The sequence below is a fragment of the Saccharopolyspora sp. NPDC003752 genome, from assembly GCF_053605825.1.
Genome location: NZ_JBSGJZ010000007.1, coordinates 55431 through 166934, shown reverse-complemented (window position 1 = coordinate 166934; position 111504 = coordinate 55431). Strand labels below are relative to the sequence as shown.

Here is a 111504-nt window from a genome sequence, read left to right as displayed (position 1 = left end):
ACGGTCGCCGTCTCCGGTGGCCGGTCGAGCCCGCGGGGCGCCGCGCTGGCCATGGTCAAGGACACGCTCGGGGCGGTGCTGGAGGCGACCACCGGGTTCCACTGAGGTGTCCGGCGGGTGACGCGCCGTGATGAAACCCGCAAACGAGCGGGTCCGCCTTCTGGTTCGGCGGCCCGGGATGCAAGGATCGTGGACTGTGAAGACCTTCGACGAGTTGTTCGCCGAACTGCAGGAACGAGCCCGGACCCGTCCGGAGGGCTCGGCGACGGTGGCCGCGCTCGACGCCGGGACGCATGCCCAGGGCAAGAAGGTCCTCGAAGAGGCCGGCGAGGTGTGGATCGCCGCCGAGCACGAATCGGACGAACAGCTCGCCGAGGAGATCTCGCAGCTGCTGTACCGGCTGCAGGTCATCATGCTGGGGCGCGGACTGTCCCTTGAGGACGTCTACCGCTACCTGTGAACCCATCCCAGGAATGAACCGAGGAGAATTGGTCCCATGCTGCGTGTGGCTGTGCCCAACAAGGGCACCCTCGCCGGTCCCGCATCCGAGATGCTCGCGGAAGCCGGGTACCGGCAGCGCCATGAGCAGCGGGACCTCACCGTCCTGGACACCACCAACGACGTCGAGTTCTTCTTCCTGCGCCCCAAGGACATCGCGATCTACGTCGGCTCCGGCGAGCTCGACCTCGGGCTCACCGGCCGCGACCTGGCCCGCGATTCCGGCGCCCCGGTCGAGGAGCGGCTCGCGCTCGGCTTCGGCGGCTCCACGTTCCGCTACGCCGCCCCGGCGGGCCAGCACGACTGGGCCGTCGCGGACCTGCAGGACAAGCGGATCGCCACGTCCTACCCGAGGCTGGTCACCGACGACCTCGCGCAGCACGGCGTGACGGCCGACGTCATCCGGCTCGACGGCGCGGTGGAGATCTCCATCCAGCTCGGCGTCGCCGACGCCATCGCCGACGTGGTCGGCTCCGGCCGCACGCTGCGCCAGCACGGCCTGGTCGCCTTCGGCGAGCCGATCTGCAACTCCGAGGCGGTGGTGATCGAGCGCCGCGGTTCGGACGACGAGCAGGCCAAGAACCAGCTCATCGCCCGCCTGCAGGGCGTGGTGTTCGCCCAGCAGTACGTGATGCTGGACTACAACTGCCCGCGCGATCTGCTCGACGACGCCACCAAGGTGACGCCGGGCCTGGAGTCGCCGACCATGTCGCCGCTGGCCGACGACCGCTGGGTGGCGGTGCGCGCGATGGTCTCTCGCAAGGACGCCCCGGCGATCATGGACCGCCTCGCCGCGGTCGGCGCCAAGGCCATCCTGTCCTCCGACATCAGGGCCTGCCGCCTCTGAAGCCTGGTCCGAACGCCACGCCCACCCGGTCCGCGCCGGGTGGGCGTGGCGTTTTCGGCTGGTGCTCCGGTGAACGCCGCGTCCCTCGTCCCGTATGTCCGATTGCTCCACCGGATTGTGATCCGAGTGCCCCGAGTCGGCCGTGCCGATTGCGGATAATGGAATCCGAGACGATCTTGAACGAGCCGGTGGGGGTGAGGAAATGGCCGTCGTGGTACCGGGAACTACCCCGCCGCGGTGGGAGCTCTACGAAGGGATGCCCTGCTGGATAGAGCTGATCACCACGGATCTCGAGCGGGCTCAGGAGTTCTACTCCGGGCTGTTCGACTGGACGTACGAAACCCATCGCGATCCGGTCTCCGGCGAACACGTGATCGCCATGCGCGAGGGTTTCCCGGTGGCGAGCCTGCGGGCCGCCTCCGGTGACCAGTCGAGCTGGCGGCTCTACCTGGCCACCGCGGACTGCGAGGCCTTCGCGGAGCGGGCCGTGGCGCTGGGCGCGACGGTGACCGTGCCGCGCAACGAGGTGCCCGGGCTGGGCGCCAAGACGGTGCTGGTCGGGCCGGCCGGGGCCGAGTTCGGGCTGCTGGAACCCGAGGAGTCCTGGCAGTTCGACGTCGGGCTGCCGGGCACCCTGATGTGGGCCGAGCTGGTCACCATCAAGGCGCAGACCGCGGACACCTTCTTCCAGGAGCTCTTCGGCTACAGCGCCGAGCAGTTCGGCACCGAGCACCGCTCGGACTACTCCGTCTGGTACCTCGGGGACGAGTCGGTGTGCGCCCGGGTCAGCATGATCCGCGACTTCATCACGGAGTCGACCAAGCCGCACTGGCTGCTCTACCTCGGCGTCGACGCGGAGGTCGGCACCGACGAGCTGGTCCGCCGCGCGATCGGCCTCGGCGGCCGCGTGCGGGTTGATCCGTACGACTCCAGCATCGGCCGGGTCGCGGTCCTCCGGGATCCCAGCGGCGCCCGCTTCGCGGTCATCGACCCGACCCAGGCCGGCGACTTCGGCACCGCCGCCAACTACGACCCCTACGAGGACTGACCGCCCGAGGGCCCGGTCCGAGGGCCCGGCCGCCGTCCGGGGTGCCGCAATTTCAATGGAAATCGGACCTTCGATTTCCATTGAAATTGCGTGAGTTGTCCACAACCTCTGGCGTGTCGGGTCCCAACACGCCGGGGGATCCCAGTTTCAATTGAAACTGGGATCCCCCGGGCGACGGGTCAGTCGGTGCGGTCGAGGACGGATTCTGGGCCCGGGTCGGGTTCCGGCCAGCCCGGGTAGGGCGGCGGGGTGCCGCCGAAGGCCGGGCACAGCGGCTTGTGGTCGCAGTAGTCGCACAGGCGGCTGGGGTTCGGCCGGAAGTCACCCGTCTTGCCCGCCCGCAGGATCGCCTGCCAGATCGCCTCCAGGGTGCGCTCGAAGCGGCGCAGCTCCGTCTCGTCCGGCGTGTAGGCCAGGCGCTGCTTGCTGGCCAGGTACATCAGCAGCAGCTGGCGGGGGATCTCGCCGCGGGTGCGCCACAGCACCAGGGCGTAGAACTTCATCTGGAACATCGCCTTGGCCTCGCCGATCTCCCGCGGCGCGGCACCGGTCTTGTAGTCGACCAGCCGGATCTCGCCGGTCGGGGCCACGTCGACGCGGTCGATGAACCCGCGCAGCAGCACCCCGGAGTCGAGCTCGGTCTCCACCCGCAGCTCGCAGGCCTCCGGCTCCAGCCGGCGCGGGTCCTCCAGCTCGAAGTAGGCGTCCAGCAGCGCGTTCGCTGACTCCAGCCAGCCCGCCAGTTCGGGATCGTCGGGACCGTCGAACAGCTCGCCGAGCTCGGGTTGCTGCGCGAGCAGCCCGTCCCAGGCCGGCTGCAGCAGCGCCCGCGCCTGCGCCTGGTCGCGCTCGGCCGTCGGCAGTTCGAACAGGCGCTCCAGCACTGAATGCACCACGGTGCCGCGCACCTGCGCCTTGCTGGGCGTTTCCGGCAGCCGGTCCACGGCGCGGAACCGGTAGAGCAGCGGGCACTGCTTGAAATCGCTCGCGCGGGACGGGGACAGCGCCGGCCGCCTGGGCCTGCCGTCCTGGAGTGTCCCGCCTGTCGCCTGCGCAGGTTCCGCCATGGCCCGAGACCCTAATCGAGCCGACCGACACGCGATCACCCCCTGCACGGATCACGACTGCCTCACGGACGGGGCACTACCCTGCGTGCATGCCGTCGACCGCGTCCCCGCCCACCCGGCCCAAGTTGAACGACGGCGGCCTGCTGCTGTGCCGCATCGCCGGGGTGCCGGTGCTGCTGTCGCCGTCGTGGTGGCTCGGGGCGGCGCTGATCGTGCTGCTCTACACGCCGCTGGTGGGCCGGATACTGCCGGGCGCGGGGATCTGGGAGAGCGCGCTGCTGGCGGCGGTGTTCACCGTGCTGCTGGCGGTTTCGGTGCTGCTGCACGAGCTCGGGCACTGCATCGTCGCGCTGCGCCTGGGGCTGCCGGTGCGGCGCGTTCGCCTGTTCCTGCTCGGCGGCCTGTCGGAGATCTCCCGGACGCCGCCGAAACCCACCCAGGAGGGCCTGATCGCGGCGGCCGGGCCCGCGGTGTCGATGGCGCTGGCGCTGGCGACCGGCATCGGCTGGTTCGCGCTGGTGCCCGGCGGCGCGATCTGGCTGCTGGTCGCGCAGACCTGCGTGGCGAACCTCGCGGTGGCGGTGTTCAACCTGCTGCCGGGCCTGCCGCTGGACGGCGGCCGGATGCTGCGGGCGCTGACCTGGCGGCTCACCGGCAAGCGCGCCACGGGCACCACGGCGGGCGTGATCGGCGCGGGAGTGGTGGCGGCGGTCCTGATCGGCTGGGCGCTGGTCGGCCTGCTCAACAACGCCCAGGACCAGTGGCTGCGGCTGGGCGTGTGCGTGCTGATGGCGTGGTTCGTGGTGGCCGGTGCGAGCGCGGAGCACGCGGCCGAGCAGCGCAAGCGCTGGCCCGCGGGCCTGGCGCTGGGGGACCTGGTGCGCCCGGTCCTGCAGCTCCCGGCGGAGAGCCCGGTGGGCGATGCGCTGCTGGCGGCGGCGGGGCGGGGAGTGGTGCTGGTGCGGGCCGACGGCATCGCGGTCGGCCTGCTCGACCAGACCGCGGCGGAGCGCCTGGCCACCCACGCGCCGAACGAACCGGCCGAGCGCGCGGCCGAACCGGTCGACCCGGACACGATCCTGCTCGACAGCGAGACCCCGGACGCGATCCTGGAGCGGGTGCAGTCGGTGCTGGCCTGGCAGTTCCTCGTGGTCGACAGCGAGGGCAGGCCCAGCGGCGTGCTGCGCCGCGAGGACCTCCGCAACGCGCTGCGCTCCCGTCGCGAGTGAGCCGCCCGTGAGCGTTTTGGGGTGTCATAGCGCCCCAAAACGCTCACGGGACCTGCGCAGCGGCAATGGGGTGGCGGACGCCGACCCGAGCCTTCTCCGGGCGCTCTGCGACGATGGTGCGCTGTACCAGCGTGGAGAAGGTAGGCAGCAGTTGAGCAGCACCGTCAGCGGTGAGTTCCAGCCCGGCGACCGGGTCCAGTTGACCGACCCGAAGGGCCGGAAGTACACGGTCGTCCTGGAGCAGGGAGGGGAGTACCACACGCACCGCGGTGCCCTCGCGCACGACGACCTGATCGGCAAGCCGGAGGGCTCGGTGGTGACCTCGGCGGGCGGCACGTCGTTCCTGGCGCTGCGGCCGCTGCTGGCCGACTACGTGCTGTCGATGCCGCGCGGCGCCCAGGTCATCTACCCGAAGGACGCGGCGCAGATCCTCATGTGGGGCGACATCCGCCCGGGCGCGCGGGTGCTGGAGGCCGGTGCCGGATCGGGCGCGCTGAGCTGCTCCCTGCTGCGCGCGGTCGGTCCCGAGGGCAGCGTGACGTCGTTCGAGGTGCGCGAGGACCACGCGGAGCACGCGGAGCGCAACGTGCGGCGCTTCTTCGGCGACAAGCCGGACAACTGGACGCTGCAGCTGGGCGACGTCCAGGAGTACGACGGCGATCCGGTCGACCGGGTGGTGCTCGACATGCTCGCGCCCTGGGACGTCCTGGACAAGGTCCACGAGAAGCTGCTGCCCGGCGGCGTCCTGGTCGTCTACGTGGCCACGACGACCCAGCTGTCCCGGATCACGGAGGCGATCCGCGAGCAGCAGAACTGGACGGAACCCCAATCCTGGGAAACGCTGCTGCGCCCGTGGCACGTGGTGGGCATGGCGGTCCGCCCGGACCATCGGATGGTGGCGCACACGGCGTTCCTCCTGACGACCCGCCGCCTGGCGGACGGCGTGACCCCGCCCCGGGTCCAGCGCCGCCCCAGCAAGGGCTGAACGCGAAAGGCCCGCCCCGGACCGGGGCGGGCCTTCTCACGTGATCGGGGTTCGATCAGCAGAACTTCCAGGAACCGTCTTCGACGATCATCTTCATGTCCTCGTCGATCTGCTGGTCGGGCATCAGGTCGGCCACGTTCTGGCCCATGATCTCGACGTCGGCGGTGATGCTGATGTTGCCGGAGACCTTGGCCGTGGCGGTGTTGTCGCCGTTGTCCTTGACCTCGCCCAGCTTCATCTCGATCTTCATGCCGTCGATCAGCTTCTGGATGTCGGCGTCGGTGACGCCGAACTCCTTGAGGTCCTGGAACTCGGAGCTCTTGCCCTCGAAGGTGTCCAGCATCTCCTGGAACTTCTCCTGCTCCTTCTTGCAGGAGAGCGGCTGCAGGCTGGCGAAGTCCTTCTGGTTGATCGCGTCGATGCCCTGCTGGGCGACCTTGCGGGGGTCGCCGGGGCCGCCGGTGAAGACGATCACCAGGGTGATCACCAGGCCGATCACGAGGAGGCCGCCGACGCCGCCCAGGATCCACGGCAGCGGGGACTTCTTCTTCGGCGCGTCGAAGCCGGGCTGGCCGAAGCCGCCGCCCTGCGGCGGGTACGGGGGCTGCTGGCCGAAGCCCTGCTGCGGCTGCGGGCCGCTCTGCGGGTACGCGCCGCCCTGCTGGGGCTGGCCGCCGCTGGGCGGGTAGGCGCCGCCCGGCTGGCCGCCGAAGCCTTGCTGCGGCTGGCCACCGCTGGGCGGGTACTGGCCGCCGGGCTGCTGCCCCCAGCCGCCCTGCCCGGGCGGCTGCTGCGGTGGGTACGTCATGGGTCCTCCCCCTTGCTCACATGCACTTGATGCGGGCTCACTGGTCGAGCTGGCAGACCTTCCAGGTGCCGTCCTCCACGATCAGGCCCATCGTCTGGTCCACCGGTGTGGACGATCCGTCGGCCTCGTAGGTTCCGGTCAACTTTGCGGTGGCCTGGTCGCCACGCTCGGTCACCTCGCCGAGCTTGACGTTGAACTTCCACTGGCGGAGCTGGCTCATCGCCTTGCTCAGCTCGGTCTTGTTGGAGTCGCAGAACAGGCTGCTCACGCCGTTGAAGTCGCCGGCGTTGACCTTCTGGACGACCTCCTGCGCGACCGGCCGGGCCTCGCCGGGCCCGCTGTTCAGCCAGAAGAACACCCCGACGCCGGCCCCTGCCAGGACGACCAGCGCCCCGACCAGGCCGAGGATCAGCGGCAGCTTCGACTTCTTCCGCTGCGGCGGCTCGACGTCGGCGAAGCCGTTGGGCTCCTGGATCCAGGAGCCGGGGCCGAACTCGCTGCCCCACTGGGGGGCCATGGGCGCCTGCTGCTGCTGGTCCGGGCCCTGCTGGCCCCAGCCGGTGTGCTGGTTGCCGTACCAGGCGGGCTGCTGCTGCGGGGTTTCCGGCGGACCCTGCTGAGGGAACCCGTGGCCCGCGGGTTGCTGGCCCCACCCGCCCTGTCCAGGCTGCTGCGGCGGATAGGTCATGGCTCCTCCCCGGAGTGGTGCGTTGCTGCTTTCGGCGGCCGTAAGTAGATCAGAGCCCGCGACGCGTGGTGCACGGAGTGGACTTTTCGGCACCCAATCGTCATGGGGAATTCGTCGGGCTGGAGTGGCGCTCAGGGGCAGTTGTTCCAAATGATGGGAGAAGTGCCGGATGCGCTCGCAGCCGGGTGGCCGCAACGCCACCCGGTTGCCGGATCGGTTAACCCGGATGCCCGCGGACCGCTCCCGATCCGCGTGGCGCAACGGAAAACCGGTGCTCGTGGGGCCGCGTCGTCCGATCGGGAACGTATCGAACGGACCATGATCGTCAACGCAACGTGTCCGCCCCGCCCGGCCGAAACGCGACCCGCTGGCGCCAACCTGGCCCGCCTCATGGGTATTCGCGGATTTTTGTGGCACGCTGGGCGATCCGGCGGGCATCAACGACGCCGCCGTCGTCGGTGATCGCCGGTACCGTGGTGGTACGAGCACGGGAGGAGGGTGCCGACATGCAGCACGACCGTCCCGGCAGCCGGCCTGAGGAGGGCGGCGAGCAGTACAGCGGTGGCTCCGCAGAACTCCGCAGCCAGATTCGTCTCCTGGAAGACGAGGTTGCACTGCTGCGCCGCAGGCTCAACGAGTCTCCCCAACAGGCCCGGTTGCTGGAAAAGCGGCTGGCCGAGGCATCCGAGAGAGTGAGCCAGCTCACCGAACGGAACGCCAAACTCACCGAGACCCTGAAGGAAGCGCGGGGCCAGCTGATGGCGCTGCGCGAAGAAGTCGACCGCCTCGCGCAGCCCCCCAGCGGTTACGGGGTCTTCCTGCACGGCTACGAGGACAGCACGGTCGACGTGTTCACGTCTGGTCGCAAGATGCGGGTGGCGGTGTCACCCAACGTCGAGACGGAGGAACTGAGACTGGGCCAGTCGGTGCGCCTCAACGAGGCCCTGACTGTGGTGGAGGCTGGTGCGTTCGAGCGAACCGGTGAGGTCTGCACCTTCCGGGAGCTCCTGTCCAGCGGTGCCGGGGAGAGCCCCCGGGCGCTGGTGCTGGGCCACACCGACGAGGAACGCGTCGTGTGGGTCACCGAACCGCTGGCCGCGTCCGGGCTGAAGGCCGGCGACTCGGTGCTGATCGACAGCAAGGCGGGCTACGCCTACGACGTGGTGCCGAAGGCCGAGGTCGAAGACCTCGTGCTGGAGGAGGTGCCCGACGTCGGGTACCAGGACATCGGTGGGCTGGCCGGCCAGATCGAGCAGATCCGGGACGCGGTGGAGCTGCCGTTCCTGCACTCCGACCTCTACATCGAGTACCAGCTGCGGCCGCCGAAGGGCGTGTTGCTGTACGGCCCGCCGGGCTGCGGCAAGACGCTGATCGCCAAGGCCGTCGCCAACTCGCTGGCGAAGCAGGTCGCCGCCGCGCGCGGCGACGACGACGGCCACGCCAAGTCCTTCTTCCTGAACATCAAGGGCCCCGAACTCCTCAACAAGTTCGTCGGCGAAACCGAGCGGCACATCCGGCTGATCTTCCAGCGGGCGCGGGAGAAGGCCTCCGAGGGCACCCCGGTGATCGTGTTCTTCGACGAGATGGACTCGATCTTCCGGACCCGCGGCAGCGGCGTCTCCTCCGACGTGGAGACGACCATCGTGCCGCAGCTGCTCAGCGAGATCGACGGTGTCGAAGGGCTGGAGAACGTCATCGTCATCGGCGCCTCCAACCGCGAGGACATGATCGACCCGGCGATCCTGCGGCCGGGGCGGCTGGACGTGAAGATCAAGATCGAGCGTCCGGACGCGGAGTCGGCGAAGGACATCTTCTCCAAGTACCTGACCAAGGAACTGCCGATCCACGAGGAAGACCTCAAGGAGTTCGGCGGCGACAAGGGCGCGTGCGTGGAGGCGATGATCCAGACCACGGTCGAGCGGATGTACGCCGAGACCGAGGAGAACCGGTTCCTGGAGGTCACCTACGCCAACGGCGACAAGGAAGTCCTGTACTTCAAGGACTTCAACTCGGGCGCGATGATCCAGAACATCGTGGACCGGGCGAAGAAGGCGGCCATCAAGTCGGTGCTGGAGACCCGCCAGCCGGGCCTGCGCGTGCAGCACCTGCAGGACGCCATCGTCGACGAGTTCGCCGAGAACGAGGACCTGCCCAACACCACCAACCCGGACGACTGGGCCCGCATCTCCGGCAAGAAGGGCGAGCGGATCGTCTACATCCGCACCCTGGTCAGCGGGAAGAGCCAGGAATCCGGCCGAGCGATCGACACGGCCACGAACACGGGCCAGTACCTGTAAGGCCGAGCTCGGGGCCGCCATCCCCGCGGGGGTGGCGGCCCCGAGCTGTGCCGCAGGCCGACAGAGGTTAGGTTCCAGGCATGCTCCCAGCGCAACGATCGGTGCAGCGCCTAGGACTCGGCCTCGCCGCGCTCGGCAGGCCCGCGTACATCAACGTCGGTCGCACCGCCGTGCTGCCCGTGCAGCGCACCGCGCAGGCGATGCGGGAACGCACCCGGACCGTGCTGGACGCCGCGTACGCCAACGGGATCCGCTGGGTGGACACGGCCCGCTCCTACGGCAGCGCCGAGCAGTTCCTCGCGGACTGGCTGCGGGAACGCGGCCACCAGGACGTCGCGGTGTCCAGCAAGTGGGGATACGCCTACGTCGCGCAGTGGCGCATCGAGACCGAGGTGCACGAGGTCAAGGAGCACTCGGTGGAACGCCTGCGCACCCAGTGGGCCGAGACCCGGACGCTGCTCGGCGACCGCATCGACCTCTACCAGGTGCATTCGCTGACCACCAGCAGCCCGCTGTTCGACGACCTGGCGCTGCAGCACGAGCTGGCGCGGATCCGGGACGCCGGGGTGCAGCTGGGCTTCTCCACCAGCGGCGCGGCGCAGGGCGAGACCATCGAGCGCGCCTGGGAGATCGAGGTGGGCGGGCGGCAGCTGTTCAGCGCCGTGCAGTCCACTTGGAACACCCTGGAGCCGTCCGCGAGCCGCTTCCTGGCCGAGGCGCACACCGGCGGCTGGCGAGTGCTGGTGAAGGAAACCCTGGCGAACGGGCGGCTCGCGGTGGATCCACCCGCGGAGCTCACCAGGGTCGCCGACCGGCACGGGGTGGGCACCGATGCCATCGCGCTCGCGCACGTCCTGCGCCAGCCCTGGGCCGACGTGGTGCTCGTCGGCGCTGCGAGCGTCGAGCAGCTGGAGTCGAACCTGACGGCCTGCCGGGTGGAGCTCACCGACCAGGACCTCGACGCGCTGAGCCGGCTGGCCCGCGACGCCGCGACCTACTGGGGCGAACGCGCCGAACTCCCCTGGCACTGAGCCCCGTCCGCAATTTCCATTGAAATCGAAGGTTCGATTTCAATGGAAACTGCGGACCTCCGGTCACGGCCGGGTGAACCACTCCTCGGCGAACTGGCGGCCGTCGGGCACGAACGGCCACTCGGGGTCGTTCAGGCGCTCGCGGAGCTCGCCCAGGGGCATCCACCAGCCCTCGGCGACCTCTTCCGGCTGGTGGACGATCGGGCCGTCCCACAGCGCCTCGTAGAGGAACGCGTGGAACCGCACGCTGCCCAGTTCGTGCACGGTCTGGAACAGGGGCCGGATCGGCGCCTCGTGCACGCCGAGTTCCTCGGCCAGTTCGCGCTTGGCGGTGACTTCCGGGGCCTCCCCGGCGGCGACCACACCGCCGGCCCAGCAGTCGTGCATGCCGGGGTAGATGTCCTTGGTGTCGGTGCGGCGGTGCACGTAGACCTCGCCGCGGTCCGGCGACAGCACGAGCACCTCGCCGACCGCGTGCCAGAGGCCCTCCGCGCGCATCCGCCGCCGCGTCGCGCTGCCCACGACACGCCCGGCCGCGTCGTACACCGCCACCGATTCCTCGCCCGCGCTCATGGCCCAATCGTCGCACCCTCCCTTCGAGGCACACGCGTTGCGCCGAATCGGGTCGACTCGGATCCCTGTGGCGCGCAGCACTCCGCTTGGTCGGTGAGACCCCGTACGCTGCGAGGTATGCGGCGGATCATGGGAACCGAGGTGGAGTACGGCATCGTCGTGCCGGGCGATTCCGGCGCCAACCCGGTGCTGACCTCCACGCACATCGTGCTGGCCTACGCGGCGGCGGCCGACATCCCGCGGGCGCGGCGCGCGCGCTGGGACTACGAGGTCGAGTCGCCGTTGCGCGACGCCCGCGGTTTCGACCTCAGCACAGCGGCGCAGCAGACCAACGGATCGGACGGCGACGACCTCGGCGCGGCCAACGTCATCCTGACCAACGGCGCGCGGCTGTACGTCGACCACGCGCACCCCGAGTACTCGGCGCCCGAGGTGACCAACCCGCGCGACGCGGTCATCTGGGACAAGGCCGGTGAGCGCGTCATGGAGGAGGCGGCGATCCGGGCCGCCAGCGTGCCCGGCAGCGCGCCGATCCAGCTGTACAAGAACAACGTCGACGGCAAGGGCGCCAGCTACGGCACCCACGAGAACTACCTGATGTCCCGCAGCACACCGTTCACCTCGGTGATCGGCGGCCTGACCCCGTTCTTCGCGTCCCGCCAGGTGATCTGCGGTTCGGGGCGCGTCGGCATCGGCCAGGCGGGGGAGAAGGCCGGCTTCCAGCTCTCCCAGCGCTCCGACTACATCGAGGTCGAGGTCGGCCTCGAAACGACGCTCAAGCGCGGCATCATCAACACCCGCGACGAGCCGCACGCCGACGCCGACAAGTACCGGCGGCTGCACGTCATCATCGGCGACGCCAACCTCGCGGAGACCTCCACCTACCTCAAGCTCGGCGCCACCGCCCTGGTGCTGGACATGATCGAGTCCGGGCAGCGCTTCGACGACCTGAAGCTGGCCGACCCGGTGCAGGCGGTGCACCTGATCAGCCACGACCCGACCCTCAAGCAGACCGTCGAGCTCACCGACGGGCGCCGGTTCACCGGCCTGGACCTGCAGCGCGCCTACCACGAGCGCGCCGCCCGGCACCTCGACGAGCACGGCGCCGAGCGCCCCGCCCGCGACGTGCTGGACACCTGGGGCGAGGTGCTGGACCTGCTCGGCGGCGACCCGATGGACTGCGCCGACCGGCTGGACTGGCCCGCCAAGCTCCGGCTCATGGAGAGCTACCGGGCGCGCGACGGCCTGGGCTGGGCGTCGCCGCGGCTGCACATGGTCGACCTGCAGTACTCCGACGTCCGCCTGGACAAGGGCCTGTACAACCGGCTGGTCGCGCGCGGCTCGATGAAGCGCCTGGTCAGCGAGGAGGAGGTGCGGGATGCGGTGGCCACGCCGCCGGAGGACACCCGCGCCTACTTCCGCGGTCGGTGCCTGGAGCGCTACCCGTCGGAGGTGGCCGCGGCGTCCTGGGATTCGGTCATCTTCGACCTGGGCCGGGAATCCCTGGTGCGCATCCCGACGTTGGAACCGCTGCGCGGCACCAAGGCCCACGTGGGCGCCCTCTTGGAGGCGGCGGCCAGCGCCGAAGAACTGGTCGACTCGCTGACGAAGGGCTGACAGAGAGGGTGCGGGGTTGTTTTGCGTAGGCGGTCACCCAGCGGAACCTCAGACGCCGTCTCGACTGCGGGATCCCCGACTTGTGTATGACCAATACGCGGCATCGGGGCAGGTCCTCGCAGAGAGCCCCTTACGGGGTGGGCACAGTCTGAGAACCCGCGGGTGGTCCATTTGCGTGCGTGGCGAAAAGCGGCTGGCGCCGCTTGCCTGACGGCTCAGCACGGGTTCGCGTTGGTGTCCCGAACGCGAACCGGCCGGTGAACACGTTTCGTGCACGTCAGCCCGGTGTGGATGATCGAAATGACGCCCGGCTGGACGTGGGCGAACGGGTGTCGGATGGGTAGTGTTCACAGCAGGGTGTCCCCACTGCCGGGAGAACATCCGCAAGGCGAGCACCGGGAGGCAAGATGTCCCAGGAAAAGGTTCAGCGGCACGGCGGCGGCGAAGGCGACGAAGAGCAGGGTCCGGAGGCCGCCGGTCAGGAACGTCGCGAAAAGCTCGGCGAGGACGTCGACGCCATCCTGGACGAGATCGACGACGTCCTGGAGGAGAACGCCGAGGACTTCGTCCGCGCCTACGTGCAGAAGGGCGGCCAGTAGCCCGCGGGCCCGGTCGTGACGTCGACGCCGGGCCGGGAAACTCCGGCCCGGCGTTGTCGGCTGCGCGCCGGATCATGACTAAAGTGCTGTTGAAGTCGAAAGCCCTTCGATCGGGAGACGATGTCGCTGATGGATCCGAGCTCGGGCCAGGCCCTGCCCGCCGCCTACCTCACGCCGGGGTCTTACTCGTTCACCGACTTCCTCCGCGCGACCGCGCCCGAACTGCTGCCCGGCGGCCGCAAGGTGCCGGAAGGCACCGTGCAGGCCCCGCACGGCACCACGATCGTCGCGGTGACCTTTCGCGGCGGCGTCCTGCTGGCCGGTGACCGCCGAGCCACCATGGGCAACCTGATCGCCCAGCGGGACATGGAGAAGCTGTTCGTCACCGACGCCTACTCGGCCGTCGGCATCGCGGGGACCGCCGGGGTCGCGCAGGAGCTCGTCAAGCTGTACGCGGTGGAGCTGGAGCACTACGAGAAGCTCGAAGGCGTCCCGCTCTCGTTGGACGGCAAGGCGAACCGGCTGGCCAACATGCTGCGCGGCAACCTCCAGGCCGCGATGCAGGGCCTCGCGGTGGTGCCGCTGTTCGCCGGGTACGACCTCGACGCCGACGACCCCGAGCGGGCCGGCCGGATCGTCTCCTACGACGTCGTCGGCGGCCGGTACGACGAGGTCAGCGGCTACCACGCGGTCGGTTCGGGTTCGCTGTTCGCGAAATCGGCGCTGAAGAAGCGCTACGACGCCGACGCCGACGCCGACACCGCCGTGCGCACGGCCATCGAGGCCCTCTACGACGCGGCGGACGACGACTCCGCCACCGGCGGTCCCGACGTGTCCCGGCGCATCTACCCGTCGGTCATCACCATCACCGCCGCGGACGGTGCCGTGCGGGTGCCCGAGGAGCGGACGGCCGAGGTCGCCACCGAGGTGATCAACGGCCGGTTGGAGAACCCCGGCGGCTGACGCCGCGGCCCGGTGCCGCCGGGCCCGATCACGCCTGCCCGAGCGAGCAGATTCGAACCAGGAGTGCACAGCCGTGACGATGCCGTTCTACACCTCTCCCGAGCAGTTGATGCGGGAGCGTTCCGAGCTGGCCCGCAAGGGCATCGCGCGGGGCCGCAGCGTGGTGGTGCTGAAGTACGCGGGTGGCGTGCTGTTCGTCGCCGAGAACCCGTCTCCGACGCTGCACAAGGTCTCCGAGATCTATGACCGCATCGGATTCGCGGCGGTCGGCCGCTACAGCGAGTTCGAGGCGCTGCGGGTCGCCGGCGTGCGCATCGCCGACGTCCGCGGGTATTCCTACGACCGCCGCGACGTCACCGGCCGGTCGCTGGCCAACACCTACGCCCAGCACCTCGGCTCGATCTTCACCGAGCAGATCAAGCCGTTCGAGGTGGAGATCTGCGTGGCGGAGGTCGGTTTCACCGCCGAGACGGACCAGCTGTACCGGCTGACCTACGACGGGTCCATCGTGGACGAGCCGCAGTACGTCGTGATGGGCGGCCAGGCCGAGGCGATCGCGAGCACGCTGAAGGATTCGTTCAGCGACGGTCTGGAACTGGCCGACGCGACGAAGCTCGCGGTCGAGGCGCTGTCCTCGGGCGGGGACAGCACCCGGGAGCTGGGCATGGGCCAGCTCGAGGTGGCGGTGCTCGACCGCGCCCGGCCGCACCGCACCTTCCGCCGCATCCAGGGCGCGGCGCTGACGGCGCTGCTCCCCGCGAAGGAGCCGGAGTCCGAAGCGGAATCCGCCGACGGCGATTCCGAGGACGAGACCAAGAAGGACGAGTAGTCCCCTGGGCCACGGGTGGAGGGCATCTTCCGGCGAGGAGGTGCCCTCCACCGCTGTCCTGGCTCCCCGGACGGCCGCCAGCCGCTCGTGCCTGGCCCGGATTCGCTTGGTGGCCACAAGATGCTGTGGTTCCTGGTGCCGTTGAGCACCTCTGGTGCGATGCGGGTCGGCCTGGCGGCGACCGCGCGCCGAGCTACGCCGGGCCGGCCGGTGGGCGTGATGACGCGGTGCAACCGGTCCCGCGTGAGAAACGCACTACCGGTGCCCGAACGGCGGACCGCCGAGAAGCCCTGTTTGCGCCTAGTGTGGAAGCATGCAGCGGCGGATCTTCGGCATCGAAACCGAGTTCGGGGTCACCTGCACGTTCCACGGGCAGCGGCGACTGTCCCCGGACGAGGTGGCCAGGTACCTGTTCCGGCGGGTCGTGTCGTGGGGAAGGTCGTCGAACGTCTTCCTCCGCAACGGGGCCCGGCTCTACCTCGACGTGGGCTCGCATCCGGAGTACGCCACGGCGGAATGCGACGACCTCGTCCAGCTCGTCACCCACGACAAGGCGGGCGAGCGGATCCTGGAGGACCTGCTCATCGACGCCGAACGCCGGTTGTCCGACGAGGGCATCGGCGGGGACATCTTCCTGTTCAAGAACAACACCGACTCGGCGGGCAACTCCTACGGCTGCCACGAGAACTACCTGGTCGGCCGGTCCGGGGAGTTCTCCCGGATCGCTGACGTGCTGCTGCCGTTCCTGGTGACCCGCCAGCTCATCTGCGGCGCCGGGAAGGTGCTGCAGACCCCGCGCGGCGCCGTGTACTGCCTGTCGCAGCGCGCCGAGCACATCTGGGAGGGCGTCTCCAGCGCGACGACCCGCTCGCGGCCGATCATCAACACCCGCGACGAGCCGCACGCCGACGCCGAGCGGTACCGGCGGCTGCACGTCATCGTCGGCGACTCCAACATGTCCGAGGTGACCACGCTGCTCAAGGTCGGCTCGGCGAACCTGGTGCTGGAGATGGTCGAGCAGGGCGTGCAGTTCCGGGACTTCAGCCTGGACAACCCGATCCGCGCGATCCGGGAGATCAGCCACGACCTCACCGGCCGGCGCACGGTGCGGCTGGCCGGCGGCCGGGAGGCGTCCGCGCTGGACATCCAGCGGGAGTACTACGGCCGGGCGGTCGACCACGTGGCACGGCGCGGTTCGGACCCGATGACCGAGCGGATCCTGGAGCTGTGGGGCCGGGCGCTGGACGCGATCGAGCAGCAGGACTTCTCGCTGATCGACCGGGAGATCGACTGGGCGATCAAGCACCGGCTGCTGGAGCGGTACCGCAACAAGCACGGTCTGGAGCTGTCCAGCCCGCGCATCGCGCAGCTCGACCTCGCCTACCACGACATCCGCCAGGGTCGCGGGCTGTTCGACATGCTGCAGCGCAAGGACCTGGTGGACCGGGCGACCGAGGACGGCGAGATCGAGGCGGCCAAGGACACGCCGCCGCAGAGCACGCGGGCGAAGCTGCGCGGTGACTTCATCGCCGCCGCGCAGGCCGCGGGCCGGGACTTCACGGTGGACTGGGTGCACCTGAAGCTCAACGACCAGGCGCAGCGGACCGTCCTGTGCAAGGACCCGTTCCGGGCGGTCGACGAGCGGGTGGAGCGCTTGATCAGTTCGCTGTGACCCGCGCTTCCGGACGAAGGCGCCCCGCACCGAGCAGCTCGGTGCGGGGCGCCTCTTCTGCGGCGCGGCTCAGCGGTTCGGGTCTTGGCCGACCGGGCGGATGACCACTTCGTTGACATCGACGCCAGGGGGCTGGCGCAGGGCGTAGAGGACGGCGTTGGCGATGTCCTCCGCGCGGAGCTTCGGGACGTCCTGGACGGACGCCGTCATCTCGGTCTCGACCATGCCCGGCTGGACGAGGGTGACCCGGACGCCGGTGCCCACGCATTCGGCGCGGATGTTCTGCGCCAGGCCCGTGACCGCCCACTTGGTCGCGGAGTAGAGGTTCCCGGGGCGGATGCCGCGGCCGGCGTTCGAGCCGGTCAGCAGCAGGTGGCCGCTCGTGCGGGTGAGCGCCGGTAGCGCCGCGCGGGCGGTGATGGCGGCACCGTAGACGTTCGTCAGGACCATGTCGCGCCACTGCTCGGGGTCCGCACCGCCGTTGCCCAGGAACGACGTCTCCAAGCTCAGCCCGGCGTTGCCGAACGCCGCGTCCAGGCGCCCGAAGTGGTCCTCGACGCTCCGCACGGCGGCGGAGAGCGCGGGCCAGTCGGTGATGTCGCAGGGCAGGGCGAGCACGTCGTCGCCCAGCTCGTCGACCAGCGGGGCCAGGGAGTCCGCAGAGCGGGCGAGCAGGGCGAGGCGGTAGCCGGCCGCCGCGGCGGCGCGGGCGGTGGCCGCGCCGATGCCGCGCGACGCTCCGGTGATCAGCATGACGGGGTCTGACATGCCGTCACCCTACGCTCGGTGAACAACTTTCATGTCTGCGAAGGCTTCAGTGTCGAGCGAAATCAATCCTCGGGTCGATCGGGCAAGGCGCGAGAAGAACGCCGCCACCGCGTCGCCATATCGTCGAGCACGAGTTCTCCCACGTCGCCGGTTCCACCGCACGGAGGTGCCCGATGGTCGAAGCGGACAACGAGCGGATGTTCCGCCGGTTCGTCGCCGCGATGAACCGGGGCGACCAGGAGGAGGTGCTCCGGGTCTGGTCGCCCGAAATGGTCCACCACGGCCGCTTCGGCATCCCGGGCAGCGGACCGGAAATGCCGGGCGGCGCGGTGTGCAATGCGGTAATGCCGGTCGGCACCGCCACGCCGTGGCGTTCGAAGACCTCGCAGGCCGGTGGTGCGGCGAGCGTGGCGAGGTCGAATCGGGCGATCCCGATGGCATGTGCGAGCGCGTGATCGGCGTGATCGGCTCGGCTAAACTGCGCTTCCGGCGCCCCTGCAGCCACAACGGGACGGATCCGCGACGTGACGAACAGCCCGAGGACGATCCTGCTCGACCAGTTCATCGCCCATCCGCCGAGCCGGGTGTGGCGGGTGCTGACCGACCCGCAGAAGCTGGCCCAATGGCTCATGCCGAACGACTTCCGGCTGGAGATCGGGAGGCCGTTCACCCTGCGCGGCAAGCCGATTCCGGCCACCAGGTTCAGCGGCACGGTGTACTGCAAGGTCCTCGACTACGAGGTCGAGCGGATGCTGCGGATCAGCTGGGACGACCATGGCGAGAACCAGCTCAGGTCGACCGTCACCTGGCGCCTGGAGCCGGAGGGGCGCGGTACCCGGGTGTTCCTCGAACACGACGGTTTCGACGAGCACGATTCGGTCCAGCAGCTGTCCAGGAAACTGCTCGGCGGCGGCTGGGTCGGCGTCCTCCGCAAGCTCGGCGAACTGGTCGAGAGCACCAACGTGTGATCCCGTTCGCGCGTCTTGCGGACTACGGTGGCGCGGGCCGACTCCACCTGCGCACCAGCGGTCGCTCGACCGCAGCGGAACCCGCGGCCGCCCGCCCGGGTGGCGTCAGCGGCTCCGGAGCCGGCTGATCGCGAGGGCTCCGAACACTGCGCTGATTCCGGCGATCCACAGCAGGGAAACCCATACGTAGTAGCCGGTTTCGTGTGCCAGCAGCGCTTCGGCCGGGCTTCCCTGGGTCAGGGTGCGGACGGCGTTGATCACGACCGTGACCGGTTGGTGGTCGGCGATCACCTGCAGCCAGCCGGGCATGGTGTTGACCGGCACGAAGGCGCTGGAGGCGAAGCTGAGCGGCAGCACCAGGAAACCCAGCCCCTGCGCGGCCTGCGGATTGCCCGAGGACAGCAGGCCGAGTGCGACGAACACCCACACGAACGCCATGCCGAACAGCACGATCAGCAGCAGCGCGAGGAGTGCGGATCCGGCGTCGGTGTGCACCCGGAAGCCGATGGCGACGGCGACCACCACGCACACGACCAGGCACCACGCCACGAGCGCGGTGTCGGCGAGCACGCGTCCGATCAGGATGGTGGCGTGCGGCATCGGCATGGACCGCAGCCGGTCGAAGAACCCGCTCGCACTGTCCTCCGCGACACCGACGGCGGATACCCCGCCGCTGAACAGCACGCCGACTGTGACCACGCCCGGCACCAGGTAGTCGATGTAGCTCATGGTGCCGCTGGAGATCGCACCGCCGAAGGCGTACCGGAAGATGAGCATGAACGCGACGCCTTGCACGACGCTGACGAAGAGCACCTGCGACGTGCGCAGGTACTTCAGCACGCTGCGCCTGGTGATCTCTCCCGTGGCGGCGAGGAAACCGGATCCGTTGGCCGAGGCGGTGACGGCTGGCGCGGTCACGTTGCTTCCTTTCCCGGCCCCGCAGCGGCCGACGAACGCTCGGGGTCGTCTCCATCCACAACGGACGGAGAGCCGGTCAGCGCGAGGAAGATCTCGTCCAGACTGGGGCGGCGCAGCGAGATCTCCTCGGCAGGGATGTCGTGCTGGGTCAGCAGTTGAACGGTCTCGCGCAGTTGCAGCGCGCCGTCGTTCACCTGGACCGAGACGAAGCGGTCGGCCGCATCCACGTGCGGTGCGGAGGTGCCCAGCGCGGCCAGCAGGCGGCCGACCTGATCGAGCGCGCCGTCGTCGGCGAGATGGACCTCGATGACGCTCTGGCCGAACCTGTCCTTCAGCTCGCGCGGACTGCCCGACGCGATGACCCGCCCGTGGTCGACGACCGCGATCTCGTCGGCGAGTTCGTCGGCCTCGTTGAGGTACTGGGTGGTCAGCAGCACGTCGGTGCCCTGCTGGACCAGCCGCCGGATGATGGCCCACAGCTCGACCCGGCTCCGCGGGTCGAGCCCGGTCGTGGGCTCGTCCAGCAGCAGCACCCTGGGCGCCGCGACCAGGCTGGCACCCAGGTCCAATCGCCGGCGCAGACCGCCGGAGTAGTCCTTCACGCGGCGGTCGGCGTGATCGACGAGCCCGAGCTGTTCGAGCACGGCGGCGCTGCTCGCGCGCGCGTCCCGGCGGCTCTGACCGAAGAGGCGGGCGACCATTTCCAGGTTCTCCCGCCCGGTCAGGACTTCCTCGACCGCGGCGTACTGCCCGGCCAGGCCGATCACCTGGCGCACCTTCTGCGGCTGGGCCACGACGTCGAAACCGGCGATGCGCAGGGTGCCGGAATCGGGCCGCAGGAGCGTGGCGACCAATCGCACGAAGGTGGTCTTGCCCGCGCCGTTCGGGCCGAGCAGCGCGACCACCCGTCCCGGCTCGGCGACCAGATCGAGGCCATCGAGCGCGGTCGTGGAGCCGAACTTCTTCGTCAGGCCGGCGCTTTCGATGGTGGGCGTCATCCGCCGTTCCCTTCGGGGTCGTCGGCTGCCGCTTCGGCGTCCAGGAGGTCGGACATGCTCTTGAGCTTGTCCCGCCAGAAGCGCTCGTACGGCTCCAGCCAGTCCTGGACGGGGCGCAGCGCGTCGTCGGCCAACCGGTAGATGTGCTGCCGGCCGGCGCGTTCCGCGGTGACCAGCCCAGCGTCCCGCAGCACCTTGAGGTGTTCCGACACGCTGGGCCGGGTCATGTCGAAGTGCGCGGCCAGTCGCTGCACCGGCTCGCCCTGCGTGGCGAGGAGCCGCCCCAGCAGCTCTCGGCGCGTCGGGTTGGCCAGCGCGGCGAACACCTCGTCCGCCGTGTTCGCCATGGTTCGTCAGCCCTGCTCTTCGCCGTGCTGGACCAGCACGTAGCCGTTGCCGTCGGGGTCGGCGAACGTGGCCTGCTTGCCGAACGGCGTGTCGAAGGGGCCTTCGACCTCGACGCCCGCCGAGCTGATCGCCGCGACGTCGGCGGCGAGGTCGGTGGTTTCGACCATCAGGCCGCCCACGCCGCCCGGGGTCATGTTGGGCAGCCAGTTGGCCAGGACCAGGCTGGTGGCGGCCCCGTCCGGGGCGACCTCGATCCACCTGGAGTTCTCGCCCATCGGCGTCGGCAGGTCGAGCAGCACGTTGAAGCCGAGCGTCTCGGAGTAGAACGCCTTCGCCTTGTCCTGGTCGGAGACGGGGATGGATACGCGCTTGAGGTGTGTCAGGTTCATGCGCCCCATAATAGGTAGGAGATTTCCTACCTGACAACACACTGGTAGGTGATTTCCTACGCGTTGTGCAGATCGGTCGTGCCGTCGCCGTCCCAGTCGTTGAGCTTGCCCTTGAACGTGCCGAGGATGAAGGCGTTGGTCATCGGCCCGACCTCGGGATCGTGCAATGTGGACAGCGCGCCGTTGCCGGGCACCAGCACCGCTTCCAGCGACTTGCCCCGCGATCCGGCTCAGGTCCACGCAGTCCCAGCCCTGGAAGCGGCCGCGCACGTAGCGGATCGCGGCCTCCTCCCGCACCTGAAACCGCGGCTCCAGGTGCCAGGCGCCGCAATAGTGATCCGGTCAAGGCGTCAGGGCCGCCGCAGCCGCAGCAGCCGCCGCCACAGCGAGGTGCGCGGGCCCGCCGGTGGCTCGTACCGGCTCCGGGTGTAGCGGAGATCCGGTTCGTCGACGAGGGTTTCGGCCCACGCGGCCGCGTCGCGCAGCCGCGGCGAACCGCTCAGCTCGGCGGCGGCCAGGCCCGCCGGATGGGACGCCGTCTCCCGCAACGTGTCCCACTGGCGCTCGTCGAGCCTGAGGTGCCGCACACCGTCCAATTCGGTCAGCACGGCCACATCGCCGATCTCGGCCCGGGCCAGGTCCAGTCCGTACAGCCGCGGGCAGTCGCGCAGCGGGCTCAGATCGACCGGCCGGCCGGTGGCCAGCCGCAGCACCCGCAGCGTCGGGTGCGCGGCCAGCGGCGCGAGATCGATGCTGTCGAGCTCGGCGGTCAGCACCTCGACCGGGGTGTCGCGCAGCGCGGCGAGGTCGGCGGCCGGGCAGCCGATCAGCTCCACTTCGAGCAGCGACGGCGCACCGCGCAGCGGCGCCAGGTCGACCCGGTCGGTGTCGGCGATGACGAGCCGCTGGACCGCCGGGGGAATGTCGCGCAACCGGGCCGAATCGCCCTCCACCCGCAGTTCGCGGCCTTCGGCGGGCTCCGGCTCCGCCGCCATGAACAACCGCAGCTCGCCGCCGCGGTACTGGTAGGAGTAGTCCGCCAGCGCGTCGACGTGGCGCTGGAGCAGGCTGGTCACCGAGTCGGCGACGTAGACCGGACCGTCGTCGTGGCGCATGCCGACGCGGATCACCTGTCCCGGCCGGCCGTTGGGGCCGGGATCCATGTCCACCGCGAGGAAGGCGCCGCCCGTGTCGTGCGCGAACGGGAGCCAGCCGGGGCGGTCCACCGCCCGGCGCACCGTGCCGGCCGGCCGGGAGTCGTAGCGGAGCTCCCGGAACAGCAGCCGCTCCCAGTCGCGCGCCGCCCACCAGCGGTCCGCCGGGTCGCTCAACGCGACGACCTTGTTCAGCCCGAGCCATTCGTGCCCGTGCAGCAGGCCGGCGCGCCGGTCTCCGTTGATCCGGCCGTACAGCGCCCGGAGATCCGCGGGCAGCGGCACCGGCAGCCGGTCTTCGAGGAACTCCCGCTCGTCCGCGCCCAGCGGTTGCGGCAGCCGCTCGGGGCGGTCGAGGATCTCGGCGCGTCGCGCTAGATAGCCGTCCAGCAACTCCAGTGCCTGCAGCGGGTCGCCGGCTTGCGTCGGGTCAGCCGGCCCCGGTTGGAAGTCGGCGGGCTCGGCGGGCAGTTCGCCGGGGCGCAGCAGGTAGGTGAAACCCGTGCGGTCGGACCGGGTCGGACGCCGCAGCGATTCGCTGGTGAGCGCCTCGAACCTGCCGTTCGGGCGGACCACCAGCTCGATGCTCAGCCGGTCCCCCGCCCGCTCCAGCTCGTGCACCCGGCACAACGCCTCGTGCAGGTCGAGCTCGCCGGCCCCGCCGCGCGGCTCCGGCTCGTACCAGAACCCGTGATGACCGGAACCGCTTCCGCCCGTGGCGAATCCGCGCAGCACCGCGCGCCGCCAGCCCTGGGGCGCGGCGGCGGCGATCTGTTCGGCGATCGCGCGCAGCGCCGCGAGCGTCTCGGCATCGTGCTCGGTCGGCAAGGACGGCTCCGGCTTCCGGTCGGGGTGCGTGCGGGGGCAAGTCTTCTTACCGCACCGCCACCACATCGGTCCCGGCTGCACCGCTGGACGCATCGAGCACCGGACCCAAACACATGATCGAATACAGCGGGGCTAGGCTTTCGAAGTGGCCACTGTGCGTGCTGAACGCTTGGTGAACCTGGTGCTGTGCCTGCTGTCGACGCGCCAGTACCTCACCGCTGAGCGGATCCGGGCGATCGTGCCGGGTTATGCCGGCGCGCCCACCGACGAGGCCTTCTTCCGGACCTTCGAACGCGACAAGGCCGAGCTGCGCGACCTGGGCATCCCGCTGGAGACCGGGCGCAACTCCGCCTTCGACGCCGCCGACGGCTACCGGATCGCCCGCCGCGACTACGAGCTCGGCGACATCGACCTGGAACCCGACGAGGCCGCCGCGGTCGCGCTCGCGGTGCGGCTGTGGGACTCCCCGGAGTTCACCTCGGCGGCCCGGGGCGCGCTGCTGAAGCTGCGCGCCGCCGGGGTCGACGTCGACGAGCGCTCCTCGGCGGCGGTCGAGCCGAAGGTGCGCACCAGCGAACCGGCGTTCGCGCCGCTGCTGGCCGCGGTGCAGACGGGCCGGGTGGTGGAGTTCGACTACCGGCGCCCGAGCAGCCCCGATGTGCACCGCCGCACCGTCGAGCCGTGGGGCGTGGTGTCCTGGCGCGGCCGTTGGTACCTGGTCGGGCACGACCGCGACCGGCAGGCGCCGCGCTGCTTCCGGCTGTCCCGGATCCAGGGGCAGGCCAAGGCGGTGGGCCCCACCGGGCAGGTGCAGCGCCCGCCGGACACCGACCTGCTCCGGTTCGTCGCGGGCGAGCACCGCGAGCCGCCGCCGGCCACGCTGGCCCGGGTGTGGGCCGCGGCCGGCCGCGCGCAGGGGCTGCGGCGCCGGGCGACCGTCGTGGACCGGATGGAGATCGGCGGCGACGAGGGCGACGTGCTGGAGATCGACCTGAACTACCCGGAGTCCGCGGCGAGCTGGCTCGCCGGGTACGGGCCGGACGTCGTGGTGCTGGAGCCGGACACGCTGCGCAAGACGGTGCACGAGATCCACCTGGACGTCGTCGACCAGGTGGGGGAGGGCCGATGACGAGCGCGACCCAACGGCTGCCCAGGCTGCTGGCGCTGGTGCCGTACCTGCTGAGCCGGCCGGGCATCCCGATCGCCGACGCCGCCGCCGACTTCGGCGTCACCGAGCAGCAGCTGCGCAAGGACCTGGAGCTGCTCTGGATGTGCGGGCTGCCGGGCTACGGGCCCGGCGACCTGATCGACCTGTCCTTCGAGAGCGACTCGATCACCGTCACCTACGACGCGGGCATGCGGCGGCCGCTGCGGCTCACCGCGTCCGAGGCGACGGCGCTGCTGGTGGCGCTGCGAGCGCTGGCCGACACCCCGGGCATCGCGGACACCGACGCGGTGCAGCGCGCCCTGGCCAAGGTGGAGAACGCGGTCGGGCAGGCTCGCCCGGCCGGCGTGGTGGTCGGGCTGGAAGGCCGGGAAGGCGCGGTGCGGCCGGGCGTGCGGTCGGCGGTGCAGGACGCGACGACCCGCCGCCGCGCGCTGCGGATGCGCTACTACACGGCCTCCCGCGACGAGATCAGCGAGCGGACCGTCGACCCGATGCGGCTGCTGCTCATCGACGGGCGCAGCTACCTGGAGGCCTGGTGCCGCAGCGCGGCCGGGGTGCGGATGTTCCGGCTGGACCGCATCGACGACGTCGAGGTGCTGGCCGAGGCCGCGCAGCCGCCGTCGGAGGCCGAGCCGACCGACGTCTCGGAGGGGCTGTTCCGGCCGGCCCCGGACCAGCTGGTCGCCGAGGTCGAGCTGGAGCCCGACGCGCGCTGGGTGGCCGAGTACTACCCGGTCGACGAGCTCGTCGAGCTGCCGCAGGGCCGGGCCAGGGTGCGGATGCGCTACTCGGACCGGTCGTGGATGACCCGGCTGCTGCTGGGCCTGGGCGGCCAGGCGCGGGTGCTCAGCCCCGACGAGCTGGCGTGTGACGTGCGTCAACGTGCGGAAGACGCGTTGACGCGGGCGCGTCACCTTCCGTCCACCTGAGCGGGATACCGTTACCGACGTGCCGTACGTGTGGAGTCTCGTCCTGCTGGTCGTGGGCCTGGTCCTGCTCGCGCTGCTGCTGGTCCGGTTGTTCCGGGAGCTGCGCAGGTTCAAAGCCGTGCAGCGGCAGGTGTTCCACGACATCGACGACCGCAGCGGCCTGGTGAAGGCTCGCGTGGCCGGGTTGAAGGTGGCGTTCGCCCAACGTCGCAACCGGTGACGCGCAACGGCCCTATTTGTCGACTCCCGTCTTGCGTACCATTGCGCCTGCAGGGACATCACGAAAGGTTGGACACGAATGGGTTTGCCAGGTGGCTGGGAACTGATCCTCATCGTCTTGGTCTTGGTGTTGCTCTTCGGTGCCACCAAGCTGCCGCAGATGGCCCGTTCGCTCGGCCAGTCGGCCCGCGTCTTCAAGGCCGAGGCGCGCGGCATGAAGGCCGACGAGGAAGCGGCCAAGAAGGAGAAGGCCGAGCGGGAGCCGAAGCCGGAGCTGACCGCCGGTGAGACCAGCGCGCCCCCGGTCACGTCCACGGTCGACGAAAAGCAGCGCAACGACTCCAAGAACTGACTGAGGACGGGAACAACAAGGTGGGTGCCAGTGCACTGGGGCGCCTGAACCCGTTCCGCAAAGGTCGCCGTCGGTGGGGCCGCAGGCACAACCCCGACGGCACCATGACGCTCGTCGATCACCTCTACGAGCTGCGGTACCGGTTGGGCGTGGCCGTGGTGGCGGTGACGGTCGGCGCGATCTTCGGGATCTGGTGGTTCTCCAACTCGATTTACGGGCTGCCCACGCTCAGCGATGTCCTGCTGGAGCCGTACTGCCAGCTCCCCGTCACCCAACGGCTCAGCCCGAACGGGACGTGCCAGCTGCTGCAGACCGAGCCGTTCGAGATCTTCATGCTGACCCTGAAGGTCGGCGTGTCGGTGGGCGCGGTGCTGTTCAGCCCGGTGTGGCTCTACCAGCTGTGGGCGTTCATCACGCCCGGGCTGTACGCCAAGGAGCGCAGGTTCGCCCGGCTGTTCGTCGCCTGCGCGACCGTGCTGTTCGTCGCGGGCGCGGTGCTCGCCTACTACATCCTGCCGACCGCGCTGGGGTTCATGTCCGGGTTCGGCGGGGACGCGTTCTTCACCGCGCTCACCGGTGGCAAGTACATCAGCTTCATGCTGCTCCTGCTGGTGATCTTCGGCGTGAGCTTCGAGCTGCCGCTGATCCTGGTGATGCTCAACCTGGCCGGCATCGTCAGCTACGCCAAGCTGAAGAGCTGGTGGCGGGGCCTGGTCTTCGCGCTGTTCGTGTTCGCCGCGATCGCCACGCCGGGACAGGACCCGTTCTCGATGCTGGCGCTGGCGGCCGCGCTGTGCGTGCTGTTCACCGTCGCGATGGTGATCTGCAAGTTCAACGACAAGCGCCGGGCCAAGAAGCTCGAGGGGCAGGGCCTGGCGGGGCTCAGCCCGGACGAGGCGTCGAAGGTCGACTTCCGGGCCTCCGACCTGGACACCACGCCGTCCGCGACCCCGAAGCAGCACGACGACGCGACCTGACATCCGCAATTTCCATTGAAATCAGAGGTTCGATTTCAATGGAAATTGCGGCACGGCTCGGCAACGGGGGGCTGGGTCACTGGCCAAGGCAGGGGCGAGTGGGCGAGGATCTTGCCTCGTGCGCTGCGTCCTGGTGATCAACCCTGCTGCCGGTGGTGGACTCTCCGCGAAGGTGGTCGGCGAACTCGTCGGCCACCTTCGCGGCGTCTGCGACGTGAAGACCGTGCTCGCCGCCGACGCCCGAGGCACCGCCGACGCCGCGAAGCGGGCGGTGGCCGACGGCGCCGATGTGCTCGCGGTGGTGGGCGGCGACGGCGTCGCGCACCTGGCGGTGCAGGCGTGCGCGGAGTCGGCGACGGCGTTGGCCCTGATCCCGGCCGGGACCGGCAACGACCTGGCCCGAGGGCTCGGCGTGCCGCGCGACCCGGTCGCGGCGGCGCGGGCGGTGGCGGAGGCGTTGCGCGCGGGAGAGCGGCGCCGCATCGATCTCGGCAAGGTCGCGGGCGGCGGCTGGTTCGCGACGGTCTTGTGCGCCGGATTCGACTCGCGGGTCAACGCGCGGGCGAACCGGATGCGCTGGCCGCGCGGACAGCGCCGGTACGACCTGGCGGTGGTGCGCGAGTTGCTGGGCCTGCGGCCGATGCCGCTGCGGGTGGAGACCGACGCGGGCACGACGGAGCTGATCGCCACGCTCGTCGCGGTCGGCAACACCGCCTGCTACGGCGGCGGCATCCCGGTCTGCCCGGACGCCGATGCGCGCGACGGGCTCCTCGACCTGACGGTGGTCGGCGAGGTCGCCCGGCGCGACCTGGTGCGGATCCTGCCGTCGCTGCGGACCGGGCGGCACGTCGAGCACCCGGCGGTGCTCACGCTGCGGGCGCAGCGCGTGCGGCTGGGCGGTGAGAACGGCTGGATGGCCTACGCGGACGGAGAACCGCAGGCCCGCCTGCCGCTGAGCATGCGCTGCGTCCCCGGCGCGCTCACCGTGGTGGGTTCGTGAGCCGGTTGTCCCAAAGGTCGGTTTCGTTTTGTTTTTGAAGCGGCGTAGCCGCTCGGCCCACCCTCGCAACTGGCACCGCTGCGGGTTCACGGTGCCCACCCCTCCGGGGTTCTCCCAGCGAGGACAGCCCCGACGTGGTGAATTGGCATTCATGAGTCGGGGATCCCACAGCGAGAAGGCGCCTGTGATTCCCGCAGGGGGGCCGCTACCCGCACCGCCACGCAGAACGAGCCTGGAAACAGAGAGAATCAGCCAACCGCGACGGCGGTCGGGGTGATGTGAAAACCTTGGGGTGTGGCTGCCAGCCGTTCCAACCCCACCAAGCTGTCCCCGGCCGACGCCTTCCAGGCGCACACCCGCCGCAGCGCGCATCCCGCGCTAGCGGAGTTCGCCGGGGGGATGTCCTTCGAACTCGACCCGTTCCAGAACACCGCCTGCCAGGCCCTGGAGGCAGGGCGTGGCGTCCTGGTGTGCGCGCCCACCGGCGCCGGCAAGACCGTGGTCGGCGAGTTCGCCGTGCACCTCGCGCTCAAGGAGGGCCGGAAGTGCTTCTACACCACGCCGATCAAGGCGCTGTCCAACCAGAAGTACGCCGACCTGTGCGAGCGGCACGGTAGCGACGCGGTCGGGCTGCTGACCGGCGACACCTCGATCAACGGCGAGGCGCAGGTGGTCGTGATGACCACCGAGGTGCTGCGCAACATGCTCTACGCGGGCTCCCGCAGCCTCGACCAGCTCGGTTACGTCGTGATGGACGAGGTGCACTACCTCGCCGACCGCTTCCGCGGCGCGGTGTGGGAGGAAGTGATCCTGCACCTGCCGGAGTACGTGCAGGTCGCGAGCCTGTCGGCGACGGTGAGCAACGCCGAGGAGTTCGGCGAGTGGCTGCAGGAGGTGCGCGGCGACACCACGGTGGTCGTCGACGAACACCGGCCGGTGCCGCTGTGGCAGCACATGCAGGTCGGCTCCCGGATGTTCGACCTCTTCGGCGGCGAGACCGCGGACCGGGAACTGCAGATCAACCCGAACCTGCTGCGGCACACCCAGCAGCTCGCCCGCGTGCACCTGCCCTACGGCGGCCGGCGCGGCGGGCCGAACGCCAAGCGCAAGGGCCCGCGCCCGCCCCGGTTCTCCCCGCCGTCGCGGGTGGAGATGCTGACCAGCCTGGACGCGGCCGGGCTGCTGCCGGCGATCGTGTTCATCTTCAGCCGCAACGGCTGCGACCAGGCCGTCGCCCAGTGCATGCGGTCGGGCCTGCGGCTGACCACCGAGGCGGAGATCGACGAGATCCGCGAGGTGATCGACGAGCACACCGCAAACCTGCCGGAGAGCGACCTGGCGGTGCTGGGCTTCTGGGAGTGGCGGGAGGCGCTGGAGCGCGGGCTGGCCGCGCACCACGCGGGGCTGCTGCCGGCGTTCAAGGAGACCGTCGAGGAGCTGTTCGTCCGCGGCCTCGTCAAGGCCGTGTTCGCCACCGAGACGCTGGCGCTGGGCATCAACATGCCCGCCCGCACGGTGGTGCTGGAGCGGCTGGTGAAGTTCAACGGCGAATCGCACGTGGACCTCAGCCCCGGCGAGTACACGCAGCTCACCGGCCGGGCCGGGCGGCGCGGCATCGACATCGAGGGCCACGCGGTGGTCGTCTGGCAGCCGGGCATCGACCCGAAGCAGGTCGCCGGGCTGGCCTCCACCCGCACGTACCCGCTGCGCTCGTCGTTCCGGCCCGGCTACAACATGGCCGTCAACCTCGTGCAGCGCGTCGGCCAGGACGCCGCGCGGGAACTGCTGGAGCAGTCGTTCGCGCAGTTCCAGGCCGACCGGTCGGTGGTCGGGCTGTCGCGGCGCGTGGACCGCAACAGCGAGGCGCTCACCGGCTACGCCGAGTCGATGCACTGCCACCTGGGCGACTTCGAGGAGTACTTCGACCTGCGCCGCCGCATTTCCGAGCGGGAGAAGCACCTGGCCAGGCAGAACCGGCAGTCGCGGCGCGCGGAGGCGGCCAAGTCGCTGGAGAAGCTGCGCAAGGGCGACGTGATCTCGGTGCCCGCCGGGCGCCGGGCGGGGCTCGCGGTGGTGATCGACCCGGGCCTGGAGCCGATGGGCGAGCCGCGGCCGCTGGTGGTCACCGAGGACCGCTGGTCGGGGCGGCTGTCGGTCGCCGACTTCACCTCGCCGGTGGAGTCGCTGGGCAAGATGAAGCTGCCGAAGCACGTCGACACCCGCTCGCCGAGGTCGCGGCGCGATCTGGCGTCATCGCTGCGCAACACCGGCCTCGAGGCCTCCGGCGGGCGCGGCAGGCGGCGTTCCGACGCGACCGACGACGCGGAGCTGGCGACGCTGCGGCGGGCGCTGAAGGCGCACCCGTGCCACGGCTGCGACGAGCGCGAGAGCCACGCCCGGTGGGCCGAGCGCTACGAGCGGCTGCGCGGTGAGAACGAGAACCTGCGGCGCAAGGTCGCCGCGACCACGCACTCGCTGGCCAGGTCCTTCGACCGGATCGTCGGGCTGCTGACCGAACGGGACTACCTGCCGGTGGCGGGCTCGTCGGAGGGCCAGGTCACCCAGCACGGGCGGCGGCTGTCCCGGCTCTACAGCGAGTCGGACCTGCTGGCCGCCGAGTGCCTGCGGGTCGGGACGTGGCGCGGGCTGGGCCCGGCCGAGCTGGCGGCCGTGGTGTCGTCGCTGGTCTACGAGTCGCGGCGGGAGGGGCTGGCGCCGCAGGTGCCCTCCGGCCCGGTCAGCGACGCGCTGGCCGCCACCTGGCGGCTGTGGGCGGAGCTGGAGGACGACGAGCGGCGGCACAAGCTGGACCGCACGCGCGAGCCGGACGCCGGTTTCGCCTGGCCGGTGTTCCGCTGGGCGCGCGGCGAGTCGCTGGAGAAGGTGCTCACCGCCGCCGAGTCCAGCGGGCACGAGCTGTCGGCGGGCGACTTCGTGCGCTGGTGCCGCCAGGTCATCGACCTGCTCGACCAGGTCCGCGAGGTCGTCGGCGTGGCGGACCCGGTGGGTTCGGCGGCGGCGAAGGCGGTCACCGCGATCCGGCGAGGTGTGGTCGCCGCCGGCGCCGTGTGACGCGGCGGCCGCCCGGCCGATTCGGGCGGCCGGTCGGTTGTGGTTGGATTTCCTGGCGTCGGGAACGTCGGTCAGGTGAAGAATCGTCCGGAGGTTAAAGATGTCGTCCCCTTACGGTCCGCCGGGGGGCTATCCCCAGTGGGGGCAGCAACCCCAGGGCCCTGGGATGCAGCCGGCGGCGCCGGGCTATCCGCAGCCGGGTGGTTTCGCGCCGCAGCAGCCGCCGCAACCACCGCAGCCGCCGCCCCAAGCGCCGCCGCAGCAGCAGCCGCAATACGGCTACGGCCAGCCGTACCCGCCTGGTGGCGCCCAGTTCCAGCAGCAGGGCGGCTTCGGCCAGTTCGACGAGTTCGGGCCGAAGAAGAAGAAGCGTTCGGCGCTGCCGTGGGTGTTCGCCGGCATCATCGCGGTGATCCTCGTCCTCGTGGTACTGGTCCTCGGCTTCATCACGCCGGGCTGGTTCGTGAAACCGGTCTTCGACTCGGCCAGCGTCGAGAAGGGCGTTTCGCAGACGCTGCGGAGTTCCTACGGCATGACCGGGGTCGGCCAGGTCAGCTGCCCCGCGGGGCAGCGGGTGGCCGTCGGGCACCGCTTCGACTGCAAGGTCACCGTCGATTCGCAGCCCAAGACCGTGACCGTGACGGTGAAGAACGAGAAGGGCGTCTACGAGGTCGGCCACCCCAGGTGAAAATCGGTCGACCCGGGCGGATCCAGCCGGGAAGATCGTGGGTGTGACCGGTCATGAAGTGCGGCCCCTGGCCGAATCGGAGTTCCGCGAAGCCCACGATCTGTTCCGCCGCGCCCTGCTGTGGCGCCCGTCGAAGGACGAGGAGTGGGAAGGGAACTCCGGGCGCTACGAGCCGGGGCGGGTGCTGGGCGCGTTCGTCGACGGCGCGCTCGCGGGCACGGCGATGGCGACGACGAACGTCGTCACGGTGCCCGGCGGGCGCAGGCTCCCGGTCGGCGCGGTGACCGGGGTCGGCGTTCGCGCCGACCAGACGCGGCGCGGACTGCTCACGTCGTTGATGCGGGAGCAGCTCGAAGACGCGCGGCGGCGCGGCGAGGCGGTGGCGATGCTGCACGCCTCGGAAGCGGTGATCTACGAGCGGTACGGCTACGGCGTGGTCAGCCGCAGCCGCACGGTGGAACTCGACCGCCGCCGGGCGGCGCTGCGGACGGGCGCGCCGATCGGCGGCCGGGTGCGGGTGCTGGACCCGGCCGAGGCGGCGCCGATCCTGCCCGCGATCTACCAGCGCTGCGCCCAGGACCGGCCGGGGCAGATCGGCCGGGACGACGCGTGGTGGGCGGGGCAGCGGTCGTGGCTCGGCGACGGCGTCCTGACCGCGGTGCACACCGATGGCGACGGCCTGGACGACGGGTTTGCCTTGTACGAGGCGAAGAACGCCGACGGCGTCAGCACGCTGCAGGTCTACGACCTGAAGTCGGCGAGCGCGACGGCGGCGGTCCAGCTGTGGCGGTTCCTGCTCGGCGTCGACCTCGTGGACCGGGTGGTGGGCCACCACCGGCCGCTGGACGAGCCGCTGGAGTGGTGGCTGACGGATCGTCGCGAGTGCCGGGTCACCAGCGTCGACGACGACCTGTGGCTGCGCCTGGTGGACGTGCTCGAAGCGTTGCGGGCGCGGACCTTCGGCCCGGCCGATCCCTTGGTGATCGAGGTCCGGGACGAGTTCCTGCCGCACAACGACGGCGGTTACCGGGTCGGCCCGGACGGCGTGGACCGGTGTTCCGACCAACCCCAGCTCGTCCTGGACGTTGCGGCGCTCGCGGCGCTGTACCTGGGCGACCAGAAGGCGTCGGGCCTGGTGGCGGCCGGCCGGATCGAGGCGCGTGACCCGGCGGCGGTCGCCGCGGCGGACCGGCTGTTCGCCGCGGCCGAAACGCCTTGGTGCGGCACCAATTTCTGACCGCTCGTGCGGCACGTTCGGCTTGAAAATATGTAGACCGAATGTCATATTTCCTGCGTGAGGAAAGGTGCGCAGACGAAGCAGCAGATGCTCGACACCGCGATGGAGCTGTTCCGGCGGCAGGGCTACCACGCCACGGGCGTCAACCAGGTGCTCGCCGAGGCCGAGGCGCCGCGGGGCTCGCTGTACTTCCACTTCCCGGGCGGCAAGCAGCAGCTCGCCGCCGAGGCCGTCGAGGCGTCCGGGCGGCAGGTGGCGGAGCTGCTGGCCGCGGTGCTGGCGGAGGCGAGCGGGCCGCGCGAGGCCGTGGCGGCGATGATGGCGCACTTCGCGCAGGCGCTGGAGGAATCGGACTTCAGCAGGGGATGCCCGGTGGCCACCGTGGCGCTGGAGGCGAGCGCGGACAGCCCGGACGTCAGGTCGGCGTGCGACGGCGCGTACGGGACCTGGCTGGTAGGTCTGACGGCGGCGTTCACCGGCTGGGGGATTCCGGCGGCGCGGGCGGAGGAGCTCGCGGTGATCGCGTTGTCGATGCTCGAAGGCGCGCTCCTGCTCTGCAAGGTCCAGCGGGATGTCGCGGCGCTGCGGACGGTGGGCGATCAGCTGGCCGACCTGCTGGAGGGCGTTCAGGTGGAGCAGGCGTGATGCTCGTGACCGCCTACCGGGGCCGGATCGACGTGTTCTGCGCGCACGACCTGATCGAGTTCGACCGTCACCTCCAGCAGAACTCCGCAGTGGACTGAAGAAGGGTGCCTTCTCCTTGCTGTGCAAGGAGAAGACACCCTCCGGTCGTCGGTGCTATGCGGTGAGCGCGGCGATGAGGCGGTCGATGCTCGCGCCCAGGCCCCAGGTCTGCTGGAGCGCGCGCAGCCGGTCGGTGTCCGCGGGGGGCTGCGGGAGCGCGTCGTCCGCGCGGTCCACGACCACCGGGGCGTCGCGCGCCACCCGGACCACCGACGGGGCCGCCGCGAGGTAGTCGGCGGCGTCCGCGAGCTTGCCGCGGACTCGCGGCGTCAGGCGGGAGTCGCCGCCGTCAGCCGCCGCCAGCAGCGCTTCGAGCGAGCCGAACTGGGTGATCAGCTTCGCCGCCGTCTTCTCGCCGATGCCCGCCACCCCGGGCAGCCCGTCCGACGGATCTCCGCGCAGCACCGCCATTTCCGCGTAGTCGTCCCCGGCGCGGCCGGCCGACAGGGCGTACTTCTCGGCGAGCTCCGCGGGGCCGTAGTCCTGCGCCTTCGCCAGGCCCGCGCCGACGTAGATCACCCGCACCGAGGTGGGCCGGTCGCGCACCAGCTGGAACAGGTCGCGGTCGCCGGTGACGACCTCCACCGCGTCCTCCTCCTCGCGATCCGCGAGCGCGCCGATGACGTCGTCGGCCTCGTAGCCCTCCGCCTCGGCGGTGGCGATGCCCGCCGCGTCGAGCACTTCGAGGATCACCGGGATCTGCGGGGACAGCGAATCCGGGACCTCTTCGGCGTCGGGATCGTCCTCGGCAACGCGGTGCGCCTTGTAGGACGGCAGGGCGTCGACCCGGAACTGCGGCCGCCAGTCGTTGTCCAGGCAGGCCACCAGCCGGGACGGGCGCCGGTCGATGATCAGCTTGGCGAGCATGTCGCAGAATCCGCGCACCGAGTTCACCGGCGTGCCGTCCGGCGCGGTCAGCGAGTCCGGCAAGGCGTAGTACGAGCGGAACCACAACCCGGCCGAATCGACGAGCATCAGAGGACCAGTCACAGTTCGCCAGCTTGTCACGTCGGCTCCCGCCGATGTGAGCGACCTGCCGGGTCCGACCCGCGGATGTGCGCGCGCACCTCGGTCGCCAGCGGGGCCAGGGCGGCGCCCTGCAACGCGTGCCCCATGCCGGGTATCTCGACCAGCCGCGCGCCGGGAATCGCGTCGGCGAGGTGGCGGCCGTGCGGCGGCGGGCTGATCGGATCCAGCGGCGCCTGGACCACGAGCGTCGGCGTGCTCACGCGCGCGAGTTCCGGGCCGCGCGTCACCAGTCCTTCCGACACCAGGCCGTGGTTGGTGCTCGGCCGCCACGTCCCGGCGTGGTCCATGGCGCGTTGCTCGCGCCGCCGGAACTCCGCCTGATCGAAGGGGAGTTCGTCGCCGGCGAAGAGGCGCCAGGAGGCCACCCGCAGATCGAGCTCCGCCGCCGGGCCGGTCGTGGGTTCGTGCAGGTCCAGCACGTCGAACAGGCGCCGGGTGGGGACCGGGAGGCCGTCCGGGGACTCCTCGCCCGCGGCGGCGCGGGCGACGTTGGCCGCCAGGTCGACGCCGAGCGCGTGCGTGCAGATCAGCGCCTGGCTCAGCAGGCGCCGCGGGTGGTCCACGGCGATCAGCTGGGCGAGCCCGGCGCCCATCGAGAACGCGACGACGTGCGCCGCGTCGACGCCCCAGCCGTCCAGCACCGCGAGGGCGTCGGCGGCGAGGTCGTCGAAGGTGTACGGGTGGGTGGCGAAGTCCAGGTGGGTGGACCGCCCGGTGTCGCGGTGGTCGTAGCGGATCACGCGGAGCCCGTCGGCGACCAGCGCCGCGACGAACTCCTCGGGCCAGAACAGCGCGGACTGGCAGTCGCCCGCGATCAGCAGCACCGGCGGGGCGGCGGGATCGCCGCGGTCCTCGCTCCACAGCCGCACGTCGCCTGCCCGGATCAGGCGTTCGGTCAAGGTCGGCCTCCTCGGCGTCGCGGGATCAGCGGAAGTCGTCGGCGTGCTCGGCCGCCCACTGCGCGAAGCCGCGCGCCGGGCGGCCGGTGACCTGCTCGACGGTCGGCAGGACCGGGTCCGGGCGGTCGACCGACTCGGCCCAGTAGCCGAGCAGCATGTCGACCACGTCCTCGGGCATGAACCCGGCCAGCTCCGCGCGTTCCTGCTCGGCGGTCACCGCCTCGAACGGGATGTCCCGGCCGATCGCCTCGCCGATGGCGCGCACCTGGTCGGCGATGGAGATCGCGGCCGGGCCGCTGAGCTCGTACTTCGCGCCGGCGTGGCCGTCTTCGAGCAGCGCGGTCGCGGCCACCGCGGCGATGTCGGCCTCGTGGACCGGCGCCTGCGTGGCCCTGCCGTGCGCCGAGCGGACCGCGGTGCCCGCCTGGATGGCACCGGCCCAGATCAGCGAGTTGCCCGCGAATGCGCCCGGCCGGACAGCGGTGCATTCGATGCCGGATTCCTCCACCGCGCGTTCGACCGCGCGGTGCCAGGTGTGGCTATCGGCGTTGTGCGCGCGCTTGTTCTCCGCCGCCGCGGACGCCGACGACAGCACGACTATCCGCCGAACTCCGGCGCTTTTCGCCGATTCCGCGAAATCCGCCGCGCCGTCGTGCGGGAAGAGGTACGCGCGCTCGACGCCGTCCAGCGCCGCCGCCAGCGTCCCCGGCTCGCCGAGGTCCCCGCGGACCACCTCCACATCCGGGGAAAACCCTGCGGTTCCGGGATTCCTGGTCATGATCCGCACCCGTGCGCCCGCGCCGCGCAGGTGCTCGACGACGTGCCTGCCGACGCTGCCGGTCGCACCGGTCACCAGAAAGGTCATGGCTGCTCCACGTGGTTTGCGTGCCCGTTCGGCACAAATCGAATCCACTCCTCGGTGGCGCACGCAAACTACACCACGAATCGCCAATGGGGGAAATTTGACAAATTCCCGAATTGCTGTTCTGTGGTTATTCCAATATTGGCCGGATAGCATTATTTGTTTTTGTCAAGCGAAATGGGCGGAAATGTGCGAGCGGCCCGTTCGCGCCTTCCGGCGAGGTGAACGGGCCGTTCGCCGCAGTCGGTCAGCCCCGTTCGAGGCCGCGACCGGCACGGCCGCGCGCCTCGGCCGGGCCCGGTGCCGCGACGGCCTGCCGGGCGGCCTCCTGCCAGTCGGGCAGGCTGCGTTCGGCCAGCGCGGCGCCTACGGTGGCCAGCGCTGCCGCGGTCATCGACAGGCTGGTGACGCCGAGGCCCACCAGGACGCCGGCCAGCAGCGGGTCCGCCGCCGCCTCGCCGCACACCCCGACCGGCTTGCCGCGCTCCCGGCCCGCCCGGCCGAGCCCGGCGATCAGGCGCAACAACGCGGGCTGCCACGGGTCGTTCAGGGCGGCCAGCGCACCGGTCATGCGGTCCGCCGCGCACGTGTACTGCGCCAGGTCGTTGGTGCCGATGCTGACGAAGTCCACGACGTCCAGGATCTCGTCGGCGCAGAGCGCGGCGGCGGGCGTTTCGACCATGACGCCGACGCGCTCGACGCCCGCGTCCCGGGCGCGCTCGGCGAACCACGCCGCCTCGCCCGCGGTCGCGACCATCGGCGCCATCACCGACACCACCGCCCCGGTCTCGGCGGCCGCGGCGACGATGGCGGTGAGCTGCCGGTCCAGCAGCTCGGGCCGGTCGAAGGCGACCCGGAGGCCCCGCACCCCGAGCGCGGGGTTGGGTTCGCCGGCGATGTCGAGGAACGGCAAGGGTTTGTCCGCCCCGGCGTCCAGGGTGCGAACCACGACCGGCTTGCCCGCGAACGGCCGCAACGCGGCGGCGTACGCCTGCCGCTGGGTTTCGGCGTCGGGTTCGACCGCGGCGTCCAGGAAGCAGAACTCGGTGCGGAACAGGCCCGATCCTTCGGCGCCCGCCTCGACGCCGGCCAGGGCGTCGGCGGCGGAGCCGATGTTGGCCAGGAGCTTGACCGGGTGCCCGTCGGCGGTGCTGCCGGAGCCGTTCCACCGCGCGCCGACGCGGTCGGCCGACTGGGGCGCGACGGCGTGCTCCAGCAGCTCGACAGTGCCCGCCGCGCCGTCCACACGCGCCCCCGCCGCCGTTGCCGCGAGCACGCCGCGCACGGCGACCACGGCCGGAATTCCCAGTGACCGCGCGAGAATCGCGGTGTGGCTGGTCGGGCCGCCCTCCTCGGTCACCAGCGCCAGCACGAGGCCGGGATCCAAGTCGGCGGTGTCGGCCGGGGCCAGATCGCGGGCCACCAGCACCGCCGGGCCGGTCAGCTCGGGCACGCCCGGCGGGGCGGTGCCGGTGAGCTCGGCGACCAGCCGGTCGCGGACGTCGTGCACGTCCCGCACCCGCTCGGCGAGGTATCCGCCGGAGGCCGCCAGCAGCTCCGCGAACTCCCCGGCCGCCTCGAACACCGCGCGCGGCGCGGGCAGACCCCGCTGCGCGACCGCCTTCTCGGCGTTGCCGAGCAGCGCCGGGTCTGCGGCCATGGCGGCGGTCATCTCCAGCACCGCCCGCGCTTCGCCCGTCGCGGCCTCCGACCGGGCGAGCAGCCGCTGCGCCACCGCTTCCGCGGCCGGGCGGATCCGCGCCGCCTCGGCCGCCGGATCGGCAGGCGCCGGACCGGGCGCCGGATCGGGCAACCGGTCATGAACCCACAGGACCGGGCCTGCCGCCTCGCCGGGGCTGACCCCGACCCCCTGCAGCGTGGACATCGGCCACTCCCATCGTGCTGGAGGTTTCCCTCGCGTTCTCGAAGCCTTGACAATATGGCAACAAGAGGCACAATCAGGCAACACCAAACATTAACCGGAGGACAACGGGCATGTACGGGGCGGAGCGCCAGCAGCTCCTGGCGCAGCGGGCACGACGCGACGGGCGCATCGACGTCACGGCCGCGGCGGCCGAGTTCGAGGTGGCACCCGAGACCATCCGTCGCGACCTCGCCGCGCTCGAGCGCCAAGGCCTGGTGCGGCGCGTCTACGGCGGCGCGATCCCGGTCGAGCGGCTCGACTTCGAACCCGGCGTCTCGCTGCGCGACCAGACCAACGCGGGGGAGAAGGAACGCATCGCGCGGGCCGCGCTGGACCGCGTGCCCAGCCGCGGCACGGTGCTGTTCGACGCGGGCACCACGACCGCGCGGCTGGCCGGCCTGCTGCCCGCCGACCGCGAGCTCACCGTCGTCACCAACTCGCTGCCGGTGGCCAACCAGCTCGCCACGCGCAACAGCTACAACCTGCACCTCCTCGGCGGCCGGATCCGCGGCACCACGCTGGCGACGGTGGAGTCCTGGGCGCTCGACGTGCTGCGCGGCCTGACCATCGACGTGGGCTTCTTCGGCACCAACGGCTTCTCGGCCGCCCGCGGCTGCACCACCCCGGACCCGGCGGAGTCCGCGGTCAAGGCGGCGATGGTGCGCGCCTGCCGCAAGCGGGTGCTGCTGGCCGACCACAGCAAGTACGGCGACGACCAGTTCAGCCGGTTCGCCGAGCTGTCCGAGATCGACGTCGTGGTGACCGACGAGGGCCTCGACGAGGCGGCGCTCGACGAGCTGAAGCAGATCGAAGCGGAAGTGGTGCTGGCGTGATCGTGACCGTGACGCCGAACCCGAGCCTGGACCGCACCGTCCAGGTGGACCGGCTGGTGCCCGGTGCGGTGCACCGCACCCTCCGGACGCGCCTGGACCCGGGCGGCAAGGGCGTGAACGTGGCCCGCGCGCTGGCCGCGGCGGAGGTGCCGACGCTGGCCGTGCTGCCCTCCGGCGGCGCGGCGGGCGCGCAGCTGGCCGAACTGCTGGCGCCGGAGGCGGTGCCGGTAGTGGAGGTGCCGGTGCAGGCCCCGACCCGCAGCAACATCGCGGTGGTGGAAGCCGACGGCACCACGAGCAAGTTCAACGAGCCCGGCCCGGAGCTCACGCCGGCCGAGGTCGCGGCGCTGGAGCGCGCCGCCGCCGAGCAGGCCGGCCGGGCGGACTGGGTGGTGACCTGCGGCAGCCTGCCCGCAGGTTGCCCGGACGACCTGCACGCCCGGATCGCCGTCGCCGCGCGCCGCGCCGGGGCGCGAGTCGCCGTCGACACCTCGGGACATCCCCTCGAACTGGCCTGTCAGGCCGCGCCTGACCTGGTCAAACCCAATCTCGCCGAACTCGCGGAGCTGGCCGGTGGCCCGCTGCGCGACCTCGGCGACGTGCTGGACGTCGCGCACCGGCTGCGGGCCGGCGGCGTGGCGACCGTGCTGGTGAGCCTCGGGCAGCTGGGTGCGGTGCTGGTCGCGGAGACCGGCACCTGGCATGCCACGAGCACCGCGACCGAGGTGCGCAGCACCGTCGGCGCGGGCGACGCGATGCTCGCCGGATTCCTGCGGGCGGGCGGCATCGGGCCGGCCGCCTTGCGCACCGCCGTCGCCTACGGGACGGCGGCGGTCGGGCAGGGGGGAAGCCGGATGCCCGGCCCGGACGACATCCACCCGCTGCGGGTGCGGATGGATGCAGTGGACAAGACAGTGAGCCTCAGCGGAGTGGCGGCATGACTACCGAACTGATCACCTCGGACCTCGTCGAACTGGACCTGGCGGGCACCGACCGGCGGGCCGTCGTGCGCGACCTCGCCGAGCGGCTCGTCGCCGCCGGCCGCGTCACGGACATCGACCGGTTCCTGGCCGACATCGAAGCCCGCGAACAGCAGATGCCGACCGGGCTGGAGGGCGGCATCGGCATCCCGCACTGCCGCTCGTCGGCGGTGACCGCGCCGACGCTGGCCTTCGGCCGCAGCGCCGCCGGCGTCGACTTCGGCGCCGAAGACGGCCCGGCGAAGCTGATCTTCCTCATCGCCGCGCCGGAAGGCGGCGGCGCCGACCACATGACCGTGCTCGCCGCGCTGGCCCGGCGCTTGGTGCGCGCCGAGTTCAAGCAGACGCTGCTGGACGCCACCGACGCGGCCGAGCTCGCGAAGTACGTGCGCGAGGAGGTCGCGCCATGAAGTACGTAGCCGTCACCGCCTGCCCGACCGGCATCGCGCACACCTACATGGCGGCCGAGGCACTGGAGCAGGCCGCCAAGGCCGCCGGGGACGAGATGCTGGTCGAGACCCAGGGCTCGGCGGGCTCGACGCCGCTGTCGGCGGCGGACATCGCCGCGGCCGACGCGGTGATCTTCGCCGCCGACGTGGGGGTCCGGGACCGGGAGCGCTTCGCGGGCAAGCCGGTCGTCGAGGTCTCCGTGAAGCAGGCCATCAACGACGCGGCGGGACTGCTGACCCAGGCCGCCGACGCCGCGCAGCAGGAACCGGCCGCCGAGCCGGAAGCCGCTGCCGCCGAGCCGGAACTGGCCAGCAAGGTCGTCGCGGGCGCCGGTTTCGGCACCCGGCTGCGGCAGTGGCTGATGACCGGCGTGAGCTACATGATCCCGTTCGTGGCCGCCGGCGGTCTGCTGATCGCGCTGAGCTTCGCGCTCGGCGGCTACCAGATCACCGACGCGCCGCCGGTCACCGAGGTCTTCGACCCGGCGAGCCTGCTCAGCTGGGCGGCGCTGGCGAACCAGATCGGCACGACGGCGTTCGAGTTCCTGGTGCCGGTGCTGGCCGGGTTCATCGCCTTCGCCATCGCCGACCGGCCCGCGATCGCCCCCGGCTTCGTCGGCGGCGCGGTGGCCGTGACCGTCGGCGCGGGCTTCCTCGGCGGCCTCGTCGCCGGCCTGCTGGCCGGTGCCGTGATCGCCGGGCTGAAGCGGGTGAGGGTGCCGCGCGGGATCGCCGGGATCATGCCGGTGGTGGTGCTGCCGCTGCTGGGCTCGCTGGTGGTCGGCGGGCTGATGTTCGTGGTGCTCGGCAAGCCGATCGCGCTGGCCATGACGGCGCTCACAGGCTGGCTCACCGGCCTGTCCGGCGCCAACGCGGCGCTGCTGGGCGCCCTGCTCGGCGCGATGATCGCCTTCGACATGGGCGGGCCGATCAACAAGGTCGCCTACACCTTCGCCGTCGGCGGCCTGAGCATCGGCACGACGGCGTCGCTGGAGATCATGGCCGCCGTGATGGCCGCGGGCATGGTCCCGCCGCTGTCGCTGGCCCTGGCCTCGGCGGTGCGCGGCAAGCTGTTCAGCCCGGCCGAGCGGGCCAGCGGCCGCGCCGCCTGGCTGCTCGGCGCGTCGTTCATCACCGAGGGCGCGATCCCGTTCGCGGCGGGCGATCCGCTGCGGGTGATCCCGTCCATCGTGCTCGGCTCGGCGACCACGGGCGCGCTGTCGATGACCTTCGGCGCCACGCTGCGCGCCCCGCACGGCGGGATCTTCGTGACGCCGCTGGTGGGCAATCCGCTGATGTACCTGGCCGCGATCGTCATCGGCGTCGTGGTCGCGGCGGCGGCGGTGCTGTTCACCAAGCAGCTCGGCCGCCAGGACGCCGAGGAACCCGCTCCCGAGGCCGCGTCCGCCGTCCCGGCCTGAATCACGTCGTGAGCGGTTTTGGCCGCCACAGCAGCCATTCCCGCTCACGACCGCAACCACCCCCGGATCCGGAGAGGAACAGCAATGCAACGTCGAGTCCGCATCGCCGCCTCGGTCGGCCTGCACGCCCGCCCCGCCGCGCTGCTCGCCAAGGCCGCGGCGGCGCAGGCCACGCCCGTCACGATCGCCAAGGTCGTCGACGACGTGGCAGGTGACCCGGTTGACGCGAGCAGCATGCTCGGCCTGATGTCGCTGGGCGCCCAGCACGGCGAGGAGGTCGAGCTCTCCGGCGACGAGGCCGCCCTGGACGAGCTCGTCGCCCTGCTCGAACAGGACCTGGACAAGGCTCCGGCCTGAGCCGTCGGTTTCCGCCGCTCGCGGGGTCGTGAGTGCTTTGGAGCGCTACAGCAGCCCAGAACGCTCACGACCCCGGTGGCGTGAACCGGACCGGCCGGGCGTCGGGTCGCCGCCCCAGGATTAGGCTTGGGAGCTATGGCCACCGTCTCGATCAAGCAGGATCCATCCGTGCTCGCGGCCCGCCTCACCAAGGCCGCCGAAACCGCAGCCGCGGCGAAACTCGACGCGCTGCTGATCTCGCCCGGTTCCGATCTGCGCTACCTCCTCGGCGCGGGCGGTGAGTCGCACGAGCGGCTGACCTGCCTGGTGCTCCCGGCCGATGGCCGGCCCGCGCTGGTCGTGCCGAAGCTGGAGGAGCCCGGCTTCGCCGGCATCCCGCTGGCGGAGCTCGGCATCGAGGTCGTGACCTGGGTCGACGGTCAGGACCCGCACGCGATGGTGGCCGACCTGGCCCGTCGCAGCGGCGCGCCGTCCCGGCTGGCCGTCGCCGACGTGATGCCCGCGCTGCACACCATCCCGCTGCGCGCCGCCCTGCCCGACGCCGAGCAGGTGCTGGCCGGGACGGTGCTGCGCGAACTGCGGATGCGCAAGGACGCCGCCGAGATCGAGGCGCTGCGCAAGGCCGGGGCCGCCATCGACCGGGTGCACGCCCGGATGGCGGAGTTCCTCAAGGCGGGCCGGACCGAGGCCGAGGTCGGCGCGGACATCTCCGCCGCGATCATCGAAGAGGGCCACACCGAGGTGGCGTTCGTCATCGTCGGCTCGGGGCCGAACGGCGCCAGCCCGCACCACGACGTGTCGGACCGGGTGATCGAGCGCGGCGACGTGGTCGTCGTCGACATCGGCGGCCCGATCGCGGAGGGCTACAACTCCGACTGCACCCGCACCTACAGCGTGGGCGAGCCCGCCCAGGCGGACGTCCGAGAGACCTACGCCGTGCTGGAGGCCGCGCAGCGCGCCGCCGTCGAGGCGGTGCGGCCGGGCGCGACCGCCGAGTCGATCGACGCCGCGGCCCGCGAGCCGATCGCCGCCGCCGGGTTCGGCGAGTACTTCGTGCACCGCACCGGGCACGGCATCGGCCTGGACGTGCACGAGGAGCCCTACATCGTCGGCGGCAACGCCGCGCCGCTGGAGCCGGGCACCGCCTTCAGCGTCGAGCCGGGCATCTACCTGCCGGGGCGCTGGGGCGCGCGCATCGAGGACATCGTCATCGTCACCGAGGACGGCGTGGAGAGCGTGAACAACCAGCCGCACGAGTTGGTGGTGCTGCCGGCGTGAGCGAAAGATCCGCAACCCCGGGCGGGCTGGAGGCCACCGACCGAGCCATCCTGCGCGAGCTGGCGCGGGACGGCCGGTGCAGCTTCACCGACCTGGCCGAGCGCGTCGGGCTGAGCGTTTCCGCGGTGCACCAACGGGTTCGCCGGCTGGAGCAGCGCGGCGCCCTGCAGGGCTACACGGCCAAAGTGGACGGTGACCAGATCGGGTTGCCGCTGACCGCGTTCATCTCGCTGACGCCGATCGACCCGGCCGCGCCGGACGACTACCCGCAGCGCCTGGAGCACCTGCCGGAGATCGAGTCGTGCTACTCGGTGGCGGGCGACGAGTCCTACATCCTGCAGGTGCGGGTGACCTCGCCGCTGGGCCTGGAGGAACTGCTGCGGCAGATCCGGGAGGCCGCGAAGGTGTCGACCAGGACGACGGTGGTCCTGTCCACCCCGTTCGAGAACCGCCCCCCGGCGATCTGACGCGTCCCGCCGTTCCCCGCAATTTCCATTGAAATCGAAGGTCCGATTTCCATTGAAATTGCGGGGAACCGGGCCGGGATGAGCCGTTAGGGGTGGGCTTGGGCGGCTGCGGCGTGCGCCGGGACCGCGCGGAGGTTGCCGAGCTCGTCCGGTAAGCACAGCGCCGTCGGGTCTTCCGCGGCCATGAACTCGCCGAGGCAGCGGCCGAGCTGGGCGTGCCCGGCGGCGTTGGCGTGGAAGGATTCCTGCATCGCGTGCGCCGCGCGCTGCTCGTCCTGCAGGCTCGCCCAGTCGACCGTCAGCCTCGTGAACCACTCGCCGTCCGCGGTCCTCGGGTTGCCCGTGCACGCCTCGTGCCCGATGCCCGCCCGCGACAGGTCCAGGAACCGGGCGTTCGCCTGCCGCGCGACGTCCTGCAGGCCGGCGGACAGCTGCGGCACCCCGGTGCCGCGGATCCACTCCAGGTCGCCGGTCAGGAACGGGCAGCCGGACAGGTCCTGCAGCTCGGGCTTGACGCCGGGGCCCACCGGCGAGGCGTAGGACTGCACGATCAGCGAGTAGCTGCTCGGCGTGTAGCCCGCGCTGTCCATCGCCGCGCGGATGTCGTTCAGCGCGCCCAGCACCTTCGGCTTCATCCGCTCCACCCGCTGCGGCCACGCGGTGCGCATCGACGCCGCGCACCCCTCCGGCGCCTGCCGCACCCAGGCCTCCACGCACTGGTTGACGACGTCGGTGAAGCCCGGGTCGTCGTTGGCGCCGATCTGCACCACGACGTCGGTGATCCGGTACTGCTGCGCCAAATCCGCCAGCCTCCGGGACTGGGAGCCTTCGGCGTGGCCGGGTTCCGGGTCCGCGCCGACCAGGTCGGTTCGTGCGCCGGAGCAGGCCAGGTTGATGCGGGTCACCTCCGGCGGGAGCCGGAGCTGGTTGATCGGCGCGGCCGCCGACCGGTGGCACCAGTTGTCCCGCTCGCCGTTGGTCCCGGCCTCGTACCGGCCGCCGCCCTCGCCGGACAGCGTGCTGTCGCCGAGGGTCACGACCGCGGCCGGGAGCTGCTTGGGTTGCAGCGGCAGTCCGGGCAGGTACTGGTCGCTGATCAACACCGCGAGGGCCAGCGCCGTGCTGACCAGCAGGAGGATTGCTGTTTTCGACTTGTGCGCCCGCATCAGGTGGAAGTCTATGGGGCCGAGGGCCGGGGGCGTTCATCACCTCTGCGGGTTTTGGGAGCATTTGCGGGGCCTCGTTCGTTGAACCTGGTGACTGCCACCGACAGGAGGTCTCCCCGCGTGCCGATCCTCGTTCTTCTCCTCGTCGCCGGTGTGGTCGAAATCGCCGTGCTGGTCGCCATCGGCCAGGCCATCGGGGTGCTGCCCACCGTCGGCCTGCTGATCGCCGCCGCCGTGCTGGGGACCTGGCTGGTGCGCTGGCAGGGCCGCCGCACCCTGCAGGAGTTCCGCGAAGCCGCGCGCCAGCGCAGGCCCCCGGAGAAGGAGCTCTCCGACGGGGTGCTCATCGCCGCCGCCGGGCTCCTGATCATCATGCCCGGCTTCATCAGCGACATCGCCGGGCTGCTGTGCCTGTTCCCGCCGACCCGCGCCCTGCTGCGCAACCGGATGCTGCGCGCGGCGGAGCGGCGGTCGAAGGCGATGCAGGACCAGATGTGGCTGCACACCCAGCAGGCCTACCGCAGGCAGGGCGCGACCGCGCCTGGCGAGGACGTCATCGACGGCGAGGTGGTTTCGGTCACCGAGGACGACGAGCCGACCGCGACCGGGCCGGAGTTGCTGCCGCCGCAACGATCTGCGCAGGCAGAACGGCCGGACGGCAGCCCGCGCAGGTGATCGGGTCGGCGTGCCGTCGGCGGGTCCCGGGCGGCGGGTAAGCTCGCCAGAACGATCGCGGCCGGGTTCGCCGGGGGCGTGCGACGACCCGCTTCGCCGATCTCGACCTGCGCAGTTGGAAACCCGGAACGGGGAAGCACGAAGGACATGTCCGAGACCACGTTGTTGCTCGGCGGGCGGATCCACTCGCCCGCCGACGCCGGTGCCACCGCGATGGCCGTGACCGATGGCACCATCGCGTGGGTCGGCGCCGACGAGGTCGGCCGTGCGCTGCATCCCGACGCCGAGGTCATCGACCTCGAAGGCGCGTTCGTGGCGCCTGCCTTCGTCGACGCGCACGTGCACGCGACCTCCACCGGCCTGCTGCTCAACGGCCTCGACCTGACCGGTTGCGCGTCGCTGACGGAATTCCTGCACGCACTGCGGGATCACGTCGCCGAGTACCCGGGCACGCTGGTGTGGGGCCACGGCTGGGACGAGACGTGGTGGCCGGAGCGACGGCCCCCGACCCGCGACGAGATCGACCGCGCCGCGGCGGGCGCGCCGGTGTACCTGTCCCGGATCGACGTGCACTCCGCCCTGGTGTCCACGACGCTGGTGGACCGGGCGCCGCTGACCCGCGACGCCGAAGGCTGGAGCGAGCACGGCCCGTTGACGCGCGTTGCGCACCACCACGTGCGCCGCGCCGCGCGGGAGGCTCTCGGTGCCGCGCAGCGCAAGGAAGCGCAGCTGGCCTTCCTGCAGCACGCCGCCTCGCAGGGCGTGGCGTGCGTGCACGAATGCGGCGGGCCGGACATCTCCGGGGCCGATGACCTGGCCGACCTGCTGGCGCTTTCCGCGCAGGGCGGGGTGCCCGAGGTCGTCGGCTACTGGGGCGAGCTGGGCGCGGTGGAGCGGGCCCGCGAGCTCGGCGTCCGCGGCCTGGCCGGTGACCTGTTCGTCGACGGCGCGGTCGGTTCGCGCACCGCGGCGCTGCGCGAGCCCTACGCGGACGACCGGACGACGGCGGGCGTGCTCTACCTCGACGCGCACGCGGTGGCCGAGCACCTGGTGGAGTGCACGCGGGCCGGGATCCAGGCCGGGTTCCACGTGATCGGCGACGCAGGGGTGGCCGAGGTCTGCGACGGTTTCCGCAAGGCGGCGGAGATCGTGGGCGCGCCCGCGCTGGCGAGCCTGCGCCACCGGCTGGAACACCTGGAGATGGTCGACGAGCAGCAGGCCGCGGAACTGGGCAGGTTCGGCGTCGTCGCGTCTGTCCAGCCGTCCTTCGACGCCGCGTGGGGTGGTCCCGGCGACATGTACGCGCGGCGCCTCGGCGTCGAGCGCGGCACCCGGCTCAACCCGTTCTCGAAGCTCGCCGCCAACGGCGTGCTGCTGGCGTTCGGCTCGGACGCGCCGGTGACGCCGGTCGATCCGTGGCGCGCGGTGCAGGCGGCGGTGCACCACCGCACCGCGGGTTTCGGCATCTCGCCGCGGGCGGCGTTCACGGCGCACACCCGGGGCGGCTGGCGGGCCGCCGGCGTCGACGACGGCATCACGGGCACCTTGGTGCCCGGCGCGCCCGCGACCTACGCGGTGTGGGATGCCGGGGAACTCGTTGTGGCGGCGCCGGATTCGCGCGTGCAGCGGTGGTCCACCGATCCGCGAGCGGGAGTGCCGGGCCTGCCCGACCTCTCCCCGGGCGCGCCGCAGCCGCGCTGCCTGCGCACGGTCCTGCGCGGCGAAACGATCTACACCCGGACCTCCGAGGACGACGAGCTCGTCTGATCCCGAGCCGCGCGGCGCCGGCACGGGCCGTTCGGCGTAGCGGGTTCGGGCTGGTGGCCGATGAGGTTTCCGGCGGTGTTGTGCTTCCGTGGAATGGAGGTGCTCCGCGCCGTCGGGAGGTGCGCCGGTGATCGCCCATGCGCTCAAAAGGCAGCTGCAGTCCGCTATTTCCCGCACCGAGCGGCTCGCGTCCCCGGTCCGGCCGCTGGCCGCGCCGCCGCCCGGCTCGGGGCTGAAGCCGGTGCTCGGCGACTACGGGTTGCCCGTCATCGGGCACACCATCAGCGTGCTGACCGATCTGCTGGAGGCCTCGCGCCGCCGCTACGCGGAGTTCGGACCGGTGTCGTGGGGCGGGATGCTCGGCACCGAGGTCGTCACCGTGATGGGGCCCGATGCGGTCGAGGTGGTGGCGGCCAACCGCGAGAAGGCGTTCGGCAACGAGGGTTTCTACGACTACCTGATCGGCCCGTTCTTCCGCCGCGGCGTCATGCTCATGGACTTCGAGGAGCACCTGCACCACCGCCGGATCATGCAGCAGGCGTTCACCCGCGAACGCCTCGCCGACTACCTCGGCGCGATGACGCCGGCCATCGAGCGCGGCCTGGCGCGGTGGCGGCCGGGCGACCGGTTCCCGGTGTACACCGCGGCGAAGCGGCTCACGCTGGACCTGGCCACCGAGGTGTTCGTCGGCGAACGCCCCGGCACCGACGCGGACCGGATCGCCGGGGCGTTCGTGGCGGCCGTGCACGGCGGTCAGGCGATCGTGCGCGCCGACGTGCCGGGTGGCACCTGGGCGCGCGGGCTGCGCGGGCGGCGGCTGCTGGAGGAGTACTTCCGGGAGCGCATCCCCGCCAAGCGCGCCGGAACGGGCAGCGATCTGTTCAGCGTGCTGTGCCGGGCCGAGACCGACGACGGCGAGCGGTACTCCGACGACGACGTCGTGAACCACATGATCTTCGTGCTGATGGCGGCGCACGACACCAGCACGATCACGCTCGCGATGGCGGCCTACTACCTCGGCAGGCATCCCGAGTGGCAGGAGCGGCTCCGCGCCGAGGCCCGCGCGCTGGGGGAACCGGCCATCGACCGGCCCGATCCGGACGGGCTTCCGCTGCTGGACATGGTGCTGAAGGAGGTCATGCGGCTCAACGCCCCGGTGGGCGGGCTGTTCCGGCAGGCGGTCGCGGACACCGAGATCCTCGGCCACTACATCCCGGCGGGCACCAGGGTGGTCGCCCAGCTGTACGCGACGCAGCGGATGCCGCAGTGGTGGCCCGCGCCGGATGAGTTCGATCCCGAGCGCTTCGCCGAGCACCGCCGGGAGGACAAGGTGCACCGCTACGCGTGGGCACCGTTCGGCGGCGGCGTGCACAAGTGCATCGGAATGCACTTCGGCGGCATGGAGCTCAAGGCGATCATGCACCAGCTGCTGCTGCGGTTCCGGTGGACCGTCCCGGCCGGGTACGAGCCGCGGATGCGCTACGGGACCGGCCCGATGCCGACCGACGGCCTGCCGATCCGCCTGCAACGCCTCGCCTGACCTCCCCGCGACAGCCTTCGAGGGGCGCCGGTGCGCGGCGCCCCTCGAAGGTTTTCCGGTGCGAATCAGGTCGTGATCACGCCGAGGTCACTGCTCCCAGGCACCCCAAAGCGCCCAAGCCGACGGGCTGATGTCCTGCTGGGCTTCGTTCTGGGCGCCCTGGTTGTCGTCGTTCGAGGCGTTCTCCTGCTGCGGCTGCTGCTGTTGCTGCGGCTGCTGCTCTTGCTGCGGCTGCTGCTGCTCCTGCTGCTCGGGCTGCTGCCAGAAGGGGTTCTCGTCGGCGCTGGCGAGCCCCTGGGCACCCAGCAGGAGGCCGGTGGCTGCGGCGGCGGCAAGGACGAGCTTGGCGGTGGTGCGCATTCTCAATCTCCTCATTGCTTGAAAGGGGTGGTGCGACTGGGAACTTGCCTTGCATCCGGGTGTCCAGCAGGGCCTGCGCCCCCAATGTGTGTCACCCCCGGCCGCCGTGTTTCGGGCTGTGGTCGATCGTGCCCCGTTCGGGCTGCGTGCTTTGTCCCCCAGACGCTGAAAAGGGCGCGGTCGGGGCATCGTGACCATCCGCGTCCCGGGGCGCGCGAGTTGTTCAGTCCACTGAGGATCATTCGGCTTTTCGGATTTCGCAGCAATGAAAAAGGCTTGCCGTGCTGGTCGATCACCACTCCGCTAGGGAGCCGTCCTCGTTGCGCCACAACGGGTTTCGCCAGCGCTGTCCGATTTCCGCGGCTCGGCGCACCGCCGCCTCGTCGACCTCGATGCCCAGGCCCGGGCCGGTGAGCCGGTCGACGTGGCTGTCGTGGAAGTCGAAGACGCTCGCGTCGACGAGGTAGTCCAGCAGGTCCGAGCCGGTGTTGTAGTGGATGCCGAGGCTGGTCTCCTGGATCAGCGCGTTCGGGCAGGCGAAGTCGATCTGCAGCGATGCCGCGAACGCGATCGGCCCCAGCGGGCAGTGCGGGGCCAGGGACACGCCGTGCGCCTCCGCCATCGCCGCGATGCGGCGGACCTCGGAGATCCCGCCCGCGTGCGACAGGTCCGGCTGCGCGACCGCGATGCCCGAGCCGAGCACGTCGCGGAAGTCCCACCGCGAGTACAGCCGCTCGCCGGTGGCGATCGGCACGGTGGTGGACGCGCAGATCCGCCCGAAGTCGGCGGTCAGCTCCGGCACGATCGGTTCTTCCACGAACAGCGGGTGCAGCGGTTCCAGCAGCCGGCAGGCCTCGCGGGCGAGCGCGGGGGAGACCCGGCCGTGGAAGTCGAGGGCGATGTCGGCGCGGTCGCCGATCGCCTCCCGCACCGCGGCGACGCGCCCCACCAGGAGGTCGAGCTCGGCCTTGGACTCCAGCGCGCGCACCCTGCCGGTGCCGTTCATCTTGACCGCGTCGAAGCCCTCCTGCATGCGTTCCCGGGCGTGGTCGGCGACCCGGTCCGGCTCGTCCCCGGCGATCCACGAGTAGGTGCGGACGCGGTCGCGCACCGCGCCGCCGAGCAGCTCGTGGACGGGCACGCCGAGCGCCTTGCCCTTGATGTCCCACAGCGCCTGGTCGATGCCGGCCACCGCGCTGGACAGGATGGGCCCGCCCCGGTAGAAGCCGCCCCTGGTCATGACCTGCCAGTGGTCCTCGATGCGGAACGGGTCCTGGCCGAGGAGGTGGTCGGAGAGTTCTTCGACGGCGGTGGCGACCGTCGCGGAGCGGCCCTCCACGACCGGCTCGCCCCAGCCGGTGATGCCCTCGTCGGTGCGCACGGCCAGGAACAGCCAGCGGGGCGCGACCGAAAAGGTCTCCAACGAAACGATCTTCATCGAACCGCCTTCCGGCTATCGCTGCGCGCGGTAGCTCTCCGTGTCGATAACACCTGATGGCGTCGGGTGTGCGGGCCGGGCGTTACCACAACGGCCTCGTGTTGCACAATGGTTAAAGCAGCGCCTGTCCGAGCGCCGCGTTCTTGAGCCGCAACCACCATTCTCGGGGTGAGGATTGTGCCCAGTCACGCCACGTCCGGCAACGACGTCGTGCTTCACCGGCCGGTCGAAGGCCGCCGCGCCTGCCCGGTGCCGAGCGACCGGATCGCGATCCGCGGCCCGTGGGGGACCCGGCGGCCGCGGCGCCAGCTCGGCACGACCGGCCTCGTCTCCGCCGACGTCGTCCGGATCTGACCCGGCACTACCGCCCCGGCCTGCGGAGCATCCTGGTCATCGCGTAGACGATCACGCCCACGGCGACGAGTGCGATCGCCAGCAAGGGCTTCGCGGTTCCGTTCGCCAGTCGAGCCGCGCGGTCGCCCGCGCATGCGATGGCATCGTTCAGGGCCCGTTTCGACCGGCCGCGGATGTCCGCGCGGTGCACGAGCTCGTCGAGGGTGTTGCCCAGTTCGTGGAGGGTCAGGTCGTGCTCGGCCTGGAGCCCGGCGAGCTCCTGCTCCTCCTCGCGACGTCTGGTCATCGCTTGAGCGCCTTGCCCAGATCGCGGTAGTCCTGCTTGATCGACTCCAGGGAGTCCGGCAGCGCGCCCGAAGAGCGCTTCAGCCGCGATCGCCCCACCAGCGCCGCGACACCCGCGAGCGCCAGCAGCGCCACCGCCACGATGAGGGCGGCGAGCCAGGCGGGGAGCACGATGTCCAGCGCGAGCACCACGGTCGCGATGAGCATGGCGCCGCCGAGCAGTCCCAGCACGCCTCCGGCGCTCATCAGCGCCGCCCCCATGCCTGCCTGCTTGCCCTTGCTGCGCAACTCGATCTGCGCCAGCCGCACTTCGGTGCGGACCAGGCGCGCGAGCTGCTCGCCGACGTCGCGGACGAGCCGCGCGGTGGATCGTTGCGACAGGTCCGGCGCGTGCACGGGTTCGGTATGCATCGTTCGGCGTCCCTCCACACAACTTCGGGCGTGCACCGGCAGTACCCGTTCCGCGCGGTGATCATTCCTGCGTCACGGCTGGTGGTGGCCGTTGCCGCCGTGCTCCGGGGGCGTCCGCGCCTGTTCGTGCAGGGCGCGGATGACGGTGTTCGCCGTGGCGACCAGCGGCACCGCCAGGACCGCGCCGCCGACGCCGGCGAGGGTGAAACCGGCGGTCACGCTGAGCACGACGGCCAGCGGGTGCAGCCGCACGGCGTGCCCGAGCAGCAGCGGCTGCAGCACGTGCCCCTCCAGCTGCATCACGCAGACGACCACGGCGAGCAGGATCAGCGCGGTGATCACGCCGTTGGCGGCCAGCGCGACCAGCACCGCCAGGCCGCCGGTGACGACCGCGCCGATGTAGGGCACGAAGGCGCCGAGGAAGATCAGCACTGCCAGCACGAACGGCAGCGGCACGCCGAGCGCGGTGGCCCCGATGCCGATCAGGGCGGCATCGATGAACGCCACCGCCGCGGTCGCGCGGACGTAGGCGACCAGCGTGGTGAACCCGTCTTCGCCCGCGGTGCGCACCCGGAACCGGATCGCGCGCGGCATCGTGACCCGCACCAGGAACCGCCAGATCGAGTCGCCGTCGCGGAGGAAGAAGAACAGGGTGAACAGGCCGAGCAGCACGCCGGCGAGGAACCGCAGCAGGGTGCCAGTGGTCGCCAGCGCGGTGGTCGGCAGGCCGCCGCGGTCGATCCGCAGCGCCTCCGAAAGCTGTTGGAAGACCTGGTTGAGCTCCTGCTGGCTCAGGCTCAGCGGCCCCCGGATCAGCCACGTGTGGATCTGCTGGAAGCTGGCCACCAGCTGCTCGCTCAGCCCGGCCAGCCCCGCGACCAGCGTGTTGATCACCACGGCCAGCACGGCGCCGAGCGCGGCGAGCCCACCGACGAGCACCGCGGTGGTCGCGAGCGTGCGGTTCAGCCCTCTGCGGACCAGCCAGCGCACCGCCGGTGACATCAACGCGGCCAGCAGCGCCGCCACCGCCACCGACATGACTTCGCCGTAGAGCAGGCTGAACGCCTGCCACAACGCCCAGACGACGGCCACCAGCACCAGCAGCCGCCATCCCACGGCGGCGGCGACGCGCAGGCCGCGCGGAACCGACCCCGCGACATCGCCCCGCCCCGAACCGTCCACCTCCCGTGGTTGGCCCGCGGTGCTGATCATCAAACGTGCCGGTGATCTTCGTCGGCAGAGGGGGGAGGCGTCCGCTTTCGGCCTGCGTGGGCGTTGCCGCGTTCGTACGGTCGGTTCGGGTGCGCGCACCCGAACCGCGAAAGCCGTTACCGAGGAGCAAGAGATGGCACCCAAGCTTCCGAACCTGGAGGAAGCGCTGCGAACGAGCGTGGGGGAGACCGTGGAGGCGGGGAGCATCACGCTCACCGGTCTCGTCGGCCAGCTCAGGGTGGAACCGGACCCGGCGAAGCTCCGGACCGGCGGGGAAGTTCCGCTGTTCAACATCCGTTTCCCCGAACACGAAAGCGGCCTCGGCCCCGGGGAGGCGGCCAAGGCGCTCTTCGGCGCGCTCGCTTCCCTCTCGCCGGAGGAGCAGCACAGGAGGCTCGCGACGCTCTGCAACAGCATCATCGCGTCCGTGGCCACGTCCGTCCGCCCCTCTACCGGCGCCGATCGCGAGGACGAGGGCGCGCCGTGCGGCGGGAGCACCTGCCACGGCGAGGCGTTCAAGCTCCTCTCCGCGATCTACCAGGCGCTCACCTTCGAGGACGCGGACGCACTGCGACGGGCCTGAGCAGCCCGGTGATCCGGTTGCGCGGCAACGCTTTTCCGGTGCCGGGGCCGCGCAACTCCGCGCCGGCGCGGATCAGTGGCCGATCCGCGCCGGCCCCCCGGGCGTGGTCAGGCGACGATGCTGAAGGCCAGGGCCGCGCCGCAGGCGACGAGCATGCCGGTGCAGTTGAGGAACAGGTTCCGGCCGAAGTCCTTCGCGCGGACGTGCGAGGTGAACGCGATCAGGAAGTACAGCACCAGGGCCGCGCAGGTCAGGATCGCCAGCGGGCGGAACCAGATGCCGATGACCAGCCCCGCGGTGGCCGCGACCTTCAGCGTCGGGAGCAGCCACCAGAACCGCTCGGGGAAGCCGACGTCGACGAGGCACTGGCGGACGAAGGCGACGGGCTTGACGCACAGGAGTGCATCGCCGAACTGGACGACGGCCAGCACGGCCAGCGGCCACCACGGTTCGATCATGTTCGCTCCCTGTTCGGTCGGGGGACGGCTGCTTTCGCCGATAGGACGTGGGAGCGCCCCGAGTTGTGACAGGCCCGGTCCTCAGGCGTTCGCGGCTCGCCATTCCGCGAGGTGGCCGTGGAGATCGCGCAGGGCCGCGTGCGAGCTGCGGTACGCCTCGTACAGGGGAGCGAGGCGGTCGGCGCCGGGTGCGGGGTCGAAGACGCGGTCCACCGCGACGGTTTCGGCGGCCGCGGTCTCGATGTCCGGGTAGATGCCCGCGCCGACGGCGCCGAGCAGGGCCGCGCCGAGCACGGCGCTGTCGTGCACCCGCAGCCGCTCGACGGGGCGCTGGAAGACGTCCGCGTGGATCTGCGTCCACAGGTCGCTTCGCGCGCCGCCGCCGGAGAAGGTCAGCGACGACAGCGGGTTTCCGCAGGCCCGCTCCACCGCGTCGAGCACATGCCTGCCGGACATCGCCACGCCCTGCAGGACCGCGAGGGACATGTCGGCCGTCGACGTCGCCGAGCTCAGCCCGAAGAAGCTGCCTCGCACGTCGGAATCCCACAGCGGGGCGCGCTCGCCCATCAGGTGCGGCGTGAAGACCACTCCCGGGGTTCCGGTCGCCGCGGCGGCGAGCACCTCCTCGATGCTCAGGCCCGCGACCTCGCCCCACCAGCGCAGCGCGTCGCCCGCGGCCTGCGTCGGTCCCGCGTGCACGAAAAGCCCGTTCCGGGGCGGGAACGTGACGATTTCCCCGACCGGCACCGACTCGTGCGACGCGCCGGCGACCACCAGAGACGTCCCGCACAGCACCATGCCGCGCCCGGCCTCGGTCGTGCGGCTGCCGAAGACGGCGCTGAACGCGTCCATCGTGGCGACCGCGACCTCGGCCGCGCCCAGCGCGGGATGGGTCGCGCGACCGACCGGGGCCTCGGGTTCGAGGATCTCCGGCAGCTTCTCGGCGAGCCCGTCGACGACCCCGACGGCTTCCGGCAGGTACCCGGCGGCGCCGGCCACGCGGACCCCGGAGAGCTGGTCGGTCGCCAGCCGGCCGGTGAGCTTCGCGATCACGAAGTCCTTGGGGCTGAGCACCCACCGGGTGCGGGCCCACTTCGCCGGTTCGGCGCGCGCGAACCACTCCGCGCGGGCCCCGACGAACGATGCGTCGAGCACGATCGGCCCGCCCCAGATCCGGGTCTTCTCCGCCGGGGTGAACCGCGCGTCGAGCTCGCGGGCGATCTCGGCGCAGCGCTGGTCCTGCCAGATGATCGCCGGTGCCAGCGGGCGCAGCTGTTCGTCGGCGAAGACGTGGGTGTTCACCTGGCTGACGACGCCGACGGACCGCACCGCGCCCGCCGGGAGCCCGGCGAGGACGGCGTGGATGCCGGCCTCGCAACCGCGCCACCAGTCGAGCGGGTCCTGCTCGGCCCAGCCCGGCCGCGGCCGGGCGATCGGGTAGCCCGCGGTGTGCGCGGCGACCGGCGTCCCGTCCAGGCCGAAGGCGGCGACCTTGACGGCCGTCGTCCCGACGTCGATCCCCAGCATCACTTCCGGTGCGTGCATGAGCAACAACTACCACCGGCCCGGCGCGGCCCGGTCCGGCACCCGCGGGTCGTGAACCGCGATTTGAAGGTTCTCCGGCGTCGAGCTCCGGATTCGCCAGGTGTTTCTCGGAAAAGTCTAAAAAGCATCTTCAATGAGAAACTTGAAGGACCGAGACCGGTGAGAACGAGGAGGTTGCCGGTGGACGCCACCGACGCGAAGCGATACATCGAGGAGACCTTCGACGGGGTCCGAGCCGTCGAGCACGCCGGGGACGCGTTCTTCGTCCACGACCCGGACGGCGATCTCCCCGACGACCGCTGGCTGCCGTTCGCGACGATCGTGACCGGCGACCACTACGAGGCGGTCTCCGACCTCGACCACCCGGGCGCCTACCGGATCAACATCGGCCTGACCAAGGACTCCTACACGAAGCGGTTCGGCCCGGCGCCCACGACCCGCGACGAAAGCGGCGTGCTCGTCACGGAGTTCGACTACGCGGCGCGAGACCAGGTGATGCCGCACCCGCACTACGCCTCCCAGTACTGGGTGTGCGTGGTGAACCCGGGGCCGGAGACCGCCGACGAGGTGCGGCGGTTGCTCGACGAGGCGCACCGCTTCGCGGCCCGCAAGCACGCCAACCAGAAGGCCCGGAAGGCCAGCTCCTGACCGGTGCCGGCGCGGCTCAGGTGGTTTCGGCCGCCGAGCCGGTGAGGTGGAGCTTGCGCTGCACGCGCTGGTAGTACGTGGTGCGGCCGAGCCGCACCACCCGGGCGGCGGCGGGTTCGACGGCGATGTCCAGGACCGTGCCCGCCGACCGGTGCGCGACCAGCTGCCCGTCCACCTCCACGCCCAGCTCGCTGCTGGTGGGCAGGACGCGCAGCGCGAGCTCCTCCCGGTGGGACAGGAAGAGCGCGCGGTTGAAGACCGAGTGCGGCGCCACCGGCGTGACCAGCAGGCCTTCGACGCCGGGGGAGATGATCGGGCCGCCGGCGGAGAAGCTGTAGGCGGTGGAGCCGGTGGGCGTCGCGACGACGACGGCGTCCGCGGCGTAGCCGACGAAGGGATGCCCCTCCACCTGCACCTCGACCAGGGCCATGCCGTGGCCGGGCACCCGCACCAGCGCGATGTCGTTGAACGCGACCACCTCGCGGTCGGCGGTGCTGATCCGCAGCCCGGAGCGGGTCTCGACGGTGAACCGGTCCTCGTCGATGGCGCACAGCGCCTCGTCCAGCTCGGGCACGTCGATCTCGGCGAGGAAGCCGAGCCGCCCGAGGTTCACGCCGAGCACCGGGGTCCGGTGCTCGCAGCCCAGCCGCAGGGCCCGGAGCATGGTGCCGTCGCCGCCGAGGCTGACGAGGAGGTTCGCGCGCCGGGCCAGCTGCGCGGGCGGCAGGGCGGTGATCGGCCGGTCGTAGCCGGCGACTTCCGCCGGGGTGCCGAGCACCTCGATGTCCCTGCCGCGCGCCCAGGTCGCGATCGTCCCGATCACGTCGGGGCAGCGCCGCGCGGGGTGCAGCACCAGGCCGACCGCCTCGATCAGTCCCATCGCCAGCCGCCTTTCGGTCCGGGGTTCGGCCGTCCACTGTAGATTCTAAAGTTGATCAGTCCACTGTGGTGCGTCGCCCATTCGTCGAGTGCTCGGTGCCGATGCGCCCGTCACCGGACCGGATGGTTTGCGGCCGGTTCCCCCGGCGGTGCCCGACATCCGGGGCGGCGCGATGCGATCATCGAATAGTTCCACCACAACGATTCGCCGGAAGCCGGTCGCCCGCAAGCGGTGCCGGACCGGACGTTCCCGTTGATCTTCGAGGCACTCCCGGTCGTGAACCGGGCGCCGTGCCACAGCCGCAACGGCCCGATCGTCGCCGATCACCATTCCCGAGCCGGCCGCTCGCCGCGCAGAACGCACGGAGGTCCCAGATGACTTCGCGACTCGATCCCGCACCGCAGGCCCGCGCCGCCGGCCTGCGAACCGCCCCGCCGCGCTTCGTGCACCTGGTGGGCTCGCTGCCGAACGGCCTCGACCCCGACCCGCGGACGCGGATGCGGTGGGTGCTCGACCACTCCGCCGGTGCCCGGCTGAGCGCGGTGCCGTGCGAGGCCGATCCGCGCTGGATCGTCCGCTTCCTGATGTCGCGGGCGCAGGTCCCCGCGTTCGAGGTGGTCCGGTCGGGCGAGTGCGCGAGCTACGCGGACATGCCGCTCTACCGGGTGCGGCAGGGGCACCGGCTGACGGTCGAGGACGTCGAGCTGGGCCGCCTGGCGGAGGTCTCCCCGGCGGTCGCGTCCCGGCGGGAGCTGGACACCGGGACCGGACCGCTGCCGCCGGTGCAGGTCAGCGTGCCGTCGCCGCTGGACCTCGCGCTGTTCACGTTCGGCGCCCCGATGCGGGTGCTGCGGTACTTCCCGCTCTTCGAGCGGATGATCTCCGCCGAGGTCGCCGCCGTCGCGCAGCGCCACGGGACGGACGAAGTGGCGCTGCAGCTGGAATCCCCGGCGGTCCTCTACGCCCTGCACCGCGCGCCGGAACCGGTGCGACCGGTGCTCGCGCACCTGCTGGCGTTCCAGCTCGCGCGCGTGATCGTTTCGGCGCCGAGCAGCGCGCGGTGGACGTTGCACCTCTGCCACGGCGATCTCGGGCACGTGTCGCTGTTCGGCCCCGAGGACCTCGGGCCGGCGGTGCTGGTGATCAACGCGCTGGCCGCGCGCCTGCGCGTCTTCGGCCGCCGGATGCCGGCCGTCCACATCCCGATGGCCCACGGCGACCAGCCGCCGCTAGCGGACACCGCCGCCTACGCCCCGCTCCGCGGGCTCGTTCGCGGCATCGAGGTGATCGCCGGTTGCGTGGACGAGCGGCAACCCGAGTTGTCGGCGAAAGCGCTGTCGCTGGCGGAGGCCGCGCTCGGTCACCGCGTCGCCGGGGTCGCGGCGGCCTGCGGGCACGGCCGGCGCACTCCCGCCGAGGCCGTGGCGAACCTCGAACTGGCAGCGCATCTCGCGGACAGCTGATCGGCCAGCGGGAACACGCGCCGTTGCCGGATCGTTCGCATTGCGTGGACTCGGTGGAGGCAGCACTGTTGTGGACCATCCCGGGCGGCGTGCTGCTGGTCGTCGCGGTCGGGGGGTACGAGCTGCTGCAGAAGCGGCGCCGGAAGCGCTCCGGCACCCCGCTGTCCGGCGCTTGCGTCGACGAGGTCACGGCCTTCCTCTACGGGACGAAGCGGATGGAGCTGGACCACCGGGACTCGATGTCGATGATGCGCGACGACGAAGCCCAGGGCGCGCCGCCGAGCCAGGACGTCGACCTGGACCGCGGGATCGTGATCCTGCGGCGCGACGTTCCGGGCGAGCGGCCGTAGCCCGCCGGGCCGTCCCGGCCTCGGAGTGGGACGAATCATGTTGCCGGACAAGGGTTTCGCGGGTCATTCGGGCAGATCGTCGCGGCCGCGCCCGATGCGCAGGTGCAGGACGCGACGCGCCGCCGGTCCGGCGCGGTGCCGGCTGCGGCCCGCCCCGTAGGCGAGCAGGCCCACTACCGCGGTGAATGCCAGCACCAGCAGCACCTGCACCAGCATCGGCGTGTTCGCCGCCGCGCCGATCGCCGCGGAGATCGTGCCGATGTTCCCGGTGAACGTCAGGACGACCACCGCCCTCCGGCCCTGAACGGTCCTTCCGCCCTCCCGCCGGGAGAGCCGCGGCAGACCTCGGTGCATCTTCGCCCCTTTCGCCGTTCGAATGCTTCAGGAAGGGGGCGAAGCGTCAGCTCAGCGCGGACAATTCCTTGGCTGCTAAGGCGAAGCGGTTGCAGTCGGCGCACAGCTCGACGGCGCACCGCTGCGGCAGCAGGCCCTGCGAGACCAGGTCGTCGAGCCCGGCGCGCAAGGCCGCGTCGGGGGCGACGGGCTGGCGGCGGAGGGCGGCGACCAGGACCGCGACGACCTGGGCGTCGAAGTTCGCGGCGTCGGCACAGGCGGGCTCGGGCAGCTGGTGCGTTCCGTCGCCGCACTCCGGGGCGGCGGTGGCGAGCGGCTTGTCGGTGCGTCGCGGCCTGCGGCCCATCGGGCGCTCGATGTAGCGCTCCCACCAGGTCACCTTGTCCGGCTCGGCGGCGGTGCCCGCGTTGACCCTGGTGCCGGAGCGGCAGTGCCGCTCGACGAGGGTGATGCCGGCCGCGACCCGTGCGCGGTAGTGCTCCGCCGCGCCGCCGAACTCGGCCGCGCAGCGGGTGGCGAGCCTGCGGTGCAGGGCGTCCTCGCTGTCCAGCGGCGCCATCACGCCCGCCTCGTCGGCCAGGTATTCCAGCAGGGCGCGGTGGAACTCGTCGGGCAGGCCGAGCGCCAGCGCCGAAGTGCGGATCCGGTCGACCCGGGCCTGCGCGCCGACCTCGGTCCGGCGCCGCCGGATCCAGTCGTGCACGGCCTTCTTGCGCACGTGCACGCGCGCGGCGCCCAGCGGGTTCGCGAGCCGGCCCGCCCGGTCGGACAGGTGCCGGTCGCATTCCACGAGCATGTCGACGAGGAGGTCGCGGCAGGCGCAGTCGCCGTCCAGCAGGATCGTGCCGATCAGCTCCCGGTCCGGGGCGGAAGCGCTGATCCGCAGGTCGCAGCGGGTGTCGGGCCGGGCGCGGTGGATCGCCGCGCGGCTCGCGCGCGTCTCGTGCCAGATCACCTCCAGCAGCTCGGGCATGCCGACCGCCTGCTGCGACCGGCCGCCGCCGGGGCGAAGGTCTGGAAGCACTGTCGTCATGTCCCGTAATTTTACGAGAACACAAAAAGTTTCGTCACGGGTTTTTTCGATTAAAATGGGGCGACATACGATGCGGATGTCGCGTGAGTCGAGGAGGGGTGAATGGGCCTGCTGCCCGCCGAGGTGCCGGATATCCCGGAGGCGAGGTCCGAGATCGTCCCGGCGAGACTCGCGCGCAAGCTCGCGCCGCTGTTCGGCGTGCCGTGGGAGAACGGCCCGTTCGGCCCCCGGACCTGGGTGTCCGACTACAACAAGATCACGCTGTCGGAGATCGCGCGCGGAGCCCCGCTGCGAGCCCGCGGCCGCGCGGCCGGGGCCCCGGCCGCGGAACCCGGCTCGTGGGCCATCGTCGACCGCGTCGCCGTGACCGGCCCGGGCGGGTCGCTGCCGAACGAGATCCCGAACGCCACGCTGAACCGCTTCGGGCCCGACACGAAGGCGGCGGTCGTGCTCACCGCGACGAACCGGCTGCTGGACCCGGTCGTCCGCGCGGTCGAGTCCGGGATGGGACTGCTCGTCGCCGCCGACGGGTCGGAGCTGCCGGCTCGTTCGCGCCTCGCCGCGTGGGCCGCGCTGGTCCTCGAAGCCTTCCGGACGCAACCGGCCCTGGTCGCCGCGGCGATCCGGGCCCGCACCATCCAGCGCGAGCTGCTCGTCGACTGGTTCCTGCCGCTCGCCGGCGGTTCCGCCGAGCTGCCGCTCACCCGCTGCGAGGTCGGCGGGCCGCACGTCGACGGCGGCGCGGGCACCTCGTCGCGGCCCCGCGACCTCGAACTGGCCGACCGCACCGCGCGGCTGCTCGGCGCCGACGTGCCCGGCGAGGTGGTGGACCGGCTGCTGCGCGAGCTCATGGCCATCGGAACGCGGCGCAGTTCCAGCCACCTGTGGCTGAGCGAGCGCTGTCCCGGCCAGCTCGTGGTGGAGGCGCTCGTGCCGCCCACCGAGCAGGTCGACCGCTACGTCGAACAGGTCGGGCACCTGCTCGCCCCGGGCAGCGGGCCGGGGGTGCTGCCGCGCATCCCGGCGGCGGCCGAGCTGGCCGGGCTCCCGGTGCTCGCGCGGCGGGCGGTGCTGATCGGGCTGCTCACCGTGCTGCGGCAGGTGCAGTTCGACGCCGAGGAGCGGGAGCGGACCAGGGCTGCGATCGTGCCGCTGCTCGCGGACGTGGCGGCGCTCGCGACCGAGTGCCTGGGGGCCGGCGATCCGCTGGCGGTCCTCGCGCGCTGCCGCGCGGCCGACATGACCGTGCACACGATGCGCCACGACCGGCGCAACGAACTGGGCGGCGCGGTCGAGGAGTTGATGGGCCAGGTCGAGCGGTGCATCGAGCTGGCCGAGGAAGGCGTGGTGGATCGGGGCGCTGCGGCCGAGGCGATCTCGTCGGCCAACGTCGAGATCAACGTCGTGCGGCGGACCAACGCCGCCGACCCCGACGCGAAGCTGCCGCCGCCCGCTGAACTCGACGACTGGCTGCGCCGCACCTGGGCCGCCTACCGGCGCATCCTGCAGATCACCCGCGACTGGTCCGGCGACCCGGACTCCCGGCTGGCCGTCGGGCACCACCTGCACAACTACGCGTCCTACCTGGCCTCCCACCCCGACGACGAGAGCGATCTGCTCGCCGCCGTCGAGCTGTTCGCCGACACCGTCATCCCCGCCCGCGAGCTGTACTGGAAGCGGACGCAGAGCTTCTTGCCGCTGCGGCAGTCGTTGCAGGTGGCGACCCGGGCGACGACGACGCTGAGCAGGCGCGCCGCCGAGGCCGGGCAGCACGAGAAGGCCGCCGGTTGGGCGGAGCGCGGGTACGGCTGGATCCGCCAGGCGCTCGACGACCGGGAGACCGCCGACCTGCTGGCCCGGGCGACCGAACCCGCGGCGCACTTCTGCCTGCTCGCCGTGCCCGCGCTGCTCGCGGCCGTCGAGACCGGGGTGGCGGAGGCCGGCGAGGCCGAGCGGGCCGGGCGGTTGCTCGCGGTGGCCGAGGGCTGGGTGCGGCGGGTTACCGACGGCGACGTGGCCAGCTACAGCCACTACGAGCTGCTGGCCGACCTCCTCCGCCGCCTCGACGCCATCGGCTGAAAGCCGTTGCCGGCAGGCGATTACCGGAGCAGTAGTTCGGGCCAGGGGCCTTGGTAGCGCTCCAGCTGCCGCCGTGCCGCGTCCGGCGCGATGTCCGCAGCCGCGCCGAGCGAGCGGTAGTTCTCCACCAGACCGGTCTCGCCCCACGGCCGGTGCGGGCAGACCTCGTCCGCCGCAACGGGTTCTCTGGGCGAGCCCGCTCGGCCGGTGCCCGGGCAGCACGGTTCGTCCTGGGGCCGCGTGGATCGCTCCACGAACTGCATCGGGGCCCGCGCCCCGTGCCCGACGATGATCGCGGCCTTGGCACGGGCCTTGGCGGTGCTCTCCGCCTTGTCGCCCGGGGTCAGCTCCGCCGCCAGCTTGCCGGTGAGCGCTTTGACGACGGGCGGCCGGTCCGCCCACAGTGGAGGGAAGGCGGCCAGCGCGAACCGGTGGACGCCGGGCGGGGTGCAGCCGTCGACGGCGGACGGGTCGGCGGCCGCGGCCAGTTCCGCGGTCAGGTCCTTGAACTGTCCTGGGGTGATCCCCTGCGGCCAGGGCGGTCTCGCGGTCGCGAGCTCGGGTCCCTCCTGCGCGATGCGGGTGAGCCGGTCGGTCGCGACTCGCAGCCTGCGCACCAGCACCGGCAGGCTCCCGGTCTTCGGGTATTCGCCGTGCTTGCTGCGCAGCCACGCCAGCAGCGGGTCCCGGGCGGCGGGTTCCGCGCCCGCGAACAGGTTCGCGATGAACCACGCGGCCAGCTGCTCGACGTCCGAGAGCCGGTCGCCGTGATCCCGCCCGCCTGGCGACGGCCGCTGGTCGAGGTCGTCGACCGGCACCTGGTCGGAGTTCTCGTCGAGGTGGAGCCGGTGGTTCAGCACGCGGTGCACGGCGCCGACGCGCTTGACCGCCGCGCGGCCGCCGGGTCCGGCGCTGCCGAGGTGCACCGCGAACTGGTCGATCGCCACCATCGCATCGGCTTCGTCGGGCCCGCGTCGCGTCGCGGAACCCGCGGGCCGCGTCATCGCCTTGTTCAGGATGCCCGCCAGCTCGGGCACCGCTTTCGCCAACTCGCCGAGCGGGTCGGCGCCGGACAGGCCCCGGCGCGCCGCGATGGCGACCCGGTAGGCGGCGAGGAGGATCAGGAAATCGGCGTTGCCGTTGACCGGGAGCGTGTTTCCCGCGCTCGGAGTCGGTAGCCCCGCCGCCCGGTACTCGGCCTTGAGCCGGGCCCCGTGCTCCAGCACGTCGAGGACGACGCCCGCCGCGTCGGAGTCGGGAACCTCTTGCTGCCCGGGGATTTCCACGAGGGCCTCGACGATCGCCGGCACGACCACGTTGAGCAGCAGCTCCGGTTCGCCGACCGGGCGGACGTCGGCCATCAGCCGCCGGACGCGCACGGTGCGGGCCAGCAGTGCGACGGTGCGGTCGTCGTCGGAGTCGGCCCGGCCCACCCGGACCAGGATGTCGTACGGCAGAACGGGAAACCTGCGGTAGCGGCGGAACTTCGCCACCGCGTTGCCGGTGCTGCCGTGCACGCCGGAATGCCAGCGGCCCCACGTCAGGCACGACGCGACGAGCACACCGCACTCGCCCGAGCCGACCGGAGCAGCGGTCTTCTCCAGCTTCCCGGCCACTTTCCAGGCCCGGTCGACGGCCGCGTCGAGCAGCGCCGACTGCGAACCGAACTTGTCGGCCAGGGTGTGCAGGTCGCTCGCGTAGATCGTGCTGAGCACCTCGATGGCGGCCGCCACCAGCTCGTCGCGGGAAATCATGCCGACCTCCGGCTCTCGGAGCGGAACCGCACGCCCACCGGATCGCCGGGCACGACGAGCCGGGCGCGCAGGACGCCGGACGGATCCGGCTCGAACGTCTGCCACTGCTGCGAGCCGTCGTCCAGGCTCGCCTGGAGCACGGCGTTCGCCCCGCCTCCGGTGGGACGAACGCCCAGGTCGATTTCGATCGCACCCCCAGCGCGCGGTCGAATCTCCCACGTGACCTCGGGATCCACCCCGACGGCGGCGGCGAGCTCGTCGGGCAACCGCCAGGTCGCCTGGACCGGCTCGCGTTCGCCGCCGGTTCTCCCGGATCTGAACTGCAGTTCCGGGCCCCGCAGGGCGTCGGCCCAGCCCGCCAGGTCGAGCCGCGTCCACAGCTCGCCCGCCCAGGCGCCCAACGTGCCCCGGGGCGCCGGGATCGCCGAGCTCAGCGCCGCCGCCCGGTACGGCGCCCAGGACTCGGCGAGGCCGTCCACCTCGCCGAGGTCGAGTTCGAGCCAGCCGCCGCGACCGCCCGTGGCGACCGCGTCGGCGACCGCCGCCGACACGCGCGGCCCCAGCAATTCCGCCACGTCGTCCGGAATTCCGTCATCCCGCAACGCGACCGAGACGAACGTCGGCGGCCCTTCCGGGTCGGAGGTCGCGAACCCGGCGACGAGTCCGCTGCGCAATTCCACCTCCGAGGCGGGCTCGGTGGTCAGCAGCGTCACGGCGACCGTGCCGCGCTCCGGGACGTGGTCGATACGCAGGTGACCGTCCCAGGTGACGACGCTCATGAGCTTCCTCCGTGCTCGCCGTGTGTCCGCCGCGCCGCGACGGTTCGCCATCCGGTCGTCCGGCCCGGGAAGGCCGAACCCGGCCGCCCCGCGGACCGTGCCGGACCGGACCGGAAAGGAGCGACGCCATGCGTGGTGGCTCTGACGACAACCCCTGACGGACGACCGGAGCGGGCGGCGCCTTCGACCGCGGCGGACGCGCCCCCGAACGGAGTCCATCTTGCGACGTGACGCCGGGGACCCCTCCCCGTCCGTCAGTGCACGATCACAGGCCGTTGCGGACCGCGGATCACGGAAGGCAGCCATGACCGAACCGACCCGCCGACGGTGGCGCACCGCCGCCACCGGGTGGCTGATGGCGCTCACGCTGCTGGTGGCCGACGCCTGCTCCTCGGCGGGATCAGTTGTGGAGGACGTCCACCTCGTCTCGTACTCGAAGGCCGCGCCCTGGCTGGCCGGGCTCGGCCCGGCCGAGGCCGAGGAGCAGATCCGCGACTGGGCCAGGCTCGCGCTGGCGTCGTCGCTGGGCATGGACCAGGACCGCATCGTCGATGCCATGCACGACACGACGCCGCTGCGGGATCCGTTGTTCGACGGGCTCGTCGAGCAGCCCGTGGGCCCCGGCCGCTCGCTGTTCGACGGCCGGACGCTGCACCTGCTCGCCCCGGCGGACGATCCGCACTCGGCCCGGACCCTGGGCCGCCTCCTCGACCAGCACCGCGTCGACGCGGGTTCCGATCCGGTCGACGTGCAGGTGCACGAGTACCGGATTCGCCCGGAGAACCAAAAAGTCGAGCTGCGCGCCCAGGCCAAGATCCCCACCGGGGAGTTCCGCGCGGCCAACGGGTACCGCGAGGCGCCGGTCGACCAGCAGGCGGGTCTGGAGGACTTCCTGGCCGGCACCAACCACCTCTCGCGGCTGGAGGTGCGGGGCGGGCAGGTCTGGGCGGCCGGCTGGGACTGGCCGGACCTGCCCGATGGCGCTGTCAGCCCGGAGGACGTCTCCGTGCTCCAGCGCGGCTATCGGCCGGAGAACGGAGCGGGGCCGGGATTCTCCTTGGATCCCAAGGATATCTCGGGCGTCGACGAGATCCGCGCCGCGATTCCCGAGCTGGCGCCCGGGCTGGTCGGTCAGGTCGCCGGGGGGAACCTGGATCCCGAGCTCGCCCGGCTTGCCGAAGAGCACCTGTTCGGCGGCGGTCCGTCCGCCGATGAGCTGCGCGCGCGGGGCCTGCCCGCGGACCGGACCCAGCTTTGGGCGCTGTACGAGGTGCTGCGCGGGATCCCGGCCGTCAACGAGGCCCGCTACGACGGGGGAATCGCCGGCACCGAGGTCGGCATGACGGCCTTCTACTCCGACCTGGTGATGAAGGACTGGGTGGCCGGCGTGGGCACCGGGGTGCCCTCCGGGGCGGTTCCCGGGTTCGTCCCGAACCCGCAAGTGCCTACCCCGCCCGGGCTTTGCCCGCCGGCGGGGGAGCGTTCGCCGCCGCGGGAATCCGCTCGGTTGTGGCTGGGGCAGGCCGACGGCGCGTTCGGCTACCGGACCGAGGCCGTCGACGTCGGCGCCCAGGCGACCCGGCTGTTCGTGCGGTCGAACGGGCCGGACGGGCGGGAGGCCGAACCCACCTACCGCATGGGCCGGGCCTCGGCCTGGTGGGATCGGCACTACGCGGAGATCGCCGACTACGAGCCCGAGTTCTGGCGGCTCGAAGAGCTGATGCGCTGGTCGGGGGCGCTCGACTGGCTTTCCGAGAGCGGGCGCGGCTTGCCGGTGCTTCCGGACGAGGAGATCCGCTCCGGCCTGCGGTTCGCGGACTGGCACGAGCAGAACGGCGAACTGCGCGAGCGCGCCCGGCCTGCTTCCGTGTCGCTGCCCGGACGGCCGGAGTCCGTGCTGACCGTTCCGTCGGCCGCGTTCACCGACTGCGGATTGTCCAATGTGTACGGTGGGGTCTCGCTCGGCGGAGCCCTGAAGCGGCGCGGGATGCCGGCCGAGAACCCGCTGCCGCCGGGGTTGCGGCGGGCCGAGCCGATCGACCCGGCCGCCACGACCATCGACCCGGGCACCGGGACGGCGCGGATCAAGCAGCTCGGCGACGAAGGGTCCCCGGAAGGGCTGACGCGGGTCGTCCGGCGCGGTCCGGACGGCGCCTCGGTGGCGACCGAAGGCCCGCCGCGCCGGGAGATCCCGTTCGGCGAGGCGCGGCTCCGGGGCGAGGACGGCCCGCGCACTTTCGAGGCCCGGTACCGGTCCGACGACCACGGCACCTCCACCGCGGTCGACGTGCAGGGACAGCCGGTCGCGTCGGTGGCCGTGCTGCATCCGGAGGCCGGCCGGGTGCGGCAGACCGACGTCTCCGTGAACCTCGGCATGCTCGGCCGTTTCCGGGAGCTGGTCAAGCGCGACCGCGAGGCCCCGGAACACGGGCTGGAGAACTCGCCGGGCTTCCTCTTCAGGTACCCCGCGCCGGGCGGGACCGGGTTCCGCTTCAACGAGGGCTGGGTCACCAAGACCACCGAGCCGCCGCCGTCGGGTCTCGTCGTGGAGTTGCCCGGCCACACCTACCTCGGCGTCGACCGGCCCGCGCAGCTCTCCGGCGTCGACCTGCCGCGGCTGGCGGCCGTGCCGGATCCGTTCGTCATGACCTACGGCGAGCTGCAGCGGCAGGTGCCCGACACCGCTACCGTGTACGCCGCGACCGACCGGCCGACGCACCAGATCCGGGCGATCGAGCCCGATGATCTGGTGAGCGTTCAGATCGCGCAGCCGATCGCGGTGCCCTTCGCGCAGGCGGACGCCGCCGTGCGAGCCGGCTTGGTTCCGGTCCCCGAGGACGAGCGGGCCTGGTCGTTGCTCGGCATGGGCTCCGTCAGCGCTGCGCCCGACCCCGATCAGGACATCGTGTTCGGCCTGCCGCCCGGGGCCGGCGGGGACTGGGGATCCGGGCCGTTCGGTCGGTCCCCGGTCTTCATCAGGCCCTCCTTCCAGGTCGTGCTCGTCACGCAGTGCCGTCAGGACGACGGGATTCCGCCGAAGCTCGCGGAGGAATGCGCCTCATGACCTGGCCGGAGAAGTACGCAGTGGGCCACGGGACGCCGTTGGCCCGGGAGATCGAAGCGGCGCGGAAGGCGTTCGCGAGGCGCGATGCGCGAGCGATGGACCTGGCGTACCGGGAGGCGGTCCGGCTCGCCGCCGAGGAGTCGGCGGAGTTGATGACCACGCTCGCCATGCAGCACGTGAGCCGGCTGCGCATCCTCGGCGACAGCGCGACCGCGTTGGAGCGCTGCGAGGAACACCTGGGCAGGGATTGGGAAAACCTCCAACTCCGGCTGCTGTGCGCCGAGACGCGACTGGTGCTGGGCGACGACTCGTGGATCGGCGCCGAGGTCGACGAGATCGAGCGGATCGCGGCCGAGCACCCGATGCGCGGCGCGGACGAAGCCCAGCTGCACCGGCTCCGGGGCCTTGCCGCCGCGCAGCGACGGGACATCGGCAGAGCGCTGGACCACCTCGGGGAGGCTCGCGCGGCGTTCGCGGAACTGGGCGACGAAGCAGCCGTTGCCGCAGTGGAGCTCGACATCAGGGCGGTCGAACTGCAACGCGGCGCCGCGCCGGAGCCCGTGCGCGGCGACGACGATTCGCCGCAGGCCAGGATGGTTCGCTCGGAAGCGCTGCGAATGGGCGGGTGGTACGAGAAGGCGCTCGCCGAGCTGGCACCCGCGCTCGACGACCTGCCGGATCCGGCGATGCGTTTTCCCTTCCTCTTCGCGAAGATCCGACTGCTGCGCCTGCTGCACGCTCCCGTGGACGACGGGCTGATGCGCGAGCTCTACGCGGCGGCCGATCAATCCGTGCGGCCGGTGGAGAACCGGAGCGCCGCGCAACGGCTCGATCCGAATGCCGATGGCTACAGCGTGATCGGGATGGGCGGGCACCTGCTGCAAGCTGCCCGAGCTTATGCCGAAACAGCCTGGCGGCTCGCCGAAGCCGAACGGCACGTCGAGGCCAAGCAGCGGCTGGACGAGGCGGAGCAGTTGTTGCTCGCCGAGCAGGCGCCGCCCGAGCCCGCCGGGTGGCACGTCGCCGAATGGCACCTCGCCGCGGGCGAAATCGCCTTCGCGGCCGCCAAGCTCGACCACGATGCGACCACCGCCGCGCAGGCGGCCCGCCACTTCCGGGAGAGCGCCGAGACGCGGGATGCGCCGGTGGTCGACCGGATCAGCGCGCTGCGGCGCACCGGCGACGCCCACGACCTGCTCCGCGAGCTGGACGCCGCCCACCGGGAGCAGCACCTGGCGAGGTCGGCGGCGGCCTGGGCCGAGGCGCACGGGCTGGAGGAGGGGCTGGCGGCGAAGCAGGAGGACGACGAGAACCGGATCCGGATGCTGCTGGCGAACCCGACGGAGTTCGACAAGCGGGTCGAGGCGGCGGACCGCGCGATCGAGCGCGGCGAGGAGCACGCGGTGGCCGCGGCGGTCATTGCGATGGAAGCCGCCAGGGGCTCGGCGATCCTGCCCCGGATCCTGCCCGGCGAGGAGCCTCCGGTGCGCGACCTGCCCGGCACCGGCGACCTGGCCGGGGCGTGGCGCTGGATCCGCCGGGCGGTGCGCGGGCTTCCCCGCAAGCAGCTGATCTGGATGCTGCACGCCACCCCGGACGGGGTCCACCACGCGTTCATCTGGCGCCGCGGACTGTTCCGGTTGCACGTGCGGCACACGTTGGTCTCGGGAGAACCCGGCAGGACCAAGATCGGCCTCTCGAACGCGATCGACGCGCTGAAGGACTGCTGGCGCGACGGCGTCCGGCTCGAAGGGCGGCTGCGCAAGCGAGGGAGGGCCGAGACGTCCTTTCTCGGTCAGAAGTTGAACGCGGTCGAGGGGCTGCTCGGGATCGGCCGGCTCGGGAAGCTGCCCGAGCACGTCGAGCGGATCGCGGTGGTCGCCGGAGGTGATCTAGCGGAGGTCCCGTTCGCGCTGCTGCCCTGCCCCGGGGAACCCGGGAAGCTGCTCGGCGCCGAGTACGCGTTGTCCGACCTTCCGTGCCTGTCCATCAGGCGGCCGCTGCGTCGGCGTGCTCACGGCCAGCGGGGCACGCGAGGCCGCCAGATGCTTCTGGTGCAACCGAATGCGGCAGACCCCGGCACCGTCGACGAGCAGGCGCTCGAACCGGCCGAGGAGGTACCCGGCCGCAAGGTGCTGGACCGGGCCGCGGCGACCCCTGCGGCCCTGCGCGAGGCGCTGGCCCCCGGCGGGTACCGCCAGGTCCGCATCGACGGTCACGGCCTGTTCCAGCCGGATTCCGCCCCTGATTCGATCCTCCTCCTGGCGCCCGAGGGCGAATCCGGGCAGCTGAGCGCCCGTGAGTTCCAGGCCATGAACCTGGTCGGCACCGGCACGCTGATGCTGGGCGCGTGCGAGTCCGGGATGGCCGAGCGCATCGGCCGCGACGAACGCACCGGTTTCGTCCGCGCTGCGTTCCTGGCCGGAGCGTCCTCTGTGGTGGCGGCGCGCTGGGACGCGCTCGACGACGTCGCCGCCCGGGTGCTGAACAGCTTCGAGAAGAAGCTGCGCCGCCACCCGCGCGACATGGCGCTTTTCCTTGCGCTGCGCGAGGAACACGCGCGGCACCACGCGGGCCCGGGCGGGCATCCGGCGCGCTGGGCGGTGTGGACGCTCTACGGCGATGTCGGCCCGCAGAAGGTTTGGCACGAGCCGCTTTCCCGCTGGTGGGACGCGGTCCTTCGACACCTCGGGAGAAAGGATGCCTGAATTGCGATCGGCAACCGGGCGGTGGATCGCCTGGGCAGCGGCGCTGCTGGCCGGCGCGATGCCGCTGACCGCGATGCCGCCCGCGTCGGCGCAGGAGGCGCCGCCCGCGCTGAAGCCGGTGCAGATCGTGCTGCTGGTCGACCAGTCCGGGAGCCTGGAGGAGCGCGACGTCGCGGCCGAGCGCGATGCGGCGCGCGTGATCGTCCAGGGCGAGCCCGCCCGGGACTCCACCGTGTCGGTGTTCGGGTTCGGCAGCGCGAACGAGCCCGGCCGGTCGGCGGTCGACCCGATCTGCGCGCCGACGAAGACGGATTCGCCGCAGAACCGGCAGTCCCTCGCCGAATGCGTCGGCGGGATCCACCGGCGCACCCCGGCGGAGGGCAACGGCACCGACCACGTCGAGGCCCTGCGACAGGCGTTGAGCACCCTCAGCGCGCCGGGCGGGGAAGACCAGCCCAAGATCGTTTACCTGTTGACCGACGGCGTGCTGGACGTGAGCGACAGCCCCGGCTACGGCACCACCTCCGACGAGCGCAACGCCGAGGCGCGGTTCCGGCTGCGCGGCGTGCTGGACTCGCTGAAGCAGGCCGGGGTCAGCGTGTGGCCGCTGGGGTTCGGCCAGGCCGACCCCGCGCAGCTCGACCAGTTCGCGACCGGGGCCGCGGAGCACAGCTGCGGGCTGCGCACCGAGAAGCCGCACGCGGCGGTGATCAAGCAATCCGCGGACCTGTGGGGCGCCATCGGGCGGGCGTCCAGCGCTGCTCGCTGCACGAGCGTCGGGGAGCCGGTGCCCGGGCGGCTGCCTTCCGGCGGGACCGTGGATCTGCCGGTGGAGGTCCCGGCGATCGCCAGCGAAGGCACCATCCTGGTGTTCAAGCGCGACCGGCGAGTCCGGGTCGACTACCTCGACCCGAACGGCGAAAGGGTCGAACTGGCGGCCGGGGATCCCGGCGGCTCCTACTTCGAGCTGAGCGGCCAGGAGACCGAGGCCGAGGCGTTGCGGATCCGCAACCCGGTCCCGGGCCGCTGGACCGTGCGGCTGACCTCGGCGCCGGGCGTGCCGCCGCAGGAAGTCGGCGCCACGACGGTGTTCCAGGGCGCGGTCCGCGCGATGCCGTACTTCACGCCGCAGAACCCCGCCCCGGGGGCGGCGGTGGAGTTCTTCATGCAGGTGCGCGGTGCCAGGACCGCGATCAAGGACCCGGCGCAGCTGACGGGCCTGACGTTGACCGCCGGACTCAGCGGTGACGGGTTCGCGCCGCTCCCGCCGGTCGAACTGTCCGATGAGGACGGTGACGGCGAGTACCGGGGCCGGCTCGTCGTGCCCGCGACCGCGACGGGCCGGCTCGACTTCGCCGCCGGCATCACCGGGGTCGGCGTGAGCGGTGACCACCAGATCATGCCCACCCGGGTCTCGTCCGGATCGGGAGGAGTGCGGACCGTGCTGAACCTCGATGGTGCGGGCGGCGAAGTCGTCGCCGGAACCTCGCTGAACGGCAGCGTCGACGTCAACAACGCGACCGGTCAGCCCCGGACGCTCCGGTTCGAGGTGACCGACCTCAGCCAGGGCGCGCTGGTGCGGGCCTCGCCGGAGACGCTGGTGGTGCCGCCGGCGGCGGGTTCGCAGCGGCTGGGCTTCACCCTCACCTTCGACCCGGCGACGGCGCTGGGCTCGAACCAGGGCCGCATCCGGCTGGTGGACGAGGCCACCGGCGAGGTGCTGCGCGAGCCGGTGTTCGAGCGCGACGTGGTGGCACCGCCGACGCTCGTGGAAACCCTTTGGTGGCTTTGGATCCTGCTCCTCGCCGCGGTCGTCGCGGCGGTCGGGGCAGCCCTGCTGCGGAGGCGGCGGCGCAACGCCGAGCGCGACGTCCGCGGCATCCGGGTCGAGCTGCGCCGCCACGGGCAGCCCACCGGCAACTCGGTCAAGGCGCACCAGCACGGGGCGGAGTTCCGCTTCGGCGTCCACCGCGGCGAAAGCGCCGCCGACACCCGCATCACCGGCGGTTCCGGCGGGGACCGCTACCGGGTGCGGCGGGCCGCGGGCGGGCCGGTGCTGACCGGCCCGGCGGGGCAACCGCTCGGCCTCTCCCCGGGCGGTTCGCTCGAACTGGCCGACGGCGTGGAACTGGTCGTCCACGACCGGCCTGCCCGGCGCCGCAAGGCGAAACCTGCCCGGGGCGAGCCGGTCCGCAGTGGAACTCCGGCGAGACCGAAGCGGTCCTACGACCCATACGACCTCTGAAGTGAGGACCTCACCATGAAGATCCACCAGCCGATGCTGTTCCTCGGCCTCGGAGGCACCGGATGCCGCGTCGGCCGCGAGCTGGAGCGGGTGCTTCGCGAGTCGCTCTGCGGCCCCGACGGCACCGAGCTCGTCGCGCGCATGCGCGGGCACGACTACCTGCCCTACCAGCTGCCGTCCTGCCTCCAGTTCGCCTACGCGGACCTCAGCATCGACGAGCTGAGCAAGGTGCTGCCGAACGTGGTGCCCAGCTCCGACCACCACGCCGCCGCGCAGCACACCACGCACCTCATCGCGAACCTCGTGCCGCCGAACCACCACAACAGCGCGCAACTCGCCCAGGCCATGCGGATCACCCTGGACGGGCAGATCGACTGGCTGCCCGGGCCGGACACCGACCCCCGGGTGGCGCCGCTGAGCGCGGGCGCCGGCCAGCTGCCGACGGTCGGCCGGGCCGTGTTGTTCGAGACGATGCGCCAGGGCAACGGGCCCGCCGCCGTGCTGCACGGCGTGACCGCGGCGATGCAGCGGATCAGCGCCTCCGGCGCGGCGCTGTACGAGCTGGGCGGGAAGCTGGGCAGCACCGTCGACGTGTTCGTCGCCTTCTCGGTGGCAGGCGGCACCGGCAGCGGCATCTTCTACGACTACCTGCACCTGATCGGCGAGCACCTGCGGCAGGCGGGCATCAAGGCCAACATCTACCCGTTGGTGCTCTTGCCGTCCGCGTTCAAGGAGGGAATGGGCGGCGGCCGGGCCGCCGTGCTCAACTCCGCCACCGCGCTCGTCGACCTGTTCCGGCTGATCGACGACCAGAACGCGCAGGACGCCGGCGACGAGGTCGGCGGTGCCCAGGACCGGGGCCCGCTGTCGGTCTGGTTCCCGGGCGAGCCGCGCCCGGTCAGCCTGCAGCCCGCCACCGTGCAGACCGCGTTCCTGTTCGGCAGCCCCAAGAACGGGGTGGGCGGCGAGGACCTGGTCCGCTCGATGGTTTCGCTGGTCACCACCCTGATCGGCGCCGGCTCCGAGGGGGAGCAGTCCTTCGCCGCGCATTTCATCAACGACACGGTCGGCCGCTCGGCGTTGGCCGAGACCGGCATCGGACGGCGTGGTGTGTCGACGTCCGCGGTCGCCTCGCTGAGCATTCCGATCGCGGTGCTGGCCGACGTGGTCAGCTCCCGGCTCCTCGCCGAGGCGGTGCGGGACATGCGGCAGCCGCCCACCGGGGCCGGGGTGCAGAACCGCGACCTCATCGAGCGCTTCGACGTCTCCTCGGGGCTGGAGGGCTTCCTGGCCTGCGCGCCGCTGGAGCCCTTCGCCGACGTGGAGGACGTCCCGGTCGGCTACGACTCGATCATCCAGGCGCTGAACGCCCGGGCGCGGACCATGCAGGAGAGCCTGGAGCGAAACGAGCGCCTGCTCGGCCCGCACCTCGGCCGGGTGGCCCGGGACTTCGACCCGATCAAGGCCGCGGAGGAGCTGTCGCGCGCGGTCGACCCGTTCCGGCTGCGGCGCGTCGTGCGAGGCGACCCGGGCTACCCCGAGAAGCTCGACCGGGGCGGCTTCGAGAAGGTCCTCAACGACCGCAAGGAGTCCCGGCGTTCGCCGGGCGAGTTCGGGCTGCACCCGCCGCAGCCCGAGAGCGTCCAGCGGCGGCGTGCCCTGCGGCGGCTGCGCTGGACGGATCCGGCAGTCCAGGAGGCGGTCGAGGACCAGGACGCCTGGTACCGGTGGCGGGTCCGGCAGCAGTGGCACGATGCGTGGCGCAAGAACGAGCGGGTCTGGGAGCCGCGCTGGCGCTCGTTCTGCGATCAGCTCGCGGCCATCACCGAGGAGTTCGCGGATCACATAGCCGCCGACGGCCGGCAGTTCTCCGAGCGCGCCGCGCACCTCGACGCGCCCCGGCTCGGGGTGTCCTACCTGAAGCCACCGGGCAAAGGCGGGCTGGAGGGCTTCTACGGCCGGGTTCGCGCCGCCCTGATCGACCGCTTCCGCGACCGGCTCGGCGCGAACCCCACGGCGGCCGACATCGTCGCGCTGATCCTCGGCGAGGACGGTTGGTCCGCCGCCTTCCGCGTCGGCCGGGAGCGGCCCGACGCGGCGGTTCACCTGGTACGGCAACGGATTCGCGGCGCGGTCTCGGAGTGCTTCCGGCCCGGCGGTGGCGAGCGGGCTCTCGTCCCGTCGATCCGGGACCTGCTGATGGCGTCGGTCGGCCGCGCCGACCGGACCATCGACGACGACGCCGTCGCGCACTTCCGCAAGCAGCTCGCCGGGCTGGTTCCCAAGGGGTACGAGCCCGCGGGGGAGGGCAAGCTGAAGGTGCTCATCTCCTACCCCGGCAGCGCTCCCGACAGCGACGTGGAGACGTTCCTGCGAAGCGACCTGCTGCCGTCCGAGTACGCGCCGTTGATCGAGTTCCGGCCGAACGAGTCCGATTCGCTGGTCGTCTTCTTCTTCCGCAGCTGCATGGGCATCACCGAGGTGCCCGAGGTGCGCGAGGCGGTCCAGCTGGCGGCCGAGGCCCGGCGCTACGAGCGGGCCGACGACCGGTTGTCCTGGCGGCAGCGGCTCGGCAGGACCCCGGGCTATCTGGTCTCCACCCGGACCGACCGCGCGCTGATCCTGCAGAGCCTCCTCAACGCGATGTGGAACGGCGACGTCGAGGTGGACCCGCCCGGTCGGGACCGCAGCCCGCAGCGGATCCGGATCCACACCGGGCACACCGATGCCACGCCGCTGACCCTGGAGCTGACGCCGTTCCGGGAACTCTCGTCGTGGGGGAGTCTGCTGCAGGCCTACGAGGAGTGGGTGCTCGGCAACGGCAGCGACAACAGCCGCGCCCTCGCCGCGGAGCTCATGGCGACCAAGCCGCGCAACGTGGACCGCGACCCCGCGCCGCCGTCGCCGCTTTTCGCCGCGTTCCAGCAACTTCCGGAGAAGGAGGCGCAGCTGCTCGACGAGATCCGCAACCGGCCCGGCATCGGCGCGGGCGAGCAGCTCGACCTGATCGAGGAGTTCTGGACGCGGACCCTGCCCGCCGCGGTGGAACTGCCGTTCCGCGGTGTGCAGGCGCCGTTCGCGAACCTGCGGGACATGACCGAGTACTTCGACTACCAGTCCCCGGCGGGCGACCGGTGAGCGCCCGCCGCGACGACCCCGTCCTCGTCGTCGACCTGCGCGACGGCGAGTGCGACGCGGAGCAGGCCGAAGGCGCGGTGCTGGTGCTCGACGACGCGGAGAACGCCGCCGACCACGACGACTTCTACCAGGCGTTGCTCGGGAATCCGGCGGTTTCGGGCGTGCTCTGCGTCGCCGTCGACGGCGGGAACTCCGACGGTGCGGTGCGCATCCGGACCGCGCCGTCGCTGGCTCCCGTCGAGCGCGCGGCGACCGTCTGGATCGGCCACTCCGAGGGGATCCGGTGGCGACCGGCGGATCCGCTCGTGCGCGCGGTCGCCCGAACCGAGCATTCCGGCCTGGGGCAGCTGATCGACGCCCTCACCGACCCGGCGGTCTTCGCCGCCGTCGTGAAGGCCGTCAGCGCCCTGCCCTACAGCACGGCCAGCGCGGGCATGGCCCTGGAGCGGACCAGCCTGCACGACGCCGAGCTGCGCCGGGCGCAGGAGGAGGCCATCGCCTGGTTCACCGATCCGGACGCGGGCCGGGTCGGTTCCCGGGAGCTGCCGCGCGACGAATTCCGCGCCGCGGTGCGGGAAACCATCGAGGTCGATGCCGCCGAGGACGTCTTGGTTCCCACTGCCGAGCTGGCCGGTGCGCACGCCCGAGCGGTCACGGCACTCAACGCGGCCGACCACGCGCTGACCCGCGTCGACCACTTCCTCGCCCCGTTTCCGAAGCGGCGCCCGAGACCGGTCGTCGGGCCGGCCCTCGCCGAGGCGCGGGCGGAGGTGCAGGACTTCCACGACAAGGCGACCCAGCAGCTGCAGCGCATCGACGAGAACCTGCGGGGACAACGCGTCGACCGGGACGTCGTCACGCGGCTCGGGGTGCGCGGACCGGCTCCGGCGCGACCGCGCGACATCCGCGACCGCACGCGGCGGCTCGTCGAGGAATGGCTCGGGCGGTACCGGTCGGTGGCGTGCCTGCTGCCGGACCTCGACGCCGGGCGGGTCGGCCAGGAACCGCAGGGTTGCGCGGCGGCCATCGCCGAACTGGCGGACCTCGCGCCGCTCGCCGGTCCCGCGCCGCGGCTCGCGACGTGGCCGTCGCTTTCGCTGGCGGTGCCGCTGGCCGCGGTGGCCGGTGGCCTGGCGGCGCTGGGCACCTCCGCGCTGGGCGTCGTCGCCGCGTTCTTCGTCCCGCTGCTGGCCCTGGCCTGGTTCGCCGCCGGTCTGCTGCTGCAGGCGCGGCAACCGACCGCCACCGGCGAGCAGGGCTTCGCCGAAGCCGCGCCGCCCGCCGCGTTGTTCTGGGGGTTGCCGGTGCTCGGCGGCTGGCTGGTGGTCTTCCTCGTCGCGGGCACGGGAATTCCGGACGTCTTCGGTCTGGTCGCGGCAGTGCTCTCGGTGCTGCTGTCGGCCTGGACGATGGGGGTCGGCTGGCGGCGATCGGTGCGGCAGTGGCGGCGCGAGCTCGACTTCGACGGCGTCCGGGACCGGCTGGCCCGGGCCGCGCAGCTGGTGGACGGCGTGATCCGGGCCGAGTGGCGGCCCTCGGCGCGGCGCGTGCTGTTCGCCGAAGGGCTGCGCCAGGTCTCGATCGGCCTGACCGCGGTCCGGGACGCGCTCGCCGAGCGCGCGGCCGACCTGCTCGGTCCGCCCGGGAAGCCCGGCGAGAACGGCTCGGACCGCCCGCCGGACCGCGACATCCACCAGGAGGCGTGCGAGGTCGTCGTCACCGACCTGGTCGACCTGACGATCGCCGCGCTCCGCCCGTGCTGGGCCGGGATCGAGGCCGATCGGCCCGCGGCGCGCGAGGAACACGCGCGGGAGGCCGAGCGGCTGCTCGACGCCTACCGCGAGCACCTGGGGCGGTACGGGTTGCTCGTGCCGCCGCCCTTCGCCCGCGAACGCGCCCATCGCGCGGAACTCGCCGCCCGGCTGTGGGACGGCTCGCCGGTCGGCGAGGCGCTCCGCTGCGACGTCGACGCCGAGATGACGCAGCTGTGCCACGCCCGGCAGCTCGGCGCGGTCAGCGCGCTGGCCGATCGCGCGGAGCTCGTGCGGTTCGCGCCCGCGGCGGTTCGCGTTGGCAGGCACGGAGATCCGTGGCCTGCCATCACGTGGACCGGGGACGCCGAGATCGCGGGCACCCTGCGGCTCGTCCCGCTCCGCGAGGGGGTGTTCCAGTGACGACGGAGGTCAGGTGCCGCGCAGTCGACGGCACGCCGCGCACCCTCCGGCTGACGGTCGTCGGCGATGCCGGCGTCTCCGGCGGCGGCCTGCCGACCCGCGTGGTGTCCGTGGAAGACGGTCCGCAGCTGCTGCAGAAGTGGTTGCCCCGCAACGAATCCGGCCATCCGGGCCTGCTCGGCCCGCTGGACCGCGAGATCCGGGCGCTGCACCGCTTCGCCCTGACGTTCCCGCGCGACAGCTACCCGCCCGAGCTGCCGAGGCTGTGGTACTACGACGTGGACGGCGCCGAGCCGTTCGTCCTCGTCGAGCCCTACCGGGGCGAGCCCGTCGAGGGGCTGTTGCCCGAGCTCGCGGCGCAGCACCGCTACCGGCTGCAGGTCGGCCTGCTGCGCGCGCTGCACCTCGCCGCCGTGGCCGGGATCGCCCACGGGCGGGTGGATCTCGGGGCGCTGCGGTGGGATTCCGCGACAAGGACGGTGCAACTCGTCGACTTCGAGCACGCCGCCGGGATCGGCGAACAGCGCCGGTCGGCCGACGACCGGCGCGTCGACGTCCGCGACGACGTCTGGGACGCCGGCCTGGCCCTCTGGCGCACCGTGCACCCGCACACCGGGCGCGGGGCCCCGGACCTCTCCGTGGACGGCGGCGCGCTGAGCACGCTGCTCGACGGGGTTTTCGTCAACCCGCCGGACTTCCGCCCGACGCCGGCGGACCTGCTGACCAGGCTCCGCGAGCCGACGGACGTCCCGGTCCTCGCGCCCGGCAGCGCCCTGGTCCCGGGCGTCGAGGCGTACAAGAACCTGTTGCGGCGCAAGCGGGAACGGATCGCGGCGCAGGCGGAGCGGGACGCCCCGGCGCGATCCTGGCTGCCCTGGCGGCGCGCCTCGAAGTCCGAAGTGGACGACCAGCCGGTGCTCGTCCGCTGCCCGGTGTGCCTCGACTCCTACCCGCCGCCGCTGCCCGACGACGAGCTGTGGCGCCACGAGGACGGCGGGTTCGTCAAGGACGACTCGTCCTCGCTCGACCCGCAGAAGCGGCACTTCCGCAGCCTCAGCGCCTACCGCCGCTGCCCCAACCCGTCCGACGACGTCGCCGAGCACTTCCTGCCCGCGACGTACTTCGACCACGGTCCGCCGCTGGTCGTGGCGCTGATCGGCCGCCCGTCGGCGGGGAAGACGCACCTGCTGGCCGCGATGCTGCGGGAGGTGGTCGACCGCGGCGGCCTGACGCCCTACGGGCTGACGGCGACCGCGCTGGACCTGCACCGCCACGACCGCTACCGGAAGCAGGTCCTGGCGGCGGCCGAACGCGGCGAGCGGCTGCCGGGCACGCCGGAGGGCCTGACCGATCCGGCGGAGATCCTGCTGATCAGCGGGCCGGGAGGCAGCCGGCCGCTGGTGCTCTTCGACGTGGCGGGGGAGGACCTGCAGGCGGTCGGCGATTCCCGGCTCGCGCGGTTCCTGATCGGCACCGGCGCCCTGATCTTCGTGCACGGGCTGGAGCCCGCGCCCGAGCGCGTCGGCAACCAGGCGTTCGAGATGTCGCTGGCCCGGCTCCGGGCGATCCCGGAGTTCGAGCGGCTGCCCGCGGCGATCGTCGCGACCAAGGCGGACCGGCTGCGCTACCTCCCGCCGATCGACCACTGGCTGCGGCACCGCAACGCCGCCCTCGCGTCGGTCGATCCGGTGCTGCTGCACGTGGAGAGCAGCTCGGCCTTCGCGTTCCTGCACGGCCGCGGCGACCACGCCGCGCTCGCGCCGTTCAGCGTCTTCGACCGGTGCACCCTGCACTTCGTGTCGGCCAGCGGCAGCGAGGCCGCGCCGGCGGAGGAGCGGTTCGTGCGCGGGTTCGAGCCGGTCCGGGTGCTGGAGCCGCTGGTCGCCATCCTCGCGATGGCCGGGATGATCGGGGGCGAGCCGGCCGGCCGGGTCGGGGCCTGAGCCCCGGCTACTGGTCGGCCGGGGGCTGGACCAGGCGGTGCAGCAGGGCGAGGAACTGCTCGCGCTCCTCGTCCGTCAGCGCCGACAGCATCTGGTCACTCACCGCGATGACCGCCGGGGCCAGCCGGCCCGCCAGCTCCCGGCCGTCGTCGGTGAGGCGCACCAGCTTGCGCCGCTTGTCGGCGTCGTCCTTGGCGGTCTCCACCAGGCCCCGCCGTTCCAGCCGGTCCAGCAGCGGCGCGGCCGTGGACTTGTCCAGGTGGGCCAGGCCGCCCAGCGCCCCCTGGTCCAGGTCGCCGTGCATGTGCAGCAGGCTGAGCACGGTGAACTGGGGTCCGGTGAGGTCGCGGTCCACCTGCTCGTGCCACAGCCGGGTGTGCACCTGGTTCAGCCGGCGCGCCAGGGGGCCGAGCCCGCCGATGGCGGCGGCCAGGGTTTCGGCGAGGTCTGCCTCGGTCGGCACCGTTCGTTCTCCTCCGCTTGAACAAGGACGCGCACGGACTATATTGCGGCCGGAATAGGACCCACGGGGAGTGAGCCTACGGCGACGTGCTCACCATCCTGGGCCTGGACAGCCACTCGACCTTGAGCAGGCGGCCGCCCCCGACGCGCACACCCGGCGGCTCCTCGACGCGCGGACCGTGGAAGTGCGCTGACGGGCCCTCTTCCGCCGTCGTCCCTGTACAAGGACGTGTGCGGACCACACCCTCTCGGGAGCCTTAGGACGCACACGGAATAAAAGTCGTCGACGAGTCTTGCGGACCGCGAAACCGTCGTATACAACTAGTACACCGCTTGTTCAAGTGAGGGGCTTCACAGCCGGAAATCGAGGCGTGAAGCAAGAAGGCTCGGCGGTTGCGCCAACAACCACCGAGCCGGGCAGCACCATCTGCGCACTCGTCGAATTCGTCTACGGCCAGGTAGACGGGCGATGCGCAGCACGTCAGATCGCGACGGTTCGACCCAGGAGTCGACTATGGCAACTGCCAGCAGAAATTCTAGCAGCCGAAGAACGCACACCAGCCTCCCCGTGATCGCCGGATCGAGCCTCGCCGGCACGGCCGTCGAGTGGTACGACTTCTTCCTCTACGGCACGGCTGCCGCGCTGGTCTTCAACAAGCTCTTCTTCCCCGCGGAAGACCCGATGGTGGGCACGCTGCTGGCGTTCGCCACGTACGCCGTCGGGTTCGTCGCCCGCCCGCTCGGGGCGGCGATCCTCGGGCACTACGGCGACGTGAAGGGGCGCCGCGCGACGCTGATCGCCAGCCTGATGCTGATGGGCGTCTCGACGTTCCTCATCGCGTTCCTGCCCTCGTACGAGTCGATCGGCGTCGCGGCGCCGATCATTCTCGTCGTCCTCCGCCTGGTGCAGGGCGTCGCCCTCGGCGGCGAATGGGGCGGCGCGGTGCTGCTCGTGTCCGAGCACGGGGATTCGACGCGCCGCGCCTTCTGGTCCGCGTGGCCGAATCTGGGCCCGCCGCTGGGAAATCTCCTCGCCGCCGGCGTTCTCGCCATCCTCAGCGGGATCCTGCCGGAGGACGCGTTCCTGTCGTGGGGCTGGCGCATCGCGTTCGGGCTGTCGGCCCTGCTGGTCGTGATCGGCCTGGTGCTGCGGCTCTACGTCGCGGAAACCCCGCTGTTCGAGCAGAAGCGCGAGCAGGCGACGGCCGGGCCCGAGCCGATGCCCCTGGGCGTGGCCGTGCGCGGCTACTGGCGGCAGATCCTGCTGGCCGCCTTCACCAGGTTCGGGGAGAACGCCGGGTTCTACATCTTCTCGCTGTTCGTCATCACCTACGTCACGCAGATCCAGGGGATGGACCGCGCCACCGGGCTCAACGCCGTGATGGTGGGCATGGTCGTCGCCCTGCCGGCGATCCCGCTGTTCGCGATCCTCGCCGACCGCGTCGGCCGCCGGCCCGTCTACATCGGAGCGTCGATCGCCACCATCGGCTGGGCGTTCGCCTTCTTCGCCTTGCTGGACACCAGGAATCCGGCGGCCGTCATCGCCGCCGTCGTCGGCGGGCTGCTGATCTTCAGCGCCTACAGCGCGGTCATCGGCGCCTTCTTCTCGGAGCTCTTCCCGACCGAGGTCCGGTACTCGGGCGTCTCGCTGGCCTACAACCTCGCGTCGGTCCTGGCCGGTTCCCTGGCGCCGATCATCGCGATCGCCCTCCACTCGGCGTTCGGCACCGGCTACGCCATCGGCGCCTACCTGGCGGTGATGGGCGCCATCTCGCTCGGCGCGTCGCTGATCGCCACCGAAACCCGGTCGGTCGACCTCGCCGAGATCGGCGCGGCCGAGCCGGCGCAGGGAGATCCGGCGGCGCGCGTTCGCTGAACCTGGCGGAGGAAATCTCATGAGCACCACGAGAACCACCGCGGCCACGGCACCCGAGCTGGCCTACGAGTGGCTCAAGAACACCATCATCACGCTGCCTCGCGACGAGGAGATGTTCCTGACCGAGGCGCAGGTCGCGGAGGCGTCCGGCATCTCGCGCACGCCCGTCCGGGAGGCCCTGCTCCGGTTGCAGGCCGAGGGCTTCATCCGGCGGGTGCCGCGCAAGGGAGCGTTCATCCCGGCGCTGTCGGACAGCGACGTCGAGGCGGTCATGCAGGCCCGCCGCGTCGTCGAGGAGTGGTCGGTCAACGAGGTCGCGCCGCGACCCGGAGCGGTCCCGGACAGGCTGTACCGGATCCTGCAGGACCAGGGGCAGGACGCCGACCCGGTCGACTTCATCGCGCACGACCTGGAGTTCCACACGACGATCATGCGCGCGGCGGGGAACCCCTTGATGAACGACTTCTACAGCTCGCTGCGGGAACGGCAGATGCGCATGGGCGTGCGCATCGTCATGGCCGACCAGGCCCGCAAGAAGCAGGTGCTGATCGAGCACCGCGCCATCGCCGACGCGCTGGCCGCCGGGGATGCCGAGTCCGCGGTCCGGGCGGTGCGCGACCACCTGCGAACGACGCTGCACTCGATGACGCAGCCCGCGCGCTGATCGCCCGATATCGGGCCGATCACCAGAATTCCTCGCCATGCAACGGAAAGGTCACCCCATGCTCGACGCCTCCACGGACGTCCTGGTCCTGGACCGGCTGGAATCCGGCGAACCGCTGCGGTTCCGGGACTTCCACGCCCTGGTCGCCGGGTACACCGGACGGGACGAGAAGGCCGTGCGGCACCACATCGACGAGCTCGCCGCGATCGGCGTCGCGCCGCCCGAACAGGTCCCGATGTTCTACCGCGTCGCGGCGGACACCATCTCCACCGCCGGGAGCACCCCGATCACCGCCACCAACACCTCCGGCGAGGTGGAGCCGGTCATCCTGCGGCACGGCGGGAAGTACTTCCTCGGCATCGGATCCGACCACACGGACCGGGCTCTGGAGACCGTCGACGTCGGCGACTCCAAGCGCGCCTGCCCCAAGCCGATCGGGCCGGTCGTCGTCGAGATCCCGGACTGGGCGGACTTCGACTGGGACGCCTGCCGGGCCCGCAGCTGGGTCGACGGCGAGCTCTACCAGGACGGCACGCTCGCGAACCTGCGCACCCCGCGCGAGCTGCTCGGCATCTTCGCCGAACGGCACGGGGACGACGACGGCGACCTGATCTGCTTCGCCGGCACCCTGCCGCTGCTGCGCGGCGAGTTCACCCCCGGCGACCGGTGGGATCTCGAACTCGCGCTGCCCGACGGCCGAAAGCTCACCCACACCTACCGCACGACTGGAAGGAACTGATCATGCGCACCGGAGCCGACTACCTGGCATCGCTGCGCGACGGGCGCGTGGTGCTCGTCGACGGCGAGCAGGTCGACGTCGCCACCCACCCGGCCTTCGCGCCGGTGGCCCGCACCGTCGCCGAACTCTTCGACATCGCCGCGGACCCGGCGAACGGAATGCAGTACACCGCACCGGAAACGGGCGCGACGGCCAACCGGGCCTTCGGGATTCCCCGCAGCCAGGAGGAACTCCGCCTGCGCCGGGAGGCGATCGAGACCTGGGCGAGGCACACCCACGGCTGGGTCGGGCGCAGCCCCGACCACGTCGGCACCTTCCTCGCCTCCTTCGCCGCCCACCCCGAGGTCTTCACCTCCGGTGACCGCGACTTCTCCGCCAACGTCGCCGCCTTCCACCGGCGACTGCTGGAGGAGAACCTCTACGTCTCCTACGCGATCATCCCGCCGCAGGTCTCCCGCGCCACCACGGCATCAGGCTGGGACGGCGAGTACCTGCAGGTCGGCGTCGTGCGGGAAACCGAGGAGGGCATCGTCGTCCGCGGCTCGCAGATGCTCGCCACCGGCGCGGCGATCGCCGACGAGATCTTCGTGTCCTGCATCAAGCCGCTCGGGCCCGACGACCAGGACTTCGCCGTCGGTTTCGTGGTCCCCACCGCCGCGCCGGGGCTCAAGCTGTACTGCCGCCGCCCGTACGCGCCCGCCGCGACGAGCTCGTTCGACTACCCGCTCACCAGCCGCTACGACGAACCGGACGCGCTGGTCGTGTTCGACGACGTGCTGATCCCGTGGGAGCGCGTCTTCGTCAACCGGGACACCACCGGGGTGCGCCGCCAGTTCTTCGACACCGGCGCGCACGCGCTCGGCAACTGGCAGGCCCAGATCCGGTTCGCCACCAAGCTGAAGTTCATCGCCGGCGTCGCCCGCCGCGTCACGCAGGTCAACGGCGTGGACAAGATCCCCAGCGTGCAGGAGAAGCTGGGCGAGCTGGGCGCGCTCGTCTCCGGCGTCGAATCGGCCGTGCTCGCCGCCGAGTACACCGCGGCTCCCGACGAAGCCGGGCAGTGGCTGCCGGGCAAGCGCGCGCTCTACGGCTCGATGGGGTTGCAGTCCGAGATCTACCCGCGGGTGCTGGCGATCCTCCGCGACCTCGTCGGCGGCGGCGTGCTGCAGCTGCCGTCGAGCGTCCGCGACCTCACGAGCCCGGTGACCGCCGCCGACATCGAGCACTACGTGCAGTCCCCGGGTGTCGCCTCGGAAGAGCGCGTGAAGCTCTTCAAGCTGGCCTGGGACATCGTCGGATCCGAGTTCGCCGGGCGGCACCAGCAGTACGAGATGTTCTACGCCGGGGCGCCGTTCGTGGTCAAAGGCGTTTACAGCTACCGGAACTACGGCTACGAGCAGGCGCTCGAAGACGTCGAGCAGTTCCTGGGTTCCTACAAGATCGAAACGATGTGAGAGGTCAGCATGGCTAAGCCCGAGTACGAGTTCTTCCCCGTCAGCGACGTCGACTTCACGGTCTGCCCCGGCGACGACCCGAAGATCACCGAGCGGATCCTCGCCAAGGACCCGGAGTCCGGCGTGGCCACCCGGATCCTGCGCTACGAGCCCGGCGCCGACTCGACGCCGATGGGCGTGCAGAAGCACGACTTCTGGGAGGAGGTGTACATCCTGGAGGGCTCGTTCACCGACCTGACGCTCGGCGAGACGTTCTCCGCCGGCCAGTACGCCTGCCGCCCGCCGGGGATGCCGCACGGCCCCTGGCGCACCGACGAGGGCGTCGTCACCTTCGAAGTCCGCTACTACGACAAGTAGGTCCGCCATGTCCCTGCCAGCTTTCCAAGCGGCGAACGCGGTCGACATGCGCACCAGCATGGGCCGCTTCACCACCGGGGTGGCGATCGTGACCAGCGGGGCCGGGGACCAGGCCTGCGGCATGACGATCAGCTCGCTGACGTCGATCTGCCTGGACCCGGCGATCCTGCTGATCTCGCTCACCGAGGGCTCGCGGACCACCGACATGGTCACCGGGACCGGGCGGTTCGCCGTCTCGATCCTCGGGGCCCGGCAGGAGGCCATCGCCCGCCGCTTCGCCACCCGCGGTGGCGCGCGGTTCGAGGGAATGGACTGCGAGCACGGCGAGTTCGGGCTGCCGATGATCAAGGACGCCCTGGTGCAGGCCGAGTGCGACGTGCACAGCGCGCACGACGTCGGCGATCACCGGGTCTTCTACGGGCTCGTGCGGAACCTCCGCTGCCGGGAGGGCGCCGGTCTGGCGTTCTACTCCGGTCGGTTCGGCGACTTCCACGACTTCGGTCACGAGGAGATGCCCTGGATGTTCTGATCCCGGCTCCGCTGCTAGTCCGATCGGGCTACTGCGCGTGAGAACTACCCGATTGAGTGACAGGACCGGGCTGCGCTGGGCCAACGCCGTTCGCCGCGGCCGGGAGGGCCTCGGCGGCGACGGCCGGCCGGACCGGGATCCGGCGCGGTGCGCTGGGCGCCGCTCGATCAATTTGAGCAGCTCAGCGCTTTGCGCTGAGGAGCGCGGGCGGCCGCATCCGGCCGGAGAACGCCCCGCACGAGTGAGGGGGCGTTCTCCGCTCGGCGCCACGCAGGACCGCACGCCTGGCGAGCCGCGCGCGCCGCACGGGCATACCTTTGCCCGGAGTGATCGCGGTCCTCCCCCCAATGCAGCCGCGGTGCCGCGATCGCCCGCCGGTGGCCTGCTTCTTCGGCCTCCCCAAAATCCCTCCGGAGAAGCAGGCCACCGCACCACCTACCCCCGGGCCACCCGGCGATGGTTGCCCGGACAAGTTGAGTCCGCAACCGTTCGCCGCCCGGGGTCACCCCACCACCGGGGCTCAGGGCTCCAGGGTCAGGAAGTTCCAGCGGGCCCCCGGGGCGAGGCCGCTGAGCGACCTGCCGCAGTTCTGCAGGACGACGGCGCCGGAGGTGACGTGCTGGGTGCCGGTGCCCAGGTCCCGGTGGAACCGCTGGATCGGGCCGCGCCGCAGCGCCGCGGTGCCCGCCCACTTGTGGACCGCCTGCCCGACCGCGTGGGCGGACCAGGTCGCGTTGTTCAGCGCCAGCCGGGCCAGGGTTTCCTGTTCGGTGCTGGGCGTTTCGCCGCTCGCCAGGGTCTGCTCGACGTCGGCCCAGACCTGCCTCGCCCACGCCTGGGCGGAACGCAGCCTGCTCTCCGCGGTCGCGTACTCCGCGTGGAACTGCTGGGTGTCGACCGCGGCGTTCGGGGCACCGGTCTTCTCGGCGGCCAGGGCCTTGAGCTCGTCGAGCAGCCGGCGGCCGACGCCGATCGCCCAGCCGGTGTGCGAGATCCCGGACAGCGTGGCCAGGCCGATGCGGTAGACCGCGCCGCCGTGGTGGGCTCGCGTGGTGGCGGGGTCGAAGGTGTGCGTCTCGGGCACGAACACGTCTTCGCAGGTGTAGTCGATGCTCCCGGTGGCGCGCAGGCCCAGCACGTCCCAGTTGTCGATCAGCGTCGCCTGCTCCTTCGGGAAGGTGCAGATCAGCGCCTGCCCGGTTTCCGCGCACCAGGCCCCGGCGTGGATGTGGCTGGCGAGCGCGATGCCGGAGGCGAACTGCCAGCGGCCGCTGACGCGGAAGCCACCGTCGACCCGCTTCGCGGTGCCGAGCCTGGTGCCCTGCCCTGCTATCAACGCGAACCGGCCGCCCGCGACGTCGGGGAACAGCTCCGCAGCGGCGTCGGGGGCGACGTAGGCCGCGGTCGTGCCGGTCACCAGTTGCAGCGCCATGCACGTCCAGGCCACCGAGGCGTCCAGATAGGACAGCTGGCTGACCGTTTCCAGTTGCTGGGTGGGCGAGAACTCGTAGCCGCCGAGTTCTCGCGGGATGCCGGTCTTCAGCACGCCGGAGTCGTGCAGGGCCTGCACGACCTCGTCGGCGAGGCGGCCGGATTCGTCGCTGCGGTCGGCGTTGTCGGCCAGCAGCGGGCCGAGCGCGGCCAGCCGTTGGCGGAGCGGGGTGAACTCGTCGCTGATGTAGAGCTCGGAGGTTTCGGTGGTCATCCTCGTGACTCCTTGCCGAGTGGCCTGCCATGATCAAGTTCCGGTCCGCAGCCTATGCCGCCGGCCCGGTCCGCGGTGCGGGCTCTGGCCGCCGTCGTCAATTTGTGACCGCTGGCTGCGGTGAGGTGGTGAATTTCCAACCTTTCCCCGAATGGGTGAGGAAAAACTTGGCGCCGGGCGATATGGTTTGGACAGGTGCGCACGAAGATGTCGATCGGCAGACTTCCCCGATCCGATTCGGGGACCAAAAAAATGGGGGCGAGGGATCGGGAATTCGCCATGCGCGGGTTCCCGGTCGCTCGATGGCCACGGAGTGGTCTGAAATGGATCTGCTTACGAGGTGCAGCGACCTCCCGTACGAGCAGTTGTGCGAGGAGATCCGGATTGCCGGGCGAGCGCGCAAGGAGGCATTGGGCCGGGGCGCGATCGCCGACGTAGAGGCGGCGGAGTCGGTGCTGGACTGGTTCCTGGACGAACTGGCCGACCGGCTCAGACGGGGGGTGCGCCGCGACGAACTGCCGCGGCCAGAGCCGGTTCCGCGGTGACGGTCAGCCGTGGCCGGAGTTCGGGACCGCGTCGATGAGCAGTTCGCCGGGGTCCCGGCGCGGCGTCGCCGGAGCCGGCTCGCCGTAGCCGATCAGCAGCCATGCCTGCGGATGGGGCGCGTCGCCGAGCAGCCGGCTCAGGGCGTCGCGGATGTCCTGGCCTTCCGCGAGCGGCAGCGGCGTGGCGGCCAACCCGCGCGCGGTGGCGGTCAGCCACACCCGCTGCCAGGCCTGCCCGGCCTCGAGCTCGCTCTTCGCATCGCTGCCCGGCGTGCACAGCACGGCCAGCAGTGGCGCGGGTTCGGCGTCGGCCTGCAGCCGGCGCAGCAAGCCCGCCAGCTCGTCGTGCTCGGCGGGCCGGACGAGGTGCAGCCAGGCGCCTTCGGCGCGTGCCGCGACCCGCAGGGCGTGCTGGATCGAGGCCGCGACGGCGGTCGGCTGGAGCGGGCGCCGCTGCGTGCGGCGTTCCGGAATCGCCTCGTACAGCGCGATTTGCTCGGCGTCGGGGCGCTGGTGGCCGCCGCTGCGGATCTCCGCCAGCACGCTCGGGGACGACAGCCGCGGCAGCAGCGTCACGACCGGCCGGACGCCGGCGTGCGCCAGCGCGAGCCGGAGGTTCAGCAGCGCCGCGCCGCAGGCCAGCCGCAGGTCGTGGTCGTCGGGATCGCCGGCAGGCAGCAGGTGGGAGGGAACGGCGTGCAGTTCGATGACGTGTGGCAGCACGCGGAACCGCCACGGCTGGCTGTTGCGCGGCGAGGGGGCGAGGCCGGCCAGCTGGACGACCTGTGCGACCTGGTCCGGTACGAGATCGAAAACAGCGGGAAACCGTCGCATGTCGACTCCTCGACGGCAACGCTGCCAGGGCCGCCCGGCGGCGGGCAGGGTCGAACGACCCGCGCGGGATCACGGGGATGCCGCGCGGGATTCGCGGTTCAGTCCGTGTTGCGGGAGTTCAGGCGGGAGCCGGGAGCGGCGAGTTGGCTGCGGGCGGTCACCAGGGCGGTGCGGGCGTCGTCGCGAGATCCCTGGGCCAGGCGATCGGCGGCGGTGCGGACCGCGTTCGCGGCGTCGGCGGGGATCTCGATCTGCGGGTGCTGGTCGAGGAGACCGACCGCGCGGGCCAGCTCGCGGTGGGCTCGGTCGGCGGGATTGTGCTGCGCGGTGAGCAGGTCGATCAGTGCTGTGTCCACCGCGTCGCGCAGGGCTGCCTCGGTCGAGGAGTGCGGTACTGCAGTCACGGGGCGGAAGTCTAAGCGCTGCAACGGATGTTCAGCACCCTTCAACATCACCCACACGGGTGGTCCTTGGTCACAGGAGTCGCGCCATGAACAGGAGTGTTCCGGATCTTGCCGGGCCGGGGTGTGGTCAGCGGCGCGCGAAAGCGGCAGCATCACCGCGACCTGGAGTGCACCCCGCCGGCGGGACTTTTGCCCCTTGAACCCTCCGGAAGCGGTGGTACTCACGGAAATGTGGCCGCATCGAATCGCGCGGGAGAGTCTGCCATGGACGGTGTCGTGAACAATTCGCTGGATGCGTGGCCGACCGGAGCGAGCGGATCCCGACTGGCCCAGGTCGCCGACCGGCCGTGGGTGCGCGACGAGGTGCAAGGATTGCGGGACGCCCGGTCCCGCAGAACCGCGGTGAACCTGGCGCTGTTGCGCGCCCCGCTCAACGGCGTCGACCTGGACAGCGCCGACCACGCGATGCTGACCTGGCTCGCCGATCGCGACGCCGACATCGTGGCCGGAGTGCACAGCCTGCTCGATCGAGCCCGGGCGGCCCCACCGGCCCCCGAAGCCCGTCGCGAGTGACCGCTCGCGAGCTAGGACACCGCCGACGCTTCGCTCTCGGCGCGTTCCTCCAAGCGCTGCATGGCGGTCGCGCGAGCTGAGTGCACGTGGTGCAGGGCGGCTTGGCGGGCCGCTTCGGAATCGCCCGCGAGCAGCGCGTCGAGGATCCGCTGGTGGTCTTCGCGGGCCGCCTCGACCCTGCCGGGCACCATCAGCGTGGTCTGCATGCCCTGGTGCAGGATCTGCTGCAGGACGCCCAGGGTCTGCTGCAGGAACTTGTTGCCGGCCGCTTCCACGATGGCCAGGTGGAACGCCTCGTCGAGCTGCTGGAGGCGCTCGAAGTCGCGCGGCACCTGCTCGGTGGCCTCGACCATGCTCTGCAGAACGCTCGAAACCCGTTGCAGCGCCTCGGCATCCTGCCGCTCGGCGGCCCAGCCAGCGGCGGGGACTTCGAGCACCTCGCGCATCGCGAACAGCTCGCTGATCGAATGCCGTTGCGTGGCCAGGGCCTCGCGGAGTTCCCGGGCGGTCTCGGGCTCGGCGATGAAGACGCCGCGGCCGTGCACGACCCGCAGCACGCCCCTGGCCTTCAGCGCGCCGATCGCCTCGCGCACCGTCGGCCGGCTCACCCCGAGCAGCTCGGCGAACTCGCGCTCCGGCGGAAGCCGGTCGCCCGGGCTGTACCGGCCCGATTCGATCGCCTGCGTGATCTGCTGCTCGACCTGGTTGGCGACCGACCCCGGCGACAGCCGCTCCCACATGCCCCATCCACCTCCGCGAGACCATTCCTGGCCACGAGTCTACGTTCGGCGCGTCGTCCGCCCGGTGGACCTGCTCAGGATTCGGCGGTGACGCGGTCGAGCCAGTTCCACATCAGCGCGTTGAACAGCTCGGGCTGGTCGATCTGGAGGTTGTGCCCGGCCACGTCGACCGCGGCGAAAGTCGCGCGCGGGTAATGCGGGAGCAGCGCGAACTGATCGAGGTAGCCGACCGCGCCGTCCTGCCGTCCGGTGAGGACTAGCGTCGGGCGGCCGAACGGCGCGTCGCCCTCGGGGTCTTCGGTGAGCTCCCAGCGCAGCCGGATGCGGGCGATCGCCTCGGTGTCGAGGAGGTCGACGCCGGTCAGGATCTCCTCGCGGAACCGGCGCACCGCTTCCGGCGTGTGCACGACCAGGTTGTCCCGGACCAGCTCGGCGAGCTCGTCGTCCAGCGAGTCGAGCAGTGCCGGATCGGGACGGAGCACCTGGTGTTCGGGCACCGTGCGTTCGGCGTGCTCCAGCTTGGTGCCCACCGGGCAGATCAACGCCAGGCCCAGCACCTGCGCGGGGCGGGACCGGGTGAGCGCGCGGGCGAGGTAGCCGCCGTAGGACTCGCCGACCAGCAGGAACGGCGCGTCGCCGATGGTGTCGTCCACGAAGTCCTGCACCGCGGCGAGCAGATCGTCGGAGCTCGCGAAGGAAGCCGGTGCGGGCGTCTTGCCCATGCCGGGCAGGTCCGGGTACAACCGCCGGTATCCCGCGCGGTCGGCGAAGACCGGCTCCAGGCAGCCGAGCACCAGGCGGTGGTCGGGCCCCCAGCCGTGCAGGGCCAGCACCGGGGTTCCGGCGCCCCGCTCGACGTGGTTGAGGCGTGCGGATGAGCGTTCGGGCATGGTCGGGTCCTCGGAGATCTCGGGGGCTGCGCTCGGAGTGCGCATCCTGCCAGCAGGCACCGACGGTCCCGATCTCCACGTCGTAGCCGAGGCGTCACCCGGCGGAGTTGAGTAGCCCTACTCAGGAACGATGCGTGCTCGGCGTTATACGGTCGCCCGGGTTTAGGGAAGGACCGATCGCATGAGTGCGCACTTGGCCGGGGTTGCCGTGCACCTGCCGGAGCGGGAGGTCGGCACCGCGGCGGTGGAGCGGCGGATCGCGGCGGAGAGCGCGGCGTTCGTGCCACCGGCCGGGATCATCCGGCGGCTGACCGGCATCGAGTCGCGGCACGTGCTCGGCGACGAGGAGCAGGCCTCCGACCTGGCCGCGGCCGCGGCGCGCAAGCTGCTCGCCGAGACCGGCACCTCGGCCGACGACGTCGACCTGCTGCTGTTCGCCTCGGCCAGCCAGGACATGGTCGAGCCCGCCACCGCGCACATCGTGGCCGCCAAGCTGGGCCTGCGCTGCCCGGTGATGGACGTCAAGAACGCCTGCAACAGCGTGCTCAACGGCATCGAGGTCGCCGACGCGCTGATCGGCGCGGGCCGGTACCGGCGCGTGCTGCTGGTCAGCGGTGAGTCGCCGTCCCGGGCGATCCGGTGGAACGTGCCCGACATCGGGACGTTCCTGCGCGCCTTCCCCGGCTACACGCTCTCCGACGCGGGCGCCGCGATGCTGCTGACGGACGGGCCCGCCGGCGTGCTCGGCAGCGGGTTCAGCGCCGATTCGTCGCAGTGGGACGTCGGCACGCTGCCGTGCGGGGGATCGGCGCACCCGCGCGATCCCGAGTACAGCTACTTCGCGATGGACGGCGGTCGGCTGAAGTCGGCGTTCCTGCGGCTGGGCACCGGCGTGCTGGACGAGACGCTGGCGCGGCTCGGGCTCGGCTGGCAGGACTTCGCCGTCGTGTGCGTGCACCAGGTTTCCCTGCCGTACCTGGACGTCTTCGCCGAGCGGGCCGGGGTGCCCGCCGACAAGCTGGTGGTGACGATCCGCGAGCACGGCAACGTCGCCTCCGCCAGCCTGCCGCTGCAGCTGGCCGTCGCGCAGCAGCTCGGCCGCTGCGGGCCGGGTGATCTGGTGGCGCTGGTGGGCATGGCCGGCGGGGTCAGCCTGGGAATCGTGGTGATCCGGCTGTGAGCGGGCTGTGGGTGGTGGTGCCCGCCTACAACGAGGCGGCCGGCATCACCGCGACGCTGGAAGCGCTTGACGCGCAACGGGATTCGGATTTCAACCTGGTCGTGGTGGACAACGGGTCGACGGACGCGACGGCGGACGTCGCCGCGCACTTCGGCCGGACGCGCCCGTGGGTCCACCTGGTGCACGAGCCGGAGAAGGGCACCGGGGCGGCCGCGGACACCGGCATGCGCTTCGCGGTCGAGCGGGGCGCGGTCCGGCTGGCCCGCACCGATGCCGACTGCGTGCCCGCGCCGGACTGGACCCGGCGGATCAACGCGGCGTTCGCGTCGGGGCTGCGCATGGTGGCCGGGCAACTGTTGCCGCGCACCGACGAGGGCGTGCCCGCCTGGCAGCGGTCGCTGCTGGTCGGCGCCGTCGAGGTGGCCAGCGCGTTCGGCAAGATCCGGCCCGGCAACCGCGATCCGCGCTACCGGGGCCCGTACGTGATGGCGCCGGGCTGCAACATGGCCATCACCGGCGAGCTCTACTTGCAGGCCGGCGGATTCCCGCGCACCAAGATCGAAGACGTGCACGAGGACCGCGCCCTGGTCAACGCCGTGCGGCTGCTCACCGCCGACTACGGCGTGCGGCGCGACGTCGTGGTGCGCGGCTCGGTGCGGCGCGTGCGTGCCTGGGGGCTGCTGAAAACCCTCGCCTGGTACGCGGATCACCGCTACCGGCCGGAGCTGGTGGACATCAGGTGACCGCCGCGAGGTGGGAGCGGCGGGTGCAGCTCGGCGCGCACCCGCTGGCGTACCCGCTGGTGCGCGGCATCGGGCGGATCGGGCCGGTGGTGCGGGTGCCGCGCGTCGGCGTGGTGGTCAGCGAAGCCGCGGCGGCCCGCCAGGTGCTCACCGACACCGAGGGCTTCACCAAGACCGGGCCGGGCTCCCCGGCGGATCTGTGGACGCCGGTGGTGGGCCCGTCGGTGCTGCTGAACATGGAGGGCGACGACCACGCCCGGCTGCGCCGGAAGCTGTCCGGGCTGTTCACGCCGCGCTTCGTCGACCAGCTGTGCGCGCGCGTGGCGGCGGAGCCGATGGCTGCGCTGCGCGCCGAGCTGGCCGCGGGGCGCGCCGTGGACCTGGTGCCCGTGGTGCGCGACCTGGCCGGCGCGGTGATCTGCGAGCTCGTCGGCCTGCGGGCCGACCGGGCGGACTTCGCCCGGGCCTTCGCCGCGGCGACGGCGGTGACGTCGATGGTGCGGCTGGGGCGTTCACGGCTCACCCCGGCGCAGGTGGCGCGCGGGCGGAAGGCCTTGTCGGAGCTGACCGGACCCGCCGCCGAGGCGTTCGCGCACGGCGACGCGGAGTCGGTTCCGGGCCGGATGCGCGAGCTCGGCCTGTCCGAGCAGGAGGCGCTGGGTGCGGTGGCGGCCTTCGTGCTCACCGGCACCGAAACGCTCGTCTCCTACGTGCCGCGCCTGATCGCCCTGGCGCACGACACCGGCTGGTTGCCCCGGCTGGTCGCCGAGCCCGGGCGCGCCGACGACGTGGTGTCAGAGGCCCTGCGGTTCACCGTGCCGTCGCCGGTGATGCTGCGCAGCGTCGCCGCCGAGCGGACGATCGGCGGCGTGCGGGTGCGGCCGGGGGACCGGGTGGTGATCGCGACGATCTCCGCCGCCAAGGGCCTCGGCGGCTTCGACCCCGATCGACCGCACCCGCCGGAGGTGCAGCGGCTGTGGTTCGGGGCGGGCCCGCACTTCTGCCTCGGAATGCCGTTGGCCGGCGCGGAGATCCGGACGGTGCTGGACACCGTGCTCGCCGCCGGTGGCGCGGCCGTGGTGGACCGGAAGGTCGCCCGCCGAGTGCTGATCCCCGCCTACCGGAGCCTGGTGGTACGACGTGGCTGACCTGCTCGCACAAGTCCTCGACGCCGGCCGTCGGCACGGCGACGCACCGGCGCTCACCGGGCCGTCGGGCCGAACGCTGACGTACGCGGACCTGTCCCGGCGCGTCGCGGCGACCGCGGATCGACTGCACGACAAGGGTTTTCGTCCCGGCGACCGGATGCTGTTCTCGGTCCGCCCCGGGCCGGAGGCCGTCGTGCTGGCCCTGGGGACCGTGGCGGCGGGCGGCACCGTGGTGTTCATCGACCCGGGTTCCGGCCCGGAGCTGTTCGCCAGCAGGCTCGACCTGGCCCGGCCCGCGTGGGCGGCCGCGGAATCGCTGCTGTACGCGGCGAGCGCGCCCGGCCCCGGCCGGGCGCTGGCCCGACGTCGCGGCGTGCTGCTGCCGGACTACTCGTCGCTGCCGGTCCGGCACGTGCGGTCCGGGCTGTGGCTGCCCGGCGTCCCGCTGCGCGCCGTGTCGGCGAAGGCGCTGGCCAAACCGGCCGAACCGTGGGTGGACTGGTCTCCCGCTCCGGACCAGGACGCCGTCGTGGTGTTCACGGCCGGAACCACGAGCGACCCGAAAGCCGTTGTGCACACCCGGGGTTCCCTCGGCGCAGCCCTGGAAGTGCTGGCCACGCGCTGTGCGCTCGCACCCGGCGCGCGGGTGCACACCGACCAGTTCCTGCTCGGGTTGCCGAGCCTCGTGGTCGGTGCACATTGGACGATGCCGCGCTTCGGATTCTCGCCCACCGCGGACCTTTCTTCGGTGGCGAGCGGGCTTTCGGAAGCCACGCACACCTTCTTCGTCCCGGCGGATCTGGCCGCGCTGCTCGACGCTGCTGAGCGCGGGGAGGTGGCGCTGCCGGGCTCACTGCGCCAGGTGTGGCTCGGTGCCGCCCCGGTGCTGCCGCCGCTGCTGCGCCGGGCCCAGGCCGCGCTTCCCGGCGCCGAGTTCCTGGCGATCTACGGGATGACCGAGATCCTGCCCATCGCGGTGGCCACTGCAGAGGAGAAGCTCGCGCACGATGGCGACCTGCTCGGCAAGCCGCTGCCCGGGGTCCGCGCGCGCGTCGCCGACGACGGCGAGCTGCTCGTCTCCGGGCCGAACATGTGCCGCGGATACCTCGGGCAGCCGCCGTTGACCGAGCACGCGACGGGCGACCTGGCGCGCATCGAGAACGGCTCGATCGTGCTGGTCGGCCGGAAGAAGGACATGATCCTGCGCGGCAAGACCAACGTGTATCCCGGGCTCTACGAGCCGTCGATCGCCGCGCTGCCGGGCGTCGAGGGCGCGGCGATGATCGGGGTGCCGGACGAGATCGGCGACGAGCGGATCGTGCTCGTCGTGGCCGGAACGCGGCCGGGACTGGCGGAATCGGTGCGGGCGGAGCTGCCACGGCTCATCGACGCGGCGGCGCTGCCCGACGAGGTCGTGGTGGTGCCGGAGCTCCCGGTGTCCGGGCGGACCCGGAAGCTGGACCGGGACGCGCTGCGGAAGACGGTGGCGGGGTGAGGATCGCGGTGACCGGCGCGACCGGATTCGTCGGCGCCGCCGTGTGCCGCGCCGCAGTTGCCGCGGGCTGGGAGGTGCACGCCTTCGGCAGGAGGCCGGGCGTGCGCCACTGGGACATCGCGAGCGGCCCGCTCGCGGACCCGCCCGAGGTCGACGCGGTCGTGCACGCGGCCGCGGCGGTCGCCGACGAGACGGCGTCGGCGGAGATGTGGCGGACCAATGTGGACGGTACGCGGCACGTGGCGGACACCTTCCCCGGCGCGCGCCTGGTGCACATCTCGACCGCGAGCGTCTACGACCCGTTCACCGCGACGGTCGATGCGGACGAGGCGGCGGCGCCGGTCGCGCGGTACCTCAACGCCTACGGCGAATCCAAGGCGGCCGCCGAACGGCTGCTCACCTACCGGCCCAACACCGTCGTGCTGCGCCCGCACGCCGTGTACGGGCCCGGCGACACGACGCTGCTGCCGCGGCTGCTCGACGCGATCCGGGGAAGCAACCTGGTGATCGTCGGCGACGGCCGCACCCGGCATTCGCTGACGTCGATCGACAACCTCACCAACGCGGTCCTATTGGCCTGCAACGGAAAACCCGGCACCTACAACATCGCCGACGCCGAGCCCGTGGCCCTGGATGACGCGCTGCGGGAGATGTTCCGCGAGCGCGGGCTCCGGGTGCGCATCCGCCACCTGCCGGTGCGGCTGGCCTGGAACCTCGCCGCCATCGCCGAGAACACCTGGCGGCCGCCGAGGCTGGCCCAGCTGAGCCGCTACGCGGTGAGCCACCTCGGGTTCGAGCGCACCCTGGACATCACCGCGGCGCGCCGCGACCTCGGCTACCGGCCGGAGCCGACGTCGTTCACCGGGGCGGCGCGGTGGTGATGCCGAGCTCGGCGTAGGACGGGATCAGCACGCCGCGAGCGGGCCGCCGGGACACCACCCGGATCGGCCCGGCGTCCAGGATCGCCTGCAGCAGGTGGGAAATCTCCGCCCGGGCCAGCGCGGCACCGAGGCAGAGGTGCCGCCCGGCGCCGAACCAGAGCTGCCGGGTCTCGGGCACGTAGGGCCGGTTGACGTCGAAGCGCCCGGCCCGGTTGTTGGCGACGTAGGTCAACAGCATCACGCGCTCACCGGCCCGCATCGCGGCCCCGCCGACGGTCACGTCGTTGCTGACGCTGCGCCCGATCAGCGGCGCGGGCGTGGTCACCCGCAGGCCCTCCCGCACGGCGTCGGGCAGCAGTTCGGGCGACTCGCGCAGCTGGTGCTGCTGGCCGGTGTCGTGCAGCAGCGCGACGGTGCGGACCATCGCGGTGGCGGCGGTTTCGGTGCCGGCGACCATGAGCAGCGCGGCGATCCCCGAGGTCTCCTCCAGCGACAGGCCCAGCTCCCGGCAGCGGCCCAGCAGCGTCTCGGCGGGAGCCTCGGCGAACGCCCTGGGCACGTTGCGGGTGAGGTCGGCGATGATCGGCTTGGCCTGCGCGACGACCTCGGGCGGCAGCTCGGTCGACGCGGCGCTGCCCAGCGCCAGCTTCGCCAGCCGCTCCCCGGTGCCGAACACGGCGCGGTAGTGCTCGTCCTCCGGAGGCAGGTCGAGCCCGAGCAGATCGGCCATCATCCGCCCGACCAGCACCCGGGACAGGTCGGCGAGATCGACGACCGCACCGGCCCGCAACCGCTCCACGGCGGGCTGCAACGCCGGATCGAAGACCCGCCGCACCAGCGGACGGGCGGTGGCGTCGGTGAACAGGTCGCGGGCCCGCGAGCGAAGGTCGGCGTGCCCGGGACCGTCGAAGATGCGGTAGACGTAGTCGCCGAGCACCTGGGCCCAGAGATGCCCGACGCCGCCCTCGCCGAGCAGCGTGAAGTGCGCGCCGTCGTTGAGGATCCGGCGAGCGACGACGGGATCGCTGACCACCCAACCGAGCCGGGGCACCCGCCGGATCGGCCCGCCCCGGGAGGAGAGCCGGAGCAGCAGGTACAGCGCGGGCCGGCTGGCCCAGAGCAGCCGAGCCTCATGCCGCTGAGCGGGATCCCGATGGCCGAGCAAATCGATCACAAGGCCGACTATCGCAGAGTCGTGAGTGGTTTTGGCTGCCATAGCGGCCAAAACCACTCACGACCCTGGCGCCCCGCTGGACTGCCGTTCCGGACCGCCGGGGGCAACGCCCGTCGTCCATGTCAGTGGTCCGGGACTGCTGCTGTGGCTTCGACTTCTACCGCTAGTTCCGGGGTTGCCAGCGCCGCTACGACTACCAGCGAGTGCGTCGGCCAGTCTTCGTTCGGGTACCACCTGGTCAGCGCCTCTTGCAGGGCCTTGCGGTAGCCCGCGAGGTGGTCCGTGCTCGACAGCATCGCGAACAGCTTCACCAGGTGCTGTGGCGTGGCACCTGCCGCCGCCAGCAGCTTCTCGATGTTGGTCAACGCCGCGCGGGCTTGCGATTCCGCGTCGGGGCCCGCCAGTTCGCCGTCCGGCGACGTTCCGACCTGGCCCGAGATGATCAGGAACTCGTGTCCGGCCGGTACCCGGGCCAGGTGGTTGTACTTCCCGATCGGCGGGGCCACGCCTTCCGGGCTCCAGCGCTGGATCATCGTTGTTTCCTCCTCGGGGCCGTCGAGCCTCGGACGATGAGTTCCGGGGCCGGTTCCGTGATGATCTCGTGGCGGGCCGGGACTCCTTCGAGCTGGCGGAGGATCGCCGCCACGGAGCGGCGGCCCAGGTCGCGCAGCGGGAGGCGGACCACCGTCAGCGGCGGCGACAGGTGCCGGGAGAAGAACACGTCGTGCACGGCCACAATGGACAGATCTTCCGGGATTCGCAGGCCCGCTTCGCGCGCCGCCGTCATGGCGCCCACTGCCGCCAGCACGTTGCTCACCACGACGCCCGTCGGCGCCGTTCCGCTGGCCAGCAGGCGGGGCAGCGCCGCCGCGCCCTCCTCGGGCGTGTGGCCGCCTCGCAGCTGTGGGCCGTCCGGTAGTCCGGCCTCGTGCAGCGCTCGTCGCCAGCCGCGTGTGCGCGCTTCGGATCGGGCCTTCGGGTTGCCCAGCTTGAGATGCGCGATCGCGGTGTGCCCGAGCTCGACCAGGTGCCGCGTCGCGAGGTAGGTCGCATCGTCGTCGTCCAGCGCCACGCTGCCGATCTCGCCGCGCGTGCGGTCGTTGACCAGCAGGAGCGGGAGCCGGGTGGCCGCGATCTTGGCGATCGTCTCGTCCGCCGTGCTGCTGCCGCGCTGCAGGAGGAGGCCGTCGATGCGGTTGCCCCGCACGATGCGCTCGAAGGTCCGGTCGCTGCGGGCCAGTTCGTCGGCGTCCGCGAGCAGCAGGGCGTAGCCGGAGGCGCTGGCCTCCTCCTGCGCGCCCGCCATGATCTCGCTGTACACCGGGTTGCTGGTGTCGTGCACCGCCATCCCGAGGATGCCCGACTCGGCGCGGCGCAGCGCCCGCGCGACCTCGTTGGGCGTGTACCGCAGCTGCGCCGCCACCTCCAGGACGCGGTTGCGCGTCTCCTCCCTGATCCGCAGCGTTTCGTCGCCTCGGAGCAGGCGTGAGACCACCGCCTGGCTGACGCCGGCGATCCGGGCCACGTCGCTCATCTTGGCCCGGCCGGTGACCGGTGTCGGCGGATCGGCGGGTTGACAGCTCTCGGACACGGAGGTAAGCATACCGGCACAGTAAAACGATTTACCAATTCATCCGGACGCCTTGAGGAGATCGGGACGATGAGGTCCTCGAACGATCCAACCGCGCGGTCGAGATCCATCGGCACCGTCGCGGCGGTGGCCGCGATCGGCGGTCTGCTGTTCGGCTACGACACCGGGGTCATCTCCGGTGGGCTGCTGTTCATCCGCACCGAGTTCGGCCTGTCCGCCCTGATGGAAGGCGTGGTGGTCAGCTCGCTGCTGGTGGGCGCGACCATCGGCGCGCTGGTGTCCGGGCGGCTGGCCGACCGGTTCGGGCGGCGGACCGTCCTGCTGGCCACCGCGGGCATCTTCGCCGCAGGCGCCCTGATCGCCGGTCTCGCCCCGGACGCGACCGCCTTGGTGGCCGGTCGCTTCGTGCTCGGCCTGGCCATCGGCCCCGCCTCCGCTGTCGTCCCGCTCTACATCGCCGAGATGGTGCCCGCCGACCGGCGCGGCGCGCTGGTCAACAGCAACCAGCTGATGATCACCATCGGCATCGTGGTGTCCTACGCCGTCGGATTCCTGTTCGCGCCCATCGAGGGCTGGCGGTGGATGCTGGGCCTGGCCGTCGTGCCCGCCGTGCTGCTGGCCGCCGGGATGGCGGTGCTGCCGGAGACGCCGCGCAACCTCGTCAGCCGCAGGTTCCCCGCGCGGGCCGAGGAGGTGCTGCGGTCCATCCACGGCAAGGCCGACGTCGCCGCCGAGCTCGCCGAGATCGCCGCCGCCGACGAACGCGACCGGCAGAACCGCTCGGCGCGCGGCGTGCTGCGCGATCCGGCGCTGCGGCCGATGCTGGTGGTGGGCGTCGGGCTGGCGGTGTTCTCGCAGATCGCCGGCGTGAACACGATCATCTACTTCGCGCCGTCGGTGCTGGAGACCTCCGGCTTCGGCGCGTCCGGGTCGATCCTCGCGCAGGTCGGCGTCGGGCTGATCAACGTGCTGATGACCGTGGTCGCGATGCTGCTGATCGACCGGCTCGGGCGGCGGCCGATGGTGATCGCAGCGTTCGCCGGGATGGGCGTGAGCATGGCCGCGCTCGGCCTCGTCTACCTGATGCCGAGCCAGAGCGGCCTGGTCGGCTGGTTCGCGCTGGTCTGCATGGCCGCCTACATCGGCTGCTTCGCCTTCGGTGTCGGCGCGATCCTGTGGGTGCTGATCGCCGAGATCTACCCGCTGAAGGTGCGCGGCGCGGCGGTCGGCATGGCCACGATGGCGCACTGGCTGGCGAACTTCGTGGTGGCGCTGACCTTCCCGCTGCTCATCGAGGGCGCCGGGGCCACCGCCACGTTCTGGATCTTCGCGGTGGTCTGCGCGGCGGCGACGGTGTTCTGCGTGCGGCTGGTGCCGGAGACGAAGGGGCGTTCGCTGGAGGAGATCTCCGAGGCTCGCGAGGAGGCCGCTCGATGACGGTGTTGCACGGCATGGCGTGGGGCCACCAGCGCGGCGTTGGCTGCCTGCGGGAGGTGTCGGCCGCGTACGAGCGGCGGCATCCCGGGGTGCGGATCAGCTGGGATTCGCGGTCGCTGCGGGAGTTCGAGGACGTGCCGATCGCCGAGCTGGCCGCCCGGTACGACCTGATCGCGATGGACCACCCGTACGTCGGTCAGGCGCACGCCAATGCCGCCTTGGTACCGCTGGAAGAGCTGCTTCCGGAGTCGTTCCTGGCGCAGCAGCGGGACAACAGCACCGGCCCGAGCTTCGCGAGCTACACCTGGGCGGGCAGCCAGTGGGCGGTGGCGATGGACGCCGCGGCTCAGGTTTCGGCCTACCGCCCGGAAGTGCTCGACGCGGTGCCGACGTCCTGGGAGGACGTGACGGCCTGCCTGGAGGAGCTGCCCCGGCACAAGGCGGTGCTGCCCGCGAACCCGACGCACCTGCTCTGCAGCCTGCTGACGCTGTGCTCGCAGACCGGGGGAAGCGGCTGGCTGGACCGGGCCGGGCTCGATCCGGAGGTGGCGGTGCCCGCGGCCGAGCGGCTGCTGGGCCTGCTGGCGCTGGTCGACGCGCGGTCGCTGGACCTCGACCCGATCGAGGCGCTGACCGCGATGTCCACCGGCGACGTGGTCTACTCGCCGATGGTCTTCGGCTACGTGAACTACGCGCGCGACCACGCGGTCCGCTTCGCCGGCATCCCGTCGCCGGACGGTGCGCCGGCCGGATCGCTGCTCGGCGGCGTCGGCCTGGCGATCTCGGCGAAGTGCGCGGAACCCGTTGCGGCGGCGCGGTTCCTGTCGCACGTCGTCAGCCCGGAGTGCCAGCGCGGCGAGTACGCGGCGGCCGGTGGCCAGCCGGGCAACCGGGCGGCGTGGACCGATCCGGCGGTGGACGCGGCTTCGGGTGGGTTCTACTCCGCGACGCTGCGGACGCTGGACCGCGCCTTCGTGCGGCCCCGGCACATCGCCTACCCCGTGGTGCACCGCCGGGCGGCCGAGGAGATCCACCCGATGGTCCGGCGCGGGACGACGGCCGGGGAGATCGTGCGCCGGTTCAACGAGGTCTGCACGGCCACGTACGCGGAGCTGGAGCCGTGACGACGCTCGCCGAGCTGGTCGCCGCCGCGCACCGGACCTTCGCCGCGCGCCCTGCCGTCGGCGCGCTGACCTTCGGCGACCTGGGCGCGCAGGCCCGAGCCGCGGCGACGGAGTTGTGGCGGCTCGGGCTGCGGCCGGGCGATCGGGTGCTGATCGCGCTGGACAACCGGCCGGAGGTGCTGGCGCTGGAACACGCGCTGTGGCTGGGCGGATTCGTGCGCGTCGCGGTGAGCACCCGGTTGCACCCGGCCGAGATCGCCGCGATCGCCGACGACTGCGCGGCCGCCGCGATCGTGACCGAGCTCGACGTGCCGGGACGCCGGGTGATCGCGCCGGGCGCGGGGCTGTTCGCCGGCCCGGCCGACGACTTCGAGCCGCGCCGCGACCCGGACGAGCTCGTCGCGCTGATGTACACCTCGGGCAGCACGGGACGGCCCAAGGGCGCGCGGGTGACCAGCGGCGCGTGGGTCGCGATGGTGGAGGCGATGTGGCAGGAGCTGCCGACGATCGGGCCGGACGACGTCGTGCTGCACGTCGCGCCGATGAGCCACTTCAGCGGCTCCGTCGGCTCCGCCTACACCCTGGCGGGCGCGGCGGCGGTGCCGCTGACCAGGTTCGACGCCGTCGAGGCGGTCGCGGCGATCGGGCGGCACCGGGTGACCGCCGTGACGCTCGTGCCGACCATGCTCGAACGGCTCGCCGAGGTCGTCGACCGGCCGATGAGCCTGCGCGCCGTCGTCTACGGCGCGGCCCCGATCTCGGTCCCGGCGATGCGCCGCGCGCAGCAGGCGTTCGGGACGGTGCTGTACCAGTTCTACGGGCTGAGCGAAGCGCTCGCGCCGCTGACAGTGCTTTCCGCGGCCGACCACGCCACCGGTGATCCGCAGGTGCTCTCGTCCATCGGGCGACCGGTCGACTCGGTGGAACTGTCCATCGTGGATGGTGAGATCGCCGTTCGCGGGCCGCAGATCATGCCCGGCTACTGGGGCGGCGAGCCGCTGCGGGACGGCTGGTTCCGCACCGGCGACCTCGGCTACCTCGATGCCGCCGGACGCGTCCACCTGGCCGGGCGGCGCAGCGAGCTGATCGTGACCGGCGGCTTCAACGTCCACCCGGCGGAGGTCGAGCAGGCCATCGCCGCGCTGGACGGCGTCGCCGAGGTCGCCGTGCTCGGCGTGCCGGACGCCCGCTGGGGCGAGGCCGTTTCCGCCGCCGTCGTCCGCAGGCCGGGCAGTGAAGTGTCCGAAGAGGACGTTCGGCGGGCTTGCGCGCGGCGGCTCGCCGGGTACAAGAAGCCCCGGCGCGTCGTGTTCCTGCCCGAGCTGCCGCAGACCAGCACCGGCAAGCCCGACCGCAAGCGGCTCCGCGCCGCCTTCAGCTGACCCCGAAACCGAAAGGCAGGTGCGAAAGTCATGCCGGAGCAGGCATTGCAGGGGATCCGCGTCCTCGACTTCACCCAGATGATGCTCGGCCCCTACGGCACCCAGCTGCTGGCCGACCTCGGCGCCGACGTCATCAAGGTCGAACGGCTCGACGGCGAATGGGAGCGCGGCCTGCACCTGCAGGGCGAGCTCGTCGGCGGCGACTCGGCGGCGTTCCTGGCGATGAACCGCAACAAGCGGTCGGTGGCGGTGGACCTGCGCTCCGACGCGGTGCGCGACGCGCTGCTGGGGATCGGCAGGACCTGCGACGTGGTGGTGGAGAACTTCCGGCCCGGCGTGCTGGCCCGCCGGGGCCTCGGCTTCGAGGACTTCCGCCGGGTGAAGCCGGACATCATCTACTGCTCCGGCTCCGGCTGGGGCCAGGACACCCGCTACGCCAGGGAGAACCGGCCCGGCCAGGACCTGCTGATCCAGTCGATGTCCGGGCTCGCCGCCAACGGCGGCCGGGCGGGCGACCCGCCGACCCCGGCCGGCACCGCGATCGTGGACGCGGCCACCGCGCTGAACCTGGCCAACGGCATCCTCGCCGCCCTGGTGGCCCGGCTGCGCCACGGCGTCGGCCAGCGCGTCGAGGTGGACCTGTATTCGACGGCGATCTCCTTGCAGTGCCAGGAGATCTCGTCGATGGTCAACCAGGGCGCGGAGTTCTCCCGGTCGACCGAGGGTGTCGGCCAGGCGTGGCTGGACGCGCCGTTCGGGATCTACCGAACCGCGGACGGCTGGTTGGCCGTGGCGATGGCGCCGCTGGACGTGGTCGGCCCGCTGTTCGGCGCGCCGCAGGTCGCGGAGCTGGACGCCTGGACGGACCGCGACGAGGTGAAGCGGATCCTGGAAGCCCGCACCGCGCAGCGGCCCACGCAGGACTGGCTGGACGCGCTGCTGCCCGCGGGAGTGTGGTGCGCGCGGGTGCGCAGCACGAAGGAAGCGGTGGACGAGCTGCGGGCGGACGGCTCGGACCTGATCGTGCGCACCCGGCACGCGAAGGCCGGGGACATCGAGCTGATCGGCTGCCCGATCCGGCTGTCGGAGACGCCGTGGCAGCTGCGCTACGCGCCGCCGGCGGTGGGGGAGCACACCAGCGACGTCCTCGGCGAGGTGCTCAGCGCCGAGCAGATCGAGCGGCTGCGTGCGGACGGAGCCGTGGCATGAACGTGCACGAGAACCTGGTGGAAACGCGGCAGGACGGCGTCGCCGTGCTGCGCATCGACCGGGAGAGCGCGCTCGGCGCGCTGTCGCGCGGCATGGTCGAGGCGCTGGGCGAGTACCTCGTGCGCCTGCGCTCGGACGACGAGGTGCGGGTGCTGGTGCTCACCGGCACCGGGCGCGGGTTCATCGCCGGGGCGGACATCAACGAGTACTCCGGCGTCGCCCGCACCGCCTTCGACGACTACCAGAAGCTCTCGCGCGGCGTGTTCGACCAGCTCGCCGCGCTGCCGCAGCCGACGATCGCGGCGGTCAACGGCTACGCGCTCGGCGGCGGCTTCGAGGTGGCGCTGTGCTGCGACTTCATCGTCGCGTCCACCGCGGCCCGGTTCGGGTTGCCGGAGGTGTCGCTCGGCCTGCTGCCCGGTGGTGGCGGCACGGTGCGGCTGGCCCGGGAGGTCGGGGCGCGCGTCACGAAGGAACTGGTGCTCACCGGTCGCCGGATGAAGCCCGACGAGGCGCAACGCCTCGGGTTGCTCACGGCGTTGGTGGAGCCGGACGAGCTGGTCCCGCGCGCGGTGGAGCTGGCGACGACGATCGCCGGGCAGGCGCCGCTGGCGGTGCGGGAGGGCAAGCGGCTGGTCGACGACGGGCTGGAGACCGGGTTGGCCGCCGCGCTGACCCGCGAGCAGCAGGTGTTGTCCTGGCTCTACACCACCGATGATGCACGGGAAGGCGTAGCGGCGTTCCTGGAGAAGCGATCGGCGGTGTTCCGTGGCCACTGACCTCGAACTGCGAAACGACCACCTGGCGGTGCGGTTGACTCCCGACCGGGGCGCGGACATCACCGCGCTGACCGATGCCCGCACCGGCGCGCAGCTGCTCTACCGCACGCCGTGGGCGGATTCGGCCCGACCCGGGCCGTGGGCACCGGAATCCCGCCAGTCGTGGCAGGCGCTGTACCAGGGCGGTTGGCAGCTGCTGTGCCCCAATGCGGGCGACGCGTCGAACGTGGCGGGCGGTACCTGGGGATTCCACGGCGAGGCGTGCCTGCTGCGCTGGGCGGTCGAGGAGTCTGCTTCGGACTCCGCAACGCTTTCCGCCCGGTTGAGCCAGGCTCCGCTGCGGATCAGGCGGCACGTGGTGCTGGCCGCATCGGTGCTTCGGGTGGTGGACGAGTTCCGCAACGAAAGCCCCGACCCGGTCTCGGTGGCGATCGTGCACCACCCGGCCTTCGGCGCGCCCCTGGTGACGCCGGGGACGCGGATCGCGTCGGGCGCGCGGAAGCTCACGGTCGATCACACGTCCGGCATGGAGCCCGGCGCGACGCTCTCGTGGCCCGTCCCGGCGCTCTCGACGCTGCCACCCGGCGGCCCCGGGCAGGCCGCGCTCGCCTACTTCGGGGATTTCGCCGAGCACTGGGTGTCGATCACCAGCGCCGACGGCGACCTCGGCGTGGCCATGGCCTGGAACGGCGACGTGCTGCCGAACGCCTGGCTGTGGTTCGAAGGCCGCGCGACACCCGGATTGCCCTGGTACCGCACGGAATACGTGTTCGCGGCCGAGCCCGCCTCGACGATCCCGGCGGGCGGCGTCGAGCACGCGAAGGCGAGCGGCGGGAACCTCGTCGAGATCGGCCCGCGCGAGTCGGTGTCCACCGAGGTGTGCCTGGCGGTGCACCACGACCCCCGCCCGGTCACCGGCATGGACCTGACCGGCCGGATCACGTTCGAAGGAGACGACCGATGACGTTCGACGGCAAGGCCGCGCTGGTTTCGGGCGCGGGCAGCGGAATCGGCGCGGCGACGGCGCGCCTGCTGGCCGAGCGCGGCGCGGCGGTCGGCGTGACCGACCTCGACGGCGGCGCGGCGGCCCGGGTGGCGGAGGAGATCACCGCCGCCGGCGGCACCGCGACGGCGGTGGCGTGCGACATCCGCGACGGGGGCTCGGTGGAGTCGGCGGTGCGCGCGGTGGCCGACGGGCTCGGCGGGATCGACGTGCTGGTGCAGTGCGCGGGGATCGTGAAGTACGGCCAGGTGGTGGACTCCCCGGAAGCCGACTGGGACGCGGTCGTGGAGACCAACGTCCGTGGCCTGTTCCTGCTGGCCAAGCACGTGATCCCGGTGATGCGCACGCGCGGCGGCGGAGCGATCGTGTCGGTCTCCTCGGCGCAGGCGTTCGCGAGCCAGCCGCTGGTGGCCAGCTACTCGGCGAGCAAGGCGGGACTGGTGGCGCTGACGAAGACGATGGCGATCGACCACGGCCCGGACGGCATCCGGGTCAACTGCGTGGCGCCGGGCTCGGTGCGCACGGCGATGCTGGAGGACAGCGCCCGCCAGTTCGCCGGCGGCGACACGGAGCGGGCGTTCGCGGAGTGGGGCGCTCAGCACCTGATCGGCCGGGTGATCGAGCCGGCGGAGGTGGCCGCGGCGATCGCCTTCCTGGCGTCGCCGGAGGCCAGTGCGATCACCGGCACGACCCTCCTCGTCGACGGCGGCCTCACGGCCCGCCTCGCCGTCTGACGCGGCGCCGTCCTACTGCGGACGTGCGGGGTGTCCGGTTCCGCAAGTTCCATTGAAATCGAACCTTCGATTTCAATGGAACTTGCGGTCCTCCGGTGTGTCGGGCCACGACATGCCGGAGGTTGTGGACAACTTCCGCAATTTCAATGGAAATCGGACCTTCGATTTCCATTGAAATTGCACACCCCTGCAGGTCACAGGTGGGTGAGGAGTGATGCCACTAGGGTCGCTCGCTCGGGTAGGGATGCCGCGACGATCTGCTCGTCCGGGGCGTGGGCACCGCGGCCGACCGGGCCGAGGCCGTCGAGGCTGGGAACGCCGAGGGACCCCGTCAGGTTGGTGTCCGCCGCTCCCGAGGCCGGGCGGCCCGCGGTCTCCTGCCCGACCGCTCGTGCCGCGCGGGCCAGGGTTTCGGCGAGTTCGCCGGGCCCCGGATCCGTCCACACCGGACGGCTGGTGAGGATGTCCGCGGTGACGGTGGTGCCGGGGCGGATCGGACTCAGGCCGCGCAGGGCCGCCAGCACGGCGCGCTCGGTCGAGGTGTCGGTGAAGCGCATGCCGATCTCGCACCACGCCTCTCCCGGGACCACGTTGGTCCGGCCGCCGCCGGCGATGGTGCCGACGTTGCACAGCATGTCCGGGTGCGCCGCCGCGATCCGGCGCACGGCCAGCAGCTGGTCGATCAGCTCCTCGATCGCCGACGCGCCGTCCTCCGGCGCCAGCGCCGCGTGCGATTCCCGGCCGGTCACGCTGATGCGCGCGCGGGTGCTGCCCCAGCGGGCGGTCTTCACCGCGCCATCCGGGTGCGGCGGTTCGAAGCCGAGCGCCGCCACCGCGTTCGCGCAGTGCTCGGTGATCAGTTCGCGCGCCGATGGCGACCCGACCTCCTCGTCGGCCACCACGATCATCGTGATCGGCCGGTGGTCGGCCCGGGCGAGCATCTCCACGGCGGTTTCGAAGACGACGAGCCCGCCCTTCATGTCGTAGACGCCCGGCCCGTGGATCCGGCCGTCGCGCTCCAGCCACGGCACCGTGCCGTCGAGCGTGCCGGCCGGCCACACCGTGTCGTGGTGGCCCAGGCACAGGATCGGCCGTTCGTCCCGCCTGCCTCCGGTACCGGGGAAGTGCGCGAGCAGGTTCGCGCCGGTGGCGTGCGCGCGTCGTTCGGTGCGGGCGCCGAGCTCCGCGTAGCGCTGCTCCAGCAGGTCGAGCAGGGCGTCGAGCGCGGGCGCCTGCCCGCTCGGCGTCTCCAACCGGACGTAGCGGTGCAGCCGGTCGCGCATCCGCGCGGCGTCGGCGGGCCGGGCATCGATCAACGCATCAGTCACGGATACGGAACGTATAACCCGAACTCCGGCGGGACAACCCTGTTGACAAAACGGATTTAGCGGCTCATGTTGTCCGGGTTACGTTTCATATGTTCGGTTGCAGCGGGTGTTCATCCCGATGCGCCGGGCGAGGAGGAGTCGTGGGGCGCGGACCGGAATCGGCTGTCCTGGCCGGCGACTTCGTCGTGCAGAACCTGGACACCGCCGAGCTGCAGCGGCAGGCCGCCGCGCTGTACCGGCGCGTCTTCGGTTACCAGAATCCCGACGTCGGGCTGAGCCCGCCGCTGCTGACCGGGCTGCTGCGCAACGGTGGCTCCGCCGTCGGTGCCGTCGCCGCCGACGGCACCTTGCTCGGCTTCGCCTACGGGATGCGCGGCGGCGACGGAGAAGGCATGTACCACTACTCGCAGGCCGCGGTCGTCGCCCCGGAGAGCCAGGGCCTCGGGCTGGGCCGCAGGCTGAAGCTGGCGCAGGCGGCCGTCGCGCGCGACACCGGCATGCGCTTCATGCGCTGGTCCTACGACCCGCTGATCTCCCGCAACGCGCACTTCAACCTGGACGTCCTCGGCGCCTCCGGCCGCTGGTACGTCGACGACTTCTACCTGCACGAGCGCTCGGACCGGGTGGTCGTCGAGTGGGATCTCGAACGGCCACCCGCCCCGGCCGCGACGACCGGCCCGAACCCGTCCGCCACCCGCGCCGACTGGGGCCGCCGGCAGCAGCGGGGCGCGCACGGCTGGCTCGCGCTGCCGACCGATCCGACGCTGCTGGACCCGGCCGAGGACGCCGAGGTGCGTGCCGCGGTGCGCGCGGGTTTCCACGAGTTCCTGGCGCGGGGGCTCGTGGCCCGGTCCTGCCGCCAGGTCTCGGCGGAGACCTCGGTTTACTGGTTCGCCCCACCGACCGACGATCGGAGCCGAACGTGACCGCCCGCAACGCCAACCGCGACCTCGCCAGCCCCCGCCAGCGCTTCGACGCGCGGGTGCAGCGCCGCTCGGCGGCCGTCCTGCAACAGCGCGTCGTCGAGCAGGAGATCCGGTCGCTGGACGCGGCGATGGCGTCGATCGGCCACGACGGATCGGTGGAGCGGGCCGCCGCGCTGGTGGTCGGCGCCCGCCGCCGGTTCATCCTGGGCGCGGGCAAGTCCTTCGGTTACGCGTGCCTGCTGGCCGCCGACCTGGGCGCGTCGCTGTCGAACGTGACCACCATCGACGGCCGGATCGTGCAGGCCATCGACGTGCTGACCGAGGTGCGCTCCAGCGACGTGCTGGTCGTCTTCTCGCTGCGCCGCTACCGCCGCGAAAGCGTCGAGGTGGCCCGCCAGTTCGCCGCCGCCGGCGGCGCGCTGGTGGTGGTCACCGACGCCGAGGACGCGCCGCTGTCCGCCGTCGCCGACGCGGTGATCGTCGTGCCCACCGAGAGCGCGTCCTACTCGGACTCGCCGACCGCCGTCGCCGCCGTCGCGCACGTGCTGGCCACGCTGACCACCGCGAGCGCCAAGGGCGCCCAGCGCCGCCTCGGCGAGCGGGACCGCTTCTCCCGCTCCCTGGGCATCTACCTGGACGAGGCCGACAACCCCGGATCGGAGAACCCGTGAAGATCGACAGCGCGACGCTGCACCGCGTTCGGCTTCCGCTGAAGCACAGCTTCCAGACCAGCTCGCACCGCAAGGACCACCTGGAGCACGTCCTGGTGCGGCTCACCGACGAGACCGGCGCGGTGGGCTGGGGCGAGATCGCCTCGCCGTCCGACCCGTTCTACGCGCCCGACACCGTCGAGACCAGCTGGCTGATCGCCACCGAATACCTGCTGCCCGCCATCCTCGGCCGCGAGGTCGAGCACCCGGGCCGGCTCGGCGAGCTCTACGGCAAGGTGCGCGGGCACCGCTTCGCCGCCGCCGGCGTCGACGCCGCCGGCTGGGCGCTGTGGAGCCGGTTGCGGGGCATGCCGCTGGCGAAAGCGCTTGGCGGCGAGCGGGAAACCGTGGTGGCCGGGGTGTCGCTGGGCATCGAGCGCACCATCGACGAGCTGCTCGAACAGGTGCAGCGGCAGGTCGACGCCGGGTATCCGCGGGTGAAGCTGAAGATCGCGCCGGGCTGGGACGTCGAGCC

Annotated in this window: 108 protein-coding genes (2 of these 108 running past the window's edge); 70 read left to right on the top strand and 38 right to left on the bottom strand. The window is 72.1% G+C overall.

Annotation, left to right across the window (positions count from 1 at the left end; all coding sequences use genetic code 11):
* The 4 genes from ACWEV3_RS11990 to ACWEV3_RS11975 form a co-directional block, all read left to right on the top strand.
* Positions 1–105: the final stretch of a homoserine dehydrogenase gene (locus tag ACWEV3_RS11990; protein ID WP_452613851.1), read on the top strand. Its footprint begins 864 nt before the window's first position; the window shows 105 of its 969 coding nt (coding positions 865–969); its start codon lies beyond the left edge, outside the window; its stop codon occupies positions 103–105.
* A 91-nt stretch (positions 106–196) separates the two neighbouring features.
* Positions 197–460, top strand: a complete 264-nt coding sequence (locus ACWEV3_RS11985) for a phosphoribosyl-ATP diphosphatase (RefSeq protein ID WP_093260198.1) — start codon at positions 197–199, stop codon at positions 458–460.
* 36 nt (positions 461–496) lie between these two features.
* Positions 497–1345, top strand: a complete 849-nt coding sequence (gene hisG / locus ACWEV3_RS11980) for an ATP phosphoribosyltransferase (protein ID WP_132480505.1) — start codon at positions 497–499, stop codon at positions 1343–1345.
* 202 nt (positions 1346–1547) lie between these two features.
* On the top strand, positions 1548–2393 hold the full coding sequence (locus ACWEV3_RS11975) for a VOC family protein (RefSeq protein WP_452613850.1): 846 nt from the start codon (positions 1548–1550) through the stop codon (positions 2391–2393).
* Between the two features lie 179 nt (positions 2394–2572).
* Here the strand turns inward: ACWEV3_RS11975 and ACWEV3_RS11970 are convergent, their stop codons facing one another.
* A complete protein-coding gene (locus ACWEV3_RS11970; RefSeq protein WP_452613849.1) occupies positions 2573–3460 on the bottom strand; it encodes a RecB family exonuclease in 888 nt (295 codons plus the stop codon).
* A gap of 89 nt (positions 3461–3549) precedes the next feature.
* Between ACWEV3_RS11970 and ACWEV3_RS11965 the strand changes: the two genes are divergently transcribed.
* Together ACWEV3_RS11965 and ACWEV3_RS11960 are read left to right on the top strand one after the other, a co-directional pair.
* Entirely contained in the window at positions 3550–4689 is a 1140-nt protein-coding gene (locus ACWEV3_RS11965; RefSeq protein WP_452613848.1) for a site-2 protease family protein, read from the top strand.
* Between the two features lie 151 nt (positions 4690–4840).
* The gene (locus ACWEV3_RS11960) at positions 4841–5674 is read left to right on the top strand and encodes a tRNA (adenine-N1)-methyltransferase (RefSeq protein WP_358571057.1); all 834 of its coding nucleotides are present in this window, start codon (positions 4841–4843) and stop codon (positions 5672–5674) included.
* A gap of 55 nt (positions 5675–5729) precedes the next feature.
* Here the strand turns inward: ACWEV3_RS11960 and ACWEV3_RS11955 are convergent, their stop codons facing one another.
* Both ACWEV3_RS11955 and ACWEV3_RS11950 read right to left on the bottom strand, forming a co-directional pair.
* On the bottom strand, positions 5730–6482 hold the full coding sequence (locus tag ACWEV3_RS11955) for a hypothetical protein (RefSeq protein WP_452613847.1): 753 nt from the start codon (positions 6480–6482) through the stop codon (positions 5730–5732).
* A 37-nt stretch (positions 6483–6519) separates the two neighbouring features.
* Positions 6520–7170 carry an Rv0361 family membrane protein gene (locus tag ACWEV3_RS11950; RefSeq protein WP_452613846.1) on the bottom strand — a complete coding sequence of 217 codons (651 nt, stop codon included), beginning with the start codon at positions 7168–7170 and terminating at the stop codon, positions 6520–6522.
* A gap of 506 nt (positions 7171–7676) precedes the next feature.
* On the opposite strand from ACWEV3_RS11950, the gene arc reads away from it, so the two are divergent.
* Positions 7677–9467 carry a proteasome ATPase gene (gene arc / locus ACWEV3_RS11945; protein WP_358571066.1) on the top strand — a complete coding sequence of 597 codons (1791 nt, stop codon included), beginning with the start codon at positions 7677–7679 and terminating at the stop codon, positions 9465–9467.
* Between the two features lie 80 nt (positions 9468–9547).
* A complete protein-coding gene (locus tag ACWEV3_RS11940) occupies positions 9548–10498 on the top strand; it encodes an aldo/keto reductase (RefSeq protein ID WP_452613845.1) in 951 nt (316 codons plus the stop codon).
* Positions 10499–10561: 63 nt separating this feature from the next.
* On the opposite strand, the gene ACWEV3_RS11935 is transcribed toward ACWEV3_RS11940, so the two are convergent.
* The gene (locus ACWEV3_RS11935) at positions 10562–11071 is read right to left on the bottom strand and encodes an NUDIX hydrolase (protein WP_452613844.1); all 510 of its coding nucleotides are present in this window, start codon (positions 11069–11071) and stop codon (positions 10562–10564) included.
* A gap of 117 nt (positions 11072–11188) precedes the next feature.
* On the opposite strand from ACWEV3_RS11935, the gene dop reads away from it, so the two are divergent.
* From dop to pafA, 5 genes are all read left to right on the top strand, one after another.
* Complete coding sequence (dop, locus tag ACWEV3_RS11930; protein WP_452613843.1) at positions 11189–12688, top strand: depupylase/deamidase Dop; 1500 nt, start codon at positions 11189–11191, stop codon at positions 12686–12688.
* Between the two features lie 407 nt (positions 12689–13095).
* Positions 13096–13287 carry a ubiquitin-like protein Pup gene (locus tag ACWEV3_RS11925; protein WP_010310552.1) on the top strand — a complete coding sequence of 64 codons (192 nt, stop codon included), beginning with the start codon at positions 13096–13098 and terminating at the stop codon, positions 13285–13287.
* Positions 13288–13416: 129 nt separating this feature from the next.
* Complete coding sequence (gene prcB / locus ACWEV3_RS11920; protein ID WP_452613842.1) at positions 13417–14250, top strand: proteasome subunit beta; 834 nt, start codon at positions 13417–13419, stop codon at positions 14248–14250.
* Positions 14251–14323: 73 nt separating this feature from the next.
* Entirely contained in the window at positions 14324–15079 is a 756-nt protein-coding gene (prcA, locus tag ACWEV3_RS11915; protein ID WP_452613841.1) for a proteasome subunit alpha, read from the top strand.
* A 313-nt stretch (positions 15080–15392) separates the two neighbouring features.
* A complete protein-coding gene (pafA, locus tag ACWEV3_RS11910) occupies positions 15393–16751 on the top strand; it encodes a Pup--protein ligase (protein ID WP_452613840.1) in 1359 nt (452 codons plus the stop codon).
* Between the two features lie 69 nt (positions 16752–16820).
* Here the strand turns inward: pafA and ACWEV3_RS11905 are convergent, their stop codons facing one another.
* Positions 16821–17519 (bottom strand): SDR family oxidoreductase, encoded by a 699-nt coding sequence (locus ACWEV3_RS11905; protein ID WP_452613839.1) that lies wholly within the window; start codon positions 17517–17519, stop codon positions 16821–16823.
* Between the two features lie 173 nt (positions 17520–17692).
* Between ACWEV3_RS11905 and ACWEV3_RS11900 the strand changes: the two genes are divergently transcribed.
* Positions 17693–17974, top strand: a complete 282-nt coding sequence (locus ACWEV3_RS11900) for a nuclear transport factor 2 family protein (RefSeq protein ID WP_452613838.1) — start codon at positions 17693–17695, stop codon at positions 17972–17974.
* Positions 17975–18043: 69 nt separating this feature from the next.
* A complete protein-coding gene (locus ACWEV3_RS11895; RefSeq protein ID WP_452613837.1) occupies positions 18044–18487 on the top strand; it encodes an SRPBCC family protein in 444 nt (147 codons plus the stop codon).
* A gap of 105 nt (positions 18488–18592) precedes the next feature.
* On the opposite strand, the gene ACWEV3_RS11890 is transcribed toward ACWEV3_RS11895, so the two are convergent.
* From ACWEV3_RS11890 to ACWEV3_RS11865, 6 genes are all read right to left on the bottom strand, one after another.
* Positions 18593–19405, bottom strand: a complete 813-nt coding sequence (locus ACWEV3_RS11890; protein ID WP_452613836.1) for an ABC transporter permease — start codon at positions 19403–19405, stop codon at positions 18593–18595.
* Complete coding sequence (locus tag ACWEV3_RS11885) at positions 19402–20403, bottom strand: ATP-binding cassette domain-containing protein (RefSeq protein WP_452613835.1); 1002 nt, start codon at positions 20401–20403, stop codon at positions 19402–19404. The genes ACWEV3_RS11890 and ACWEV3_RS11885 overlap by 4 nt, the downstream gene beginning before the upstream one ends.
* Positions 20400–20750 (bottom strand): ArsR/SmtB family transcription factor, encoded by a 351-nt coding sequence (locus tag ACWEV3_RS11880; protein ID WP_397527081.1) that lies wholly within the window; start codon positions 20748–20750, stop codon positions 20400–20402. Before ACWEV3_RS11880 ends, ACWEV3_RS11885 begins: the two co-directional genes overlap by 4 nt.
* Positions 20751–20756: 6 nt before the next feature.
* On the bottom strand, positions 20757–21140 hold the full coding sequence (locus ACWEV3_RS11875; protein WP_452613834.1) for a VOC family protein: 384 nt from the start codon (positions 21138–21140) through the stop codon (positions 20757–20759).
* A gap of 56 nt (positions 21141–21196) precedes the next feature.
* Positions 21197–21340 carry a hypothetical protein gene (locus ACWEV3_RS11870; protein ID WP_452613833.1) on the bottom strand — a complete coding sequence of 48 codons (144 nt, stop codon included), beginning with the start codon at positions 21338–21340 and terminating at the stop codon, positions 21197–21199.
* 150 nt (positions 21341–21490) lie between these two features.
* Entirely contained in the window at positions 21491–23122 is a 1632-nt protein-coding gene (locus ACWEV3_RS11865; RefSeq protein WP_452613832.1) for an SMI1/KNR4 family protein, read from the bottom strand.
* Between the two features lie 145 nt (positions 23123–23267).
* Here ACWEV3_RS11865 and ACWEV3_RS11860 point away from each other — a divergent pair, with 145 nt between their 5' ends.
* From ACWEV3_RS11860 to ACWEV3_RS11815, 10 genes are all read left to right on the top strand, one after another.
* Positions 23268–24251 carry a helix-turn-helix transcriptional regulator gene (locus tag ACWEV3_RS11860; protein ID WP_452613831.1) on the top strand — a complete coding sequence of 328 codons (984 nt, stop codon included), beginning with the start codon at positions 23268–23270 and terminating at the stop codon, positions 24249–24251.
* Positions 24248–25219 (top strand): helix-turn-helix transcriptional regulator, encoded by a 972-nt coding sequence (locus ACWEV3_RS11855; RefSeq protein ID WP_132480647.1) that lies wholly within the window; start codon positions 24248–24250, stop codon positions 25217–25219. Before ACWEV3_RS11860 ends, ACWEV3_RS11855 begins: the two co-directional genes overlap by 4 nt.
* 19 nt (positions 25220–25238) lie before the next feature.
* Positions 25239–25439: a bacteriophage holin gene (locus ACWEV3_RS11850; RefSeq protein ID WP_132480650.1), complete on the top strand. Its 201-nt coding sequence runs from the start codon at positions 25239–25241 to the stop codon at positions 25437–25439.
* A gap of 78 nt (positions 25440–25517) precedes the next feature.
* Entirely contained in the window at positions 25518–25790 is a 273-nt protein-coding gene (tatA, locus tag ACWEV3_RS11845; RefSeq protein ID WP_358571179.1) for a Sec-independent protein translocase subunit TatA, read from the top strand.
* Between the two features lie 20 nt (positions 25791–25810).
* Positions 25811–26767 (top strand): twin-arginine translocase subunit TatC, encoded by a 957-nt coding sequence (tatC, locus tag ACWEV3_RS11840; protein ID WP_452613830.1) that lies wholly within the window; start codon positions 25811–25813, stop codon positions 26765–26767.
* A 118-nt stretch (positions 26768–26885) separates the two neighbouring features.
* Positions 26886–27767 carry a diacylglycerol/lipid kinase family protein gene (locus ACWEV3_RS11835; protein ID WP_358571185.1) on the top strand — a complete coding sequence of 294 codons (882 nt, stop codon included), beginning with the start codon at positions 26886–26888 and terminating at the stop codon, positions 27765–27767.
* Positions 27768–28061: 294 nt separating this feature from the next.
* Entirely contained in the window at positions 28062–30839 is a 2778-nt protein-coding gene (locus ACWEV3_RS11830) for a DEAD/DEAH box helicase (RefSeq protein ID WP_452613829.1), read from the top strand.
* Positions 30840–31005: 166 nt separating this feature from the next.
* The gene (locus ACWEV3_RS11825) at positions 31006–31527 is read left to right on the top strand and encodes a DUF4333 domain-containing protein (RefSeq protein ID WP_452613828.1); all 522 of its coding nucleotides are present in this window, start codon (positions 31006–31008) and stop codon (positions 31525–31527) included.
* 43 nt (positions 31528–31570) lie between these two features.
* Positions 31571–32764, top strand: a complete 1194-nt coding sequence (locus ACWEV3_RS11820) for a GNAT family N-acetyltransferase (RefSeq protein ID WP_452613827.1) — start codon at positions 31571–31573, stop codon at positions 32762–32764.
* A gap of 57 nt (positions 32765–32821) precedes the next feature.
* A complete protein-coding gene (locus ACWEV3_RS11815) occupies positions 32822–33409 on the top strand; it encodes a TetR/AcrR family transcriptional regulator (protein WP_452613826.1) in 588 nt (195 codons plus the stop codon).
* A 153-nt stretch (positions 33410–33562) separates the two neighbouring features.
* Here ACWEV3_RS11815 and ACWEV3_RS11810 read toward each other — a convergent pair whose 3' ends face one another.
* The 4 genes from ACWEV3_RS11810 to ACWEV3_RS11795 form a co-directional block, all read right to left on the bottom strand.
* Positions 33563–34483 carry a 5'-3' exonuclease gene (locus tag ACWEV3_RS11810; RefSeq protein WP_452613943.1) on the bottom strand — a complete coding sequence of 307 codons (921 nt, stop codon included), beginning with the start codon at positions 34481–34483 and terminating at the stop codon, positions 33563–33565.
* A gap of 29 nt (positions 34484–34512) precedes the next feature.
* A complete protein-coding gene (locus ACWEV3_RS11805; RefSeq protein WP_452613825.1) occupies positions 34513–35436 on the bottom strand; it encodes an alpha/beta fold hydrolase in 924 nt (307 codons plus the stop codon).
* Between the two features lie 25 nt (positions 35437–35461).
* Positions 35462–36301 (bottom strand): NAD(P)H-binding protein, encoded by an 840-nt coding sequence (locus ACWEV3_RS11800; RefSeq protein ID WP_452613824.1) that lies wholly within the window; start codon positions 36299–36301, stop codon positions 35462–35464.
* Between the two features lie 244 nt (positions 36302–36545).
* Positions 36546–38183 carry a phosphoenolpyruvate--protein phosphotransferase gene (locus tag ACWEV3_RS11795; RefSeq protein WP_452613823.1) on the bottom strand — a complete coding sequence of 546 codons (1638 nt, stop codon included), beginning with the start codon at positions 38181–38183 and terminating at the stop codon, positions 36546–36548.
* A gap of 110 nt (positions 38184–38293) precedes the next feature.
* Between ACWEV3_RS11795 and ACWEV3_RS11790 the strand changes: the two genes are divergently transcribed.
* From ACWEV3_RS11790 to ACWEV3_RS11760, 7 genes are all read left to right on the top strand, one after another.
* A complete protein-coding gene (locus ACWEV3_RS11790) occupies positions 38294–39055 on the top strand; it encodes a DeoR/GlpR family DNA-binding transcription regulator (protein ID WP_452613822.1) in 762 nt (253 codons plus the stop codon).
* Complete coding sequence (gene pfkB / locus ACWEV3_RS11785) at positions 39052–39996, top strand: 1-phosphofructokinase (protein WP_452613821.1); 945 nt, start codon at positions 39052–39054, stop codon at positions 39994–39996. Before ACWEV3_RS11790 ends, pfkB begins: the two co-directional genes overlap by 4 nt.
* On the top strand, positions 39993–40445 hold the full coding sequence (locus tag ACWEV3_RS11780; protein ID WP_452613820.1) for a PTS sugar transporter subunit IIA: 453 nt from the start codon (positions 39993–39995) through the stop codon (positions 40443–40445). Before pfkB ends, ACWEV3_RS11780 begins: the two co-directional genes overlap by 4 nt.
* On the top strand, positions 40442–41905 hold the full coding sequence (locus ACWEV3_RS11775) for a PTS fructose transporter subunit IIC (RefSeq protein ID WP_452613819.1): 1464 nt from the start codon (positions 40442–40444) through the stop codon (positions 41903–41905). Before ACWEV3_RS11780 ends, ACWEV3_RS11775 begins: the two co-directional genes overlap by 4 nt.
* 84 nt (positions 41906–41989) lie before the next feature.
* The gene (locus ACWEV3_RS11770; RefSeq protein WP_132480689.1) at positions 41990–42262 is read left to right on the top strand and encodes an HPr family phosphocarrier protein; all 273 of its coding nucleotides are present in this window, start codon (positions 41990–41992) and stop codon (positions 42260–42262) included.
* Positions 42263–42397: 135 nt separating this feature from the next.
* Entirely contained in the window at positions 42398–43540 is a 1143-nt protein-coding gene (locus tag ACWEV3_RS11765) for a M24 family metallopeptidase (RefSeq protein ID WP_452613818.1), read from the top strand.
* Entirely contained in the window at positions 43537–44007 is a 471-nt protein-coding gene (locus tag ACWEV3_RS11760; RefSeq protein WP_452613817.1) for an Lrp/AsnC family transcriptional regulator, read from the top strand. The genes ACWEV3_RS11765 and ACWEV3_RS11760 overlap by 4 nt, the downstream gene beginning before the upstream one ends.
* Positions 44008–44093: 86 nt before the next feature.
* On the opposite strand, the gene ACWEV3_RS11755 is transcribed toward ACWEV3_RS11760, so the two are convergent.
* The gene (locus ACWEV3_RS11755; protein ID WP_452613816.1) at positions 44094–45173 is read right to left on the bottom strand and encodes a GDSL-type esterase/lipase family protein; all 1080 of its coding nucleotides are present in this window, start codon (positions 45171–45173) and stop codon (positions 44094–44096) included.
* Positions 45174–45293: 120 nt separating this feature from the next.
* Between ACWEV3_RS11755 and ACWEV3_RS11750 the strand changes: the two genes are divergently transcribed.
* From ACWEV3_RS11750 to ACWEV3_RS11740, 3 genes are all read left to right on the top strand, one after another.
* Positions 45294–45848, top strand: a complete 555-nt coding sequence (locus tag ACWEV3_RS11750; RefSeq protein ID WP_452613815.1) for an FxsA family protein — start codon at positions 45294–45296, stop codon at positions 45846–45848.
* 147 nt (positions 45849–45995) lie between these two features.
* Positions 45996–47615, top strand: a complete 1620-nt coding sequence (locus tag ACWEV3_RS11745) for an amidohydrolase (protein ID WP_358571230.1) — start codon at positions 45996–45998, stop codon at positions 47613–47615.
* Positions 47616–47742: 127 nt separating this feature from the next.
* Complete coding sequence (locus ACWEV3_RS11740) at positions 47743–49155, top strand: cytochrome P450 (RefSeq protein WP_452613814.1); 1413 nt, start codon at positions 47743–47745, stop codon at positions 49153–49155.
* A gap of 87 nt (positions 49156–49242) precedes the next feature.
* Here ACWEV3_RS11740 and ACWEV3_RS11735 read toward each other — a convergent pair whose 3' ends face one another.
* Positions 49243–49515, bottom strand: a complete 273-nt coding sequence (locus ACWEV3_RS11735) for a hypothetical protein (protein WP_452613813.1) — start codon at positions 49513–49515, stop codon at positions 49243–49245.
* Positions 49516–49807: 292 nt separating this feature from the next.
* Entirely contained in the window at positions 49808–50953 is a 1146-nt protein-coding gene (gene dgoD / locus ACWEV3_RS11730) for a galactonate dehydratase (RefSeq protein WP_452613812.1), read from the bottom strand.
* 168 nt (positions 50954–51121) lie between these two features.
* Between dgoD and ACWEV3_RS11725 the strand changes: the two genes are divergently transcribed.
* Complete coding sequence (locus ACWEV3_RS11725; protein ID WP_132480729.1) at positions 51122–51307, top strand: hypothetical protein; 186 nt, start codon at positions 51122–51124, stop codon at positions 51305–51307.
* A 7-nt stretch (positions 51308–51314) separates the two neighbouring features.
* Here ACWEV3_RS11725 and ACWEV3_RS11720 read toward each other — a convergent pair whose 3' ends face one another.
* The 3 genes from ACWEV3_RS11720 to ACWEV3_RS11710 form a co-directional block, all read right to left on the bottom strand.
* A complete protein-coding gene (locus tag ACWEV3_RS11720; protein ID WP_452613811.1) occupies positions 51315–51593 on the bottom strand; it encodes a hypothetical protein in 279 nt (92 codons plus the stop codon).
* Positions 51590–52003, bottom strand: coding sequence for a phage holin family protein (locus ACWEV3_RS11715; RefSeq protein WP_452613810.1), 414 nt, complete (start codon positions 52001–52003; stop codon positions 51590–51592). Before ACWEV3_RS11715 ends, ACWEV3_RS11720 begins: the two co-directional genes overlap by 4 nt.
* Positions 52004–52075: 72 nt before the next feature.
* Positions 52076–53215 (bottom strand): AI-2E family transporter, encoded by a 1140-nt coding sequence (locus tag ACWEV3_RS11710; protein WP_452613809.1) that lies wholly within the window; start codon positions 53213–53215, stop codon positions 52076–52078.
* Between the two features lie 133 nt (positions 53216–53348).
* Between ACWEV3_RS11710 and ACWEV3_RS11705 the strand changes: the two genes are divergently transcribed.
* Positions 53349–53798: a hypothetical protein gene (locus ACWEV3_RS11705; protein ID WP_452613808.1), complete on the top strand. Its 450-nt coding sequence runs from the start codon at positions 53349–53351 to the stop codon at positions 53796–53798.
* Positions 53799–53905: 107 nt separating this feature from the next.
* Here the strand turns inward: ACWEV3_RS11705 and ACWEV3_RS11700 are convergent, their stop codons facing one another.
* Entirely contained in the window at positions 53906–54256 is a 351-nt protein-coding gene (locus ACWEV3_RS11700; RefSeq protein WP_452613807.1) for a DoxX family protein, read from the bottom strand.
* Positions 54257–54337: 81 nt separating this feature from the next.
* Entirely contained in the window at positions 54338–55801 is a 1464-nt protein-coding gene (locus tag ACWEV3_RS11695; RefSeq protein ID WP_452613806.1) for a xylulokinase, read from the bottom strand.
* A gap of 180 nt (positions 55802–55981) precedes the next feature.
* Between ACWEV3_RS11695 and ACWEV3_RS11690 the strand changes: the two genes are divergently transcribed.
* Complete coding sequence (locus ACWEV3_RS11690) at positions 55982–56449, top strand: DUF6194 family protein (RefSeq protein ID WP_452613805.1); 468 nt, start codon at positions 55982–55984, stop codon at positions 56447–56449.
* 16 nt (positions 56450–56465) lie between these two features.
* Here the strand turns inward: ACWEV3_RS11690 and ACWEV3_RS11685 are convergent, their stop codons facing one another.
* Positions 56466–57329, bottom strand: coding sequence for an NAD(+)/NADH kinase (locus ACWEV3_RS11685; RefSeq protein WP_452613804.1), 864 nt, complete (start codon positions 57327–57329; stop codon positions 56466–56468).
* 374 nt (positions 57330–57703) lie between these two features.
* On the opposite strand from ACWEV3_RS11685, the gene ACWEV3_RS11680 reads away from it, so the two are divergent.
* Together ACWEV3_RS11680 and ACWEV3_RS11675 are read left to right on the top strand one after the other, a co-directional pair.
* Positions 57704–58792, top strand: a complete 1089-nt coding sequence (locus tag ACWEV3_RS11680) for a hypothetical protein (RefSeq protein ID WP_452613803.1) — start codon at positions 57704–57706, stop codon at positions 58790–58792.
* Between the two features lie 53 nt (positions 58793–58845).
* Positions 58846–59142: a DUF6191 domain-containing protein gene (locus ACWEV3_RS11675; protein ID WP_452613802.1), complete on the top strand. Its 297-nt coding sequence runs from the start codon at positions 58846–58848 to the stop codon at positions 59140–59142.
* A gap of 63 nt (positions 59143–59205) precedes the next feature.
* Here ACWEV3_RS11675 and ACWEV3_RS11670 read toward each other — a convergent pair whose 3' ends face one another.
* On the bottom strand, positions 59206–59496 hold the full coding sequence (locus ACWEV3_RS11670; protein WP_452613801.1) for a hypothetical protein: 291 nt from the start codon (positions 59494–59496) through the stop codon (positions 59206–59208).
* 46 nt (positions 59497–59542) lie between these two features.
* On the bottom strand, positions 59543–60529 hold the full coding sequence (locus tag ACWEV3_RS11665) for a hypothetical protein (RefSeq protein WP_452613800.1): 987 nt from the start codon (positions 60527–60529) through the stop codon (positions 59543–59545).
* Between the two features lie 102 nt (positions 60530–60631).
* On the opposite strand from ACWEV3_RS11665, the gene ACWEV3_RS11660 reads away from it, so the two are divergent.
* The gene (locus tag ACWEV3_RS11660; protein ID WP_452613799.1) at positions 60632–62608 is read left to right on the top strand and encodes a hypothetical protein; all 1977 of its coding nucleotides are present in this window, start codon (positions 60632–60634) and stop codon (positions 62606–62608) included.
* Between the two features lie 20 nt (positions 62609–62628).
* On the opposite strand, the gene ACWEV3_RS11655 is transcribed toward ACWEV3_RS11660, so the two are convergent.
* Complete coding sequence (locus ACWEV3_RS11655) at positions 62629–64362, bottom strand: hypothetical protein (RefSeq protein ID WP_452613798.1); 1734 nt, start codon at positions 64360–64362, stop codon at positions 62629–62631.
* A complete protein-coding gene (locus ACWEV3_RS11650; RefSeq protein ID WP_452613797.1) occupies positions 64359–65141 on the bottom strand; it encodes a hypothetical protein in 783 nt (260 codons plus the stop codon). The genes ACWEV3_RS11655 and ACWEV3_RS11650 overlap by 4 nt, the downstream gene beginning before the upstream one ends.
* A gap of 304 nt (positions 65142–65445) precedes the next feature.
* Between ACWEV3_RS11650 and ACWEV3_RS11645 the strand changes: the two genes are divergently transcribed.
* The 6 genes from ACWEV3_RS11645 to ACWEV3_RS11620 are packed head-to-tail and all read left to right on the top strand — an operon-like array spanning position 65446 to position 80413.
* On the top strand, positions 65446–68205 hold the full coding sequence (locus tag ACWEV3_RS11645) for a hypothetical protein (protein WP_452613796.1): 2760 nt from the start codon (positions 65446–65448) through the stop codon (positions 68203–68205).
* Positions 68202–70913 (top strand): CHAT domain-containing protein, encoded by a 2712-nt coding sequence (locus tag ACWEV3_RS11640; RefSeq protein ID WP_452613795.1) that lies wholly within the window; start codon positions 68202–68204, stop codon positions 70911–70913. Before ACWEV3_RS11645 ends, ACWEV3_RS11640 begins: the two co-directional genes overlap by 4 nt.
* Positions 70906–73158, top strand: coding sequence for a vWA domain-containing protein (locus tag ACWEV3_RS11635; RefSeq protein WP_452613794.1), 2253 nt, complete (start codon positions 70906–70908; stop codon positions 73156–73158). The genes ACWEV3_RS11640 and ACWEV3_RS11635 overlap by 8 nt, the downstream gene beginning before the upstream one ends.
* A 15-nt stretch (positions 73159–73173) precedes the next feature.
* Positions 73174–76296 (top strand): tubulin-like doman-containing protein, encoded by a 3123-nt coding sequence (locus tag ACWEV3_RS11630; RefSeq protein ID WP_452613793.1) that lies wholly within the window; start codon positions 73174–73176, stop codon positions 76294–76296.
* Positions 76293–78470, top strand: a complete 2178-nt coding sequence (locus tag ACWEV3_RS11625) for a hypothetical protein (RefSeq protein WP_452613792.1) — start codon at positions 76293–76295, stop codon at positions 78468–78470. Before ACWEV3_RS11630 ends, ACWEV3_RS11625 begins: the two co-directional genes overlap by 4 nt.
* The gene (locus tag ACWEV3_RS11620; protein WP_452613791.1) at positions 78467–80413 is read left to right on the top strand and encodes a hypothetical protein; all 1947 of its coding nucleotides are present in this window, start codon (positions 78467–78469) and stop codon (positions 80411–80413) included. The genes ACWEV3_RS11625 and ACWEV3_RS11620 overlap by 4 nt, the downstream gene beginning before the upstream one ends.
* A 7-nt stretch (positions 80414–80420) precedes the next feature.
* On the opposite strand, the gene ACWEV3_RS11615 is transcribed toward ACWEV3_RS11620, so the two are convergent.
* Positions 80421–80876, bottom strand: coding sequence for a MarR family winged helix-turn-helix transcriptional regulator (locus ACWEV3_RS11615; protein WP_452613790.1), 456 nt, complete (start codon positions 80874–80876; stop codon positions 80421–80423).
* A gap of 567 nt (positions 80877–81443) precedes the next feature.
* Here ACWEV3_RS11615 and ACWEV3_RS11610 point away from each other — a divergent pair.
* Genes ACWEV3_RS11610 through ACWEV3_RS11585 form a run of 6 tightly spaced genes read left to right on the top strand, consistent with a single transcriptional unit; the run spans position 81444 to position 86494 of the window.
* The gene (locus ACWEV3_RS11610; RefSeq protein WP_452613789.1) at positions 81444–82751 is read left to right on the top strand and encodes an MFS transporter; all 1308 of its coding nucleotides are present in this window, start codon (positions 81444–81446) and stop codon (positions 82749–82751) included.
* A 19-nt stretch (positions 82752–82770) separates the two neighbouring features.
* Positions 82771–83415, top strand: a complete 645-nt coding sequence (locus tag ACWEV3_RS11605; protein WP_452613788.1) for a GntR family transcriptional regulator — start codon at positions 82771–82773, stop codon at positions 83413–83415.
* A gap of 37 nt (positions 83416–83452) precedes the next feature.
* Positions 83453–84154: a DUF2848 domain-containing protein gene (locus ACWEV3_RS11600; protein WP_452613787.1), complete on the top strand. Its 702-nt coding sequence runs from the start codon at positions 83453–83455 to the stop codon at positions 84152–84154.
* 2 nt (positions 84155–84156) lie between these two features.
* Entirely contained in the window at positions 84157–85608 is a 1452-nt protein-coding gene (locus ACWEV3_RS11595) for a 4-hydroxyphenylacetate 3-hydroxylase family protein (protein WP_452613786.1), read from the top strand.
* A gap of 9 nt (positions 85609–85617) precedes the next feature.
* Entirely contained in the window at positions 85618–85965 is a 348-nt protein-coding gene (locus ACWEV3_RS11590) for a cupin domain-containing protein (RefSeq protein ID WP_358571369.1), read from the top strand.
* Between the two features lie 7 nt (positions 85966–85972).
* Entirely contained in the window at positions 85973–86494 is a 522-nt protein-coding gene (locus ACWEV3_RS11585) for a flavin reductase family protein (RefSeq protein WP_358571371.1), read from the top strand.
* 520 nt (positions 86495–87014) lie between these two features.
* Here ACWEV3_RS11585 and ACWEV3_RS11580 read toward each other — a convergent pair.
* Positions 87015–88199: an acyl-CoA dehydrogenase family protein gene (locus ACWEV3_RS11580; protein WP_452613785.1), complete on the bottom strand. Its 1185-nt coding sequence runs from the start codon at positions 88197–88199 to the stop codon at positions 87015–87017.
* Positions 88200–88522: 323 nt separating this feature from the next.
* Between ACWEV3_RS11580 and ACWEV3_RS11575 the strand changes: the two genes are divergently transcribed.
* Entirely contained in the window at positions 88523–88744 is a 222-nt protein-coding gene (locus ACWEV3_RS11575) for a hypothetical protein (RefSeq protein ID WP_452613784.1), read from the top strand.
* Positions 88745–88747: 3 nt separating this feature from the next.
* Here ACWEV3_RS11575 and ACWEV3_RS11570 read toward each other — a convergent pair whose 3' ends face one another.
* The gene (locus tag ACWEV3_RS11570) at positions 88748–89578 is read right to left on the bottom strand and encodes an Acg family FMN-binding oxidoreductase (protein WP_452613783.1); all 831 of its coding nucleotides are present in this window, start codon (positions 89576–89578) and stop codon (positions 88748–88750) included.
* A gap of 98 nt (positions 89579–89676) precedes the next feature.
* Positions 89677–89982, bottom strand: a complete 306-nt coding sequence (locus tag ACWEV3_RS11565; RefSeq protein WP_452613782.1) for a hypothetical protein — start codon at positions 89980–89982, stop codon at positions 89677–89679.
* Positions 89983–90246: 264 nt separating this feature from the next.
* Between ACWEV3_RS11565 and ACWEV3_RS11560 the strand changes: the two genes are divergently transcribed.
* Positions 90247–90555, top strand: a complete 309-nt coding sequence (locus tag ACWEV3_RS11560; RefSeq protein ID WP_452613781.1) for a hypothetical protein — start codon at positions 90247–90249, stop codon at positions 90553–90555.
* Between the two features lie 11 nt (positions 90556–90566).
* Here the strand turns inward: ACWEV3_RS11560 and ACWEV3_RS11555 are convergent, their stop codons facing one another.
* Positions 90567–91295: a FadR/GntR family transcriptional regulator gene (locus ACWEV3_RS11555; RefSeq protein ID WP_452613780.1), complete on the bottom strand. Its 729-nt coding sequence runs from the start codon at positions 91293–91295 to the stop codon at positions 90567–90569.
* A 74-nt stretch (positions 91296–91369) separates the two neighbouring features.
* Positions 91370–92185 carry an alpha/beta fold hydrolase gene (locus ACWEV3_RS11550; RefSeq protein ID WP_452613779.1) on the bottom strand — a complete coding sequence of 272 codons (816 nt, stop codon included), beginning with the start codon at positions 92183–92185 and terminating at the stop codon, positions 91370–91372.
* Positions 92186–92366: 181 nt separating this feature from the next.
* Between ACWEV3_RS11550 and ACWEV3_RS11545 the strand changes: the two genes are divergently transcribed.
* The 5 genes from ACWEV3_RS11545 to ACWEV3_RS11525 are packed head-to-tail and all read left to right on the top strand — an operon-like array spanning position 92367 to position 97632.
* Positions 92367–93365: a 3-oxoacyl-ACP synthase III family protein gene (locus ACWEV3_RS11545; protein WP_132480819.1), complete on the top strand. Its 999-nt coding sequence runs from the start codon at positions 92367–92369 to the stop codon at positions 93363–93365.
* The gene (locus ACWEV3_RS11540; RefSeq protein WP_452613778.1) at positions 93362–94108 is read left to right on the top strand and encodes a glycosyltransferase; all 747 of its coding nucleotides are present in this window, start codon (positions 93362–93364) and stop codon (positions 94106–94108) included. The genes ACWEV3_RS11545 and ACWEV3_RS11540 overlap by 4 nt, the downstream gene beginning before the upstream one ends.
* Positions 94105–95256, top strand: coding sequence for a cytochrome P450 (locus tag ACWEV3_RS11535; RefSeq protein ID WP_452613777.1), 1152 nt, complete (start codon positions 94105–94107; stop codon positions 95254–95256). Before ACWEV3_RS11540 ends, ACWEV3_RS11535 begins: the two co-directional genes overlap by 4 nt.
* Positions 95249–96751: a class I adenylate-forming enzyme family protein gene (locus ACWEV3_RS11530; RefSeq protein ID WP_452613776.1), complete on the top strand. Its 1503-nt coding sequence runs from the start codon at positions 95249–95251 to the stop codon at positions 96749–96751. Before ACWEV3_RS11535 ends, ACWEV3_RS11530 begins: the two co-directional genes overlap by 8 nt.
* Entirely contained in the window at positions 96748–97632 is an 885-nt protein-coding gene (locus ACWEV3_RS11525; protein WP_452613775.1) for an NAD-dependent epimerase/dehydratase family protein, read from the top strand. The genes ACWEV3_RS11530 and ACWEV3_RS11525 overlap by 4 nt, the downstream gene beginning before the upstream one ends.
* Here the strand turns inward: ACWEV3_RS11525 and ACWEV3_RS11520 are convergent.
* The 3 genes from ACWEV3_RS11520 to ACWEV3_RS11510 all read right to left on the bottom strand — a co-directional run bounded on the left by ACWEV3_RS11520 (position 97610) and on the right by ACWEV3_RS11510 (position 100397).
* The gene (locus tag ACWEV3_RS11520; RefSeq protein WP_452613774.1) at positions 97610–98806 is read right to left on the bottom strand and encodes a cytochrome P450; all 1197 of its coding nucleotides are present in this window, start codon (positions 98804–98806) and stop codon (positions 97610–97612) included. The two genes, ACWEV3_RS11525 and ACWEV3_RS11520, sit on opposite strands and share 23 nt — an antisense overlap.
* Positions 98807–98928: 122 nt before the next feature.
* Positions 98929–99339, bottom strand: a complete 411-nt coding sequence (locus tag ACWEV3_RS11515; RefSeq protein WP_452613773.1) for a RidA family protein — start codon at positions 99337–99339, stop codon at positions 98929–98931.
* Complete coding sequence (locus ACWEV3_RS11510) at positions 99336–100397, bottom strand: LacI family DNA-binding transcriptional regulator (RefSeq protein ID WP_452613772.1); 1062 nt, start codon at positions 100395–100397, stop codon at positions 99336–99338. The genes ACWEV3_RS11515 and ACWEV3_RS11510 overlap by 4 nt, the downstream gene beginning before the upstream one ends.
* A gap of 69 nt (positions 100398–100466) precedes the next feature.
* On the opposite strand from ACWEV3_RS11510, the gene ACWEV3_RS11505 reads away from it, so the two are divergent.
* Genes ACWEV3_RS11505 through ACWEV3_RS11475 form a run of 7 tightly spaced genes read left to right on the top strand, consistent with a single transcriptional unit; the run spans position 100467 to position 108065 of the window.
* Positions 100467–101834, top strand: a complete 1368-nt coding sequence (locus tag ACWEV3_RS11505) for a sugar porter family MFS transporter (RefSeq protein ID WP_452613771.1) — start codon at positions 100467–100469, stop codon at positions 101832–101834.
* The gene (locus ACWEV3_RS11500) at positions 101831–102958 is read left to right on the top strand and encodes an ABC transporter substrate-binding protein (protein WP_452613770.1); all 1128 of its coding nucleotides are present in this window, start codon (positions 101831–101833) and stop codon (positions 102956–102958) included. The genes ACWEV3_RS11505 and ACWEV3_RS11500 overlap by 4 nt, the downstream gene beginning before the upstream one ends.
* The gene (locus ACWEV3_RS11495) at positions 102955–104340 is read left to right on the top strand and encodes a class I adenylate-forming enzyme family protein (RefSeq protein WP_452613769.1); all 1386 of its coding nucleotides are present in this window, start codon (positions 102955–102957) and stop codon (positions 104338–104340) included. Before ACWEV3_RS11500 ends, ACWEV3_RS11495 begins: the two co-directional genes overlap by 4 nt.
* A gap of 30 nt (positions 104341–104370) precedes the next feature.
* Entirely contained in the window at positions 104371–105549 is a 1179-nt protein-coding gene (locus ACWEV3_RS11490) for a CaiB/BaiF CoA transferase family protein (RefSeq protein ID WP_452613768.1), read from the top strand.
* Positions 105546–106328, top strand: coding sequence for an enoyl-CoA hydratase/isomerase family protein (locus tag ACWEV3_RS11485; protein WP_452613767.1), 783 nt, complete (start codon positions 105546–105548; stop codon positions 106326–106328). Before ACWEV3_RS11490 ends, ACWEV3_RS11485 begins: the two co-directional genes overlap by 4 nt.
* Complete coding sequence (locus ACWEV3_RS11480; RefSeq protein ID WP_452613766.1) at positions 106318–107292, top strand: DUF4432 family protein; 975 nt, start codon at positions 106318–106320, stop codon at positions 107290–107292. Before ACWEV3_RS11485 ends, ACWEV3_RS11480 begins: the two co-directional genes overlap by 11 nt.
* Entirely contained in the window at positions 107289–108065 is a 777-nt protein-coding gene (locus ACWEV3_RS11475) for an SDR family NAD(P)-dependent oxidoreductase (protein ID WP_452613765.1), read from the top strand. The genes ACWEV3_RS11480 and ACWEV3_RS11475 overlap by 4 nt, the downstream gene beginning before the upstream one ends.
* A gap of 194 nt (positions 108066–108259) precedes the next feature.
* Here the strand turns inward: ACWEV3_RS11475 and ACWEV3_RS11470 are convergent, their stop codons facing one another.
* Positions 108260–109393, bottom strand: a complete 1134-nt coding sequence (locus tag ACWEV3_RS11470; protein ID WP_452613764.1) for a M20/M25/M40 family metallo-hydrolase — start codon at positions 109391–109393, stop codon at positions 108260–108262.
* Between the two features lie 140 nt (positions 109394–109533).
* Here ACWEV3_RS11470 and ACWEV3_RS11465 point away from each other — a divergent pair, with 140 nt between their 5' ends.
* The 3 genes in view from ACWEV3_RS11465 to menC are tightly spaced (each overlapping or abutting the next) and all read left to right on the top strand, a layout consistent with a single transcriptional unit that may run on beyond the window.
* Positions 109534–110319 (top strand): hypothetical protein, encoded by a 786-nt coding sequence (locus ACWEV3_RS11465; protein WP_452613763.1) that lies wholly within the window; start codon positions 109534–109536, stop codon positions 110317–110319.
* On the top strand, positions 110316–110990 hold the full coding sequence (locus ACWEV3_RS11460; RefSeq protein ID WP_452613762.1) for a MurR/RpiR family transcriptional regulator: 675 nt from the start codon (positions 110316–110318) through the stop codon (positions 110988–110990). The genes ACWEV3_RS11465 and ACWEV3_RS11460 overlap by 4 nt, the downstream gene beginning before the upstream one ends.
* On the top strand, positions 110987–111504 hold the 5' end (the start) of the coding sequence (menC, locus tag ACWEV3_RS11455) for an o-succinylbenzoate synthase (protein WP_452613761.1). It continues 601 nt past the right edge of the window; only the first 518 of its 1119 coding nucleotides appear in the window; the start codon lies at positions 110987–110989; its stop codon lies off the right edge, out of view. The genes ACWEV3_RS11460 and menC overlap by 4 nt, the downstream gene beginning before the upstream one ends.

What these genes read in the sequence shown, in the direction of transcription:
- tatA (WP_358571179.1), top strand. Translation starts at nt 25,518, where the DNA reads ATGGGTTTGCCAGGTGGCTGGGAACTGATCCTCATCGTCTTGGTCTTG.
- ACWEV3_RS11780 (WP_452613820.1), top strand. Translation starts at nt 39,993, where the DNA reads ATGACTACCGAACTGATCACCTCGGACCTCGTCGAACTGGACCTGGCG.
- ACWEV3_RS11505 (WP_452613771.1), top strand. Translation starts at nt 100,467, where the DNA reads ATGAGGTCCTCGAACGATCCAACCGCGCGGTCGAGATCCATCGGCACC.
- ACWEV3_RS11790 (WP_452613822.1), top strand. Translation starts at nt 38,294, where the DNA reads ATGTACGGGGCGGAGCGCCAGCAGCTCCTGGCGCAGCGGGCACGACGC.
- ACWEV3_RS11710 (WP_452613809.1), bottom strand. Translation starts at nt 53,215, where the DNA reads ATGATCAGCACCGCGGGCCAACCACGGGAGGTGGACGGTTCGGGGCGG.
- ACWEV3_RS11800 (WP_452613824.1), bottom strand. Translation starts at nt 36,301, where the DNA reads ATGACCTTTCTGGTGACCGGTGCGACCGGCAGCGTCGGCAGGCACGTC.
- dgoD (WP_452613812.1), bottom strand. Translation starts at nt 50,953, where the DNA reads ATGAAGATCGTTTCGTTGGAGACCTTTTCGGTCGCGCCCCGCTGGCTG.
- ACWEV3_RS11680 (WP_452613803.1), top strand. Translation starts at nt 57,704, where the DNA reads ATGACTTCGCGACTCGATCCCGCACCGCAGGCCCGCGCCGCCGGCCTG.
- ACWEV3_RS11645 (WP_452613796.1), top strand. Translation starts at nt 65,446, where the DNA reads ATGACCGAACCGACCCGCCGACGGTGGCGCACCGCCGCCACCGGGTGG.
- ACWEV3_RS11640 (WP_452613795.1), top strand. Translation starts at nt 68,202, where the DNA reads ATGACCTGGCCGGAGAAGTACGCAGTGGGCCACGGGACGCCGTTGGCC.
- pafA (WP_452613840.1), top strand. Translation starts at nt 15,393, where the DNA reads ATGCAGCGGCGGATCTTCGGCATCGAAACCGAGTTCGGGGTCACCTGC.
- ACWEV3_RS11485 (WP_452613767.1), top strand. Translation starts at nt 105,546, where the DNA reads ATGAACGTGCACGAGAACCTGGTGGAAACGCGGCAGGACGGCGTCGCC.
- ACWEV3_RS11660 (WP_452613799.1), top strand. Translation starts at nt 60,632, where the DNA reads ATGGGCCTGCTGCCCGCCGAGGTGCCGGATATCCCGGAGGCGAGGTCC.
- ACWEV3_RS11635 (WP_452613794.1), top strand. Translation starts at nt 70,906, where the DNA reads ATGCCTGAATTGCGATCGGCAACCGGGCGGTGGATCGCCTGGGCAGCG.
- ACWEV3_RS11580 (WP_452613785.1), bottom strand. Translation starts at nt 88,199, where the DNA reads ATGACCACCGAAACCTCCGAGCTCTACATCAGCGACGAGTTCACCCCG.
- ACWEV3_RS11575 (WP_452613784.1), top strand. Translation starts at nt 88,523, where the DNA reads ATGGATCTGCTTACGAGGTGCAGCGACCTCCCGTACGAGCAGTTGTGC.
- ACWEV3_RS11735 (WP_452613813.1), bottom strand. Translation starts at nt 49,515, where the DNA reads ATGCGCACCACCGCCAAGCTCGTCCTTGCCGCCGCCGCAGCCACCGGC.
- ACWEV3_RS11770 (WP_132480689.1), top strand. Translation starts at nt 41,990, where the DNA reads ATGCAACGTCGAGTCCGCATCGCCGCCTCGGTCGGCCTGCACGCCCGC.
- ACWEV3_RS11905 (WP_452613839.1), bottom strand. Translation starts at nt 17,519, where the DNA reads ATGTCAGACCCCGTCATGCTGATCACCGGAGCGTCGCGCGGCATCGGC.
- ACWEV3_RS11595 (WP_452613786.1), top strand. Translation starts at nt 84,157, where the DNA reads ATGCGCACCGGAGCCGACTACCTGGCATCGCTGCGCGACGGGCGCGTG.
- ACWEV3_RS11745 (WP_358571230.1), top strand. Translation starts at nt 45,996, where the DNA reads ATGTCCGAGACCACGTTGTTGCTCGGCGGGCGGATCCACTCGCCCGCC.
- ACWEV3_RS11560 (WP_452613781.1), top strand. Translation starts at nt 90,247, where the DNA reads ATGGACGGTGTCGTGAACAATTCGCTGGATGCGTGGCCGACCGGAGCG.
- ACWEV3_RS11755 (WP_452613816.1), bottom strand. Translation starts at nt 45,173, where the DNA reads ATGCGGGCGCACAAGTCGAAAACAGCAATCCTCCTGCTGGTCAGCACG.
- ACWEV3_RS11670 (WP_452613801.1), bottom strand. Translation starts at nt 59,496, where the DNA reads ATGCACCGAGGTCTGCCGCGGCTCTCCCGGCGGGAGGGCGGAAGGACC.
- dop (WP_452613843.1), top strand. Translation starts at nt 11,189, where the DNA reads ATGCGGCGGATCATGGGAACCGAGGTGGAGTACGGCATCGTCGTGCCG.
- ACWEV3_RS11935 (WP_452613844.1), bottom strand. Translation starts at nt 11,071, where the DNA reads ATGAGCGCGGGCGAGGAATCGGTGGCGGTGTACGACGCGGCCGGGCGT.
- ACWEV3_RS11705 (WP_452613808.1), top strand. Translation starts at nt 53,349, where the DNA reads ATGGCACCCAAGCTTCCGAACCTGGAGGAAGCGCTGCGAACGAGCGTG.
- ACWEV3_RS11600 (WP_452613787.1), top strand. Translation starts at nt 83,453, where the DNA reads ATGCAACGGAAAGGTCACCCCATGCTCGACGCCTCCACGGACGTCCTG.
- ACWEV3_RS11855 (WP_132480647.1), top strand. Translation starts at nt 24,248, where the DNA reads ATGACGAGCGCGACCCAACGGCTGCCCAGGCTGCTGGCGCTGGTGCCG.
- ACWEV3_RS11810 (WP_452613943.1), bottom strand. Translation starts at nt 34,483, where the DNA reads ATGCTCGTCGATTCGGCCGGGTTGTGGTTCCGCTCGTACTACGCCTTG.
- ACWEV3_RS11940 (WP_452613845.1), top strand. Translation starts at nt 9,548, where the DNA reads ATGCTCCCAGCGCAACGATCGGTGCAGCGCCTAGGACTCGGCCTCGCC.
- ACWEV3_RS11720 (WP_452613811.1), bottom strand. Translation starts at nt 51,593, where the DNA reads ATGACCAGACGTCGCGAGGAGGAGCAGGAGCTCGCCGGGCTCCAGGCC.
- ACWEV3_RS11500 (WP_452613770.1), top strand. Translation starts at nt 101,831, where the DNA reads ATGACGGTGTTGCACGGCATGGCGTGGGGCCACCAGCGCGGCGTTGGC.
- ACWEV3_RS11630 (WP_452613793.1), top strand. Translation starts at nt 73,174, where the DNA reads ATGAAGATCCACCAGCCGATGCTGTTCCTCGGCCTCGGAGGCACCGGA.
- ACWEV3_RS11605 (WP_452613788.1), top strand. Translation starts at nt 82,771, where the DNA reads ATGAGCACCACGAGAACCACCGCGGCCACGGCACCCGAGCTGGCCTAC.
- ACWEV3_RS11700 (WP_452613807.1), bottom strand. Translation starts at nt 54,256, where the DNA reads ATGATCGAACCGTGGTGGCCGCTGGCCGTGCTGGCCGTCGTCCAGTTC.
- ACWEV3_RS11490 (WP_452613768.1), top strand. Translation starts at nt 104,371, where the DNA reads ATGCCGGAGCAGGCATTGCAGGGGATCCGCGTCCTCGACTTCACCCAG.
- ACWEV3_RS11795 (WP_452613823.1), bottom strand. Translation starts at nt 38,183, where the DNA reads ATGTCCACGCTGCAGGGGGTCGGGGTCAGCCCCGGCGAGGCGGCAGGC.
- ACWEV3_RS11590 (WP_358571369.1), top strand. Translation starts at nt 85,618, where the DNA reads ATGGCTAAGCCCGAGTACGAGTTCTTCCCCGTCAGCGACGTCGACTTC.
- ACWEV3_RS11885 (WP_452613835.1), bottom strand. Translation starts at nt 20,403, where the DNA reads ATGACGCCCACCATCGAAAGCGCCGGCCTGACGAAGAAGTTCGGCTCC.
- ACWEV3_RS11950 (WP_452613846.1), bottom strand. Translation starts at nt 7,170, where the DNA reads ATGACCTATCCGCCGCAGCAGCCTGGACAGGGCGGGTGGGGCCAGCAA.
- ACWEV3_RS11550 (WP_452613779.1), bottom strand. Translation starts at nt 92,185, where the DNA reads ATGCCCGAACGCTCATCCGCACGCCTCAACCACGTCGAGCGGGGCGCC.
- ACWEV3_RS11650 (WP_452613797.1), bottom strand. Translation starts at nt 65,141, where the DNA reads ATGAGCGTCGTCACCTGGGACGGTCACCTGCGTATCGACCACGTCCCG.
- arc (WP_358571066.1), top strand. Translation starts at nt 7,677, where the DNA reads ATGCAGCACGACCGTCCCGGCAGCCGGCCTGAGGAGGGCGGCGAGCAG.
- ACWEV3_RS11545 (WP_132480819.1), top strand. Translation starts at nt 92,367, where the DNA reads ATGAGTGCGCACTTGGCCGGGGTTGCCGTGCACCTGCCGGAGCGGGAG.
- ACWEV3_RS11555 (WP_452613780.1), bottom strand. Translation starts at nt 91,295, where the DNA reads ATGTGGGAGCGGCTGTCGCCGGGGTCGGTCGCCAACCAGGTCGAGCAG.
- ACWEV3_RS11685 (WP_452613804.1), bottom strand. Translation starts at nt 57,329, where the DNA reads ATGGGACTGATCGAGGCGGTCGGCCTGGTGCTGCACCCCGCGCGGCGC.
- ACWEV3_RS11665 (WP_452613800.1), bottom strand. Translation starts at nt 60,529, where the DNA reads ATGACGACAGTGCTTCCAGACCTTCGCCCCGGCGGCGGCCGGTCGCAG.
- ACWEV3_RS11970 (WP_452613849.1), bottom strand. Translation starts at nt 3,460, where the DNA reads ATGGCGGAACCTGCGCAGGCGACAGGCGGGACACTCCAGGACGGCAGG.
- ACWEV3_RS11715 (WP_452613810.1), bottom strand. Translation starts at nt 52,003, where the DNA reads ATGCATACCGAACCCGTGCACGCGCCGGACCTGTCGCAACGATCCACC.
- ACWEV3_RS11585 (WP_358571371.1), top strand. Translation starts at nt 85,973, where the DNA reads ATGTCCCTGCCAGCTTTCCAAGCGGCGAACGCGGTCGACATGCGCACC.
- ACWEV3_RS11955 (WP_452613847.1), bottom strand. Translation starts at nt 6,482, where the DNA reads ATGACGTACCCACCGCAGCAGCCGCCCGGGCAGGGCGGCTGGGGGCAG.
- ACWEV3_RS11880 (WP_397527081.1), bottom strand. Translation starts at nt 20,750, where the DNA reads ATGGCGAACACGGCGGACGAGGTGTTCGCCGCGCTGGCCAACCCGACG.
- ACWEV3_RS11825 (WP_452613828.1), top strand. Translation starts at nt 31,006, where the DNA reads ATGCAGCCGGCGGCGCCGGGCTATCCGCAGCCGGGTGGTTTCGCGCCG.
- ACWEV3_RS11900 (WP_452613838.1), top strand. Translation starts at nt 17,693, where the DNA reads ATGGTCGAAGCGGACAACGAGCGGATGTTCCGCCGGTTCGTCGCCGCG.
- hisG (WP_132480505.1), top strand. Translation starts at nt 497, where the DNA reads ATGCTGCGTGTGGCTGTGCCCAACAAGGGCACCCTCGCCGGTCCCGCA.
- ACWEV3_RS11975 (WP_452613850.1), top strand. Translation starts at nt 1,548, where the DNA reads ATGGCCGTCGTGGTACCGGGAACTACCCCGCCGCGGTGGGAGCTCTAC.
- ACWEV3_RS11775 (WP_452613819.1), top strand. Translation starts at nt 40,442, where the DNA reads ATGAAGTACGTAGCCGTCACCGCCTGCCCGACCGGCATCGCGCACACC.
- prcB (WP_452613842.1), top strand. Translation starts at nt 13,417, where the DNA reads ATGGATCCGAGCTCGGGCCAGGCCCTGCCCGCCGCCTACCTCACGCCG.
- ACWEV3_RS11875 (WP_452613834.1), bottom strand. Translation starts at nt 21,140, where the DNA reads ATGAACCTGACACACCTCAAGCGCGTATCCATCCCCGTCTCCGACCAG.
- ACWEV3_RS11655 (WP_452613798.1), bottom strand. Translation starts at nt 64,362, where the DNA reads ATGATTTCCCGCGACGAGCTGGTGGCGGCCGCCATCGAGGTGCTCAGC.
- ACWEV3_RS11765 (WP_452613818.1), top strand. Translation starts at nt 42,398, where the DNA reads ATGGCCACCGTCTCGATCAAGCAGGATCCATCCGTGCTCGCGGCCCGC.
- ACWEV3_RS11570 (WP_452613783.1), bottom strand. Translation starts at nt 89,578, where the DNA reads ATGCGACGGTTTCCCGCTGTTTTCGATCTCGTACCGGACCAGGTCGCA.
- ACWEV3_RS11965 (WP_452613848.1), top strand. Translation starts at nt 3,550, where the DNA reads ATGCCGTCGACCGCGTCCCCGCCCACCCGGCCCAAGTTGAACGACGGC.
- ACWEV3_RS11925 (WP_010310552.1), top strand. Translation starts at nt 13,096, where the DNA reads ATGTCCCAGGAAAAGGTTCAGCGGCACGGCGGCGGCGAAGGCGACGAA.
- ACWEV3_RS11695 (WP_452613806.1), bottom strand. Translation starts at nt 55,801, where the DNA reads ATGCACGCACCGGAAGTGATGCTGGGGATCGACGTCGGGACGACGGCC.
- ACWEV3_RS11515 (WP_452613773.1), bottom strand. Translation starts at nt 99,339, where the DNA reads ATGATCCAGCGCTGGAGCCCGGAAGGCGTGGCCCCGCCGATCGGGAAG.
- ACWEV3_RS11475 (WP_452613765.1), top strand. Translation starts at nt 107,289, where the DNA reads ATGACGTTCGACGGCAAGGCCGCGCTGGTTTCGGGCGCGGGCAGCGGA.